This window comes from Flavobacterium rhamnosi, from assembly GCF_048286515.1.
Taxonomy (GTDB): Bacteria; Bacteroidota; Bacteroidia; order Flavobacteriales; family Flavobacteriaceae; genus Flavobacterium.
The window spans coordinates 1-115,343 of the sequence record NZ_JBLVPS010000010.1; the positions used below are offsets into that span (position 1 = coordinate 1).

Here is a 115,343-nt window from a genome sequence, read left to right on the forward strand (position 1 = left end):
TAAACGCCGCAAATAATATTTTGGAGAAAGGGCAATTTCTCATGGAAGCTAAAGTAGCCTGTTGAGGCAAGCTTTTTCCAAGAATCCTCAACGCTTAAGCTGGAGGAGTTGTCAAATGCTTTATCACTGAAAAAAAATAGAGTAAGCCTCTTTTCAAACGTTCTTTTATTTGGTTTTAATAAAGTACTGGTTCGCATACCAAGCTTTTTTAAACAAATAATTCGTACGAAATAAAAAAAATGGCAACTAAATAATTAAAAAAATATTTGTTTTAGTTGTCTCATTCAAAGGACTATAAATCGTTGAATAATCGTTAAAGCATTTTTTAACAGAATGCAAAAAGCAACCTTTCATTCCCTTTGACATCCTTAGAGTAACAAATAAATTTAATAATTATGAAAAATTTCAGATTACAAGCAGCAGTCCTTGTACTATTAGTTACAACAGCTTTCACATCATGCAGCGATGATGACAACGCTCCTAATGCAGTTACCAAAAATTCGTTGGTAACAAAAGTTGAAGGCGCCGTAACGGGAGACATAAATGTTGAAGTTCCTTTAACCGTAACTTTTTCAGTTGACAACAATTGTGGCTCTTATAACAAGTTTATTGAAACTGTTACTGCAAACACAAAAACAATTGAAGTTGAATCTAAGTATCTAGGTACAGATTGTGGAACAATTCCAGCAAGTAAAACTGTTGTTTACAAGTTTAAATCTGCAGCTGTGGGAACTTACAATTTAAAATTCAAAAAAACAGCTACTGAGTTTGTAACACATACTGTAGTTATTGATTAGTACTTTTTAGGTTTGGTTAAATTAATTATAGAAAACACCGGTGCATAGCTGGTGTTTTTTTTTGAAATCCGTAGAAAATACAATACTTATACTATAACGATTTTAAAAATCCACTACACCACCAATTTTTTTTTGGTATGTAACATTTGTCACTATCTTCCGCAAATTCATGCTATATCTTTGTACTATAATTTAACAAGGAAAAATTTTAAGAATATGAAAATAGAACAAATATATACTGGATGTTTAGCACAAGGGGCTTATTATATTACCTCAAATGGTGAAGCTGCGATTATTGATCCACTACGTGAAACAGAACCTTATATGAAGAGGTTGGAAAAAGAGGACGTAAAATTGAAATACATTTTCGAAACCCATTTCCATGCTGATTTTGTTTCTGGACATTTGGATTTAAGTAAAAAAACGGGTGCAGCAATTGTCTATGGACCAAATGCTAAACCAGAATTTGAATTCATTTCAGCCAAAGACAATCAAGAATTTACTATTGGCAACATCAAAATAAAAGTATTGCACACGCCTGGTCACACGATGGAAAGTACCACGTACTTACTAATAGATGAGAACGGAAAAGACCACGCCATTTTCTCTGGTGATACCTTATTTATTGGAGATGTTGGTCGCCCGGATTTGGCTCAAAAAGCCGCTCATATGACACAAGATGAATTGGCTGCTATATTATTCCATTCGTTAAGAGACAAAATAATGCCATTGGCCGATGACGTGATCGTATATCCGGCTCACGGCGCGGGCTCTGCTTGCGGAAAAAATATGAGTAAAGAAACTGTTTCAACTATTGGCGAACAAAAAGCCACGAATTATGCTTTGCGTGCCAATATGACTGAAGCCGAATTTGTACAGGAAGTTACAGAAGGCTTATTGCCGCCCCCTGCCTATTTTGGTATGAATGTAGCGATGAACAAAAAAGGAATTGAAAGCTTTGAAAATGTTTTCAATAACGGAATGACGGCTATTAATGCTCCAGAATTTGAAATGGTTGCGGAAGAAAACGGAGCTTTAATTTTAGATACCAGAGACAATGCTGATTTTGCCAAAGGATATGTGCCACAATCTATAAATATTGGTATCAATGGTGATTTCGCTCCTTGGGTGGGCGCCTTGATTGCTGATGTAAAACAGCCAATTATTCTGGTTACTGAACCAGGATTTGAAGAAGAAACCGTAACGCGTTTGACACGAGTTGGATTTGATAATTTGATAGGCCATTTAGAAGGTGGATTTGAATCTTGGAAAAAACACGGTTTTGAAGTCGATACTGTAAATCGCATCACTGCGGAGCAATTTGCAAAAGAAGTAAAAATTGGTGAAAGCACAATAATCGATGTTCGCAAAGAAAGTGAATATGAAGCGGAACATGTTGATGAAGCCTACAGCCGACCATTAGCCTACATAAATGACTGGGTAAAAGATCTCAATCCACAGGAACATTTTTACTTACATTGTGCCGGAGGATACCGTAGTATGATGGCTGCATCTATTATGCAAGCACGAGGATACCGAAACTTTACAGAAATTGAAGGTGGTTTTGGAGCGATTGCAAAAACGACTATTCCTAAAACTGATTTCGTTTGTCAAAGCAAAGTATTAAAATAACATTGCAAAAGCAATACTAACACTATAAATCATGTTCGGGATTTTTAAAAATATGTTTTCAAAAAAAGATACAACACAAATGGAAAAATTAATAAAAGAAGGTGCGTTCCTCGTAGATGTTCGTACACCAGCAGAATTTGCTGAAGGTCACGTAGAAGGATCAACAAACATTCCTTTAGACCAAGTGGCTGGTCAATTGACAAAATTTAAAGGAAAAGAGCAAATTATTGTTTTTTGCCGAAGCGGGAATCGCAGCGGTCAAGCCAAATTGATTTTGGAACAAAATGGTTTTAAAAATATCACTAACGGTGGTACTTGGCAAGATATAAATGAAGCGATAAATAAATTTTAGGTTGAAGTAAAGTACAGTTTAAAACAAAAAAATAATTGTTTTAAACTGTACAATTATTTGATTGGAAATTGAAATTTGATAAACAATAGTAGATATGATTTTTAATCTGTTTACAGGACGTCCTAAAAACATTTTATTTTTCAGATTGATTTAAATAAAGATGTAAATTTGATAGTCTTTTAAGAGATCCGAATGAATTTATTGTTGAGTTTAACAAAGACAAATGAACTACCTTTTAAGATTAATTCGAAAAAATAAAATGACATGGAAACGAAAAAAGCAATGAACAAAGACTTAATTTTAAGAGAAAAATTAGCACTACAAAGAACTATACTCGCTAATCAATCTACCTTTCTTGCCTTTTTACGAACGTCTATGTATTTTTTGATTGCGGGTTTGAGTTTGCGAAATCTATTAAAAGTCGAAAATAGTTTTCTCATTGAAATCGCACTTTTTTTCACTTCGCTTGTGATTTTTGTTCTCGGAACACTCAACTATTTTAAACACAAAAAATCCATTTCCGAAAACAAAAAACACATTGGTGACTACCAATTAGAATATTACGAGTTATAACAACCTAACTCTTTTTTTTGCCTTCCCTCCTTTTCTAAACTAGCGGTTTAAAAAACACCAAGCTGTTTCCTGAACATAAACACACACTGCAATTGAAAACAAATACAACCCAACTTGGACTGAAAGAGAACTGGAAACAATTTACCATTTTGGTAATTGTCAATGCCTTTGTTGGCGGAATGATAGGAATGGAAAGAACCATTATTCCAAAGTTTGCTGAGATGGAATTTGGCATTGCTTCAAAAACGGCTATCTTATCTTTTATAATTGCTTTTGGAATTACAAAAGCAATAACCAACTATTTCACGGGTAAATTAGCGAATCGTTTCGGCAGAAAAAATTTACTTTTATTTGGATGGATTCTGGCCATCCCTATTCCCTTTATTTTGATACATGCAGCTTCTTGGAACTGGGTAATTTTTGCTAATATCATTTTGGGCGTTAGCCAAGGACTTACCTGGAGCAGTACAGTGGTGATGAAAATTGATTTAGTTGGAGAAAAAGATCGTGGATTGGCTATGGGACTCAACGAATTTGCTGGTTATTTTGCCGTTGGATTGGTTGCTTTTCTGTCAGGATATATCGCCCAAAAATATGGAATTACACCCTACCCTTTTTATCTGGGAATCGGAATTTCCATAATTGGTTTTTTATTGACTTTATTTTTTGTGAAAGATACCAGAGTTTTTGTAACCAAAGAAAACACAACCAATCAAACCAAAAAATTAGAAAATATTTTTCTAGAAACCACTTTCAAGAACAAAACGTTAAGTGCCATTACACAAGCAGGGCTAGTTAATAATCTAAATGATGGAATGATTTGGGGGCTTTTACCTATTGTCTTACTGTCTTTGAACTACGATTCTGAAAACATTGGTATCATTACAGCCATCTACCCCACTGTTTGGGGTTTTGGACAGTTAATTACCGGAAAAATGTCTGATGTTTACTCCAAAAAAAAGATGCTGTTTTGGGGAATGCTACTACAAGGAATAGCGATACTTTTTATTCCTTTTGCTAAAGAATTCTATCTGTTATCCATTATTTCAGCACTTTTGGGATTTGGAACTGCCTTGGTCTATCCTACTTTTTTATCCGCTATCGCTCAGGCGACAAATCCGCATCAAAGAGCGGAAAGCATTGGTATATTTAGACTTTGGAGAGATTTAGGATATGCGATAGGCGCGATTATTTCAGGAATAACAGCTGATTTATTTGGAGTTAATTATGCCATTATACTGATAGGAATTATCACCATTATATCATCCCTAATTATTGAAATTCGAATACCAAAAGACGATTTATAAGAGACCAATAATTTACAAACAATAGAAAAAAAGATAACATGGTAAATGAATGTATTCAAATCGAAGAAGTAAAAAAAGAACTTCAGCAAAATAAAAAAATACAGATTATTGATGTCCGTACTGCAGAAGAATTTGAAAATTATCATATCCCAGAAGCTATAAATATTGCTTTGTCAGAAATTGAAAATCAAATAAATGAGATTAAAAAAGACCATCACGTCATTATTGCTTGTGGAAAAGGTGGCGGAAGGTCGATCAATGGAGCTAAAATTTTAAACCAAATGGGATACAATGCAAACTGGCTTTGTGGAGGGACAAATGAATGGTTAAATTTAAAGTAAATTAAAAAGAAACGGAGATCAGCAATTTAAAAATGAAAGTCAAGCAATGACTGCTAAAAAACAAAGACATGAACTGGAAAAAACCAACAAAATCAACACTTCAAAATTTTGCTTTTATTGTATTCTTAGCATTACTTTTATTCAGTCCTTTGGGTACTTTTTTAAAGGTGCAATTAAACCGTTTAATTACCTTTTCGCCCAAAACGATAGCACTAACAGAGCAAAAAATGCTGACCAGTTACCAATGGCAATTAGTCGACGTTACCGGAAAGAACATTTCCTTAAAGGATTATAAAGGAAAAATGATATTCATTAATTTTTGGGCTACATGGTGCCCGCCATGTATTGCTGAAATGCCAAGTATGCAGCAGTTATATGCTGGCTATCAAGACAAAATTGTCTTTTTATTTGTTACTACTGATTCCTTTGAAAGCGCTAATACATTTTTAATCAAAGAGAATTTAACCCTTCCTATCTATCAGTCTGTGTCAAATCCTCCGTTAGAAATGGAGTCGTCAACAATACCAGCCACTTATCTTATCGATAAGAAAGGCAATGTTGTTTTGGCAAAAATTGGCGCAGCTAATTGGAATAGTGATTCGTTCAGAGAAAAATTAGATGAGCTACTAAAAAAATAAATCCGTTAAACAAACACTCTTGAACTAACCCAAAAAATTCAAGTTGCAACAAAAAAAGAAATAATATACAGTTAAAAACAACTATAGCTAAACTTTAATTTTTAAGACAATTAATAAAAGTATTTGATAAATCCGACACTTTTTTTTTGGTAAAACTCCAAATTTAGCAATTTACATTAACCACTATGTTATTAGAAAACAACACATTACAACAACAATCAAAATAATTGTCTTTTTTGAAAATATTTTTAGTTGTGTGACAAAAGTAACATAACTACTCCTTTATAATTATAATCTTTGCATCAATAAATCAATAAATATGGAAATTTTAGAATTAATCAAACAACCTTGGCCTTGGTATATTGCAGGCCCACTAGTTGGACTTACAGTTCCGGCTTTATTAATTATTGGAAATAAATCATTTGGTATTAGTGCCTCCTTACGTCACACCTGTGCGATGTGTTTACCGGCAAATATTGCTTTTTTCAAATACGACTGGAAAAAAGAAATCTGGAATATGTTCTTCGTATTGGGTATTTTAATTGGAGGTGTTATCGCTTATAGTTTTTTATCAGATCCAGATCCAATTATTATTAACGCCAATCTAAAAACAGAATTAGCAACTTACGGTGTAACTAACATCCACGGAATGTTGCCAGAACAATTATTCTCATGGGAAAAATTATTTACGCTTAAAGGATTTTTTATGATGGTCATAGGTGGTTTCTTTATTGGTTTTGGTTCCCGTTATGCAGGAGGATGTACCAGTGGCCACGCTATTTCTGGTCTTTCAAATTTACAAATGCCTTCCCTTATTGCAACGTGTTGTTTCTTCTTAGGCGGATTAATTATGGCTAACGTCATTTTACCGTTTATTCTTTCACTATAAAATTATAAAATATGCAAATTAGAGATAAAAATACAGATTTCGAAACTCGTTCCTTAGATACGGTTTGTATCAACGAAAGTCAGTTAGAACACAAATGGTACCATAATTTAAAATATCTGGTCATCGGTTTATTGTTTGGAATTGTTTTCATCAAAGCTGAAATCATCAGTTGGTATCGCATTCAGGAAATGTTTAGATTTCAATCCTTTCACATGTATGGCGTTATAGGAAGTGCTGTTGTTGTTGGGATAATATCTGTTTTCCTGATAAAAAAATTCAATATTAAAACCATTTATGGGGAAAAAATTGAATTTCACGACAAAACGTTCAATAAAGGTCAAATTTATGGTGGAATAATCTTTGGATTAGGCTGGGCAATAACAGGAGCTTGCCCTGGTCCATTGTTTGCACAAATTGGAACCGGTGCTACAGTTATGATTGTTACTCTATTTTTTGCAATAGTAGGAACTTGGGTATATGGATATTTTAGAGATAAACTGCCTCATTAAAAAAGTATGAATCCAGAAAAACAAAATATAATCCAATTTAAGTCGCTGGTAAAAAGGCTGATTTATCTGTTTACAACTATGATTTTCTTAGTAATATCATTGTTTTTGGTTTTGTTTTTCAATTCATCAATCATCACTTGGTTTCAAAATAGTGATACGGATCTCGAATCCCTTTATATTGAAGCAGAAAAAAAGGTGCTTGTTCAAAATGAAATGGCAAAAGCCTGGAAGCCTGCTGATATTAGTTTGATTAAAGATCAGAACTTAAAGCAAGAAGTAGCATACGGAAAAGATTTAATTGCGCATACTGCCAAATATTTAGGTCCGAACGGTAGTGTAAAGCAAATTACTAATGGTATGAATTGCAACAATTGCCATTTAGATGCCGGTACAAAGGCTTGGGGAAATAATTATGGTTCCGTATATTCGATGTATCCAAAAATGAGAGCGAGGAGCGGGCAAGTGGAAAACCTTTATAAAAGGGTTAATGATTGCATGGAAAGAAGTTTGAATGGACAGCCACTACGAGGAGACGAGAAAGAAATGAAAGCCATGATTTCTTATATTGAATATATTGGCAGTACTATGCCTAAGGGCAAAGAAGCTAATGCCGCTGGAATTTATGAATTACACTATTTAGACAGAGCTGCAGATCCTATAAAAGGGAAAGCACTTTATGATTCCAAATGTGCCAGTTGTCACCAAGTGAATGGTCAGGGAATTTTGGCAGAAGATAAAAAAGAATATACTTATCCTCCAGTTTGGGGCGATAATTCGTATAATCAAGGTGCTGGATTGTATAGAATCAGCCGTTTTGCAGGCTATATAAAATACAATATGCCTCTTGGTACAACCTATGAAAATCCACAATTATCAGATGAAGAAGCTTGGGATATTGCAGCCTATGTGGAAAACCAACCAAGACCCTCCAAAGATTTAAGTCGAGACTGGCCAGATATTTCTAAAAAACCTGTCGATCATCCTTTTGGGCCATTTTCGGATAAATTTACGGAGTCGCAACATAAATTCGGACCATTCAAACCAATAACAGCCGAAAAAAAGAAAAACGAAAATAAACAATCTTAAAACTCAGTTATGAAAAACCTAACGCTCTCATTTGTTCTTCTGCTTAGCTTAATTTCTCTTGGCGCATTGGCACAAAAAAAAACGGATAAGCACAAGATAGTACTTCAGTTTACCAATGCTAATGATACTTTACAACAGAATGCGATTGCAAACCAGCTAAAAAACCTAACTACACATTGGCCTAATGCAAAATATGAAGTGGTGATTCATAGTATGGGTTTACCATTTGTAATGTCAGCAAAATCAAAGCAAGTAGAAGCCATAAAAGCACTTCATGCGAAAGGAGTTCGCTTTCTAGTTTGTGAAAATACTATGAAAAGTCAAAAAGTAACCAAAGACCAATTAATGCCGGAAGTAGAATATGTACTGGTCGGAATTGCAGAAATTGTTGAAAAACAAGAACAAGGATGGAGCTATATAAAAGGAGGCTTTTAGAGCAATCAAATAGTGCAAATCAAAAAATTCACACAATCCCACATCACTTAATTACGTTGTGGGTTTTCCCATTTAAACCTGCTAAAAAACAAACCTATTAAACTAATAACATGACTAATAACCGAAGAAACTTTCTTAAATCAGTAGGAACATTAGGTCTGGGTGCCGCGATTATTTCGCCGCTTTCCGCTATTGCAAATACAAATCATGCTGAGGAAACCAACCTGGATAAAGAGGTCGATGGTACTAAACCTCAAACTATTTCTATTCTTCAAACTACCGATGTGCATTGTCAGATCCATCCGCATGATGAGTTATTTTGGGAAAATGGAAAAGCTGTTTTTAGAAAAACAGGGGGGTATGCTTATATAGCAACCTTACTGAATCAAATCAAAAAGAAAAACCCAAATACCTATATTATTGATACTGGTGATATGTTTCAAGGCAGTGAATTAAGCGTGGAAACTACCGGTGAAGCTTTTGTTCCCATTTTAAACGCCATGAATTACGATTTATATCTTCCAGGAAATTGGGAAGTTATTTACGGAAAAATAAAAATGCAAACGCTTTTAGGTTCTCTTGATGCGCCAAAAATTTGTACCAACATGTACCATGATTTAGGACAAGGAAAACGAGGTGAACTTATTTTTCAACCCTATACCATTTGGCATGTTGCCGGAGCAAAAATTGGTTTTTTAGGATACACCGATCCTTTGGTTCCCTTGAGACAAAGTCCAAATTACAGCAAAGGAATTCTTTATACCAATCCCGAAGAAAATCTGGCCCATTATGTGGATGTCCTAAGAAATCAGGAACAATGCAGTTATGTAATTATAATTGCGCATTTGGGTTTATCTCAGCAAATAGCATTGGCAAACCGACCGGAATGTGAAGGTGTACATTATATTTTAGGAGGTGATACGCACGAAAGAGTCCGCAAACCTATTGTTTGTAAATATTCAAAAGTGGTTGAACCGGGAGCTTTTGGTTCGTTTATTGGCAAATTAGATTTGACCATTCAAAACGGCAAAGTCATTGCCGACAACTATGAATTAATCGAGGTCGAATCTCCAAAAATAACACCCGATGTTAAAATCGATAACCTATTGAAAGAGAAAGAATCAGTTTATCAAGAAAAAATCAATCAGGTCATTGGATATAGTACAATACCTTTATATCGCTATTTTGTAGTAGAGAATCCTATTGACACGATGATTTTAAATGCATTACACTGGAAATTTCCTGAAATAGACATTAATCTTTCTAATGGATTCCGTTTTTGTCCACCAAAAACTACTCCGGATAAAACTGGAAATATTCCAATTACAAATGGATTTATTTTTGACATGCTTCCTGTAGACAGCACCGTTAGAACAGCAAGAGTGACTGGGAAGCAATTGAAAAACTGGCTGGAAAAAGAATTGAACAATGTTTTTGCGCAAGATGCTTCAAAACGTTTTGGTGGCTGGGTCGTAAAATTCAAAGGAATGGAAGTACGATTCAATGCCTTTGCAGAAATAGACAAAAGAGTTCAAAGCATTACTGTCAAAAATACGCCTATAGATCCTGAAAAACTATATACAATAATGGCCTGTGAACGTGATGGAGATCCTGTGGATATGCTTTGCAGAATGAAAGGTGTTCTAGATGCTAAAAACACTAATTCAACCTTGCATACGGTAATGAGAGAATACTTAAACCAAAATTCTCCAGTTACGCCAACACCTGAAAAAAACGCCATAATTATGGATGCGCCAGAAACATTGCTATCTCAAGTCACTGGAGTAGATTATACTTTTAGATAATTATTCCGTCGTAAATTAAAAAGTCACAAAGTCGAATCTCAAAAATATTCGACTTTATTTTTTTAAGGCAACTGTGCTAAAAGTTACTTCCCATTTATAATGATCAGATTATTTTTGTACAAAATAAAATGTTCAAGAATGAAAAAATTTTTCGATCTAATTTATATACTTACTTCCTTATTTTTTGCTATAAATGCAATAGCGCAACATCAGGAAATATTTGAAAAACCAACGGTTTGGAAGGAAAAAAGCAATGAAGAAATTGATTCTACATCATTTTTAAATGCATTCAAGAATGGAAATTTCAGAGGACATATCCGCTATTTTTTCATGAGTACCAATAATGAAAGAGGTCTGACTGATTATTATGCGAATGCAGTTGGCGGAGGCACAAAATTTGAAACCGCTAAATTCCATAATTTTCAAATTGGTATAAGCGGCTACTACATTTTTAATATTAGTTCAATTGATTTCTCAAAAAAAGATCCTATTACCAATGCACCTAACCGATACGAAGTGGCTCTTTTTGATAGTCAAAATCCATCCAATATGGGGAATTTAAGCCGATTAGAAGAATTTTATTTGAAATACAACTTCAAAAATTCCACTGTAACCATTGGAAAACAACTACTGAATACTTCTTTCATAAACCTTCAGGACGGCAGAATGCGGCCAACAGAAGTGGACGGTATTTGGGTCGATTTTAATGAAATAAGAAAAACTACAATAAATGTGGGTTACCTATACGGAATTTCACCTCGAAGCACGATGAAATATTTTAGAGTTGGAGAATCCATAGGAATTTATCCAACTGGTGTGAATCCTGATGGAACAAAGTCTGGGTATAATGGGAATTTAGACAGCGATGGGATTTATATTGTTGGAATACAAAATGAATCCATCCCGAATTTAAAAACACTTTTGTGGAATCAGTACACTGCAAACATATTCAATTCTGCACTATTCCAAACGGACTATAAATATGATTTGAATACAAACTCACAATTGCTTTTTGGATTTCAGACGGTATACCAAAACGCACTGAATTCTGGTGGAAATGAGGACCCAAGCAAAACCTATTTTAAAAAAAAAGGGTACTCTAAAACTTTTGGAGGAAGATTAGGCTGGCAAAACAAAAAAATAGAAATTACTTTAAATTACAACAGAATAACTAGCAAAGGAAGGTATTTAATGCCACGAGAATGGGGACGAGACCCGTTCTATACCTTTATGCCTAGAGAACGAAATGAAGGCCTTGGCGATGTAAATGCGTTGATGACTAAAATACAATATACAAATCCTAAAAAAACATTCAGATCGCATCTGGCTGTGGGCTATTTTGATTTGCCGGATGTAAAAAACTTTCAATTAAATAAATATGGATTACCTTCTTATGTTCAAACCAATGTTGATGTTCGCCACCAATTTCAGGGAATTCTAAAAGGGTTTGATGCACAATTATTGTACGTATACAAATTCAATGTAGGAGCAACCTATGCTAACAAAAATTATATTTTCAATAAAACCAACATGAGCAATATCAATTTTATACTCAATTTCAATTTTTAAATTAATTGAAAAAACAGTTGACTTTTGCTTCGGTTTTAATAGTATAATACACTCCATTTGACAAGATCAAAAGATTCGGCGTGAAAAAAGGAATTGAAAATAATAGTTTATAAAAAGACGAAATTGACAACATCTTCTAATCCAAATGATAGAATTTCTTAATCAAATAATTCAGTATAAAAAAGAGTAAGGTAGCAATCAAGGCTAAGGAAAGAATAAAGCTAACCAGATTCACAACAATATTAGGAAGAAACTTCAATCTGGGATGCGTAAAATAGGGCTCCCGATGCAGTCTTTCGTGAATGTGTTCCTTTGCTATTTTTATTTTCTTTTTGATGACTCAGTACTTTTAAAGACAGCGCGCATGTATTGTTGGTGCTGCCCTACGGTTTCTTATTTTGACTACTCTAAATTACGCATTATTTTCAAGATAAACAGCTTTCCTATTTAAAAATGCCTTAATCTCGTGATGCTCTTTTAGTTTGTCTTTACTATTGCAAAAAAACAATGATTTTGGGTTAAATTTATTTTTAAGAATAGTGCTATGCACGCAACGGTATATTACATTCCTTTGATATTACCTTTGTTTTTTAGGAATATAACTTCTATAATTTTACTGGCCATCGCAGTATCTATCTTAAGTCGATTTGATAAAATTTCTATTAGATTTTTTTCTTCCTTCTCTAATGTGCCATCAGCAACTAGGACTTCCAGTGCAAGGGCAAATACCGTTTCTTTATCTTCTCTTTTGATCAGTTCAGAACAAGCCGAAATGTATTTTAACTGTCCCTGTTCCGTTCTTAAATTGAATGCTTTTGCATAAAGAGGTGCAATATCGGTTCCGACAAACTTCTCTTTAGAATGCAATAATCTTGATAGTGAGGCTGTTTCCGAATCTGTAATTAGATGGTCAGCAGAAATACAAGAGTATAAAATCCCAACCCAGGCTTCCAACTCTGAAGTTACAGGATTTTGTTGCGTATTATTTTCATTTTCAAATAAGCCCATATTTTATCTTTTTTTGTTAAAGTTACTGCTAACCTTCCAACACATTGGTCAATTTGGGAATAAATTATCATTTATCTTCCTGTTAAACCAGATCTAATAGCGTTCCTGCGACCTGACTCCTGTTATTTATGCAATGAAGGAGATATATACTCTTTCACAATTTTATATTGTGTATCAATAATAGATTGATTATGACCGTGTGCTGCTCCTGGTACTAAAAAGAATTCTTTTTTGGGTGCTTTTATTTTATCAAAATACACTTTAGTAATCTCATTTGGGGTTAAAATATCCTCTTGCCCTTGAATTAGGTACACTGGAATCTTGAAATCTGATCCATTTGCCAAGAAATTCACGCTGCTAATCATCCCTTTAATTCCTAGTTTTTTATGCCCGATATAGTTAATAAAGGAATAGTCATCACCTTCTTCCCGATATTTGCTATCTGTTTCATTATCGTATTGGGGCGCTAGTTTCCACCATGAATCTGGTGACGGAAGTGAATTTTTCTTTTCATATTTTTTAATAACCCGAAACAACTGACCTGCATTTTTAGCATTATCGTAAGGAGGTACGCCTATCAATTTCAGCTTGTCTATCGACTCCTGATCATTAGCATCCTGTGCTATTTTATATGTTTTTTGATAAGTGGCTACCAAATTTTCACTAGGATTAACGATCTGAGAGTGCCCCACGTAGGCATAGAAAAGAGACGGATTTTTTAAAGCCATTGTAGTTGCTATAACGGAACCCCAGGATGTTCCTACAATGATGATTTTTTGTTTTCCGAGGTGTTCAATGAGATATTTTGAAAGGGCGATACCATCCTCGGCCATTTGCTCTACTGTCAATGGGTTCTCAATCCAGTAGTCTTCATTTAATTCGGCAGGAGCATTTTTTCCAAAAGTTCTTCCGGCACCTCTTTGATCCCATTGTATCAGAATAAAATCCTTTTCCCAGGCCCCGTAGATTGTACTATCATACGGACTCATTACGCTACCTGGACCGCCATGAAGAAATAAAATAACAGGTTTTGAAATGTCCTGTCCGTTAATCGTTATCCATTGTTCAATACCGCCTATTTTGACAAACTTCTCTTCATGAATGGATTTTGTTTGGGCGCTTATTGCTATTGGAAGTGAAAAGTAAAGGATACAAATTAGGATACAATTTTTCATGAAAATTTAATTTTTAAAGTACGATCAAATGGAAGTCGTAACTGATAAGTAGACGCTTATTATTTAATTTGTTACAATGACACTGGTTTTTGATAAATTCTCCCAACGCAATTTGAAAATTATTAATTTATAATCAAAAATTAACCATTCTGATTAAAAAAAAACCTAACCTCAAGCTAAACTTAAAAAACCGTCAGCTTTGAACTGACGGTTTCTCTATATCTTTAAACCTACTGTATTAATCCGTTAACTTATAAAAGAACATTTCTGGAGTGCCTTCTACACCGGCATCCATCATCAGTTTTTTCTTTGCCTCGGAATTAATGTTTGTTTTTGCTTTTTTTATATCAGTAACGGCAAATACCAGAGTCACCATATTAGGGTCGTCTATACTTCGAGCCATTCCTCTGTCAATAAATCCTTCTTCCATTCTTTTGACGATCCCTTCAGCATCGTACACTTTGAGCCAGGCATCAAAATCTTTTACTCGATGGGTTACCATTAAGCGTTCTTTCTGAGTAATTTCGGTAGGGTCATTTCGTATTACATCATAATAGAAAAATTCAGGTTTACCTACTACCCCTCCTTTTTTCATGGCCTCTTTAAGATTAGGGAGTGCGCTGAACTCTTTTGCTTTCAGTACATCACTAAACTTATCTATTACGATAATCATATTCGCATCATCTACCCCTCTTCCAACCACAAAATGTGAAATACCATAAGCCATTCTTACAGAATCATGTGCATCATATTCCTTTCTCCATTTATCATAATCAGCCACCTTATGCTTAATTACAATTACTTTAAAAGGTTCAAATACAGCAACGGCGGAAGTAGTATCTGCAATTGCAGCTCCTTCTGGTTCTGTTTTCTCTTTTTTACTGTCTTTACAGGATAAAAACGCAGCGGTAAAAACCAATATCAAAACTGGTTTTAAAAAAATTTTAATGTGTCTCATACTATTATTTTTTTAAGTTATTTTACAATGTAAATATAACTATAAATACTGATAATGAGATAATTAGGGTTTATTTAAAAAATTAATCGCAATCAAAAAACACCATTTATTTGTTGCCTTCCTTTTGATTTCCTATACAATAGTACTTCTATTCCAAAAATAATCCCATAAAAAAAGCCCTCTCATATGAACGAGACGGCTTCAATTATAATTATTTAATCCTTACAAAATGTAATCTGTATTAATGAAGTTAGACTCTTTACTGTTTAATAACTCTTGCAAAATAGCATTGTTATAGTCATTGTCTTTAGAAGCAACAAATGTTCTGATAGAGAACGAACGCAATGCATCATGAATACTCAAAGTCCCCACAGCCGAATCTTTTCTTCCCGTAAAAGGGAAAACATCTGGTCCTCTTTGGCAAGAACTATTCAAGTTTACTCTACAAACTAAATTCACCAAAGTATCGATAAGCGGTGCGATTGTTTTGATATCTTTTCCAAACAAACTGACTTGTTGTCCGTAATTAGACTCAGCCATATCATTCAATGGTTCCTGAATATCTTTGAAAGAAATAATAGGCACAATCGGACCAAACTGCTCCTCGTGGTATACACGCATTTCCTTATTTATAGGAAATAAAACAGCTGGAAATATATAATTATTGGTTTGCTCTCCTCCTTTTGCATTAATTACTTTTGCTCCGTTACTTGTTGCATCATCAATTAATTCCTGAATATAGGCAGGTTTTTCTTTTTCTGGCAAAGGAGTAAGAAAAACTGATTTGTCCCAAGGATTTCCAAAAGTTAACGCATCAACTTTAGCAGCAAATCGCTTATTGAATTCGTCTGCTATGGATTCGTGTACGTATAAAATTTTCAAAGCTGTACAACGTTGTCCGTTAAAAGATAAAGATCCGGCAATACACTCCTGGATAGTCAAGTCTAAATCAGCATCCGGTAAAATTATCGCTGGATTTTTTGCCTCTAAACCTAATACCAAACGCAATCTGTTTTTGTTGGGATGCTGATCTTGCAAAGCAATCGCTGATTTACTATTCCCTATTAAAGCCAAAATATCAACTTTCCCAGACTTCATTATAGGAGATGCCACTTCACGTCCTCTACCATAAACAATATTAATAGCCCCTTTTGGGAAACTGCTTCTAAAAGCTTCTAACAAAGGGGAAATCAACAAAACTCCATGTTTAGCTGGTTTAAAAATTACAGGATTCCCCATAATTAGTGCCGGAATAAGCAATGAAAAAGTCTCGTTTAATGGATAGTTATAGGGTCCCAGACACAATACAACTCCAAGCGGTCCTCTACGAACCATGGCATTTATCCCTTGAACTTTAGAAAAATGAGCGCTTCGTGCATTTAATTCTTTGTAACTTTCAATAGTGTCATAGATGTATTCTACGGTTCTGTCAAATTCTTTTTCAGAATCGCCCAATGATTTTCCAATTTCCCACATCAAATACTTAACGACTTCTGTTCGCGTCGTTTTCATTTGACTCACAAAATTTTCCATGCACTTGATACGATCCACTACTTTCATTGTAGGCCACAAACCCTGTCCATTATTGTATGCCGCAGATGCAGCTTCAACAGCTTCTAAAGCCTCCGCTTCTCCCATAAATGGAATAGATCCCAGTATAGTAGGTTCGTATTTTTCGGTAGATGAAATAGTAGAAAAAACTGGAGTAGTTTGCCCTGTCCATTTCTTTAATTCACCATTAATTAAATAAGTATCTTGATTAAGTAATGTGCTAATTTTAAATTCTTCTGGTATTAAACTCATTATAAGTAGGTTATATTTTAATTAAAATTTGATAAAAAGACACAATTGTATCTTTATTTTTATGGAGCAACAACTTCACCTTCCCACTCGATAATTCCTCCGAGCAAGTTATAAGTGTTTTCAAAGCCAAGTTCGTTCATGATTTCACAAGCTTTTGCACTTCGCATTCCGGAACGGCAATACACATAATAATTTTTATTTTTGTCTAAAGCCTCTATTTCATCTATAAAACCCTGTCCCTTGTGAATATCAATAAGTATGGCATTAGCTATAATTCCATCATTAGTTTCGTCTTCGGTTCTCACGTCAAGTATTACTGCATTTTCATCAGCTTGAAATTGAGAAATCCAATCTTCTTGTGTTAAATTCATAATATTGTTTTTTGTAAAAATACAAAGATTTTACCAAACAATAAACGCCCTATTTGTTAATTAGATAATATTCTAAAGAAAACGTTTTCGCAAAACATTAACTATCAATAAACTATGAATTAGACATGTATTTTTGCGAAAAATAGCCTAGTAAATCCATCGGAAATGCATAAAGCGCAGTATTCGACAATTAACACAGTTGCCTTTTCTTTTAGCAAAAAAAGCACACTATTCCTTTGCGTTTTTTAGACTACTTTTACATAACAACAAACCCAAAAATTAAAAAACATTCAAAATGCTTGATCCAATAAAGAAAATATTTCCTTCATTTTCAAATGAATTAATCAACGATATTGAAGCCAATTCCTCTTTTCAATCATTCAAAAATGGTGATATTATAATAAGAACTGGGCAGTACATAAAAAATACCGTTTTGGTCATCAGTGGTAAAATTAAAATTTACCGCGAAGATGAAAATGGCGGTGAGTTTTTCATGTATTATTTGCAACCTGGTCAGGCTTGTGCTATTTCTATGATTTGTGCTACAAAAAACAAAAAAAGCCAAATTATGGCCAAAGCTGTTGAGGATGTGGAATTGCTAATGATTCCTTTACCGTTAATGGATAAATGGATGATGCAACACCGGAGTTGGTATGAATTTGTAATTGGTTCCTATCGAAGTCGATTCGAAGAGGTACTCGAAGTAATTGACAGCATCGCATTTAGAGCTATGGATGAGCGTTTGGAATTTTATCTAAAACGTCACGCAGCAGCTTGCCATTGCAAAGAATTAAAAATATCCCATCAGGAAATTGCATCCGAATTAAATACATCAAGAGAAGTTATTTCCCGTTTACTAAAAAAAATGGAGCAACGAGGATTGGTAAATTTACAGCGCAATAACATTGAACTTTTGAAATAAAACAGCACTGTGAAAAATTTTATTGCTTGTAAAAAATTCACGGCTAATCTTTGCATTAAAAATTTTTTAAATGGAATATTTAGGCTACTTAGCTTCAATCATCATAGGACTTTCATTGGGTTTAATAGGAGGTGGAGGATCTATTCTAACTATCCCAATTTTAGTTTACTTATTTAAAATAGAGCCAGAATTAGCTACAAGTTATTCTTTATTTATTGTAGGAATTACCTCTTTATTCGGCTGTATAAGCCATTATAAAATTGGAAATCTTAACATTAAATCAACGCTATACTTTGCCATCCCCTCCGTATTTTCTATTTTGATAATTCGGGAAGTTATTTTTCCGAAAATAGCAGCAACACTATTCTCCATTGCGTCCTATCAGGTATCTAAAAGCTTTCTTATTATGATTGTTTTTTCAGTACTCATGATTGCAGCCGCTATAGCTATGATACGCAAAACAAAAGTGATAACAAATTTCCCAAAAACAAACTATACCCAATTGGGAATAATTGGATTTATCGTTGGAATTGTAACTGGTTTTTTAGGTGCTGGAGGGGGATTTTTAATAATCCCCGCATTATTGTTTTTCGCTAATTTACCCATGAAACAAGCCGTTGGCACGTCCTTATTAATTATTTTTATAAACTCTTCTATTGGCTTTGCCGGTGATTTGTATATTGGCACACCTATAAATTATCCTTTTTTAATAAAGGTTTCAAGTATCGCTTTTATAGGAATGATTATCGGAACAAAACTTTCAAAAAAAATTGATGGTACTAAACTAAAACCAATCTTTGGCTGGTTTCTATTAGTCATGGGAATTTACATTATTACGAAAGAAATTTTATTTCATTAAAGCAAAAAGCACTCCGCACTGGAATGCTTTTCCATTTTATCATTCGAATAGCAGTCCCTAATGCTCGCCATACCCAATGTCATCCATTTTGCCACTAAAAACTTTGTATTGAATTATGAAATATGCAATAACTAATACCAGAGCAATAATAAACCAATACACCCCGACTGACAAGCCATATTCGCCCGCAGCGGTATTATAAATAGTTAAGGACGGATTTACTGTATTGGTAGAAGGCAGGACATTTGGAAAAATAGAAGCCGTGGTCGCCGCAAATCCGCCTACGAGAAACATACTTGAAAATAAGAAACCAAGTCCGTCTTTATGGAATGTTTTTACTTTAAACAATCCGAAAATCCCAATAAATGCAATCAATGGAAATATCCAAAGAAAAGGATTTTCAACAAAGTTGTGAAAGGGTTTTGGTTCGATTCTATGCCAAATCAATAATGAAATAATTACCAATCCCAGCAGTACAAAATTGAGTTTAAAAACCACCTCTTTTAATCTTGTATTCAAAGAAGAGTTCGTTTTATAAATAATCCAATTGGCACCATGAATTGTCAATGTAACCACACTGACAACTCCTAAAAATAAGGTAAACCAATCTATAATTCCCAGTTGATCTGCTTGTGGACTAAAAGTAGGGTTCCACAAAGGCAAGAAAAAATAATGGCCTTCCTGAGTTGAAACACCATTCTCCACCATTCCTAAATTTACACCACGAACAATATTCCCTAAAGCCACTCCAAAAAACAAGGCCAATAATAAACTTGCAATCCCGAAAGCTTTATCCCAAATTACTTCCCACATAGGATGATGAATCTGACCGCGTAATTCTAAACCAACTGCCCTAAAAATCAGCAACCATAAAATCATCATTAAAGGCAAATAAAACCCACTAAATGAAGATGCATACAAAGTTGGAAAGGCAAAAAACAGAACACCTCCTGCTGCAATCAGCCATACTTCATTGGCATCCCAAAAAGGACCAATTGCGCTCGTTATTGCTTTTTTATCTTTCTCTGTTTTGGCAAAAAATAAATGAATAATTCCTGCACCAAAATCATAGCCATCCAGTACAATGTAAACGGCCAAAATCCCCATTAAAACTACATACCAAAAGAATTCCATAATTTATATATTTTCTGTTTGAGGTCCTTTATTAATAATTTTTCCAATCAGGAGCAAAAATAACATCCCTAACAAGAGATACAAGCCTATAAATCCAAGCAAGGTAAATAAGGTATTCCCGGATGAAACTGTTGGAGAAGCACCTTCAGCAGTACGCAATAAATTATACACCAACCAAGGTTGCCTGCCTAATTCTGCAGTATACCATCCCGTTGTATTTGCTATGTATGGAAATGGAAGCATGAAAAGCAAAGACCACAAAATCCACTTGGTTTCAAATAATTTTCTCCTGATAAGCTGAAAAACAGCAAAAGCCATCAACCCGATAAAAACCGTTCCGAGCCCAACCATGATATGATAAGCGTAATATAATCCGGAAATATTGGTGGGATGATTTTCCTCTTTAAACTGATCTAAACCTTTAATTTCTTCATGCCAGTTTCCATAGGTCAAAAAACTCAAAATATTAGGCACAGCAATTTTATTGTCCAATTTTTTATCTTTAACATCTGGCTGACCAATTAAAACAATTTCAGAGCCCTTCTTTTCGGTATGAAAAATTCCTTCCATTGCAGCAAAAGTTACCGGCTGGTATTTCACCACATTTTTGGCTAACAAATCTCCTGTAGGAACGGCGACAATAAGACTTGAAACCAATCCGAAAATCACTCCTGTTTTTACAAATAATTTTCCAAAATCCACATTCTTTTTACTCAAAATATAAAAGGCTCCAATCCCTGCCACAACAAAAGAACTGGTTACTAAAGATGCCGCTTGATTGTGTAGATAAGACGGCCACAACCATGGATTAGTGAATAAGGCCGAAAAGTTATTCAATACAAATTTACCATTCGCCAAAATTTCATAACCCACTGGATATTGCATCCAGGAATGCGTTGCAATTATTAAAAATCCACTGGCCCAAGAGCCTATAAAAATAAGTAATCCCGTAACAAAATGCCATTTGTGTCCGATTAATTTTTCTCCAAATAGAAACAAACCTAAAAAGGAAGATTCCAAAAAGAAAGAAAACATGCCTTCCATAGCTAAAGTTTGTCCAATAATCCCTCCTGTCAATTCAGAAAATTTGGCCCAATTGGTTCCAAACTGAAACTCCATCGGAATTCCCGTTACCACGCCCATCGCAAAATTAAGTGCAAAAATTTTCATCCAAAACTTAGTAGCCAGATTGTACTGTTCGTTTTGAGAGCGCAAAAACTTCCATTTAAATAAATAATGATTAGGGAAAGTCCCATTGTCAATTGCGGAAACAAGTAGTGAAAGGTAATCGTAAATGCGAATTGCATTCTATCATAAAAAAGCATTTCTTCCATACAAATATAATTTTTTCAAAGGTTCGGCAAATTTACCCATTATAAGTAACATTCCCTTACAAAAAAAAAAATCTTGGTCGCTATTTGTTAGAATTAAAACAAACATGAAAAGAAATCTTTGTTAGAGGCTATTTTACGAAAAATTAAAAATCTTGTGTGATATTAATCACCATCTATTTTAAAAACAAAGATTATCTTTGTATTACAATTTTACTTAAAAAGACTGACTACCATGCACATAGAACAAATATATACTGGTTGTTTAGCACAAGGTGCTTATTACATTACTTCAAATGGTGAGGCAGCTATTATAGACCCGCTGCGTGAAATACAACCTTATTTAGACCGATTAGAACGTGATGATGTAAAACTGAAATATATTTTTGAAACCCATTTTCATGCTGATTTTGTTTCTGGACATGTCGATTTAAGCCGAGAAACAGGAGCTCCAATTGTATATGGTCCAAATGCGAAATGTGAATTCGAATGTATATCTGCCGCTGATGGTCAAGAATTTGCTATTGGAAACATCAAAATAAGAGTATTGCATACGCCTGGACATACTCTGGAAAGCAGCACTTTCTTATTGATAGACGAAAACGGTAAAGATTACGCTATCTTCTCTGGAGATACGCTGTTTATTGGTGACGTGGGAAGACCTGATTTGGCACAAAAAGCGGCACACATGACTCAGGAACAATTGGCGGCACTATTATACCACTCGTTACGAGATAAAGTGATGACTTTAACTGATACTGTTATTGTATATCCGGCTCATGGTGCAGGAAGTGCTTGCGGTAAAAATATGAGTAAAGAAACAGTTTCTACCATTGGCAACCAAAAAGCAACGAACTATGCTTTGAGAGCGAACATGACGGAAGCCGAATTTGTACAGGAAGTAACAGAAGGTTTACTGCCTCCACCAGCTTATTTTGGAATGAACGTGGCTATGAATAAAAAAGGTTATGAAAGTTTTGAAAATGTATTACACTTAGGAATGCGCACGTTATCGGTAACCGAATTTGAGGCAGTTGCCGAAGAATCAGGAGCTTTAATTTTGGACACCCGAAAAAATATTTATTTTGCCAAAGGCTTTATTCCACAATCTATAAATATTGGAATTGATGGCGATTTTGCTCCTTGGGTTGGTGCTCTGATTGCCGATGTGAAACAGCCGATCCTAATCGTTTGTGAAGTTGGACAAGAAGAAGAGACTGTTACGCGATTAAGCCGTGTGGGTTTTGATAATTTACTTGGTCATCTGGCAGGTGGATTTGATGCCTGGGCAAGATCAGGAAAAGAAATTGACACCGTAAATAGAATTACAGCCGAACAATTTGCTAAAGAAGTGAAAATTGGCGAAAACAAAGTAATCGATATCCGAAAAGAAAGTGAATATTGTGGGGAACATGTTGAAGAAGCCTTTAACATGCCATTAGCAGCAATCAATGATTGGATCAAAGATATTAATCCAAAAGAACATTTTTATTTGCATTGCGCCGGTGGTTATCGCAGTATGATTGCAGCTTCAATCTTAGAAGCGCGTGGTTTTAGAAATTTCACCGAAATAGAAGGCGGTTTTAATGCTATTGAAAAAACAAATTTACCTAGAACTGATTTTGTTTGCCAAAGTAAAATTTTGAAATAATTGATAACCAAATAAATTTATACGATGAAAAAAAATATGGGTTCAATAGACAAAATTATTCGTATCTCAATTGCGGTGATTATAGCTGTACTGTATTTTACCGATACAATTAGCGGCACTATTGCTCTGATTTTAGGAGCATTTGCAATTATTTTTATAGTTACCAGTTTTATTAGTTTTTGCCCAATGTATTTACCTTTTGGCATCTCTACTAAAAAAAATATAGAATGAAAGAGATACAATGTTGTGGTGTTTCTTGTGAAAAATCACTTGACGCAGCGTATTGGGAAGCGCAATATATAGCTAAAGCTACTGGTTGGGATTTAGGCAAAGTATCCCCTCCCATACAAACATATATAGATCTAATAAGTAAAAAAAACAGAAGTATTTTGATTCCTGGATGTGGAAACAGCTATGAAGCAGAATATCTTTTAGAACACGGTTTTACGAACATTACTGTTATTGACATTGCACCAACACCGGTCGCAATTTTAAAAGAAAAATTCAAAAACAATCCTAATATCCAAATAGTATTGGGCGATTTCTTTGAACATCAGGGAAAATATGATTTGATTATTGAACAGACTTTTTTCTGCGCTTTACCTCCTACCATGCGTCAAAAGTATGTTTGGAAAATGCATCAACTTTTAACTGATGAAGGAATATTGGCTGGATTATTATTTAATAGAATATTTGAAATAAGTCCTCCTTTTGGTGGAAGAAAAGAAGAATATGAGCTGCTTTTCACAGCAGCCTTTATTTTTTTTAAAATGGATCTGTGTCCAAATTCAATTGCACCAAGAGCCAATTCAGAATTGTTTTTTGAATTGAAAAAGGACAAGCAGGTCCAAGTTAATCTTTATGAATTTAAAGGTATCACTAGCAGTGATTGTGCGGACTCTGTAACAAAAAAAATTGCATCACTAGATGGAATATTGCATGTAAGCAGGAGCAATAATTTTGAAGAAGTACTTATTGTCAGTAAAAATGGAATGACAATCGAAGAACTTACAAATGCAATTTCTTATGATGAAAAGTATAAAATTAAAAAAATAAGTTAGTAACACGGGTTTGCTTCTTTCAAAAAATGAAAGAATTACTATTTACGTACTTTTAAATCCAGGTTTGTGGTTCAAATGGCTGCACTATTTCTAACAATAAATACAATAACGATGAGTAATTTCGATACTATTATCAATTCCGGCAAACCAGTTTTAATAGACTTTTTTGCGACATGGTGTGGTCCATGTAAAATGCTTAGCCCTATTTTGAGAGAAGTAAAAGACAGTTTGGGCGACCGTGTTTCTATCATCAAAATTGATGTAGACAAAAACCAACAAATTTCGAGTCAGTATCAGGTTCGTGGTGTTCCTACAATGATTTTGTTTCAAAACGGAAAGCAATTATGGAGACAATCCGGCGTATTGACTAAAGAAGAAATAATTAAAACTATTATAGAAAAAAGTAATGCATAACTAGAAAAGCGATCCTCATCACAGAATTTCAAAATCTTTAATACCACATTATAAGCAGCGTTTTAAATAGCTGTTTAGTATTTATTCTATTTGAAAATAATTATTTCGGTATTTTCCGGAGATAATCCGTTATGTCATTATTTTAAATGACGCAGCGGTTTGGAGTTAGAAAAAAGTTAATTAACTTTATATCTATTATGAAAAACCCTCCTCAATACAGACTTTCAAAATCCGAATCTTTATTTGTGCGGGGACCATTATCAAGATACAGAAACTTAGTTTTCTTATTTAAAGTTATCTATAATTTTATTAATGCATTCCGCAAAATGCGCGTTATTGGTACTTGTGTCACTATTTTTGGTTCTGCACGATTTGGTCCAGAAACAAAGCACTATCAAGATGCTGTACAAATTGGAGCAACGTTAGCTAAATTAGGGTTTACAGTAATGACTGGCGGGGGACCAGGGATAATGGAAGCAGCTAATAAAGGAGCATATGAAGCCGGAGGTTATTCCGTAGGTTGCAACATTGTCCTTCCCATTGAACAAAAACCCAATCCTTATTTACACAAATGGATTCATATCCCTTATTTTTTTGTTCGAAAAGTCATTCTAATAAAATATTCATATGCCTTTGTTGTTATGCCAGGAGGAATAGGCACTTTGGACGAATTATTTGAAGCGTTAACGTTAATTCAAAATAAAATAATAAATAATTTCCCAATCGTTATTTTTGATAAAAAATATCACAAAGAGCTAATCCACCATATCCAAATGATGTCAAAAAATGAAAGTATAAGTCCAGAAGACATGAAACTTCTATTTATCACTGATTCTGTCGAAGAATTAATAGAACACATAGAAAAACATGCTATCAAAAAATTTGGCTTAAAAAGGCAAAAATACGACGCCAAATCGTGGTTTGGAGAACGAGAAACAAAACAGTAATCGAAATTTTAGTTTACATCCGTTTTTCATTTTGGTACTAAATAAAAATTATTTATCCAACCACTTGTGCATAATCAGTTCTAAATTGGATTTGATAATTGGCTTAGAAATGTAATCATCCATCCCTGCTTCTAAACATTTATCTTTTTCTCCTAACATTATTCCTGCTGTTAAGGCAATGATGGGCGTTTTTTCAGCTTTTTTTAATTTTCTGATTTCTGCAGTTGTTTCATATCCATTTTTAACTGGCATTTGTATATCCATGAATATAAGGTCAAATTGTTCTTTCTTACACAGTTTTATTGCATCAGTTCCTTGTGAAGATTCTACTACAATACAATTAGGAACTATTGTGTTAAGAAGTGTTTTTATCAAAAGCATATTAATTTTATTGTCCTCAACAACTAATATCCGAATAGGGCTTAAAATTTCAGAAGAAACAATTTTATTTTTTTCATTTAAATTGCTCTCTTCTGAATCTTGCTCATGATTTGATTTTTTAAGTTCAATAGTAAAGAAAAAATCACTTCCATGTCCATAATTACTTACCAGCTCTAATTTACTGTTCATCAAACTTAAAAGTTGATTTGAAATTGCCAATCCTAAACCAGTCCCTCCAAATTGGCGCGTTATGGAATTATCCTCTTGTACAAAAGAATGGAATATTTTTTCCTGATTTTGTTCTTTAATCCCAATTCCTGTATCTTTTACTGAGAAAATTATGGCAGCTGTATTTTCCGAAAAACTAGATTTATTATAAATATCCAATAAAATCTTACCCGCTTTTGTAAATTTTAATGCATTTCCAATTAAATTCACTAGTATCTGTTTCAATCGTACCGAATCCGTAAAAACATAACGAGGCACGTTTTTATCTATATTCAAAAGTAAATCTATATTTTTTAAAGAGGCCTGATGCTTGAAAAGATCAATAACTTGATGCGTTAGCTCGAAAAGATCCAATTCTTCAATATTTAATTCTAATTTTCCTGATTCTATTTTTGAAAAATCTAAAACATTATTTACAAGATCCGCTAATATTATTGCCGATTCATTTATGGTATTCATATATTCCAACTGATTTTTGTCAAGATTTGATTTCATTAACAAATCAGTAAAACCAATTATCCCATTTAATGGCGTTCTAATTTCGTGGCTCATATTCATTAGAAAACTTGACTTCGCTTTATTGGCAGCTTCCGCCTGTTCTTTTGCATTTGTCAATTCTATTTCCAACATCTTTAGCTCTGTAATTTCGATAAAACTCGTTACCACCTCCGTTATTTCGCTATTATAATCAAAAACGGGAAATCCATTTAATAAAAGCCATATCGTTCTCGTATTATCAGGTCTTTTAATTCCCATGATAAAATTTTTGATTGGCTTTCTCTCACTTATAATTTTGTTTATAGGATAATTTTCAAACGGTAATGGTTTATAATTTTCATTTATAAATTTCCATACCGGATTGATTGCTATTTTTCCTTTCATTTGATCAGTACTCAGCCCAATCAATTCCGATGCTTTAGGATTAGACAAAATAATAGAAGTGTCCGGAGCATATACAATAACACCAACATCAAGATTATTTAATAATCCACGATACCGTTCCTCACTTTCCCTCAGCGCTTTTTCAGTCAATTTGAGTTGTGTAATATCAACAACTGAAATAAGCGCCTCTTCTCTATCTTCAGTTGCTATACCAGTAAGGTAAACGTTCGTTATACTATTGCTGTCCAATAATAACTTAACTTCACAGCATTCTTTAATACTGCTTTTAAATACATTTTCTAAAAAAAAATTAAATATTGGTTTTGTATCATTGGTAACAAAAAATCCGAACTGGCTGTCGATCAATCGTGATCTCTCTTTACCTAACATCTGGGATCCCGTCAAGTTAAGGGCTGTAACTTTTCCTGTTTTTGTAAGTGTAAAATAGCCGGATGGGGCAAAATCGTATAAATCCGCATACTTTTCGGTAGCAACCTCAGCCTGCTCTTTTGCAACAATAAGTTCTTCATTCTGCATTTCAAGTTCTATTTGATGCACTTCAAATTCATGAATGAGTTTCAACGTATCAGCTTCAGAAAGTAAAGAATCGCGCTTCGATTCTTTAGTTTTTTTCAACTCCTCAGCATTTTCACGAAGAATTTTCATGACTTCTGATTTATTTTCTGTTTTTTTCATAATTTCCACCTGTGTTAAATAGTACACTTTTTCCGTGATGAATTGGGGAACTATATCTGTTTTTTTTTAATTTATTTTTTTAGCTTGTTAATTGGAATTTCATGGATAAAACATTGAATCACCTTGTGAGTGTCTATAAAATACATCGTACTAATAAACTCAACATTCATCTTTTTTGCATCGGCAGTTTCAATTTCAATACCCTGATACTGAAAAAACTCCTTCTCATTTAATTCTTTGAATTTTTCTATATTTGGAACAATTTTTTTAAAACAAGCGATCTTCCAAATTTCTTTTCCAATAAAATTCTCTTTGGTCAGCCCCAATAAGTCAATCAAAAATGGATTTAAAGCAGTGATTATTCCTGTATTAGGATCAAGGAATAAAATTCCATCCTTAACCGATTTGAAAAGATGATTATACCGTGTTTCTGAGAAAACCAACGCCTCCTGAGCCTCCACCCGATCCGAAATATCACGAATAATACATTGCACCACTTTTTTATCATTAACTAAATATACGTTACTCACAAATTCAACATTTATTTTTCTTCCATTTGCTGTTTCAAGTGGTAAATTTTCATACCGGACAAATTCCTTTTTTTGTAGTTCTAAAAATTTATCTTTATTGGCAACTATATCTTTTAAAGAACCAATTTCCCAAATAGATTTTTCGATAAATTGATCATGCGAATACCCTAACATTTCGACCAAATAAGGATTGACATCCATTATCATCCCTGTTTCTGAATTTAGAATTAATATCCCATCTTTTGCTGATTCAAAGAGACGGAGGTATCGATTTTCCATTTTGAGAGACTCTTCGGCCTGTTTTGCAGCTGTAATGTCAGTAAAAGTAATCACAATCCCATCAATACGATCGTCTAGAGTACGATATGGCATTATTCTAACATAGTAATATCTATTATCATTTGTCTCAACTTCCTTTTGAATTGGACTGAGTGTTTTGATAACTTGAAGCGCATTACTTTCCATTTCCGGATACTTCAAATCACAAACTAAATCTGTAAAAGGCCTTCCTGTATCTGCTGCTCTTAATTTAAATATTTTTGTTACCGGATCTGTAAACCTGCGAATGTTTAATTCCTTATCCAGAAAAAGAGTAGCAATTTCAGTACTATTGAGCAGGTTTTTCATGTCGTTATTTGCCTGTTCAAAATCAACTAATTTACTTTGAAGCTCCGTATTAACGGTTTGTAATTCTTCATTTAGGCTTTGCAACTCTTCTTTTGAAGTGGTGAGTTCTTCGTTAGTTGACTGCAGTTCCTCATTAGTCGACTGTAGCTCTTCATTGGTTGATTTCAGTTCCTCCTGTGAGGTTTGCATTTCTTCACGAGTGCTGTTCAAATCCTCATTACAACGAATCAGTTCTGCTTCCAGTTCCTTTTGTTTTCTCGAAACACTTTGTCTTTTCTGTTTTAATGCATTTTCATCCGATTCTAAATTCTCCGGTACATCACTGAATACCAACACAATCATCCCTTTTAACGCATCGGGGCTTTCGATTTGTTGAAGAGTTAAATTTACAAAATATTTACTCCCGTCTTCAACTATTTTTACATTTTCAATTTTTACAGGGTCAAAGCCTTGTAATGCTTTACGAAAAGCAACAGGTAATTCATTTCTCAAACCTTCGCGAGCCATGGCATGTATATTCCAGTTTGCTTTACCGGCTACTGGCTCCAGATACTTCCCCGTTCTGCCGGTAATATAAATGATGTCCCCTTTACTATTCACAAATATGCTGGCTGGTGAAAAACGTTGAAGTAAAATTTGATCTGCAAGGATTTGTATGTTTTCAACAACCTTAGTTTCTTTCATGGTATCGCTGGTTAATCTTTTAATTTGGGAAAAAGAGCTTGGAAAATTCGTAATCTCAGGACTTACTGATCTTGACGTACGTTTGAAAAATTTCAATTTTGAATCTATCACATCAAATCCTTTAATGCTGCTGCCTATTGTTTCTGCAGTACCGAGCACCATTATCCCGCCTGGATTAAGACTATAATTAAACAATCTTATTAATTTATTTTGCAATTGTGGCTCCATGTATATCAACATGTTCCGGCACGTCAGCAGGTCTAGTTTAGTAAAGGGGGGGTCCTTTATGACATCATGGGGAGCAAATACTATCATTTCCCGAATGGATGCAGTCACACGGTAACCTGTTTTTTCAGTTATAAAAAATCGATTAATTCGCTCGGGCGATACATCTTTTATAATATTAAATAAAAAAATACCTTTTCTGGCTTTCTCTATTGCGACAAGATCTAAATCAGTAGCGAAAATCTGTAATTTAATCTTTTTCTTTTTTCCTATTCTTTCCATTGCTTCATCAAAAACCATAGCCAAAGAATAAGCCTCTTCTCCCGTTGAACAGGCTGGAACCCATGCTCTGAGAGTATAACCATCAGGCACTGTATGTAAAAGAGTAGGAACAATATCTTCTTTGAGTTTTTCCCAAACAGCAGTGTCTCTAAAAAAACTGGTTACACCAATCAATAACTCTTTAAATAGTAATTCAATCTCTTTGGGGTTTTCCTGTAAAAAACGGACATATGTATGGATTTTGTCTATTTGATGTATTGCTTTTCTCCTTTCAATGCGGCGCATTAAAGTACTTTTTTTATACATCGAAAAATCATGTCCGGATTGCTCACGCAATAAGATTATGATTTTATCCAGGCTACTTTCACTTTTGACGGGTATTTCAGAATCCATGTTTACCTCCGGAAAATACTTGAGTAAACCAATCAATTTAGCGGGTAATTCTTCTGCGGGAGCTACAATATCAGCCATCACAGACTCTATAGCATTACGTGGCATACTGTCAAATTTTGCAGAAGTAGGATCTTGAACCAGTACAATTCCATTTTTTTCTTTAATCGCTTTTAATCCCAAGCTACCATCAGATCCCATACCGGAAAGAATGATTCCAATACTTTTTTCCATACGGTCCAATGCCAAAGATCTAAAAAAAAGATCAACTGGTAGTCTCATACCACGCGATTCAACGGGCTGAAACAAATGCAATTTCCCATTTAGTATTGACAGGCTTTTGTTGGGAGGAATTACATATACATGGTTTGGTTTTACTTTTAGCGCATCGCTAGCTTGTAAAACCATCATTTGTGTCATTCTTTGTAATAACTCAGGCATTATTCCAACATGTGTAGGATCCAGATGTTGAACAACTACAAATGCCATACCGCTGTTATTAGGCATGTTTTTAAAAAATAATTCTAATGCCTCCAGACCTCCGGCTGAAGCTCCAATACCAATAACAGGAAAATCACTATTATCGGCTCCAGGCAAGATTGAATCAGATTTCAAATCTAAAACTTTGTCTTCCCCCAGACTGATTTGATTTTTTTTTACCATCACGAAATTAGAATTTTCTATATCTTTTTATTTTGTTGAGTCGGATTTTTTCATTCACGATTTCTTCTTTTATTTTAGCGATAATCGCATGGCTAAAGTGATATGTTATCATCAGTTTTATCACTTTTCACAAAAGTAAAAAACATCAAATATTCTTACTTTTTCGTAAAGAAATCAGTATTATTCAACAACTGATTAACTTCGGCAAAAAAATAGGCTTTAATTCAATGCCAATAAAAATAACGTATCTACATTAAATCCGATACTTAATCATTATCAATTAAACATTTACCTGAATTCACGGGTAATAAATATTAAATTTAGTGAAAATAAATTTTTATTACAAATAAATCAAACATAACATCTTAAACCTCCACCTACAAAAATCAAAAAATATTGTTTCCTGAAAGTTTATAAAATTACAGTCACAAAAAAAGTGTTTACTACAAACACTTTTAAACTATTGAAAAATAAAATCAATCTTTATGTAGCCACTTGAGCAACATGTTTTCTAAATCATTTTGGATAAGTGGCTTTGGCAGATAATCATTCATTCCTGCTTCCAGGCATTTCTCTTTGTCACCAATCATTATTCCGGCAGTTATGGCAATTATCGGAATCATTGCGGAATCTTTAAATTTCCTGATTTCGCCAGTTGCTTCGTATCCGTTTTTATTTGGCATTTGAATGTCCATTAAAATAACATCCGGTTGTTGTTTTTTATATTGTTCTACAGCTTCATTTCCATCCTTACCTTCAAAAATAGTACAATTGGACATTATTCTTTTAACCAGTGTTTTTGCTAAAAGCATATTGATTTTATTGTCCTCAACTATTAATACCTTTTTATTGCTTAGCGTCTCTTTTGGAATAATGTTATCCTTTGCAATCCCATCAGTAAGTACTGAAGTTATACCTTTTATATGATTTGATTTTTTAAATTTAATGACAAAGAAAAAATCACTTCCATCTCCATATTTACTGATTAACTCCAATTTGCTATCCATTAGCGCTAAAAGCTGATTTGAAATAGCTAAACCTAATCCAGTACCACCAAATTTTCGATTGGTAGAATTATCCTCCTGTACAAAAGAATTAAATATTTTTTCATTGTTCCCCTTTTTTATTCCTACCCCACTATCTTTTACAGAAAATTTAATAGTTGTCCACTTTTTATTTGCTGGCGCTATTTCATTGATATCCAGCCGTATTTCTCCAAAACTTGTAAACTTAACGGCATTACTCAACAGATTTACCAGTATTTGCTTTAATCTTACAGAATCAGCAAGAATATATTGCGGAACGTTTTTATCTATTTGCAGTGTTAACTCTATATTCTTTTGCTTGGCTTGATATTTAAACAAATCAATGACCTGATTTGTTAATCTAAATAGATTTATTTCCTCTATATCGAGCTCTAATTTTCCAGATTCTATCTTAGAAAAATCCAATACATCATTGACAATTTCCATTAATGACGTTGCTGATTCATTAACTGTAGTCATATATTCGGCCTGATTCTTTTTTAGATTTGACTTCATTAATAAATGAGTAAAACCAATAATACCATTTAATGGAGTTCTAATCTCATGGCTCATATTCGCAAGAAAATCAGTCTTCGCTTTATTTGCGGCTTCGGCTTGTTCTTTCGCTTTTATAAGTTCCATTTCCATCACCTTTTGTTCGGTAATATCAATGAAACTGATTACTATTTCAAATATTTCACCATTGGAATCAATTTCAGGAAAGCCATTAACTAAAAGCCACGCTATGTCATTTGTTTTCGGTCGATTAACTCCAACGACAACATTTTTTATCGGTTTCTTACTTGCTAATATTTGATTTACTGGATATTTTTCAACCGACATCGCAAAATTGTCTTCATTCAAAAATCTCCAGTCTGGACTAATGGCCGTTTTCCCTTTCATTTGATTATGACTCAACCCCAGTAATTCCGATGCTTTTAAATTATTTACAATAATTGAAGTGTCCGATGCATGAACAACTATACCTGTATCAAGATTCTGTAACAAAACGCGGTATCTTTCCTCACTTTTTAGCAATGCATAGTCCGCTTGTTTGGCGCTTGTGATATCACGGGAAAGACAAATAAAGTGAATATCATGATCTTCACTTTCCTGCATGGGTGCGATTGAGAGTTCAAACCAATGTATACCACTCTGCAACTGCAATGAATATTGTCGTCCGGTGGAGAACCCCTTTTCTGAAGCTTCCTGAATAGCGGACAGACACAAATCAGCAACATCGGGCGGTAATACTTCGGAAAATCTTTTACCTAAAAATACTTCTGAGGGCAGCGCTAACAAATCATCACGACGGGAATGGTAATTGTAAATTCTGCCGATCATATCAACTTCAAAAAGTAAATCCGGAATAGCTCCAAGTATAGCTTCCAGTTTTTTGTGCATTTTCTTGAAGTCATCCTCTGTTTTTTTACGTTTACTTACATCTCTTACTATTGCAACAATACGTCCATCTGCAATCATTTTGGCAGTAATTTCAACGGGAATCAGTGATCCGTCCTGATGCAGCATATTGCGTTCCATCAGCGTTTGATCTCCATTAAGCAATTCTTTCATCATGATGGGTCTGTTTTTCAGCTCATCAATTGTATATAAATCTAGTAGGTTTTTAGAACAAAGCTCTTCTTTGGTATACCCAAGCATGACGCAGGCACTTTCATTTGCTTCAAGTAAATCTCCTGAAATATCATTAATAAAAATAGCATCTGAAGCTTGCTCTACAAGGCTCCTGTATTTTTCTTCACTTTTAAAAAGCTGATCCTTTACATTCTTTAATTCGGTGATTTCAGTCATCGATCCATTTAAACGAATCGGTTTGCCAAATTCATCTCTGGTTAAAAAAGCTCTGCCGAAAAATATCCCATAATTCCCATCTGCTTTTTGAAAACGAAATTCATCCGACCAAGTACATGAAGTCCCCGAATAAGATGCTTCAAGATTATTTATCACCCGAACAAAATCATCTGCATGAAGTTTTTCTCTCCATATTGTAGAGCTTGGCTCTATTTTTTCAATAGTGGAGTCTAAATTAAAAAGTTTAAAAAAGGCTTCATTATGCCAATTTTCATCTGTCCTCAAGTTCAATTCAAAAACGGCATCGTTAGTTGCTCGGGAAATAATTTCAAATCGCTCGTTTGCTTTTCTAATTTTTTCTTCTGCTTTTTTTATTTCAGAAAGATCGATACCCATTCCGAGCAGACATCTTTTTCCTTCATATTCAACTGCTAATGAATTGATATAATAGGGAACTTTATTTTTTGTTTTGGTAAATAATTCGACTTCAATACCAGGTGATTTTTTATTAAATACTGTTGCTATTCTTTCTCTGATTCTATCTTTTTGTGTCTCATGATAAAAATCAACAGGACTCATTTGATTTATTTCATCGCTATTATACTCAGAAACATCTTCAAAATTTTTATTCCATTTTAAAAACTTTCCGGAACTATCATAGAGATAAAAAATACCCGGTAGATTATTAATTACCGTTTCTGAAAGTTGTTTTTCCTTTAAAATTAAATCTTCAGCAATTTTACGTTCTGTAATATCAGTAATTGTACCTATATATCCAATGATCTCGTTTTCAGAATTTCTCTCTGGTATAGCCTGTCCGATTACCCAAGCGATTGTACCGTCAGGACGAACAAAACGATATTCTGACAGCGAAATTTCTTGACTATAAATTGCACTCTCCCATCCACTAAATAGTGAATTTTTATCATCATTATGAACTGCTTTGAGCCAACCATTACCTAAAGCTTCCGCAGAAGATAATCCTGAAATTTGACACCAACGCGGATTTACATAGGTCGTATTTCCGGCTGCATCTGTTTGAAAAATCCCTACTGGAGAAACTTCAGTCAACAAATGATACCTTTGTTCACTTTCAATAACGGACTGCTCTGCTTTTTTCCTTAAATTCTCTTTTTCTAAAATTTCTAAAGCAAAAATTACATCGCTGGTTGCCTCCTGTAATAATGAAATTTCCTCAGCATCAAAAAAGTTTTTTTCATTAGCATAAAAGGAAAAAACACCAACTACCTTTCCGAATTTTTTTATTGGCACTGCCATTGAAGAAAAATATCCACGCTCTAAAGCTTCATTTTTCCATGGCTTCATCATGCGATCGTTTTCAATATCATTACAAACAACATATCTACCTTCTCGAACCGCAATTCCTGCAGGACCATTACCTACTGGTATATCTTCAGTTGAAATCATTTTTATTGTAGAAAGATATCCCCTGTCTTCGCCGGCAATCATTGCCGGAATTAATTTTTTAGTCTCTTCATCTACTAATCCAATCCAGGCCATTCTAAACTTCCCTAATTCAACAGCTATTGTACAAGCTTCTTTAAAAAGTGTTTGTTCATCAGTAGTCCGAACAATCATTTGATTTATCTGGCTAATAAATGAATGAAGCCGATTGGCCTTTATGAGTTTTTGCTCGGCTCCTATACTTTCGGTGATATCAGTTATAATTCCATGGCAAATTACAGTTCCTTCTGGTTCAACCACTGGCAAAGAGTTCATTTCATGCCATACTAATCCTTTTTTTGGATGAAAGTAACGGTATTTGCCTTTGAGAGGAATTAACTTTGTTTTAGTAGCTACAATGCTTTTCATAACGGCATCCAAATCTTCCGGATGAATTAAATCAAAAATTTTATTGCTATCAGTCTTAATAGCTTCATACGCAAAACCATAAATCTCGTCGATAGCACTACTAGCATAAGAATAGCCTATAGAACCATCTTTATTTTGACGCATCGAATAAATTAAACCCGGAGAAGTAGCCGCAATTTTAGCAAACTTATCTCTTTCTTCTCTTAATGTTTCCGTTATTATTTTACTCTCAGTACTATCTTTAACGAAACCCAGAAAACGATTTTCCGAAAGTTGTACAGCCTCAACAGACCACCATTTAACATCGCCGTTTTTATGAATCGCTTTAAGTTCTTTTTTTGCTATTCCATTATCTAAAAGTTTCCGAAATTCTTTGAAATAATCTTCTAGAGATTCCAGAGCTGACAAATCACCAAACTTCATGGTTAGTAGTTCCTCTTTGGAGTAACCCGTCAATACTGTCGCGGCATGGTTAACATCTAAGTAATTTCCTTGCTCATCCAACACAAAAACTCCATCTGGTGCATTTTCTATGTAATTTTTAAACTTAGCATTGCTTTCTTCTTCAATTACTTTTAGTTTATAATCCAGTTCTGCTTTTTCTTTTGCTTTGACCGCATCCTCGATTTGCTTTTTTAAACTAACGTCCTGAGTGTTAACTCTGATTGCAAATACACTCCCATTTTCATCCAATACTGGGAATACTGTTTCATTCACCCACTTTGTTTTGTTAAGAAAAATAGCGTTTTTTTCAACTTCAAAAGGCTTTTTATCAATAATTAATTCCTCGATTCGATTTTGAAAAAACACTGCCTCTTCTTGAGAAAAATGACTTAAATATTCTTGGAATAAATCTACATTGTCTTTTTTTTCAACTTCAAAAATAGCATACAATTCTTCAGACCAAATTATTTTTTTTGTTTTTAAATTGAATTCCCATGTACCGATTTTTGCTATTTTTTGGGCATGGTTTAGTAAGTTTTCACTCCTAATTAATTTTTCCTGGGTGCTCCTTATCGCTGTGACATCTCTTCCGATTGCGTAAATATTTTCCGCAGAAATACTGTTTGCTGTCCATTGAATAGTAACAAATTCACCATTTTTTTTTAGAAATCTATTTTCAAAATTCATTGCGGGGTTTCCTACAGCAAGGCTTTCAATCTCTTTTAACGATCTTTCAAGATCATCGGGATGTAAAAGATGGATAAAAGAATTATTAAATAATTCTTCTTTTGAATAACCAAGAATTTCAAAAAAAGCGGGATTAATCTCTTTAAAAAAAGCATCAGTTCCAACAACACATACAAGATCATTAGACTCTTCAACAAAAAACTTGAAACTAGCTAATGCTTCTTCTTTTTTTAGTAATCGATTTATTTCTAATTCTTGGGATTTTGTTTTATTGAGTAAATCGCTATAGGAGGGGTCGGCTATCTTCATACTCTTAGGTTCAAATAAACATTAAATATAACAAATTATTAACTTCAAATTAAACAGCTCCAAATATAAAAAACATCCATACAAGATTCCATTATAACAGGAGCTACTGACATGGAATATACTTAATTTTATTTTTATAGTCCTATTTATGTAAAAAATATTTAAAAATAATGTCAATATTCAAATTTCAGTTAAAACACAATGTTTACGTACTGAAAATCTAGCCCAATTTTTCCCTACTGCATTTTTAAAATCGTTACATTTTTGACTACAGAAACAGTTGTGGTACGCATTTTGAGTATACTGTGCGATTGAAACACTATAGCTCCAAAACTATTAAGGCTGAATAATAAAATTTATGCAACGCAAAAAACAACATGCAAAATAAACGAGCAAACTAATGATTTATAACATATTAACAAACAACAAGCTTTCTAAAAACAAATTATTTACCTTGGCTTAAAATAATTTTAACAAAAAAATAACTTACATTTGTATATACAAATGTAAAATGTGTTACATTTGTACCAACAAATTACATATTCAAATATGAAAATTGAAGAAATTTTAAAATCAACTGTACCGATGGATAATTCAAAAAAAATTATGCTGAATATTTTGTATACACAAAATGTGATTACAGATAATTTTAATGAAATATTAAAACCTTATGAAATATCTGGGGAGCAATATAATGTTCTGCGCATATTAAGAGGTCAAAAGGGAAATCCGGCAAACATGTGCATGATACAGGAGCGCATGCTGGCCAAAACAAGTAATACAACAAGACTTGTGGATAAATTATTACTAAAAGAATTAGTGACTCGAAAAGTTTGCCCAGAAAACAGACGAAAAATTGAAGTCCTGATTACTCAAAAAGGACTAAATTTTTTGAAAGAACTAGATCCAAAAGTAATCGCACACGACCAGTTTTTTTCAAAAAATTTAAATAGCGAGGAAATAAATCAATTAAATCTATTATTAGAAAAATACAGAAATCAATAAATACCAACACTAATATGAATACTTTCTTAGACCATCAAAATTGGCGATACGCAACAAAAAAGTTTGATACAACAAAAAAAATAACAGCAGAAGATTTAACCATATTAAAAGAAGCAATTCGTTTGAGTTCCTCTTCCTATGGTTTACAACCTTACAAAATAATTATTGTAGAGAATCCTGAATTACGAGCAAAATTGCAACCTTCGGCTTGGGGACAATCTCAAATAGTGGAAGCTTCTCACTTAATCATCTTTGCAAATGAAACGAACATTGGGGATAATGCTATTGATAGTTTTTTGCAAAACATAAGCGAAACAAGAAGTACACCTATTGAAGCCTTATCTGGTTATGGTGACTTTATGAAATCTAAAATTTCAACATTAACTTCGGAAGCAAAAGATATTTGGACAGCAAAACAAACTTACTTAGCTTTGGGTAATCTTTTAAATGCAGCTGCTGAACTTAAAATCGACGCAACTCCTATGGAAGGTTTTGTGCCTGCTCAGGTAAATGAAATACTAGGTTTGGACCAATTAGGACTAAATGCGACCTTAATTGCAACACTTGGTTACAGACACGAAGAGGATGTAACACAACATTACAAAAAAGTTAGAAAATCAAACGAAGACTTATTTATAACACTTTAATCACTAATTCAAATTAAATATTAATCTAAATCAAATTTAAACACATGAAAAATTTAAAATCAATTGCATTGGCATTAGTAGTAGTTTTATCTACTTTATCTGTAACAGCACAAACTAAAAAAGTTGATGCTTCAAAAAGTACTGTTAACTGGGTTGGAAAAAAAGTTACTGGAAAACATGAAGGAACTGTAAACTTAAAAGATGGTAAATTAATCTTTAAAGGAAAAAAATTAGCTGGTGGTACTTTTAATGTTGATATGACATCACTAACAGCGACTGACCTTTCTGGAGAATACCAAGGAAAATTAAACGGTCACTTGAAATCAGAAGATTTCTTTGGAACTGAAAAATTCCCAACAGCAACATTGGTTTTCAAAAAAGTAGTTAAAAAAACAGCTAATCTTTACACAGTAACTGGAGATTTAACCATTAAAGGAAAAACAAACCCAATCACATTTGATCTTGCAACTACACCAAATACTGCTGCAACTTCATTAAAAATTGACAGAACAAAATACGATATTAAATATGGTTCTGGAAGTTTCTTTGACAATCTAGGAGACAAAGCTATTTCGGATGACTTTGACTTAGCAGTTGCTTTGAAATTCTAATATTTTTTTTCAAAATATCAGCAAACCCCAACAGTCTAAAATTGGACTGTTGGGGTTTCTTTTTGGACACCAAACAAAGTATTCCTTAATCCTTCATTACAATTAGTTATAGAATTGGCTTTAATATTGAATTGTGTGAAATCATTTATTAATACTTTTTAGTTTTTGAAATTAGCATTAAATTTAACTAAGATATAGTGTTTCAGCATCTTAAAGTTGAGATTGATTTTCGTAACTTTGATAGTGAATAATCAAATTCCATTTTTATTTTTTATTCACCATTGACTTTTAACTTAAAAATATCATTATGAAAAATTTAAAAAAAATTAGTCTCGTCCTACTAGTCATTTTTACATTTATTACTGCTGAAGGACAAACCAATAAAATTGATGTCTCTAAAAGTAAAATCAATTGGGTAGGAAAAAAAGTAACCGGTCAACATGAAGGAACAATAAAACTAAAAGACGGCTATATCATCTTTAAAAATGCGAAAGTGGCGGGAGGAAATTTTACTGCAGACATGAAATCATTGTCAAATACGGATCAGACTGGAAAATCGAAAATAAAATTAGAAGGCCATTTGAAATCGGACGAATTTTTCGGTGTAGAGGATTATAACACGTCCAACCTAGTTTTCAAAAGCGTTGGCGATAAAGGCAATAATGTTTACAGCGTCACTGCAGATTTAACAATAAAGGGAGTTACCAACCCCGTAAAATTTGATTTCATAGTAAAAGGTAATACTGCAACAGCTGCTCTAAAAATAGACCGGACAAAATATGCCATACGCTATGGTTCTGGCAGTTATTTTGATGATTTGGGAGATAAAACGATTTATGACGAATTTGAATTAAATGTTGATTTAGTATTTTAACCGAAATTTATTTAACAAAAAAGCATGAAATTTAATATTTTTTTTGGTTTTTTATTTTTGAATAATCAAAATTCATTTATATATTTGTCACAGCAAAAAAAATAATGAAAACAACTATAAACAATACTTGGTGGTGGAATAATTTACGTCAGTGGTCGTGAACAAAGCTCCTATAGTATTATAAACTATAAATATAAAAGGCTTGTCATTCACGACAAGCCTTTTTTTTGTGCTCTATTTCTTTACTATTACACAACACTAAAAAATTTATACAATTGAAACCTTTTATCCTAAATACAAAATACAAGCAAATTCTTGCAGATACGATAACTCCCGTGAGTGTCTATTTCAAAATTCGTGATAAATTTCCTAATAGCTTATTACTGGAAAGCAGCGACTACCATGGCAATGACAACAGTTTTTCTTATATCTGCTGTAACCCTATTGCTTCAATAAAAATTGAAAATGAGACCATCTACAAGACCTTTCCTGATGGCAGTTTTGAGACTATTTCTATTGAAGCTAATACTAATATTCCACAGGTAATACAAGAATTTTCAGGTCAATTCAAATCCGAAAAAAATGACTTTAAATTCATAAATAATGGATTGTTTGGTTACATTTCATATGATGCTGTTCGATATTTCGAAAAAGTAACGATTGCAAAAAAAGACAACAGTATTTCTATTCCTGATGTTTATTATGCAGTATACCAAAACATAATAGCTATCAATCATTTTAAAAATGAGGCCTATATTTTCTGCCACAGTTTAGATGGAAAGAATAATATCTCGGAAATTGAGCAACTGCTGCAATCCCGAAATATTGCTTCTTATAAATTTTCGAAAGAAGGGGAAGGATTTTCGAATTTGACTGACGAAGAATTCAAACATAATGTAGCTTTGGCCAAAAAGCATTGTTTTAGAGGTGACGTATTCCAATTGGTTCTATCCAGACGATTTACACAAGGTTTCAAAGGTGATGAGTTCAATGTATACAGAGCATTGCGAAGCATCAACCCTTCTCCGTACTTGTTCTTTTTTGATTATGGTGATTTCAAAATATTTGGTTCTTCTCCGGAAGCCCAAATTATTGTCAAAAACCGTAAGGCTGAAATTCATCCGATAGCAGGAACTTTCAAAAGAACAGGTGATGATGAGAAAGATGCTATTCTTGCCAAACAATTATCAGAAGACAAAAAAGAAAATAGTGAACATGTTATGTTGGTAGATTTAGCCAGAAATGATTTAAGCAGAAATGGTCATAATGTCAATGTAGAAAAATATCGTGAAGTGCAATTTTTTTCTCATGTGATTCACCTGGTTTCTAAAGTCACCGGACATTTACACCCGAGTGCCACAACTATGCAGGTTGTAGCTGATACTTTTCCGGCGGGAACTTTGAGTGGTGCACCAAAACACCGCGCTATGCAACTGATTGAAGAGTATGAAAAAACCAATCGGAATTTTTATGGTGGTGCTATCGGTTTTATGGATTTCGAAGGAAACTTTAATCACGCCATTATGATACGCACTTTCCTTAGTAAAAATCATCAATTGCATTCACAAGCCGGAGCAGGAATTGTAGCGAGTTCTGATGAAGAAAGCGAAATGCAAGAAGTATACAACAAATTGAGAGCGCTAAATGTCGCTTTGGATTTAGCGGAAACTATTTAGAAAAAGAAGAAATAGACAAGACCCAAGATAAAAAAAATGAAAAAAATACTAGTCATAGACAATTACGATAGTTTCACTTATAATTTGGTGCATTATCTGGAAGATTTAGATTGCGAAGTAACCGTATACAGAAACGATGAATTCGATATTGATGAGATTGCAGTCTTCGATAAAATTCTTCTTTCTCCTGGACCAGGAATTCCAGATGAAGCTGGATTATTGAAAGAAGTCATTAAAAAATACGGACCTACCAAAAGTATTTTTGGAGTGTGTTTGGGACAACAAGCGATAGGCGAAGTATATGGGGGAACACTTTCTAACTTAGATAAAGTATATCACGGAGTTGCTACTAATGTAAAAACAGTAGTGGATGATGAACTACTATTTGAAGGATTAGGAAATGAATTTGAAGTAGGTCGTTATCATTCATGGGTAGTGGATACCAATTTACCTGATGTCCTGGAAGCCACTTCATTTGACGAAAATGGCCAGGTAATGTCATTGCGTCATAAAACATACGATGTTCGTGGTGTACAATTTCATCCGGAAAGTGTCTTGACCCCTAATGGGAAAAAGATATTGGAGAATTGGGTAAAGAGTTAGTAATCTGTTTTTAGTTTTCACTAACATAATTAACAATATAAATGACAATTATAATTTCCGAAACAAGAGATTTAAACAGTAAAGATATAATAGACCTCTATAGCGCAAACCAATGGAGCTCGGCAGATAAACCGAAAGAATTGTTTAATGGTCTTTTGAATTCGGATACTTTAATTACTGCTTGGGAAAATAAAAAATTAGTTGGACTGGGGAATGCTATTTCTGATGGATATTTAGTAGTTTATTATCCTCACTTACTGGTTCATCCTGACTATCAAGGGAAAGGTATTGGAAAAATGATTTTTGATAAAATGCAAGAGAAATACAGTAGCTTTCATATGCAAATGCTGACCGCAGATGGAAAAGCAATAGATTTCTATAAAAAAAACGGTTTTGAACGCGCGGGACAAACGGAGCCGATGTGGATTTACAAAGGAAAAGAACATTAGTCTCCCGGCTTCCACATCAGCTATCAGAAAATAAAATCGTAGTATTTGCGGCCTATATGGCAAAAATAAAATAAAAATGAAAAATATATTAAACAGACTTATCAATCACGAAATACTTTCGCAAGAAGAAGCAAAAAATGTATTGGTAAATATCTCCAACGGGAGTTATAACACTAGTCAGATTGCGTCTTTCCTAACCGTTTATATGATGCGAAGTATTAGTATTGAAGAGCTTTCCGGTTTCCGTGAAGCGCTATTGGAATTGTGCATCCGTGTGGATTTATCAGCCTACAATACGATTGATCTATGTGGTACCGGTGGAGATGGCAAAGACACCTTCAATATTTCTACCTTGGCTTCGTTTGTAGCGGCAGGGGCTGGAATAAAAGTAGCGAAACATGGAAATTACGGCGTTTCTTCCATTTCAGGTTCCAGTAATGTAATGGAAAAATTAGGTATTAAGTTCAGCAACGACACTAGTTTTCTGGAAAGAAGTATCGATAAGGCTGGTATTTGTGTTTTACATGCGCCACTATTTCATCCCGCTATGAAAAATGTAGGACCCATCCGAAAAGAATTAGCAGTAAAAACTTTCTTCAATATGTTGGGGCCAATGGTTAATCCGTCGTTTCCTAAAAATCAATTGGTAGGGGTTTTCAATTTAGAATTAGCAAGGATGTATGCTTATTTATATCAAAATACTGATGTGAATTTTACAATCTTGCATTCCCTTGACGGTTATGACGAGGTTTCACTGACAGGACCAACAAAAACGATTACCCGTTCAATGGAAGGCATGTTAAAACCAGCAGATTTTGGTGTTCGCGTTTTGATGCAAAGCGAAATAGAAGGTGGAACAACAATCGAAGAATCAGCTCAAATGTTTACCAATATCATTTCTGGAAAAGGCACTGAAGCCCAGAACAATGTGGTTTGTGCCAATGCCGCAATGGCAATTGCAACGGTTACAGAATGTTCTCCATTAGAAGGTTTTGAGTTAGCAAAAGAAAGTCTATTCTCCTCAAAAGCATTAAAAGCGTTGCAGACCTTACAGGAATTGAGTAAATAAAAACACTTTAAAGTTAAACAGACAAGATGAATATTTTAGATAAAATTATAGTTGACAAAAAAAGAGAAGTCATTCTTAAGAAATCAATCATTCCTGTTTTGCAATTGGAAGCTTCGGTTTTCTTTGGAAAAAAGACTATTTCTTTGAGCGATAATTTAAGAAATAGTACTTCGGGAATCATTGCAGAACACAAACGTCGTTCGCCTTCAAAAGCTGAAATAAATTATAGTTTTACAGTTGAAGAAGTAACAAAAGGTTACGAAACGGCCGGTGCTTGTGGAATTTCAGTTTTGACCGATGGAAAATATTTTGGCGGTTCATTGGATGATTTACTGTTGGCAAGAGCCTCCGTTACTATCCCATTATTGAGAAAAGAATTTATTGTTGATGAGTACCAAATCTTGGAGGCCAAAGCACATGGAGCAGATTTAATTTTGCTTATCGCGGCGGTTCTAACCAGAGATGAGATTAAATCACTATCTGAATTTGCTAAAAGTTTGGACTTAGAGGTTTTACTGGAAGTACACAATGAGCAGGAATTAGAAAAATCAATAATGCCTACTTTAGATATGATTGGCGTGAATAACCGAAACCTAAAGACTTTTGAAGTAAGTTTGGATTTCAGTAAGCAACTGGCATCAAAAATTCCGGATGAATTTGTAAAAGTTTCCGAAAGTGGAATTTCATCAGTTGAAGCGATTAACGAATTAAAACCATACGGGTACAAAGGATTCTTAATTGGAGAAAACTTTATGAAAACCGATAATGCAGGTAAAGCGGCTACGGAATTTATTAGCCAATTATAAAATAAGCCCAATGCTTTCAGGGTTTAAAAGCCTGATAGCACCTTTTAAAAAATAAAAAAATGAAAGTCAAAATCTGCGGTATGAAATATCCCGATAATATAATCGAAGTAGGTTCGCTCCTACCGGCATATATGGGATTTATATTCTGGGAAAAATCAGCTCGGTATTTTGATGGTATCATTCCAAATTTACCGAAATCCATTAAGAAAACGGGCGTTTTTGTAAATGAAAATATTTCGGCTATTTTAGAAAAATCGACAAAATATGATTTACAGGCTGTTCAATTACACGGACAGGAATCGGTTGAATTTTGTTCAGATTTAAAAAATAAAATCGACAAATCAATCGAGATCATAAAAGTATTCTCAGTTGATGCTACATTTAATTTTGAGGTACTAAAACCTTTTGAATCGGTTTGTGATTATTTCCTTTTTGATACCAAAGGAAAATTGCCTGGTGGTAACGGAACCACTTTCGACTGGAAAGTACTAGCAAATTACCCCTCAACCAAACCATTTTTCCTGAGTGGAGGAATCGCGTTAGAAGAAATGGATGCGGTAAATGAGATTTTGAAAACTAGTTTACCTATCTACGCCATTGATGTGAACAGTAAATTTGAAATAGAACCAGGATTAAAAAACATACAATTATGTAAAGATGTATTGCAATGCGTCGCTACAGATAACAAAACAAAAAAATAAAATTATGTCATACAACGTCAACGAAAAAGGCTATTACGGAGAATTTGGAGGCGCTTTCATTCCTGAAATGTTATATCCAAATGTGGAAGAATTACGTCAAAATTATTTAAAAATAACAGTCGAACCAGAATTTCAGGCTGAATTTGATGCATTGTTGAAAGATTATGTAGGACGTCCTACACCTCTTTATTTTGCTAAACGTTTATCCGAACAATACAACACCAAAATCTACCTAAAAAGAGAAGATTTATGCCACACTGGTGCACACAAAGTAAACAATACGATTGGACAAATTTTATTAGCCAAACGTTTGGGTAAAAAACGAATCATTGCAGAAACTGGTGCAGGTCAACACGGTGTTGCAACAGCAACTGTTTGCGCGTTAATGGGACTGGAATGCATCGTGTATATGGGTGAAATCGACATCAAACGTCAAGCGCCAAATGTGGCTCGTATGAAAATGTTGGGTGCCGAAGTCCGTCCGGCACTTTCAGGCTCAAGAACTTTAAAAGATGCCACTAACGAGGCCATTCGCGATTGGATCAATAATCCTGTTGATACGTATTACATCATTGGATCTGTCGTGGGGCCGCATCCTTATCCGGATATGGTGGCACGTTTCCAAAGCGTAATTTCTAAGGAAATCAAAGAGCAATTATTAGAAAAAGAAGGTCGTGAAAACCCAGATTACGTTATCGCTTGTGTAGGTGGTGGTAGCAATGCCGCCGGTGCATATTATCATTTTCTTGATAACGAAGAGGTAAATATAATTGCAGTAGAAGCCGCAGGTTTAGGAGTAGATTCAGGGGAAAGTGCCGCAACTTCTGCATTAGGAAAAGTAGGTGTTATTCACGGAAGTAAAACTTTATTGATGCAAACTCCCGATGGTCAAATCACCGAGCCGTATTCTATTTCTGCCGGATTAGATTATCCAGGTGTAGGTCCTATGCATGCTAATCTGTTCGCAACAGGAAGAGCAAAATTTATCTCGATTACTGACGATCAGGCAATGCAATGGGGATTAAAACTATCCCAAATGGAAGGACTTATTCCTGCTATTGAAAGTGCGCATGCCTTTGCTGTATTAGACGAAATGAAATTCAAACCAGAGGATATCGTGGTAATCAACCTTTCCGGTCGAGGTGATAAAGATTTAAATACATATATTGATTATTTTAAATTATAGTTGGGCGCAACCACCTGCAAAAGCTCGGGAACAAAAAAACGGGATAGATGTTGCTTCCAGACCTAGCGCGATAACAAACAAGAACATCGAATTTTAAACTAAATTTTTCAAAACAGAAAACATGGAACAATTATTTGCCTACGGTACCTTAAAAGATAAAGACATTCAAGAAACTATTTTTGGCCGAATATTAAAAGGAACTCCCGAAACATTAGTTGGATATCTAATCTGCGAAATCAATATTGAAGAAGAATTTGGACTTACACAGTATCCAATTATTACACCAACTGAAAATCAGCAGGACATCATTGATGGGATTCTATATGAATTAACGGAGGAACAGCTGCAACTGGCAGACATATACGAAGGCATGCATTACAAACGAATCCAAGTGCAATTGCAGTCCAATCAAACGGCGTGGGTTTATAGCGCTACAACATAAATTTAGTTAAAAACTACTAGGTCAAAAAACAGATTCTAAATCTGATAAAAATACACAACAATGAACAGAATAAATCAAAAATTACAAGAAACTAAAAAGATACTTTCCATCTATTTTTCGGCAGGATATCCAAACCTAAATGATACTGTACAAATCATTCAGGATTTAGAAAAAAACGGTGTTGATATGATTGAAATTGGATTGCCGTTTAGTGATCCGTTGGCAGATGGACCTACAATTCAGGCAAGTTCAACGCAAGCCCTTCACAATGGAATGACAACTCAAGTTTTGTTTGACCAGCTAAAGGATATTCGAAAATCAGTTTCTATCCCTTTAGTGATTATGGGCTATTTCAATCCAATGCTACAATACGGTGTGGAGAATTTCTGCAAAAAATGCGCTGAAATTGGTATTGACGGATTAATCATTCCTGATCTTCCGGTTGATGTTTATGCAGATGAATACAAAGCTATTTTTGAAAAATACGGATTAATCAATGTGTTTTTGATTACGCCGCAAACTTCTGAAGAGCGAATCGGTTTTATTGACAGCGTTTCTGATGGATTTATCTATATGGTAAGTTCTGCAAGTGTTACCGGTTCACAATCTGGTTTTGGAAACATCCAGAAAGATTATTTCAAACGCATTGCAGGAATGAATTTAAAAAATCCTCAGGTAATTGGCTTTGGAATCAACAATGCTGAAACGTTCAACCAAGCGACTGAATTTGCTAAAGGAGCTATTATTGGAAGTGCTTTTATTCAGCATTTAACAGAAAATGGAACTGGAAAAATAGAGGAATTTGTAAAAGCAATTCGATAAAATCATTTCCTATAGAAAATGAAACGGTATTTAAGTTTTTAAATATCGTTTTTTTTATGCTTATCGTAGAATGACGAAGCCCTCCTAATGAACGCGGCACGTGCCCCACAAACCAAAAAAGGATGCCCTTGCATCCTCTTTTCTACCTTTACCATTGCGATACTTAGTATTACTCTTTATGGTTAAACATTTACATCCTCAAGAACGGTTACAAATTCCATGGGATCCAATGCTTCGGCTACATCATTTATCTCAAGTTTAGAAGCCTTAAGAGTATTAAACTTTTCTAGTTGTTCCACTTCTCCTTCTTCACCACTAAAATAAGGAAAAACATCCATAATCGGAGATTCTGAAATAGCAGGTATGGTATAGTCCCCCATGGTGCCTTTCATTACACTAGTTGTGTTATCAAAAGCTTCTTTTACGTCGTTGCCTTGCACCAATAAATACATATTAGACTTTCTTTCTTTGCCGCTTTCTTCATCATAAGCCAATAAAGAAACTTTTGATTTAAACCAACGGTCAGCATTTTCGAAGGGATGTATCTCTGCATAGTTTGCCACTTTTATATTCGTGATTTTAAATTCTTCACTGATATAGGCAGACATCTCTTGATTTATTCTGCTTTCTGCTTCCGTATAGGATAAAGCATCTACCAAATAAGGTTCTGTTGTAATCTTTTGCAATCCAGTATCATCGGTTTTTCTGTATTTTACTTTGCATTCGTACCAAATTGTGCTCATAATATTTTTTTTTAAAGGATGTCAAAGATAGATTTTAATGGAAAATAAATTCACAATTCATAAAATAGATATTCACAATTTCGAATGAATCTTAGCATTGATTTTTTCTACGCTTTTGAATCAGTACTTAAAGCGGATTTGCAATCCTTCTTCGTTCGTTTTTTAAACATTCGTTTTGTTGTAAAACTTATTTTAAACTATTAGAAGCAAAATAGATAAAAAATGCGGCATTCCAGAAACAGAAATTTGGATTTCTATACCAATTTAATAGTTGAAATTAAAAACTCAGACCTAAAATAACTTTTGGTCATTTCAAATGTTTAATGTTAAAACAATGTTAAAACAAAATTAAACAACTGTTTAAGTTAAACACTTGTTTAATTTTGTTTTTTCATAAAATAGATGGTATTGAAAACTGATTTTAACGACAAACAAATTCAAATTCTTAAAGTTGCAGAGACATTATTTGCTGAAAAAGGATTTGATGGAACGTCTATTCGGAATATTTCGAAAGTAGCAAAAATAAATATTGCTATGGTTTCCTATTACTTTGGATCCAAAGAGCGTTTACTGGAATCTCTTATTGTTTACAGAACATCCGATCTTAAATATCAATTAGACAATTTATTGCAAGAAGATCTCTAACCTATCGAAAAAATCAATAAGCTAATTGAACTTTACATTAATAGAATCAATAGCAACAGAGGAATTTACAGAATTTTACACTTCGAATTCACATCCAAAAAAAGAGAGCAAAATCTTCAGGCTTTTTCTGAATTAAAAAAAGGAAACCTCAAATCCCTTGAATCTATTATTGAAGAAGGTCAAAAAAAGGGTGTTTTCAGAAAAGACGTTATTATTCCTCTTATTACTCCTACAATATTGGGTACCTTTTTTCATTTTCATATGAACAAACCTTTCTTTGAAAATTTATTGAATTTAAAAACCGAAGATTTATACAACAATTACATAAAAACTATTTTGACAAAGCACATCCAACAAACTATAAAAGCCCTTCTGATTTATGAAAGTTAGTCAATTAATGCTCTTTGGGATTTTCTTTATTGGGATTTCATCTTTAGAGGCACAGGAAAAAACAAGTTTTACCCTTGATGAAGCCATTCATTTAGCTTGGACAAAAAGCAATGAAGTCAGTTTAGCCAACTCCAAAGTGGCAACTAAACACTATGAATTGCGCTCGATAAAAAACAATCAATATCCTGATTTAAAAGTTTCAGGACAATATCAAAGATTGGCAAAAGCATCGGTCAATTTGAAAATTAATAAAAGTAATGATTCCGAGCCGCTTCCAATTGTAGACCAATTGATTCTTGGTCAAGTTAATGCCAGCGTTCCGGTTTTTTCAGGTTTCAAAATTCAAAACAGCATTAAGGTCTACGAAAATATGTACCAGGCTGAAACAGCAACTGCTTCTCAAACAAAGGAAGAAATCGCTATGAAAGTGATTAATAATTATGCAAATTTATACAAAGCACAAAAAACCATTGAACTGCTAAAAGAAAATCAAAAAAGTGCACAACAGCGTGCCATTGATTTTGGTGAAATGGAAAAAAACGGAATCATTCCTAGAAATGATTTACTGAAATCGCAGTTACAAGTTTCTAAAATTCAATTATCTATAGATGAAGCGGCCACTAATTTAAACATTGTAAATTTCTATTTAGTTACATTGTTGAAATTACCGGTTGAAACAAAATTAGAAGTCCGAGAAAGTGATTTCGCTAACTTTCAAATGGATAACATTCCTACTAATGATGAGCCAGCACTACAAAACCGTAAAGATTTAGAAGCAATTCGGTTTCAGGAAAAAGCAAGTCAAGCCAATATTAAAGTGGCAAAAAGTGCCTATTATCCGGCTATCGCACTTATTGGTGGCTATACTGCATTAGACTTAAAAAATGTAATTACGGTTCAAAATGCAATGAACATTGGAGTTGGTGTTTCTTATGATTTAAGTGCCATACTTAAGAACGGAACTATGGTTAAACTAGCCGAAAGTAAATCACTCGAAGTACAAAATTCTCAGGCAATACTTACCGACTACATTAAAATTCAAGTTCAAAAAGCGATTGAAGACTATGATTTGGCATTAAAGCAAAATACAGTTTACGGACAAGCGTTAGAGCAATCTACAGAAAACTATAGAATAATTAAAGACAAGTACGACAACGGACTTTCTGACACCAATGATTTACTGGAAGCCGATGTAGAGCAATTGGGCTCAAAAATCAATAAGGCATTAGCAAAAGCAAATATTATTCAGAAATACTACGAATTGCTTTCTGTTACAGGACAATTATCACAATCTTTCAATCTTTCAAAAATATAATCATCAATCACATGGAAAAGAAAAAAACAAATACAAAATTTATTATTATCCTAGTGGCTTTGGTTGTATTAGGCGGAACTTATGGTACTTATAAATACATACACTCCCTATCGCATGAAGAAACAGACGATGCCCAAATTGAGAAAAATATGAATCCAATTATCCCTAAAGTTTCCGGCTATGTGGATAAAGTATATATAAAAGATAATGATTTTGTAAAGAAAGGAGATACGTTATTTACAATCGACAAAAGAGATTATCAATTAAAAATTGATGAAGCAATGGCTTCACTAATGGCTGCAGAAGGTAATTTTGAAGTTTCAAAAGCAGATACCGGTACTGCCTTGGCTAATATTTCTGTTTCTGATGCCAATGTCCAATCAGCGGGCGGAAATATCGAAACGGCAAAAATTAGATTAGGCAGAATTACAAGTGACTATAATCGTTATGAAAATTTATTTAAAAATCATTCAATTACCAAGCAACAATACGAGCAGGCTTTAGCTGCAAAACAAGAAGCGGAAAGTCAAATTCGTATTTTACAACAACAGGAAAAAGCAACTTCTTATCAAAAATCAGCTATTGTAGCCAAGTCGAAAGTTTCAGACAAGCAAACAGAAGTGGCTGCTGCCAACATCAAAAAAGCGGAAACAATGCTTGAGGCTGCAAAATTAAATTTATCCTACACTGCAGTTACGGCAGCAATCGATGGTCAGGTTTCAAAAATTGATATCCAGCCAGGGCAATTGGTGCAACCCGGACAATCCCTATTTTACATCATCAATAATTCTAATGCTTGGATCATTGCTAATTTCAAAGAAACACAATTGAACAAAATGGTCGTTGGACAAAAAGTAACCATCAAAGTAGATGCTTATCCTGATTATGATTTTGAAGGTTCAATAACTTCATTTTCTCCTGCTACCGGTTCCCGTTTTTCAATCTTGCCTCCAGATAATGCTACTGGTAACTTTGTAAAAACCATTCAAAGATTACCTGTAAAAATAAGTCTGAACACATCTAATGATGTCGAAAAAATAAAATTATTACGACCAGGAATGAATGTTGATGTTGACGTACATTTAAAGTAAAATGACACAAGTAAAAGTAGAAGATGATTTAGTAGAATATGGCTATCGACGCGTTTTAATTACGATCACAGCGGTTCTATGTGCGCTGCTCGAAATCGTGGATACCACTATTGTCAATGTAGCATTAACAAATATGAGAGGAAGCCTGGGTGCTACTTTAAATGATGTCGCTTGGGTAATTACCGCTTATGCTATTGCAAATGTCATTGTAATCCCAATGACGAGTTGGCTTTCACAGCAATTTGGAAGACGAAATTATTTTGTGACTTCCATTATTATTTTTACGGTCGCTTCCTTTTTATGCGGCAATGCCAATAATATATGGGAACTAATCGCTTTTCGATTTATTCAAGGTCTGGGTGGTGGTGCTTTATTAGTTACGGCCCAAACGATCATTACGGAGAGTTATCCAGTTGCAAAACGAGGTATGGCTCAGGCAATTTATGGAATGGGTGTAATTGTGGGACCTACTTTGGGACCGCCATTAGGTGGTTATCTAGTTGATCATTTTTCTTGGCCTTATATTTTTTACATCAATATTCCTCTTGGTATCATAGCAACTATTTTGGCTTTGAGTTTTGTAAGAAGTCCTAAATATGGTGAAAAGCTGAAAGCCAAACAAGTCGATTGGTTGGGGATTTTTCTTTTAACAGTATTCATTGGTTCATTACAATATGTCTTAGAACACGGACAGCAAGACGATTGGTTCAATAACAACATAATTACAGTATTGACCGTCATATCTGTTTTTGGTTTGGTATTGTTTATCTGGAGAGAGTTGACTTATAAACATCCTATTGTCAATTTGAGTGTTTTAAAAGATGGAAATCTAAGAATTGGAACATTGATGTGTTTTATTTTAGGATTTGGACTTTATGGTTCCACGTTAATTATTCCAATCTATACACAATCGATTTTAGGATGGACTGCCACTGATGCAGGTTTATTGCTTATTCCGGGTTCAATCACTACAGCAATCATGATGCCCATTATCGGCAGATTAATTCAAAAAGGAGTTCCGCAAGGCTATATGGTAGGTCTTGGGTTTTTAATTTTCTTTTTCTTTGCTCTCATGATGCACAATAGCATGACACCCAATACGGGTGTTGAGCATCTCTATTGGGGATTAATTTTAAGAGGAATTGGGTTAGGACTGCTTTTTGTTCCTATAACAACACTTTCACTCTCCACTTTAAAAGGAAAAGATATTGGCGAAGGGGCAGCCTTTACAGGAATGATGCGTCAATTGGGAGGTTCTTTTGGTATTGCTATTATCACGACTTTTATCACACGATTTAGTCAAGAACACAGAGTTAATTTGGTTTCCCATTTAGACGCAAGCAGACTAGAAGTGCAACAACGTGTTTTGATGCTGCAAAAGGGTTTTATGTCAAAAGGATTTACCGCTAACGAGTCTTTGAAAAAAGCGTATCAGGTCATTGATTATTCTGTAATGAGACAAAGCACCGTTTTATCGTATATGGATATTTTTCTGTACCTTGGAATCATGTTTTTATTTTGTATTCCAATAATCTTTTTTATTAAAAAAGGAAAGAACAAAATCAATCCTGCAGATGCCATGCACTAATATTAAATAAAAAAAAAGCCGTTTTCTACTGTAGATAACGGCTTTTTTTTTTTAATAATACGAAGAGATTATCTCGTAAAAACCATATGATTACCTTTTGATAAATTAGCGTCAAACTGATAGCCTTCATAATTGAAACCTTTCAAATCATCAATTGTCTTTGCATCGGTATCAATAATATACCGAACCATCATTCCCCTGGCCTTCTTAGCAAAGAAACTGATTATTTTTAGCGTTCCATTTTTATAATCTTTGAATTCTGGCGTGATTACAGGAACTTTCAATGCTTTGACATCAATTGCTGAAAAATATTCTGTACTGGCTAAATTGATAAACAATTCGTCCTTTTTAAGTTCTTTATTTAAGGCTTTTGTAACCGTTGGTTTCCAAAATTCATATAAATTTTTACGCTCATCAACAGGCAGTTTTGTTCCCATTTCTAATCGGTACGCTTGTATCAAATCCAGCGGTTTTAATAATCCGTACAAACCAGATAATATTCTCAACCTATCTTGCAAGGTTTCTAATTTTTCTATTGGTATTGAATACGCATCTAAACCAGTATATACATCTCCATCAAAAGCAAAAACAGCTGGGCGGGCATTTTCAATAGTAAAAGGTGTTTTCCATTCCTGGTTGCGTTTCCAGTTCAAATCAGCGAGTTTATCAGAAATACTCATTAAACTAGATAACTCGGCAGGTTTTTTTTGTTTCAAAACTTTATGAACTTGTCGCGATTCTTTTAGGAACTGGGGTTCTGTGTGAAGTCTAGTTGGTAACTCTTTTTCAAAGTTTAAGGATTTGGCTGGCGATATAACAATTTTCATACACTATACTCTATCAAGTTCATTTATTAATTGCTTCAAAAGTACAAATTGAAAACAAGAAAGTAGGAAACTAAATATTGATTTGTTTAATAGTATTATAGATAATGAAAATTTGCCACCAAAATTATTTGTGTATTTTTGATATATAAAATAAAACAAACGCCCTTCCACTACTTATGAGTTCAATTAAAATTAGAAAAGCTACACTAGCCGACCTTGAAACGATACAAAATATAAGCACGCAAACGTTTATAGAAACTTTCGCAGTTGTAAATACACCTGAAAATATTGAAAATTATGTGAAGGAAAGTTTCAATTCAGAACAATTGACTTCAGAAATAAACAATATTGATTCTGCGTTCTATCTCGCAACTTCAGGCTCGGAAATCGTTGGGTATTTGAAAATAAATTTTGGCGATGCCCAAACCGAAACTATTAGTAAAAATGCTTTAGAGATCCATCGAATTTATGTTTTACAAGCTTTTCATGGAAAACAAGTGGGGCAACTATTAATTGATGAAGTAAAAAAAATCGCACAAGATACGGGTGTTGATTCCATTTGGCTTGGTGTCTGGGAAGAAAATCACAGAGCACTCCGATTCTACACCAAAAATAGTTTTGTTGAATTTGACAAACACGTATTTACATTAGGAGATGAAGAACAAACCGATTTATTGATGCAATATGTACTAAATAAAAAATAGATGAGCAGTACACAATCCCCTGACCTAAAAAAGCCAGTTCGAATTTTGAATGCTGCCGTAATTGTAGCTGCCTTGGGCTATTTTGTAGACATTTATGATTTATTGCTTTTTGGTATCGTTCGTACCGACAGCCTTAAAGATTTGGGAATTACAGGAGATGCGATTCGAGATCAGGGGGAATATTTGATTAGTATGCAAATGTTCGGGATGCTTTTTGGAGGCATTCTTTGGGGGATTTTAGGTGATAAAAAAGGACGAATTTCTGTTTTATTTGGTTCTATCTTAATTTATTCTGTAGCTAATATTGCCAATGGAATGGTGACCACTGTTGATGGATATGCCATCTGGAGATTAATCGCAGGAATTGGACTTGCCGGTGAATTGGGAGCTGGAATCACTCTGGTTACAGAATCGTTACCCAAAGAAAAGCGAGGCTACGGAACTATGATTGTAGCTTCTGTTGGTGTTTCTGGTGCCGTAGCAGCCTACTTGGTCTATCAGCTATTTCAGGATTGGCGTTTGTGTTATTACGCCGGCGGTGTTCTAGGAATTCTATTACTCTTTCTAAGAATAAGTATTTCAGAATCTGGAATGTTTAAAAAAGTACAACAAAGCGAAGAAAAGAAAGGGGATTTTTTATCTTTATTTCAGGATAAAAAGCGATTTTCAAAATACCTGCAATGTATTCTTATCGGGGTTCCTCTATGGTTTTTGGTTGGAGTACTGATCACTTTTTCTCCAGAATTTGCCAAAGCCTTGGGCGTTCAGGGATTCGAAACTATTGCCGCAGGAAAAGCTATCGCTTGGTGTTATGCCGGATTGGTATTTGGAGATATCACTACAGGATTATTAAGCCAGTGGCTGAAAAGCAGAAAAAAAATCATGTACTTATTTTTAGTTTTCAATCTGATTATGGTCTTTGTGTATCTCAACGCATTTGGAATTACAGCTTCAACATTCTATACCCTGTGCTTTATTATGGGATTTTCGGTAGGGTATTGGGTGTTGTTTGTAACCATTGCAGCAGAACAGTTCGGAACCAATATTCGGGCAACTGTAACAACGACAGTTCCTAATTTTGTTCGGGGTTCACTCCCAATAATCATCTTAATTTACGGCTTTTTCAGAGACAAATTTTTTGATGGAAATATTCTTAATGCTGGAATGATCGTGGGATTAATACTGTCTGCAATTTCTATTTTAGCACTTTGGAAACTGAAAGAAACCTTTCATACCGATTTGAATTATTCGGAACAGGAAACACAACCCTTTCTATAACTTCTTTTTAATATATACCAAAATGGAATATATAATCATTTGTCTGGCCGCATTGATAGGCTCTGGCTTAACATTGTTCTCCGGATTCGGATTAGGAACACTTCTTGTTCCTGTATTCGGACTCTTTTTCCCTATCGAAATGGCTATCGTACTTACAGCAATAGTCCATTTTTTGAACAACCTTTTCAAGTTGTTTTTATTGGGCAAAAGTGCCAATACCAGTGTTGTTTTACGCTTTGGAATTCCAGCAATAGTTTTTGCTTTTCTGGGTGCCTATATCCTTTCATTACTAACCGATATGCCTCCATTATCAGACTATCAAATAGGGAACCACACTTTTGAAATCATGCCCGTAAAGCTTATTATTGGGATTGTATTATTATTATTTTCTCTTTTTGAAGCTGTCCCCAACCTGGCCAATTTACAGTTTGAAAAGAGATACCTTCCTATTGGTGGAATTCTAAGTGGTTTTTTCGGCGGGCTTTCGGGGAATCAAGGTGCTTTGAGAGCCGCTTTTTTGATAAGAGCTAATTTATCAAAACAATCTTTTATTGCCACAGGAGTAGTTATCGCCTGCTTAGTGGATATTTCCCGACTGACTGTCTATTCGAAACAAATAATAAACCAACACAGTCAATTTGATTATACTTTGCTTACAATAGCAACTCTTTCGGCTTTTACAGGCGCTTATTTTGGCAACAAATTGCTAAAAAAAGTAACGATCAAAACCGTTCAAAATATAGTGACAGTAATGCTTATTCTTTTTGCTGTTCTGCTGATTATCGGTATCATTTAAAATGGAATATCAAGAATCCTAAAAAATGGCTTTTGCGTATTTATTTGGGGTCACATTCTTATTTAAAATTAATCAATAACCACTTGATAGGTTGGATCTTCGAGAATATTAACATCTATAATCCCATTCGCATTCTCCAACAATTGATGACAGTCTTCACTTAGATGACGCAAACGAACGGTTTTATTGAGTTTTGCATAACGCTCTGTAATTTTGTTTACCGCATCAATTGCACTCATATCTGTGATTTTACTTTCTCTAAAATCAATAATTACCTCGGTTGGATCATTCGTTACATCAAATTTATCCAAAAAAGCGGTTGTTGAAGCAAAAAACAAAGGACCATATATTTCATAGTGCTTCACCCCTTTCTCATCGATATATTTCTTGGCCCGTATTCTTTTAGCACTTTCCCAAGCAAAAACCAAAGCGGAAATAAGTACTCCAATCAAAACAGCTAAGGCCAAATTGTGCAACAAAATAGTAACTAAAGCCACAACAATACCCACAAAAATATCGTGCTTCGGCATTTTAGTGATGATCCGCAAACTGGCCCATTCAAACGTTCCAACGGCTACCATAATCATAACCCCCACTAAAGCTGCCATCGGTAATTGCTCAATTATTGGGGCACCAAATAAAATGATAAAAAGGATTGTCAGCGCTGCAATAATTCCAGATAAACGCGCTCTTGATCCTGCTGAAAGATTTATTAATGTTTGCGCAATCATAGGACAACCACCCATTCCAAAGAAAAATCCATTCAAGATATTTGCGCTCCCTTGCGCGATGCATTCCCTATTTCCATTTCCTTTGGTTTCCGTGATTTCATCGACTAAGCTTAAAGTCAATAAACCTTCGGTCAATCCGACCGATGCCATGATTAAAGCATACGGAAATATAATTTGCAACGTTTCTAAGTTTATAGGAATATTTGGAATATGAAAGGGCGGAAAACCACCACTCACTGAAGCAATATCATTCACTGTTTTGGTTTCGATACCCAAGAAAAAGACCAGCGCAAATACCACAACAATGGCTACTAATGAAGCCGGAACTACTTTAGTAACTTTAGGAAAAAACAATACAATTCCAATTGTCAATACGACTAAACCCAACATAATTAACATTGGATTACCGGAAAGCCAAACACTTTGACCAGCAACTATCGTTTTGAATTGTTCCAATTGCGACATAAAAATAATAACCGCTAATCCATTGACGAATCCATACATTACGGGTTGCGGTACCAGGCGTATAAATTTCCCCAGTCGCAAAACACCCACTAAAATTTGTAAAATACCCGCTAAGGCAATCGCTGCAAAAACGTATTCCAAACCGTTTGATCTCATTAAGGCAATTAAAACAATCACCGTTGCGCCGGCTCCTCCAGAAACCATTCCTGGCCTCCCTCCTATTATTGCGGTAACCAAACCCATAATAAAGGCGGCATACAAACCTGTTAAAGGTGGAAAGCCTGCAAGTATTGCAAAAGATAACGATTCAGGAATCATGGTCATCGCCACCGTTAAACCCGCTAAAATTTCAGTCTTATAATTTACCCCTTGCTTAAAATCAAAATAACTCTTCATGGTTTGCTTAATAGGTGTGCGAAATGTTAACGTCAGGATTCTTACTATAAAAACCCCAATAAAAGCCAATAAGTACAATACGAAACGTATAAAATAAATTGGTAAAAAGACTAAATCGAGAATCGAATTAGAAAACAGCAAATACTTTTTATCAGAATGGCAAAAGTAAAACTTTTTATTCGATGCTTAAAATAGAAAACGGAATTGCTTAAATTTGAAAAAAATAGCTCTGGTGTGGAAATGCTTAATATGCATAACTAGTTTGGAGCTAAATTCATTTCCCTAAATTCATTAAAATTTATTTTTGACGATTTACAGGTTGCAAAACAAACAATCACAATATGAAATTATTTTATTCTTTCCTCTTTTCCGTTCTCTTGAATATTGGTTATTCACAATCCACCAATGACTACTTTGAAAAGATTAGAGATAATGAGGCTGCCTTAACCGCTTTCTTTTCACACATGCCAAAAGGAGGCGATTTACACCATCACTATTCTGGTTCCATTTATGCTGAGCCACTACTGGAACGTGCTATAGCTGAAAATTTTTATCTCAATACCGAAACTATGAGCGTCTCAAAAGAAAAACCATCAACTGGCAACTGGGAGCAATTCTCAACTCTAAAAAGCAAGGGAACAGTAGACCTTTACAAGCAAAAAATAATGCAAAAATGGTCCGTAAAAGACTACAATAATGTTGACTACCCATCGGATAAGTTATTCTTCGAATCCTTTATGAAGTTTGAACCAGCTATCAAAGGTAACTTTGGACAAGGATTATTGGAACTAAAAAACAGAGCTATTTCAGAAAATGTAAGTTATATTGAAACACAATTAGCTACGATTCCATATGCAATGGATACTGATGATTTAACGAAATTCAATGGGCAATTGCGAAAATTGGCTTTGGTAAAAGATGAAAAAGCCATCCAAAAAACATTGGATTCCCTTTACAATTCATTACTAAAAAAAGAGGCTGTTAGTTTCGCCAAAGAGTATAACACTAATTTTGTAGCCAAGCTTCACAATGAACTTAAGATTGATGATTCACGTTTCACAATGCGCTATCAAAATTTCGTACTACGCTTCATGGAGCCCGTAGATTTATTTAAAAATCTGGTAATTGCATTTATTTCGGCAGACAGCAGTCCACTTATGGCGGGTGTAAACATTGTTTCTCCCGAAGATGGGGAAACAGCTATGAAAGATTATTGGTTGCACATGGTCATGTTCAAATATTGCCATTCCCGTTATCCAAATGTAAAATACACAATGCATGCCGGAGAGCTAACTCTTGGTTTAGTGCAGCCAGAAGAACTAACTTGGCATATTGGCGCTGCTGTCTATACCGCAGGAGCAAATCGTATTGGTCATGGAGTGGATATGGCATATGAACAGAACTCTTATGATTTACTGCGTTATATGGCAAAAAAAACAATTCCGATAGAAATAAACCTGGTCAGTAATGAATTCATTTTGAAAGTGAAAGAAAACCGCCATCCGTTGACGCTATACAAAGAATTTGACGTTCCTATTGTTATCAGCACCGATGATGCAGGAATTTTACGCACCAATATGACAGAGCAATATGTTTTGTTAGCAAAAAGATACAAAGACGTTTCTTATTCAGACATCAAGCAATTTGTTTACAACAGCATCAATTATAGTTTTATAAAAGATGCAGCTGTAAAAAGAAAACTGCTGAAAAATCTCGACTCCAGATTTAAAACTTTCGAATCTAATTTTCCCATGAAATAAATTGGAATCCAACACAAAAAAGTACTTCTCTTACAAACTAGTACTACGCTTTAAATTTATTTATGAGCAAAGTCCCTCTTGTGGTTTTTTATTTGCCGTTTAACGGTTATCCCAAAAAAATATTTTTTAAATAGTTAATTTTACTATATTTGATTTACCTACTTAACTACTATACCTTTACACTTACAAAAATCATTTAAAAGCAGTGTTTTTCTATTTTAATTGTCCTAACATGATTAATTATTAAACAATGAGTAGATCTTTAATCTGGTATTTAAGAAGGCATCCATTACTATACGAAGTGCGATTTAGATTACTCTCTAAAAATGCAACTACTAATCGTGTCGAAGATTTTTGTTACAACAACATAAATAAAACGATCGATATTCCAGAAATATTTTTTGAATTAAACCCTTTAATTTTCGAAAAAATTAAAACCGAATTAAGTGATCTTGACAAGGCAAAACAAATAGCTATTTGGCTAAGAAATAACATAAAAGGAGGACCCGGATTAGGCAAATCTTCAGAAATGGCTTTACGAAAAATGATGAATGGTGAAGGAGGCGTTTGCAGTGATTTTTCACAGGTTTTCAATAACTTTTGTGTGATTAATGATTTAAGAGTAAAAGAATGGGGACTCAAAGTAATCTCGAATGACCCCAGTCTCAGAGGCGGTCATGCCTTTAATGAAGTGTATTCAAAAGAATTGCAAAAATGGTTTATTATTGATGTTTCCAAGTCACTACTTTTCTATCCTGTAAATCCAGCAATTCCATTGTCTATTTCTGATTTGGTTACTCTAAAAAAAGAAAATGAAAAAGTAAGCTTTTCGTGTTTTAATGAAAATACCACCCTTGACAATAAAAGAATAACAGCTATTTATATAACTTCTAACTCTTCTCCTTTTTTAATCACAAATTATTCCAACAAAACTTACGACTTCTATTTAGACAAACTAAACTTTCTTCCTGAGCCTATTGTTCATGGATTATTATTTCTTCTTGGTAAGAGTTATGCTTTTGAGTTTCCAAAATATCAATAAATAGATTTCCAAATCATTAATTTTACTATATTTGGAAATACGAATTTATTTACAATCACCCATGGCACTTGCAAGACCAATTTTAAGATTGAAAAACAAAAGAGACAATACACCCATATATTTACAAAACTCACTTGAAGATTTTGACATTTAGTTAACAGAACATCCTGGCAATTGCAGTCCCGCAGCGCGAATGCAAGTAAGAACCTCAGAAATACACACCCTATAAAACTGCAAATTCACCATACCCCAGCTTAGACATAACTTCATGGAGTCCAAACGCGCTTTGCATGAAAACCATTGATCCGTTGCCAATAGATTGCCTTTTACAGAATAAATTTAAAACAGACAAAAATTAAAAAAATGATTCAAAATAGTTCACTTAAAACACCGCTCCTTTTATTGTTTGTATCATTGCTTTCATGGAATGGTTACTCCCAAAAGAACATTTCAAAAATTGCATTTGGATCATGTGCAAACCAGAGTAGTCCGTTACCAATTTTTGATATTGTAGTACAACACAAACCTGATTTATTTGTCTTTCTTGGTGACAACATTTACGGAGACACTGACAATATGAAGACACTGAAATCAAAATACGATCGACTGGCGGCTAAGTCCACTTTTCAAAATTTGAGAAACAATGTGCCTATCATCGGTACTTGGGATGATCACGACTATGGGCAAAATGATGCAGGCCGGCATTACCCTAAAAAAGAAGAGTCAAAGGAACTTTTTCTAACGTTTTTCAATGAACCTTCCGGTTCTGAAAGACGAAAACATGAAGGTGTTTACACATCCTATATGTATGAAAACAAAGGAAAAAAAGTACAGATTATCCTGTTAGACAATCGTACTTTTAGAGACAATTATAAGAAATACAATGGTGAAGTTGCTGATGATAAAAGGTATTTTTACAGTTTGGACTACACCCCACTAAAAGCGGCCGATTCCACGTATTTAGGAGCAGCGCAGTGGAGATGGTTAGAAGAAGAACTAAAAAAAACCGCTGATATTCGACTGATTGGTTCAGGCTCACAGTTTGGGATTGAATACAATGGTTACGAGGGCTGGGCCAATTTTCCGCTAGAGCAAAAAAAATTCTTAGATTTAATTAAAAAAACCAAAGCAAACGGCGTTTTATTTTTAACGGGAGATGTACATTATGCGGAAATCTCCAAACTTACCGAACCAGGTCTATATCCTATCTACGACTTTACATCTAGCGGACTTTCCTCAACCTGGCATTTTGCGACACCCAATAAAAACAGAATTGAAGGCCCAGTTATGGAAAACCATTTTGGCTTATTAACCATAGACTGGAAAAATAAAATCCCAAAAATAAAAATGGAAATCTGGGATATTAATGACAATCAACGTTTGGAGTATACAATAGGACTGGATGAAATTAGTTTTAAAAAATAGCGCTTTATCTATCTCGGAAGCAAACAGACAGCATAATAAAAGCCATAAGCTACCAAGTGATTACTTACTGCCTTATGACGAGCTAATTTAATATTTCTACATTATGCCTCTCATTCGAGGAAAGCTGAATCATTACATCCTAAATTTAAAAGACACGTATTGCTTTTACGAATCTACGAGTATACCCTGGTCGTTTTAGACTTGTAATAATCACTTTCATTTCACGACCTGAAGAGGCATGGATAAAATCACTTTCATTTCCTTTTGGATTTGTAACTATACCCAAATGGCCAATTACATTTCTGGTGGGACTCAAAAATAACAGAATATCCCCTTTTCTTACACTGTCGATCGGGATTTCTTTCCCAAAATTCTTAAATTCTGAAGAGCTTCGCGGAACCTGAATTTTAAAATGCTGAAAAACAAAGTAAACAAATCCGGAACAGTCAAACCCACTTTTACCAGAACCGGCTTGAACATATGGCGTTCCTAATAATCCCATTCCAAAGCTTACAATCCTGTCCCTTAGGGAAACATTAATTTCAATAGGATTTATCGGTACGTCCTTGACAATAGTTTCATTGCTTTGCGTAAAACCGCTAAGGCTTCTGGATGAACCATACGTAAAGTTAGACCAAAGAATTAGCGATAAACAAATGCCTAATGCAAATTTCAAGAAATTTTTATTTTTAGATGTCATCTTATATTTAAGTTTATAAAATTGAGTAAAGCTGTAGTAAACAACTAGCGATATGTTCTGCCCTTTAGCTTACACTATACAAATCTAGTTAAATTTAGATAACTTGAAGTGGAAGCAAGTACTAGGATATACAACCTGCAAAAAAGCCCCAAACTAGGGGCTTTAAATATTTTTATTCTTTTTCTTCTTCTTCTGTACTATGGGACTTCGAATATCCTCTCCATTTTTCGATACAATCTTGTAAATCCTGTGGGAGTTCTGTATCAAAACGCATCATCTCTCCGGTTGTAGGATGTACAAAGCCAAGTGTTTTGGCATGTAAAGCCTGTCTTGGTAATGCTTTGAAACAGTTTTCTATAAATTGCTTGTATTTTGTAAACGTAGTCCCTTTCAAAATCAGATGACCGCCATAACGCTCATCGTTAAATAAAGGATGCCCTATATGTTTTAAATGTGCTCTAATCTGGTGCGTTCTTCCTGTTTCCAATTGGCATGAGATCAAAGTCACGTAACCAAACCGCTCCAAAACTTGATAATGTGTCACGGCAGGTTTTCCAATTTCCGGATCAGCAAAAACAGCCATTTGCATGCGATCTTTAAGGTGACGAGCCAGATTTCCTTCAATCGTTCCTTTTTCCTCAACAACATTCCCCCAAACCAAAGCAATATACTCTCTTTCGGAAGTTTTTGCTTCGAATTGCTTGGCAAGATGCGTCATTGCGGCTTCCGTTTTGGCAATCACCAATAAACCAGAAGTATCTTTATCAATTCGATGCACTAGTCCTGGACGTTCGCTGCTGTTCATCGGCAAATTATCAAAATGATACGCCAAAGCATGAACCAAAGTTCCTGTATAATTCCCATGACCTGGATGAACAACCATTCCTGGCAATTTGTTTATCAATAACAACGCCTCATCTTCATAAACAATATCAAGCGGAATATTCTCCGGTATAATATGATTTTCATACGGAGGATGGGTAAGCATCACACGAACAACATCATTCGCTTTCACTTTGTAATTCGACTTTACAGTAGCGTCATTTACAAAAATATTCCCTTCGGTGGCTGCGGTTTGTATTTTATTCCGAGTCGCATTTTGGATCAGACCCATCAGATATTTATCAATTCTCAGCGGTGCTTGCCCTTTGGGAACTTCAAATCTGAAATGTTCAAATAACTCCTCTTCTAAATCTATTGTATCAATATTATTGTTCATCAACTGGTATTTCTTCTTCTATTGGTGCTGCCAGACTATCTGCTGCACTTTCCTCTTCTTCATAACTCATTTTTCCGTCTCCTAAAACCAAATCAATTTTGGATGATTTCAATACCCTGTCCCCTACTTTCAGGTTTCTTCCTTTGAAACGCATTTCCAGTACCATGTCTTTTCCGAGATTTGGAACATACGTAACAGTTCCTTCTTCAAGTCCTAAAGCTTTCAATGTAGGCACCGCTTCACGATATGTTTTTTCAATCAAATCAGGAATTCGCACAGACGAAAATCCTGAAGCATTAATTTTTATATATACTTTTCTCCCCACTTTAACCTTTGTTCCTGGTGATGGATCCTGCTCTACTACACTAAATTGAGGAAAATCACTTCTAAAATCCACACTATCCAAAAGCACATAATCTAAATCCAACTCATCCAGCTTTTCTTCTACTTGTTCTTCTGTCAGCTTACGCAAATCTGGCACTGCAATTTCATGACCATGATCCGTTGTAAAAGTCAACCAATGCATAAACAAATAACCCAAAGCGGCAATAATGGCAAGTGCAATTAATATTTGTACTAAAAAGACACGGCTAGTAAGATACTTACGTAAACTCATAAATTTATTTTTATATGCGGCAAAGATAAAGCTATTTCGTTTCAAAAAAAATGATAATTTTGTTTAATAGTTTTTAGGGACTATTTCCCACTATTCGCCTGTATCTTTCCTTTTTAAGGAAAAAAAAATAAAGGGGCTATAGGGGCTAGAAACAAATCGTTTTCAAAATAATGTAATTTTTTCAAAAACCTAAGAACCAAAACACAATACTTAAAACCCAACACTTAAAACCCTAAAAATGAAAAACATTGCCATTATTATGGGCGGATATTCCAGCGAATACAAGATCTCTCTTATCAGCGGAAACGTCGTATATCAATTTCTTGACAAAACTAAATACAATGGATTCCGAATCCATATTTTCAAAGAAAAATGGGTTTATGTTGATGCTAATGAGGCCGAATTCCCAATCGATAAAAATGATTTTTCTGTAACTGTTGCTGGTAAAAAAATTCATTTCGATTGTATTTTCAATGCTATTCACGGAACTCCGGGTGAAGATGGTTTGATGCAGGCCTATTTTGAATTACTGAACATTTCACAGACTTCCTGCGATTATTACCAAGCAGCATTAACATTCAACAAACGTGATTTACTATCGGTATTAAAACCATACGGAATAAAAACCGCTACTTCTTATTACCTAAACAAAGGCGATAGTATCAATACGGATGAGATTGTAGCCAAAGTAGGTTTGCCTTGTTTTGTTAAACCCAACAAAGCAGGTTCAAGCTTTGGAATTTCTAAAGTAAAAACGGTAGCCGAATTACCTGTCGCTATAGAAGTCGCTTATAAAGAAGACAACGAAATCATCATAGAAAGTTTCCTTGACGGTACCGAAGTTTCTGTAGGAGTGATCAATTACAAAGGAACGATAACCGTTTTACCGATAACAGAAATCGTATCTGACAATGATTTTTTCGATTATGAAGCCAAATATTTGGGTAAATCACAAGAAATCACTCCCGCCAGAATCTCAGATGAAATGACTCAAAAAGTAAGCGAAATAGCCAAACGTGCATACGAGGTCCTTAAAATGAAAGGGTTCTCCAGAAGCGAATTTATCTTGGTAAATGGAGAACCTCATATGTTGGAAATGAATACTATTCCGGGGCTGACCACTGAAAGTTTAATTCCGCAACAAGCCAAAGCAGCTGGAATTTCATTGGAGGATTTGTTTACCAATTCGATAGAATTGGCTTTAAATAACTAATTTCCCCTTATGAAAGAAATCTTTGAGTGGAACCGATTATTATACAATGATTTACCAGAATCCTTTCTATTAGAAGTCATTTTCCGTTCAACAGTAATGTTCACGGTTTTACTATTGACATTAAAAGTGGCAGGAAAACGTGGTGTTAAGCAATTATCTGTTTTTGAAACAGTGATCATTATTGCTTTAGGATCGGCGGCCGGCGACCCTATGTTTTATGAAGAAGTTGGGATAGTCCCACCCATAACTGTATTTCTTGTCATTATACTTTTATACCGATTCGTAACTTGGCTCACCGGAAAAAGCAAAAGATTTGAAGAGTTTATAGAAGGAAAAACCGAGTGCATTATCAGCGAAGGAAAATTTTCAGTGGCTACTTTTAAAAAAGAAAGTCTGGCACAGGATGAATTTTTTTCGGAGCTCAGATTAAAATCGGTGGAACATTTAGGACAGGTAAAAAATGCATTTATGGAAACCAGTGGCGAAATCAGTGTTTTCTATTATGAAGACCATGAAGTGTTGCCAGGATTGCCAATTCTGCCTTTTTTATTTGATACGAAAAGCAAAGTCATAGCATCAGAAGGTCTTTTTTCCTGTACCTTTTGCGGAAATACTGAGAAACAAAAACCAGGAAATGCGGAGTGCAGAGTATGTCAAAAATCCGAATGGGTGGAAGCGATTAAGACACTTCGAAAAACCTAATTAAACCAGTTAAATCAAAAAGTCAGTTCGATTTAATTATATCTTACAAAATGAGAAAAGCTATATTCCCGGGTTCATTTGACCCTATCACATTAGGACACCAAGACATCATCAAAAGAAGCATTTCATTATTTGATGAAATCGTAATTGCCATAGGTGTCAATGCCGAAAAAAAATACATGTTTTCACTGGAAGAAAGAAAACAGTTTATCGAAGAAACATTCCGAAACGAACCTAAAATCTCCGTAATTACCTATGAAGGTCTGACAATTGATTTGTGCCATAAAATAAAAGCAGACTTCATTCTTCGCGGCTTACGTAACCCAGCCGATTTCGAATTCGAAAAAGCCATCGCACACACCAACAGACGCCTATCAAAAATTGAAACTGTATTTTTATTGACAGCAGCAAGAACTTCGTACATCAGCTCCAGTATAGTAAGAGATGTAATCCGCAATGGTGGACAATACGAAATGCTGGTTCCAGATGCAGTTCGGGTGAAATAATTCTGACGAGCGACCTAAAATATAAATTTGTGGAAAGCGCTATTTAGCTGTATTTTCGCCAAAAAATAAAAGCCATTAGACATGAGTATCGAAAGAGAATTAAATAAGCGCAGCGGATCTAAATGTGAACTTTGTGGTGCAACTGAAAACCTAAAAGTATATCAGGTGTTACCTACCAAAAAAGGTGGAATTGACGAAAGTATTTTAGCTTGTTCTACGTGTATCGATCAAATTGAAAATCCGGATAATGTAGATTTAAACCACTGGAGATGTTTAAATGACAGTATGTGGAGTGAACATATTCCAGTACAAGTAGTAGCATGGAGAATGTTGAGTCGTCTTCGTGGGGCAGGATGGCCTCAGGAATTATTGGATCAAATGTATTTAGACGAAGAAAACCTGGCGTGGGCCCAAGCTACAGGTGAAGGTGAAGAAGATGAAAACAAAGTGATTCACCGTGATAGTAATGGAGTAATTTTGCAACACGGAGATTCTGTAGTCTTAATCAAAGATTTGAAAGTAAAAGGTTCAAGTATGGTGGCCAAACAAGGAACCGCAGTTCGCAACATCAGACTAGATCATGAAAATGCTGAATATATTGAAGGAAAAGTTGATGGTCAGCAAATCGTAATTATCACCCAATACGTTAAAAAAATATAGTGCAGATTTCAGTATGCAAAAAAAAACGTCTTGAGAAATCGAGACGTTTTTACTTTATAATTTTAGAGCACTGTTTCCCTATTAATCTGAAACCTACTCCTCTTCTTTCTTAATCACTTTTCTGGCAACTTCAATTTTAAACTTCTTGCCTTTCATTTTTTCATCTTTTATAGCATGAAGTAAATCTTTGACTTTATTGAATTTCACAGCAGCAAAAGAGATAAAATCTTTTACTTCGATTAATCCCAAATCGCCTTTTTCCAATTTTCCCTTTTGAGAAAAGAAACCTACGATATCAATTTTATTCAGTTTATTTTTCTTTCCACCACTGATGTAAATGGTTTGAAATTCAGGAGGTTTTGGCAATGCAGTTGCGTTTTCAATCTTCAAAGCTTCCATCCCATAATCGATGTAATCCATCTTTTTCTCACTTTCATGAGCAATAATATAGGCTGTTCCCGAAGCTAGCATACGAGCCGTCCTACCGTTTCTATGCGTAAATTCATCTTCTTTGGATGGCAAATGATAATGAATCACATGATTCATTTCGGGAATATCCAGTCCACGAGCAGCTAAATCAGTGGTAATTAAATAGCTCACACTTCCATTTCTAAATTGAATTAGAGCACGTTCTCTTTCATCCTGATCCATTCCGCCATGATAATACGTGGCATAAATTCCTTTTTCGTTTAACGTGTCACTTATACGTTCAGCTGCATCACGGTGGTTACAAAAAACAATGGCTGACTGTGATTTTAACGAACAAATCAAATTAAACAAACTTCCAATTTTGTCCTTCTCTTTCGAAACCACCATTTTCATCGAAAGATTCGTTTCTTCTTCGTTTTCTGGAATAAAATCAAGAATCGTTGGATTTATTACACGTGTATATTTTGGAATCTCAATATCTGAGGTTGCCGAAACAAGAACACGTTTGTTCAGTTTTGTTAGCTTTCCAATGATAAAAGACATTTGCTCATGAAAACCTAATTGCAATGATTTATCAAATTCATCCAGAATCAACGTTTGGATTTTATCCACACGAAAACTTCCTCTATCAAGATGATCAGCAATTCGTCCCGGTGTTCCTATTAAAACGGCAGGTGGATTGCTTAAATTCTTAATTTCTGTATCAATGGAATGTCCACCGTAGCACACATTTACTTTATAATCAGTCCCCATTTTTTTCCAAACCTGCTCAATCTGCAATCCTAATTCACGGGATGGAACTAATATCAAACATTGAACCGACTGGATTTCTGGCTGTAACATTTCTAAAACAGGCAACAAAAAAGCCAGCGTTTTACCAGAACCTGTTGGAGAAAGCAATAAAACATTATTGTCATTCAGAATAGCGTCTTGCGCTACTTCCTGCATTTCGTTCAGGCTTTCGATGCCTAAATTCAAAAGTATATTGTTGGAATGGTGTTTCTTATTCATTTTGCAAAGGTAACTAAAATAATTAGCAGTTTTCAACGGTCAGAATTCAAGTTACAAATTACCGCAATCAGCTTGTACAAGAGCATTGAAAAGCAGCACTAACTGTACTTTCAAAATCTTATCAATTAGAGCGATAACTCTCATCCAAAGAATAACATTCTCTGGTGAAGATTAAAAGCCAAGCTCTAAATGGCATCATGCCAAAATCAATACTACTTTAGGAATGTAGATTATTTTCTTCTTCAAATAATAACTTTATGTTTTCATAGGAATTTTTTAAAGCTTCCTTGATTTGTTCCGGATTCATCCAAGCCACTTTTTCGATTCCTTCTTCTAATTGCCCTTGCGGAGTGCCTTCAAAATCAGTTTGCATTTCGAACCAATGTGTTATTTTAAGTTTGTACTTTCCATTACGTCTGAAAACATGATACGTTTTTTGAAGTTTATGAGATATTGTTAAGCCATTTACGCCAGTCTCCTCCTCAACTTCACGCATGGCCGTAGTTTCAATTTCTTCTCCTTTCTCGATTCCTCCCTTAGGCAAATCCCACTTTCCGTTTCTAAAAATGAACAAAACTTCTCCATTTTTATTGTAAACCAAGCCGCCCCCTGCTTTACAGACAGGAATTTTCGCTTTCAAAGTCTTCATAATCTCCTTTTCATCAGGGTGATATAAGTAGGCTTTTTGAATTTTATTTTGAAATATTTTTATTATAAGTTGCTCTATGTCAATACTTTCTAACAAAAACAATTGAAAATCAGTCTCCTTAGAGATATGATTTGTCAAAAAAAGTGGTTTGTCGTTAACAAAAACTTTATACATTTGTATTATGATTTTTAATAAAGAAACAGCCGAAAAAACAGCCGAATTGCTTTTGCAAATAAATGCAATTAAATTGAATCCAAGAAATCCTTTTACATGGGCTTCTGGATGGAAATCTCCTATTTACTGTGATAACCGATTAATACTCTCATTTCCAGCCATAAGAAATTATGTTCGGGATGAGTTTGCCAAAAACATTGAAAAACAATTTGGCAAACCAGATGTAATAGCCGGAGTTGCCACAGGAGCGATAGGAATTGGAATGTTAGTTGCCGAAAGTTTAGGTCTACCATTTGTGTATGTGCGCCCTGAAGCAAAAAAACATGGAAGACTAAACCAGGTAGAAGGTTTTTTACAAAAAGGACAAAATGTAGTAGTTGTAGAAGATTTGATCAGTACCGGGAACAGCAGTTTACTTGCCGTTGAAGCTTTACGTGCAGCTGGCGCCAATCTAAAAGGAATGGCAGCCATTTTTACCTATGGTTTTGATGTGGCCGACAAGAATTTTGCAGCCGCAAATATTGATTTATTTACACTTAGTAATTACCAAAATTTATTGAATTTGGCCGTTGCCAAAAAATACATTTCGGAAGAAGAAGAACAAACCTTGAGAGAATGGAACTTGAGTCCGTCAACCTGGAATATTGAAGTTTAAAAAATTTAAAAACACAATCCGCTAGAGTATGAACTTACAAAGTCCAAAAGTTACTGTTCCTAAATCAGCTCAAGAATTATTTGATTTACTGAGTGATGTCAAAAATTTTGAAAAATTAATGCCTGAAACTATTGCTAAATTTGAAGTTATTGGTGACGATGCATTCATTTTTGGATTGAAAGGGATGCCAGAAATAAAATTAAAAATGAAAGAAAAAGTAGCGCCAAACAAAATTGTTTTGGGTGCTGCAAGTGATAAACTTCCATTTACTTTAATCGCAAATATTAATACTATTTCTGATAATTCAAGTGATGTACAACTTGATTTTGAGGGAGAGTTTAATCCAATGATGGCGATGATGATAAAAGGTCCTATTGGAAAATTTATTGAAACATTAGCCGCTAATATGGTGAAATTGTAAAACATAAAAATACATAATCAAAAGATGTTTAGAGTTTGAATTTATTTCAACTTTAAATATCTTTATTTTTTAATACAACAGCTGAATTTCTTTAATATCGAATTCAGAAATACTATCATCTTCCAAAAGAACCTGAAGTTTTCCAACTGAAGAAACTCCCTGAATGATTCCCATGAAATTTATATTTTTATCCGAAAAAGGCATCGGAACTCCCTTTTTGAAAAGCTTATTGCTGTAATTGAACCATAAAAGATCGCAGTTTTGCTCCCATAATTTTACATTAGATTCTATTTTGTCCATTATTGAAAAAAGCAACTCCTCTTTGTCAAATTGTTTGTTACTAATAACAGCCAACGATGATGCTTTAGGCAAATCTTCAAAATTAGTTTGATTCACATTTAGACCTAAGCCTACAATAGAAATAATACTTCCGTCACTTTTGATGCTGTTTTCTATCAAAATGCCACCAATTTTTTTATTATATGACAATATGTCGTTTGGCCATTTTATGCTAAGATCAGGAATCTTATAAGCTTCCAAAACTTCAATTACGGCAAGCGACACTGCAATGTTCAGATTGTATATCTTACAAATATCCACTAAAAAATCCTTAACCAAAACACTCATTATTAAGTTTTTACCAGCCTCAGAAGCCCATACGGCTCCCATCTGTCCCTTACCTTTTGTTTGGCTTTCAGCAGTAACAACAGTAAAATTTTCCAGTTCCTGTTTGTTCGATAACCCTTTTAGGAATTCATTTGTTGAATCTATGGCATCGAGTTTGATAACTTTCATATACGTTTTTTTGTGAAACAGAATTTAATATTATGTTAAGGTTCAAAAATAATCACAAAAAATGGTAACTTTACAAACTTATATAAAATAATTCATGGCGAAAAAGACTATAAATAATGATGTCCTGTTGGCGAACATCATTAAAGGAATTGAAGAAGTAAAAGGAAATGACATCGATATTCTTGATTTAAGAGAAATAGACACCGCAGTTTGCGACTATTTTATAATCTGCAACGGAAATTCAAACACTCAGGTTAACGCTATTGTTAACTCCATACAAAAAACAGTTTCAAAGGAATTAAAAGACAAGCCTTGGCATGTTGAAGGAACGGATAATGCAGAATGGGTTCTTATGGATTATGTTAATATTGTGGTTCATGTTTTCCAAAAACACATACGCGAATATTACAATATTGAGAGTCTTTGGGGTGATGCAAAAATCACTACAATCGAAAACAAATACTAAAGAAACAAACTTCTAATGGCTAAAGATAATAATCCAAATTCGAATAAATTTAAAATAAGTCCTTGGTTAATTTATACAGCAATACTATTAATTTTCTTGTTTATAAGCTTTATAACCGGGGGGTCAAGTATTCAAGAGCCAGCACAATTAACATCTTCTAAATTCAATAATTTTTTAGAAAAAGGTCAAATTGAAAAGGTAATTGTTTACAACAAAACAGAAGCAGAAGTCTATTTAAATGCTGCGGCATTAAAAGACGCAAGCCACAAAAAAGTTGCTAAAGATATTTTCGACAGGCCTAATAAGGGTCCTCACTATTCTTTTGATATTGGTAATGATCAAATATTCCAGACCAAACTTGAAAAAGCTGTTACTGAGGGTAAATTAAAAGATTTCAACTTCTTACCAAAGAACAACTGGTCCGATATCCTAATAAGCCTATTGCCTATAATTATAATCATAGGGGTTTGGATTTTTATCATGAGAAAAATGTCAGGCGGCGGCGGTGGCGGTAGCGGACAGATTTTTAATATTGGAAAATCAAAAGCAAAGCTTTTTGATGAAAAAACGGATATTAAAACTACATTTAAGGATGTTGCTGGTCTTGAAGGAGCAAAAGAAGAAATACAAGAAATTGTAGAATTCCTTAAAAACCCTGAAAAATACACTAATTTAGGAGGTAAAATTCCAAAAGGAGCCTTACTTGTTGGACCTCCAGGAACAGGAAAAACTTTGTTGGCGAAAGCTGTAGCAGGAGAAGCTCAAGTACCATTTTTCTCTTTATCAGGTTCTGATTTTGTGGAAATGTTTGTAGGCGTTGGTGCTTCACGTGTTCGTGATTTATTCAAACAAGCTAAAGAAAAGTCTCCAGCAATTATTTTTATTGATGAGATTGATGCGGTCGGTAGAGCCAGAGGAAAAAGCAATATGTCTGGTGGAAATGACGAGCGTGAGAATACATTAAACCAATTACTGACAGAAATGGACGGTTTTGGAACTAATTCTAATGTAATTGTTTTAGCGGCGACAAACAGAGCAGATGTTCTTGACAAAGCCTTAATGCGTGCAGGTCGTTTTGACAGACAAATTTTTGTTGACTTACCAGATATTAGAGAGCGTGCTGAAATTTTCAAAGTGCACTTAGCGCCCTTGAAAAAAGTAGAAGGATTGGATACTGACTTTTTAGCCAAACAAACTCCAGGTTTTTCTGGTGCTGATATTGCCAACGTATGTAACGAAGCGGCTTTGATTGCTGCAAGACATAACAAAACAGCAGTTGACAAACAGGATTTCCTTGATGCAGTTGATAGAATTGTTGGTGGTCTTGAAAAGAAAAATAAAATTGTAACTCCAGAAGAGAAGAAAGCAATTGCTATTCACGAAGCGGGTCACGCAACGGTAAGTTGGATGCTAGAACATGCAGCTCCACTAATTAAAGTAACCATTGTCCCTAGAGGACAGAGTTTAGGTGCAGCATGGTATCTACCCGAAGAACGCTTAATTGTTCGTCCAGACCAAATGCTAGACGAAATGTGTGCTACTATGGGCGGAAGAGCAGCCGAAAAAGTAACATTTAACAGAATTTCCACTGGTGCACTAAGCGATTTAGAAAAAGTAACTAAACAAGCTCGTGCAATGGTCACCATTTATGGTTTGAATGAAAAAATAGGTAATGTTACCTATTATGACTCAACCGGACAAAGTGAATACAGTTTTTCAAAACCATATTCTGAAGAAACAGCTAAAATTATTGATGAAGAAATCTCATTACTTATTGAGAGCCAATACCAAAGAGCTATAGCTATATTAGAAGAGAACAAAGACAAACTAAATCAGCTGGCCAATATTTTAATCGAAAAAGAAGTTATTTTCAAAGACGATTTGGAGGCTATTTTTGGAAAAAGAACATTTGATAAAAATCTTGAGGAAGTAGTCTCTTAGAAAATACATATTTATTTAATTATTTTTAAAATCTTAATTCAAAAACCTCTTTTGAATTAAGATTTTTTTATCTTTGAACGTTTTCAAATAATAAATAAAAGTAGTTTAACAGAATATGAGTCTTTTTAGAAAAATTTTTGGTTCTAGCAATCCCGCTTCTGAGGAAGATAAAGAAAGTGAATTCAGCAAATCCTTTGCTGACAACACTACCTCTATAGATGAAAAATTTATCTATAACTTCAAAAAAAATGGCGGTAAATTTTTATACTGCGAAAATGCTGAAGAAGTAAAAGAACAATTTGAAAACATACTAGAAGAAAACGACTGGTTTGAAAGTGAAGTTTTATGCTATGATCCTAAACTTTTCAGTATGCTTGACGACAATAAACTTATCTATAACAAGCCTGCCAGTCCCAAGTTTCTTCTTGCAAGTTGTGAAAATTTAATTGCTGAAGAAGGTTCCATCTTATTCTCATCCAAGCAAATTAAACAACACAAACCAAACGAATTGCCTGCAAACATAATTGTTCTTGCAACAACCAGCCAAATTCTTGGAACGAAAAGTGATGGATTAAGTGCTATCAAGAAGAAATATGAAAGAGATTACCCTACCAATATTACTACTATAAAATATTTCGAGAAAGCCAAAGAAGAAGATTTCACACAATACGGAAGTTCAGCCAAAAACCTATATTTATTGCTTTTAGAAGATCTTTAAAAATGAATGAAACTCTAAAACGAGGTATATCAGGAGCCATTTATATCATATTATTACTCGCTTCTATTTTATATTCAACGGAAAGCTTTTTTATTCTCTTTGGAATCTTTCTTATAATTGCAGTTTATGAATTTTGCAATTTAATTCAAATACATAAAGTATTTCCAATTGTTTTCGGAACAGTTTTATACACCACAGTAACGCTACTAAGCCACTACAATAAAAGTACTACAGCTACTATCAATCAGGTATTCAATACTGATTTAGAAATTGCAATAAACACACAACAATTAGATGTCGTTTTATTGGTCATAGCATTAGTGGTATCGATAAAATGCATCCTTTTTTTGTTTTACGACAATATTCAAAAAATAAGTACGTCCTCTAAATACTTATATTTATTAGGGTATATTATACTCCCATTTGTATTTATCACTAAAATTTCATTTGGAATAAACGACTACAATCCTAAAATTATAATTGGATTATTCATTTTGATCTGGACTAATGACACTTTTGCTTATATTGTTGGAAAATCTATAGGCAGAATCAAATTATTCGAAAAAATCTCTCCAAAAAAAACAATAGAAGGATTCCTGGGAGGAATCGTATTTGCGGTTTTAGCGGGTTATCTAATATCAAAATACTACATAAGGGCAAATCCTGAATTTAGTGACAGATCCATCCTGATTTGGACAACAATTGCAGTCATTGTTGGTATTGTAGGTACTATAGGAGATTTAATTGAATCCAAATTCAAGCGTATCGCTGGTGTAAAAGATAGTGGAAGTATAATGCCAGGCCATGGAGGCATACTAGATCGATTAGATAGTGTTATATTTGTAGCACCAATTATTTTTTTATTTTATCAAATTTTAAACTATGTTTCATAAAGAAGGAACCCAATCTATTTTATTAGCAACAATTTTCACAGCTGTTGTCCTTTTGTTGTCTGACTATTTCATTGACATCAACTGGATCAAAATGGCAATACAAATAGCTGCTCTACTGCTTTTAATAATCATCTTGCAATTTTTCAGAAATCCGAAAAGGACTGCCATCTTAAATGAGAATCACATCCTCGCTCCTGTTGATGGAAAAGTAGTCGTTATTGAAGAAGTATATGAGGGTGAATATTTTAAAGATAAACGCATACAGGTCTCCATTTTCATGTCACCAATCAATGTTCATGTGACACGTTATGGTCTAAGTGGAATTGTAAAATTCAGTAAATACCATCCTGGAAAATTCTTAGTAGCCTGGCATCCAAAAGCGAGCGAAGAAAACGAAAGAACTACGGTAGTAATTGAAAATAAGACATTCGGTGAGATTCTATACAGACAAATCGCAGGAGCTTTAGCCAGAAGAATTGTAAATTATGCGCAGGAAGGAACACAGGTCATTCAGGGAACTGATGCTGGATTTATAAAATTTGGCTCAAGAGTAGATGTATTTTTACCTTTAGGCACTCCAATTAATGTAGTCCTTAATCAAAAAGCCATAGGCGGAAAAACAATTATTGCCACAAAAGAATAATGATTGAAAAAGATTTAGATACCCGATTTGAAGAGGCGGTTAAAAAAGCTTCTGAAATGACCCAGGCATCTTTACCACAGGATGTCCAGCTGAGACTTTATGCTTTTTACAAACAGGCTACCTTGGGAACTTTAGATCTAAAACAATCCTCAAACCACCATCTAAGAGATGCTTTCAAAATAAATGCCTGGATGCAAATTAGCCATCTTACTGCAGATGAAGCTAAAGAACAGTATATCGAAATCATCAATTCTATTTTGAAAAAATAATGTTAGTCATGAAAAAAAATAATTTCATAATCTTAAACGTTCTGTTAGCTAGCGTTGTTATTTCGTGCAACAACAAAAAACTCATAGAAGTTGTCGAAGTTCCACTGCCAACAGCTCAGGAAAAGACATCCTTGGGAATCCCAGATGATGTTAAGGCAAATGAAGGTGCTTTTCAATTGGAAAAACTACCTTATCCTTATGATGCACTTGCACCACATATTTCGGCCACTACTATGGAAATGCATTATTCAAAACACTATCTGACATACACTAATAATTTGAATAGTGCCCTAGCTGGAACACTATTAGAAAACTTAACCATTGAAGAAGTATTGTCAAAATTAGATCTAAATGATGCTAGCATTAGAAACAATGCAGGCGGTTATTACAATCACACTTTATATTGGCAATGTATGGCTCCTAAAGGCGGTGGTCTGCCTCAAGATATTTTAGCCGAAACTATTACAACAGATTTTGGCTCATTTGAAAACTTTGCAACAGTATTCAAAAATGAAGCTACAAAACAATTTGGCTCTGGGTGGGTATGGCTTGTGGTCGATAAAACTGGAAAACTCCAAGTAACCAGTACCCCGAATCAAGATAATCCTTTAATGCAAAGTGCACTTATTCCCGGAACTCCAATATTAGCTTTAGACGTTTGGGAACACGCTTATTATTTAGATTACCAATACCGAAGAAAAAATTATATAGATGCCTTTTTTAACGTAATCAATTGGAAGAAAGTAGCTGAAAATTATGATGCAGCAATAAGAAAATAATTTTCCAGCTTTATATCCAAAAAACAAAAAAACTGTCCAAAAAAAATATTTTTTTGGACAGTTTTTTTTATAAAGATTAGGTAGCCTTTTCAGGCCGGATCATTAGCAAGACCGTTTCCTACAAGAGGCAACTTCATTTTTATAATTGATAGATAAATGATTCCGAAGGTGCAATAGTGATCTGGGCTTTTCCTTCCCCATTCAGAACCTTTAATTGAACGGTTTTCTTATTATACAACTGATCGTTCATACTATAATTACCGTCTTTCAAATTCCATTTTTTGATAATGTCCGAAGGAATTTTCAACTCAAAACTACTGGTTGTAAGCCAAGAAAAATTAGTAACTATTACTAATTTTTGAGTATCGGACCAACGGGTGAAAGCATAAATTCCTGAATCATATTTCTCAGTTTCCAAACGATTTAGCGTTTGAATTTCCTGGAATTTCCCCATTAAAGCAGAACTATTAAGAGAGAAATTTAATAATCGCTTATAAAAATCACGCAACTCTTTTTCGCTTTGAGTCAGTTGACCACCATCAAATTTCCCCCCATTCATCCATCGCTGATGGTTTGGAACTCCAATGTAATCGAAGATTGAAGTTCTGGAATGCCTACCAAATCCTGCATTTTCATTCCCAGCCTCTCCTACCTCCTGACCAAAATAAATCATGGTAGGAGAAGAACTTATAGTTGCGGATACTACCATTAATGGTTTCCCTTTTTGAGGATTTCCGGCAAATTCCGGACTTGCCAAACGTTGTTCATCATGGTTATCCAAAAAATGCAGCATATGATGCTCAATATCTCTCATTCCGTTTTGAATATCCGATAGTGCATCCGGAAATGCTTTACCTTGAATAATATCTTTCAGTTTATCATATGTTTCTACCTTATCATATAAATAATCCATTTTCCCCAAACGAATGTAATTTCTATATTCTTTTGGATTATATACTTCGGCTAATAAAAAAGCATCTGGGTTATTTACTTTAATTGTTGAATTCATATAGCTCCAAAATTCATACGGTACCATTTCGGCCATATCAAATCTAAAACCATCAACCCCTTTGGCAGTCCAATAGATGGCGATATCTTTAAATTTTTTCCAAGAATCCGGTACTACTTTTCCTTTCCAAAAATCATAATGCTCTCGATATGATTTGGTATCAAATCCCACAGGAAGTTCTGGAAAATCTTTCGATCCATCAGGGCGGATTCCGTAATTTACTTTTACGGTTTCATACCAGTCGTTACGATCTGGTTTTGCCATACGAGAGCCGTTACCGGTCCATTTAGCAGGTTTTTCATCAAATTTTCCGTCAACTAATGGACTTTCTTCTCCATTCAATGGCTTTTCACCGTTAGGCACTTCAAAATGGGTATTTGGGATATAATAGAAATTATTATCCCTTTTATATTCGACAGTTACATCATCATTAGCACCAAAATCTTTAACTCCAACCGGATTACTTTTACCTTCGTACTTACGTGCAATATGATTGGGAACAATATCAATAATGACCTTTAATCCCGCTTTATGCGTTCGAGAAATTAAAGCTTCAAATTCTTGTAATCGATTCACCGGATTTACGGCTAAATCTGGATTTACATTGTAATAATCCTTTACGGCATAAGGTGAGCCTGCTCTTCCTTTTACCACTTCGGGATCATCATTAGAAATTCCAATTGCGGTATAATCCCGTATTAAAGCATGATGCGGAACTCCTGTATACCAGATATAAGTAACTCCCAAATCCTTTATTTCATGCAATGCCTTATCCGTAAAATCATTAAACTTCCCTACTCCATTTTCCTCAATAGTCCCCCAAGGTTTATTATTAGTATTTTTATTTCCGAACAATCGGGTAAAAACCTGGTACACAACTTCTTTTTTATTTGAGACTGACTCTTTCTGTTCATTCATTTTTAAATCTTTCGTTTTACAAGCCGTAGCCAAGAGCGCTAGGCTAATTCCGGCAACAATAATTATGTTCTTTGTCATATAAAATTATTTTGCTGATCTTATTATTATTTATGATATTCTAAATCAATTTTTAAATTTAATATATTTTTGACTAGGGACGCGACTATCGTTTGAAATTAATAAAGATACAGTTTTGAAAAAGCATACTACAACGAAAGAGTCCCATTATTTGTTGATAACTTTAAAAAATAATAGTATAGGAATTTTACGCCATTTCATGGAACTATAAATAAATCCTAATATAGATTATGGTTGTTTCCTTTTTCATAAATTTGACAAAAATTAAATCCATTGAAGAAATCTCAATTTTTCATTCGTTATTGTTTACTATTGCTTTGTACTAATTTGGCTTTGGCACAAGCACCCAAAAAAATTGTTGTCGAACAATCTGATTTCGCAGATGTAAATCAAGCGGAAATGCCTGATGCGTTATTACTCACCGGAAATGTTCGTGTCAACCATGATGGAGTAGTTTTAACGTGTAACAAAGCTTACTATTTTCAAAAAGAAAATTACATTAAGGCATTTGGAAACGTACAATTAGTTCAGGGAGATACTTTATTTTTAAACAGTAAATATGCGGAATACAATGGAAATGTAAAAAAAGCATTTGCCACAGGAAACGCAGTTATGAGTTCACCAGATGCCACTTTGGCTACCGACACTATCAATTTTGACAGAAACAGCCAGGAGGTATTTTACAATTCACCGGGAACAATCGTAAATAAAGACAATACTTTAAAGAGTAAGTCGGGAAAATACTATGTGGCACAAAAAAAATTCCAGTTTCTGACGGCGGTTACCATCACAAATCCAACCTATACAATAAAAACAAATCATTTGGATTACTTCAGTAATTCAGGACACTCCTATCTTTTTGGACCTTCTACAATCACCAGTAAAGCCAATTATATTTATACTGAAAAAGGATTTTATGATACCAAAAAAAATCTAGCCCATTTCCTCAATAAATCGTATATCAGATATGATGATCGGGTTATAAAAGGTGACAGTTTGTATTATGACCGAAACAGAGAATTTGCATCGGCAACACGGAATGTCAAAATAACGGATTCCATCAATCGTGGAATTGTTAAAGGAAATTATGCTGAAATATACAAAAAGCAGGATTCTATGTTTGTAACCAAAAGAGCCGTTGCAGTAAACTTTGTCGAAAATGACTCGGTTTACATTCATGGCAAAAAATTAATGGTTACAGGTAAAGAAGGGGATCGTATTATTAGGGCGTTCAACAATGTACGATTTTACAAAACAGACATGAGTGGTAAATGCGATTCGATACATTCGAGTTCAAAAACAGCCCTAACAAAACTGATCAGAAATCCAATACTTTGGAATGGAGAAAATCAAATCACTGGCGACATTATGCATCTTATTGGAAATAACAACACTAAAGAGCTCGATTCGCTTAAAGTCCTCAACAATACGTTCCTGGTCTCAAAAGACACGCTGGGAACAGGCTACAATCAAGTTAAAGGGCAAAATCTCTATGGCAAGTTTATAGAAGGAAAATTGCACGAGGTTGATATTATAAAAAATGCGGAGGTCATTTATTACATGCGAAACGACGCCAAAGAACTCATTGGAATTAACAAAAATGTCAGCAGCAAGATCAATATCATTTTTGATAAAAATGCGATAGAAACTATCACCTTTTTCAAGCAAGTAGACGGCGATATTTATCCAGAAAAAGATTTACCTGAAAATGCGCGAAAACTCCGAGGATTACTTTGGCGTGGCGATGAAAGGATAAAATCCAAAGACGATATTTTTCCTCCGGAAGAAAATGAAGACAATGAAAAACTAGCCAAAGAAACCAAAGCTGAGGAGAATAAGAAAGATGTTCCAATGAAAATCCGAAAGGAGACATTGAACTACGACAAGAAGAAAGGGAAGAAATAGATTGAAAGTTTCAGCTAGTAGATTTCTTATAACAGATTAAACAAATTAACATTGAATAGCGATTTCTTAAAATACCAGGCACAAACTTCACCTTATCCATTAGGAATGGAAGTCTCGCATGCGATAGGCTCTTATATATACGATTCCAATAACAAAAAATATTTAGATTTCGTAGCCGGAGTTTCCGCCTGCGCACTGGGACATCAACACCCGAGAGTCAATCAGGCCATCAAAGATCAGTTAGACAAATATTCACACGTAATGGTGTATGGTGAATATTCACAAAGTCCGGCGGTTCAATATTGCAAGCTTTTAGCTTCACTCCTGCCCGCACCTCTAGATAAGACCTATTTGGTCAATTCAGGAACAGAAGCTATTGAAGGCGCCTTAAAACTGGCCCGAAGAACCACCGGAAGAAGCCAATTGATATCGTGTCACAATGCCTATCATGGCAATACTATGGGCTCAATGAGTGTGATGGGTTTTGAAGAACGCAAACAAATTTTTCGTCCCTTGATTCCTGATGTTGATTTTATCACGTTTAATAACGAAGAAGATCTACAAAAAATAACGACTAAAACTGCAGGAATCATTCTGGAAACCATTCAGGGAGGTGCAGGATTTATACAACCTCATAACGATTTTCTCAAAAAAGTACGGCAACGCTGCACTGAAGTGGGAGCGATTATGATTCTAGATGAAATACAGCCTGGATTTGGAAGAACCGGAAAACTTTTTGGTTTCCAAAATTACGATGTCATCCCTGACATTGTGGTTATGGGAAAAGGAATGGGTGGCGGAATGCCGGTTGGTGCTTTTACTGCTTCATCGGCAATGATGGATTTATTGAGTCATGATCCAAAACTGGGACACATTACTACTTTTGGAGGCCACCCTGTCATTGCGTCAGCCTGTTTGGCAACTTTGCAGGAAATTACTGAGACCAATCTCATGGCTGAGGCGATGGAAAAAGAAAAACTATTCAGATCACTTTTGGTACATCCTTTGATAGTAGAAATACGAGGAAAAGGATTAATGCTGGCAGCAATGACCAAAAGTGCCGATATAACAAACGAAGTGATTCTCAAATGTCAAGACAAAGGACTCATTTTATTCTGGCTACTGTTTGAAGGTTGCGCAATTAGAATTACACCTCCACTAACCATTTCCAATGCGGAAATACGTGAAGGCTGTTCAATAATACTTGAAGTAATGAATGAAATTTTGAAAAAGAATATTTAAATAACGCAGTTGAGAGCTATTTCCTGCTTTCGTTGCGCTCTTTCCTGACCTGAACGAGCTTCAGAACCTGAAAACAAATTCAGGCCAGCAAAAGAATTTACACTACTATCAGAGCTATGGCACCAGTATTAACCAAAGCTATTTTTTGTTAATTAAATTGTTCACAACAATTCTAGCTTTCCCTCACATTACAAGTACGATTACCTAAATTTATTTAGGCCAAATTAAAAACACACAGTATGCAATTAAGCAACGAAGAAGAAGACTATAACTTATCCTTGTCTAAATTTGAGTCCATGTTGAAAACCAACAAAGTGCTCTTTTTTGACTCCGAAGAATTTGAAGAAATTATTCTTCATTATCTCGATATGGGTAAGGCCGCTTTGGCAAAGAAAGCACTCAAACTGGCATTGGAACAACATCCAAAATCTACCGGACTAAAATTGGTCCAGGTGGAAATGCTAGTCTATGATGACAAACTCGAATTAGCCGAAAAGCTATTGAATGAGTTGTATGCCATCGAACCTACTAATGAAGAAATTTACATTCAAAAAGCCAATATTTGTTCCAAAAGAGATCAACATGAAAAGGCAGTTGAATTATTAAAAATAGCTTTAAAATATACCGATGATTACGCTGACGTCTATAATTTAATAGGAATGGAATATCTTTTTATGGACAATCTTGAAATGGCAAAAGATAGCTTTATCAAGTGTTTAGAAGAGGACCTGGAAGACCAGTCAGCCCTGTATAACGTTGTGTATTGTTTTGAGTTTTTGGATCAAAACCAAGAAGCAATTACCTATTTGAATAAATACATTGACAAAAACCCATATAGTGAAATTGCCTGGCATCAACTAGGACGTTTGCATTATGGTGTAAAAGAGTATGAAAATGCAATTCGTGCCTTTGATTATGCTACTTTAATCGATGATGAATTCCTTGGAGCTTTTATGGAAAAAGCCAAAGCGTACGAACGATTAAAAAAATACGCGGAAGCCATAGAAAGCTATAGTAGAACCATAGAACTGGACGATGCGACTTCGTATGCTTTACTTCGAATGGGAAAATGCTACGAAAGACTTGGAAACAAAGTCTTAGCCTTAAAATATTTCAATAAAACCGTGCATGAAGATCCACTTTTAGACAAGGGATGGATTGCCATTACTGACTTTTACGTACGTCAAAAAAACTACCAAAAAGCATTGTTCTATGTCAACAAAGCACTAGCTATTGACAATCAAAATCGTCTGTACTGGAAGCGATATGCGACGATTAATAAACAAATGAACTTCTTTGAAGAAGCTGAATTTGGATATCGAAAAGCTGTAGAATTTGGTGATTACCAATTAGATACTTGGTTGTTCTGGGTAGACATTCTTCAATTTTTAGGAGAATTCGAAAGCGGCATTCAGACTTTATTGCAAGCGTCTGAATATTTTCCGGAAGAAAACGAAGTCGAGTACCGTTTGGCTGGATTGTATTTTATGATTTCACAAAATACGAAAGCAAAATTCCATTTGAGTAATGCCATGCGACTGAATTTTGACAATTATATCCTTATTGAAGATTTATTTCCAGTGGTTTGGGCAAAAAAAATGGTACAGAATTATATTGCAAAACATAAAAAATTATAATGGTTGACATAGTTAGAAAACGCTTTGGTTTATTAGGACGCAACATCAATTATTCTTTTTCGAAAGGATATTTTACCGATAAATTTAACAATGAAAACTTTACAGGTTGTACGTACGAAAATTTTGATATTCCCGAAATAGCAGCTTTTCCAGAGATTATAGGAAACACTTCGGATTTAACAGGATTAAATGTTACTATCCCTTACAAGGAAACCGTAATTCCATTTCTCGATAAATTATCTAAAAAAGCGGCACAAATTGGTGCCGTGAATACTATTAAAATAACGAAAAAAGGAAAACTGAAAGGCTACAATACGGACTATTATGGTTTCAAGAAATCATTAGAACCGCTGCTACAGCCCTATCATAAAAAAGCCTTGATTTTAGGCACAGGAGGCGCTTCTAAGGGAGTTGCTTTTGCTTTAGATGAATTGAATATTCCCTATACTTTTGTTTCCAGGGAAGCCAAAGAAAATGCTATTGATTACGACCGTGTCAACGCAACAACATTTGATAACTATCAAATCATAATAAACTCCACTCCAGTAGGAACAAGCCCTAATGTGGATGCGTTCCCATTGATTCCTTATGAGTTTTTCACGGACAAACATATTGCCTATGACTTGATTTATAATCCGGCTGAAACGCAATTCCTTAAAAAGGCAGCGGCTCAAGGGGCGCAAATCAAAAACGGATTGGATATGCTTATTTTTCAAGCAGAGAAAGCCTGGAAAATTTGGAATAAATAGAAAGATATTTCCTGAAAATAAATAATCGTCTTGTTTTGAAACAAGCTATACCAAATTAGTATAAAGCAGTTTTCCAACAAGACGATTTTCTTTTTAAAAAAAGTGACAACATTAGTAATACCCTGCAAGTGTTTTTCACTTTACTTAGTACAGCAACACTCAGTTCTATGAGAAAAGTAAGATCCCCCTTATGCTCCGGTCCAAAGTTTAAATACCAAAGAATAGCAATTAATGGAGTCGATAATAATAATAATTTTATTATTATTCATATTTTTAACTTCCCGAACATTTAATATAAGAAAAATCGTCTTACTAAAGGATTTTAATCTTCTTATCACAAAATATCAATACGACATTGTAAACATCCGACAAGTAGCACTAACAAATCAAAAATGTTTTGGATATACCCCTTTTTCAAACAGAGAAAGCACCGAAAACCGGAAATAAACAGTATCGAAACTTAATTTTCGTACAGCTATTCATGTAAGTAAAAAACGCATTGACAATCAACTATTTATAGATAAAAATATACCCTAAATGAAGTAAAAAAAATCATATTTAAAACCTCAAAATCCTAGTCAAGCTAACAATCTCATTCTTTTTCGCCCGTTTTTTACAGCTAACAAAGACAAAGCAAACAGCAGGAAATTGCTTCAAAAAAAACAATATTTTAACATAAAATGACTATAAATAAAGGAATTATTTTGTAATTTCATGCTCCTTTAGTACCTTTCGTGTTCGATAAAAAAACAAAACCCTTATACATTGAAAAAATGTTAGAAGAAAAAAATGACAACCTGCTTGAAGCAGATGGAAATTTAGAAAACAATTCAGTTGAATTAAGTCAATTCGACACTGAAGTTTTGGAAAAAACAGTATTGTCTGCACCGATTGATATGCCTGCAGAAGATAATGTTATTATCCCTTCTAATGAAGAATTGCCAGAAACTGCACCTGTTGCAGAGACTGCACCTGTAGCAGATACTGAAAATCAAACTGCAGTTGATGCAATTGCTGAAACAAATGCAGAAGAGAGCGAAGACGAAACGCTAAAAGAGCGTCACGACATTCCGATGCAAGATTATGATACATTGTCTCTTGAATCCTTGGTAGAAGAACTAAAAAGTTTAGTTTCCAGTGAAAAAGTGATGTCTGTAAAAGAACATATTGAAGAAATTAAGAAAGCGTTCTTAGCAAAATACAATCATCTTCTTGAAGAGAAAAAAGAGGAATTTCTTGCAGAAAACCAAGATTCTAATGAAGATTTTCAATACCACTCTCCGCTAAAAACACAATTTGACAAATATTACTCTCTTTTTAGAGATACTAAAAATACACATTTCAAAAGCTTACAAACGAATCTAAAAACCAATTTAGAAAATCGATTAGCTATTGTTGAGGAATTAAAAGAGTTAATCAATCCGCAGGAAAACATCAAGGACACGTTAAAACATTTTAATGATTTAAGAGAGCGTTGGAAAACTGCAGGACCAATTCCTAAAGATAAGTACAATCACGTTTGGAATAACTTCCATTTTCACGTTGAAAATTTCTATGACTATCTGCACCTTGACAGAGAAGCAAGGGACTTGGATTTCAAACATAATTTAGAGCAAAAACAAAAAATTGTCGCACGCGTTGAAGAATTGATAAAAGAAGCCGATATCAATAAAGCATTTAGAGAATTACAAGATTTACATCGAATTTGGAAGGAAGATATAGGGCCTGTTTCTAGAGAACATCGTGATGAGATTTGGAACAAGTTTAGTGATCTGACCAAACAAATGCATGATAAACGAGAAGTTTTGTTCGAAAATCAAAGAGGAACAGAACTTGAAAATTTAGCCAACAAAAAAGAAATTATCTCTAAAATCGAAGTTTTAGCTACTGAGAAAGTGAATGCCCATTCGCAATGGCTTACTCAAATAGAAAAAGTAGAAGCGTTGCGTACTGCTTTCTTCTCAGCCGGAAAAGTACCATCGGATGTAAATGAGGAAACTTGGGCAGGTTTTAAAACTGCTGTTAGAAATTTTAATTCTTTCAAAAATTCGTTTTACAAAGACATTAAAAAAGATCAAAACGATAATTTAAGCAAAAAAACGGCTCTTGTTGCTAAAGCGAAAGAATTACAAGAAAGTACTGATTTTGCTGTGACTACTCCAATCATGAAACAAATTCAGGATGAGTGGAAGCAAATAGGGCATGTACCTAGAAAATACTCCGATAAAATCTGGAAAGAGTTTAAAGATGCCTGTAATCATTATTTTGACAAATTAAAAGAGCAAAAAAATGAAGAAAACGGTGAAGAAGTAGAAGCTTTTGACAAGAAAAAAGCCTACTTAGAAACCTTGAGAGATTATCAATTGACCGGTGACCATAAAACCGATTTAGATGCTATAAAATTGCATATCGAAACGTGGAAAAACTTTGGAAAAGTTCCTTTCCCGAGAAGACATATTGAAGGAAAATTCAATAAAATCCTAGATGCTCTTTTCGAAAAATTGAGTTTGAGTAAAAAAGACACTGACATGATCCGTTTTGCTAACAGAATGGACAATTTATCAGAAAGCAATGATACTCGTAAACTGGACAATGAAAAAATATTCCTGATGCGTAAAATTGAAGAAGTTCAGAATGAAATTTTCCAATTGGAGAATAACATTCAGTTTTTCACAAACACAAGAAATGCTAAAAAAGAAAATTCCATTGTATTAGAAGTTCGTAAAAACATTGCTATTCATAAAGAAAGCCTTGATGTTTGGAAAGAAAAATTAAAACAATTGAGAAATTTGAAAATAGAATAATTTTCAACAATAGTTAAAAAAGCAAGCCTCGTTCTTAAATAGTTCGAGGTTTTTTTGTATAAAAGAGTATCAGGATTTAAAATTTTAACTTTCATTTATCAGAAAAAACTACTTAAAGTTAATCTCAAATTTTAAATTTGCACAATGAATTGGATTCAGAAATCTGCTATTTTTATTGGGCTTTCGTTGGTTCTTTTATTTGCTTTTAATGCAAACGAATCAGTCATAGCGAAAATCCATGTAGAAAAACCAGATTCTTCCTTTTCGGCGGACTCCATCCATTCTTCCGTTTTTATTCAACCTCAACTAAGTAGTCCCTTTGTTTTACATCATAAAACGATAGACTATACAATTGCGAAGTATTTTGAAAATTTTCTCATTGTAATTCCGGATCTTAAAGGTTGTACATTATTCACTCGTTTCGAGAAACAAGACATCAACCGATGTGAGATGGTTTCGCTCCTGCTCTTTCCTTTCCATTTTTTCTGGTGATTTAAAGCCTTGATTTTGCAGTAAAAGATAAAATTATCATTTGCTTCCCGAATTGATTCCATTTGGTTTTGGTTTCGACCCATCATGCTACATAAATAACTTAAAAAATAAAAAAATGGATACATCCGTAACTATAATAGGACTAATAATAACATTACTAATGGGAATTCCTCTTTTTTATGTCATTAGATCTAATTCGTTTAATAAAACAAAAATCAAAACAATAAAAACTAAATTCAGCCAGAACAATCACTTTAATTTTGAGTTAACAGAAACCCAAAACAAAAAAGTATTATCGTTGGACGAAAAAAATAAAGGATTCCTTTTAATGGATTTTAGTTCTAAAGAAGAGCTTGTTTCGTTTGTAAACTTAAATAATGTTCAATCTTCCAAATTGGTTCTTACAACTGAGAACACTACCGATACTATTCTAAAAATTGAATTTGAATTTCAATTCAAAGAGGGTAAAAAAACAGAATCCATCCTATTTTACAAAATCGAGAATGATCAAATTGGTCAAGTCTGTTTGTATGAGGACCATCAATTAGCAAAAAAATGGATTGAAATAATTGAAAATTGCATTTCCAGTTAACTACTAATTATTATTCGCTAAGAGGCTGTTCACTGACAGTCTCTTTTTTTTGAAATGCTTTTTTTAATATGATAAATATCATTTTAAATCTTTAGCCTTAATGTTACTTTTGAATACCGTTAAAAGACTTTACCATGAAAAATTCCTTAATTCAAAAGTACAATGTTCCTGGACCTAGATACACCAGTTATCCAACAGTTCCGTACTGGGATGAAACTGATTTTTCGGATAATATTTGGACCGAAACCCTGAAAAAAGCATTTACAAAAAGTAATACTTCACAGGGAATCAGTCTCTATATTCATTTGCCTTTTTGCGAAAGCTTATGTACTTTTTGTGGCTGTAACAAGCGTATCACAAAAAATCATGCCGTTGAAAATCGGTATATTGGTGCCGTTTTAAAAGAATGGGCTATCTATTGTAAAATCCTTGGAAAAAAACCAACTATCAAAGAAATTCATTTAGGCGGAGGGACTCCAACATTTTTCTCCCCTAAAAATTTAGAGGATTTAATAAACGGTATTTTGGGTCGCGCCAAGAAAGCAAAAAATTATGAATTTAGTTTTGAAGGTCATCCTAACAATACCTCTTATGAACACTTAAAGAAGCTCTACGATTTAGGTTTTAGGAGAGTTAGTTTTGGCGTTCAGGATTATTCAGAAAAAGTTCAAAAGGCAATTCATAGAGAACAGCCTTTTCACAATGTGGCAAAAGTTACTTTTTGGGCAAGAGAAATTGGTTATACATCAATTGGTCATGACATTATATTTGGATTACCATTTCAGGAAATTGAAGATATTATTGATACCATTGAGAAAACAAAATCATTACAGCCTGATAGATTGGCATTTTACAGCTATGCTCACGTTCCTTGGATTAAAGGAAATGGACAGCGCGGTTTTAAAGATGAGGATATTCCAAAAGATGACAAAAAACGATTGCTGTATGAAACAGGTAAAAAATTATTGTTTGAAAATGGCTATCAAGAAATAGGAATGGATCATTTTGCATTAAAAACCGATACTTTGTACGAAGCTTTTCAAAATGGCAAACTGCATCGCAATTTTATGGGGTATAGTTCCTCAAAAACACAACTAATGATCGGTTTAGGTGTTTCTTCCATCAGTGACAGTTGGTATAGTTTTGCTCAAAATGTAAAAGTATTGGAAGATTATTATCAAATATTAGAATGGAACAAACTACCCGTTTTTAGAGGGCATTTGTTAACGGATGAGGATCTTATCATTAGAAAACACATTCTGAATTTAATGTGCCAATTCGAAACTTCCTGGAAAAACGAAGAAGGCTATTTTACTGAAATTCCCGACGTTTTAATACAACTGAAAGAAATGGAAAATGATGGATTAATTAGCATTGAAGACAACAGTATTCAGGTGACAGAAAAGGGTAAACCTTATGTACGCAATATTTGCATGGCGTTTGATTTACGTTTAAAAAGAAAAGCCCCGGAAACCGAATTATTCTCAATGACAATCTAATCAAACGAATTTCTAAAAAAGCATGCTTTGCATAAAAACTAATGACAATTCGGATCCGCCTGAACAAACAAACTTATATTGGATGGGGAAATGTAAGGAATCCCTAATCCCAATCCTCTTAAAATAAACAGCACCCCAATAATAACAGCAACGTAAGGAATTGCTTTTTGGACTCTGTTTCGAATAGGCAACGTCAAAAATGAATTGATATAAACAACACTGCTCATCATAGGAACAGTTCCTAAACCGAATACTATCATATATAGCCCACCCATACTTTCACTCTGCATGGCAATCGCCCCAAACAAGGCAACATAAACCATTCCACAAGGTAAAAAGCCATTGAGTAAACCAATAGTGAATAGTGATTTATAACTCTTATTTCTAAACTGACTTCCTAATGCTGTTTTTATTCTGGAGATTAATCTAAAAACTGGTTTTGAAAAATTATACTTGGTAAAAATTTTCTCTGGAGTTAAAACTACTATAATCATGGAAATACCAATAAATATCGATAAGTTTTGTTGTACACCAGCCATAGAAAAGCCCTTTCCAAGTAGTCCAAAAACAAAACCGATTGTGGCGTAAGCTGCCAATCTTCCTAAATGATAAGTACAAATTTGAGCGACTTTCTTAGCCTTATTGTTTCTATCAACTGGCAACATCATAGCAATAGGACCACACATACCAATGCAGTGAAAACTACTTATTAAACCGAAAACAAAGGCAGTATAAAGCATTTTTTTTTAGATAACAGACCGATAGACAACAGACGAAAAATAGTTTTACCGATAGACAATTTAGTTACCTAAATAAATAGTGTCTAACTTCTTTTCGTCTATTATCCATTATCTTTTAATTTATATATATAGTTTCTTTAGACAAGTACGATTTTCCCTCATACTGCCATTCCATATTAATGTCCCAACGACCGCCTGCCAAACTTTTTTTAGGTATGAGTAAAGTAAGATTAGATAGCGAAATTGGAACTTCAAAATCTAATTTTTTATTAGACGGTCTGTAAAGGGACACTTTTCCTTTAATACTTTTGGGAATAAATTCATCCGGAAATACAATTATAATTCCGTCTGAAGTATTCTTTATTCTTGGCTTTTGAACCAAATTTTGTACGTTTTGAATTCGTTCCATTTCATCTCCAAAATGAGCATCATGCTTATAATATTCCTCTACAACCAGCTCATTGTCATATTTTGAATCCGATTGTACCGTAAAAACAAAATATAGAATGAAGGTTATAAACAAACCAAAAGCAATGACGATTCCCGTTCCCCAGTTAATTTTCATGATATTCTATTTATAAATTCTAAAGCTGTAGCAATGCTAATCAAAACTTCGTGGACTCAAAAAACTTGTTGTGCTGGTTTGAATTTTTTCATCGCCATTATACACGTCAATTTTCAATTTTGTTTTATCACTATCCAATAAATTTTTATTGATTTCAACAAACAATGTTCCTCCATTCATCCCTTGTTTTGGCACTTGTAAAGCTTGTTTTCCAACTACTTTTAAAGTTCCTTTTATACCTACTAATTTGAAATGAATTGCATTAAAATCATTATTGGTTTTATTAATAATTTTAAAAGTATAAACATTACTGATATTATCCCCTTTGTGTTGGAACAATTGCCCTGGCAATCTCAAAATACTAGCTTCAACATCCGAACGTAAAAACAACAATCCAATTAAAATTCCCGTCAAAATGGCCAATATTGCGGTATATCCTTTCATTCTTGGGGTGAACTCGAACTTTAGTTTTTTCTCGATTTCATCTTCTGAAGCATAACGAATAAGTCCTCGCGGCAATCCGACATTGTCCATAATAGTATCACATTCATCAATACAGGCGGTACAATTAATGCATTCCATTTGGGTCCCGTTACGAATATCAATTCCAGTTGGACAAACGTTTACACATTGTTTACAATCAATACAATCTCCTTTTCCTGTTATGGTTCTATCCTCTTGCTTGAATTTAGCCCTGCCAAGTTCTTTTTCTCCTCTAACAAAATCATAGGCAACATTTATCGATTTATCATCTAACAAAACGCCTTGTAATCTCCCGTAAGGACAGGCAATAATACAAACCTGTTCTCTAAACCAGGCAAAAATAAAATAAAAAACTCCGGTAAAAATAAACAATGAGACTAAAGTACTTACATGGTTTTCCGGTCCTTCTTCAATCATTAAAAACAACTTATCGCTACTGATAAGATAGGCAAGAAAGACATTGGCAATAAAAAAAGAAATGATTAGAAATATTGACCACTTGAAACCTTTTTTTCTAATTTTTTCTGCATTCCATTCTTGTTTTTCCAATCGAATCTGAGCACCACGGTCGCCTTCAATCCAATATTCAATTCTTCTGAAAACCATTTCTAAAAAGATGGTCTGCGGGCAAATCCATCCGCAAAAGATACGTCCAAAAATTACCGTAAAAAGGATGACGAAAACCACGCCAATAATCATAAAAAGAACGAAAAGATAAATATCTTGGGGCCAAAATGGAAATCCAAAAATATTGAACCTCCTTTCCAGTATATTGAACATCATAAACTGATTCCCATTAATCTTTATAAAGGGATTGGCAACAAGAACAATCAGTAAAAAATAACTGACCCATTTTCTATAATCGTAAAACTTTCCTGAAGGTTTTTTGGGGAAGATAAATTTTCTATTTCCTTCTTCATCAATCGTTCCGATAGTATCTCTAAAAGCTTCATCTGGTAATTTTGACATTTTTTTTTATTTTAAACACAAATTCCATTCGTTTACAAAAAAGCTAAATAAAATTTGAGTTTTACTTTTTATTTAACTGCAACAGGCACATTTTCATCCACCCAAATTTCACCTTCGGGTGCTTTCGGATCTACGGGATTACTTCCTTTCAATGATATTATATAACTGGCCACTTTTTGCATTTCTTTTGGTTTTAGGGTCCCTTTCCAAGATATCATTCCCTTTCCATCTCTTCCTCCATTCACCAAAGTATGGAATATATTTTTTATTCCACCACCCAAAATCCATTCATCATCCGTTAAGTTTGGCCCAATTTGTCCTCCTCCATCTGCCCTGTGACAGGCAGCACAATTCGTTGTGAAAATTTCTTTCCCTTCAGCTAGATCTGCAGGTTCTGTTGACAAGGTAACTGTCTTTTCATCCATTAAATCGGGAGCCGTTTTCATATATTCAGCAATATCAATTTTGGCTTGAGCAACTTCTTTTTTAAGCTCAACTTCCTGATTATCGGCACCTAAAACATCGTATCGTACGACATAAACAACACCAAAAAGGATACAAGCATAGAATAAATACACCCACCATGTAGGCAAATTGTTATCTAACTCTTTGATGCCGTCGTAATCATGCTCCAATAACAATTGATCTTCATTCTCTAATGAATCTGATCTGCGCAACCATTTCATTAGATTTTTGTACCATTCGCTATCTTTGAAGCCTAACACCTTTGCGGAATCTATCTTTAATTTCTGTTCTTCTGTCAATAAACTATAGGAAATAGTGTCGACTGCAGCCAATGTGATTTCTATCGCTATCAGCAAAAAAAGAAATACGAATAAGAAGATAGAAACCATCGGAAATTTTATAAAAGCAGGTCTATCTCCTGAGTCAATAAAATATTCCATTGCCATCAATACAGTAAAGAAAATAACAGGTACTCTAACGTATACTGGAATTAATTTTTTCATTTTCTAAATTTTAAAAAATTATACTATTTAATTATCTTTTAATGGAATTTGACTCAATTCATTAATCGTTTCTTTCTTATAGGAAAACACCCAGAGGCCGAGACCTACAAAAAAGATAAAGAAAATTAATAATGATAAGATGGGATATATCGCCACACCTTCAATAGTTTCCATATTGTGTTTTATTTGTTCGAACATGACTTTTATTTTTTAGCGGTATCTTTTACTTTAATATCGGTTCCAAGTCTTTGCATATAGGCAATCATCGCTACAATTTCTCTTTCGTTCATCGGAACAAATTTTTCTCCTCTTGCCGCTGCTTTTTTCTTGCTTTCATCATAGCTTTTCACAAAGTCAGGATCATTTTTCAAGCTTTCTTCAATTGCAATAGCTTGTTTTCTTAAATCATCCAAACCACTTGCAACTTGAGCATCAGTATACGGTACACCAAGAGTAACCATAGCCTGCATTTTCTTTTGTGTTAAAGAAATATCCATTGGTTTATTGGCAAACAACCATTTGTAACCTGGCATAATTGAACCTGCCGATATACTTTGTGGATTCCAAAAATGGTTAAAATGCCAGTTGTCATTGTATTTTGCTCCAACTCTTAGTAAATCTGGTCCCGTACGTTTTGAACCCCAAAGAAATGGATGATCATATACGAATTCACCGGCTTTAGATTGTGGTCCATAGCGTTCTACTTCACTACGGAAAGGACGAACAGACTGAGAGTGACAACCAACGCAGCCTTCACGAATGTATAAATCACGACCTTCTAATTCTAGTGGAGAGTAAGGTTTTACACTTGCAATTGTTGGAATATTTGATTTAACCATAATCGTTGGTACAATTTGAATTACACCTCCAATTAAAATTGCAACAGTTGCCAAAATAGTTAACTGAATAGGTTTTCTTTCTAACCAAGGGTGAAATTTCTCTCCTTTTACCCTTCCCGCGCTAATTTTCAATAATTCAGGAGCCTCTGCTAATTCGTCTTCAATTTTAGAACCAAATCTTACTGTTTGAATAATGTTATAAACTAAAGTAAACATTCCAATTAAATAAAGGGTTCCTCCAATAGCTCTCATCCAATACATTGGCATAATCTGAGTTACTGTTTCAAGAAAGTTACCGTAGGTTAAAGTTCCGTCTGGGTTAAACTGTTTCCACATAGATGCTTGTAAAAAACCGGCAACATACATCGGAATCGTATATAATATAATACCTAAAGTTCCTATCCAAAAGTGAAAATTAGCTAATTTAAGAGAATACAAACTGCTTTTGGTCATTCTGGGAACCAACCAATATATCATACCAAAAGCCATAAATCCATTCCAAGCCAATGCACCAACGTGAACGTGGGCAATAATCCAGTCCGTGTAATGCGCTATAGCATTTACATTTTTTAAAGACAACATCGGTCCTTCAAAAGTTGCCATTCCGTAACCGGTAATTGCTACTACAAAGAATTTCAAAACCGGATCTACACGTACTTTATCCCAAACTCCTCTTAACGTTAATAGCCCGTTTATCATACCACCCCAAGATGGAGCAATCAACATAATAGAAAAAGCAACTCCTAGATTTTGCGCCCAGTTAGGCAAGGCAGAATACAATAAATGGTGTGGTCCTGCCCAGATATAGATAAAAATCAACGACCAAAAGTGAACAATTGATAATCGATAAGAATATACCGGACGATTCGCCGCCTTTGGAATAAAGTAATACATCAATCCCAAAAAAGGTGTTGTTAAGAAAAACGCAACTGCATTATGACCATACCACCATTGCACTAAAGCGTCTTGTACTCCTGCATAAACAGAATAACTTTTCATCCCGGAAACTGGTAATGATAAACTATTGAAAATATGCAAAACTGCTACTGTAACGAAGGTGGCCAGATAAAACCAAATCGCAACATATAAATGACGCTCCCTGCGTTTTAAAATGGTTCCAATCATATTAACACCAAAAACAACCCAAATTAATGCTATTGCAATATCTATTGGCCATTCTAATTCGGCATACTCTTTTGAGGAACTGTACCCCAATGGTAAGGATATTGCTGCTGCAACAATAATTAATTGCCAGCCCCAAAAATTAAGATTACTCAAAAAGTCACTGAACATTCTGGCTTTCAACAACCGCTGCAAAGAGTAATAAATCCCGGCAAACATTGCATTTCCAACGAAAGCAAAAATAACTGCATTCGTGTGCAAAGGTCTTAATCTGCCATAACTCAACCACGAAATACCATCAGTTATATTTGGAAAAAGAAACATAATGGCTAGTGTGAGCCCCACTAGCATTCCTACTACTCCGAAGACTATTGTCGCGTAAATGAATTTTTTTACAATTTTGTTGTCATAATAAAACTGCTGCATTTCCATAATTAAATTTGTTTTTAATTTTAAATTTTATAGGCCCTAATTTAGATTCCAAGTATCCAATTAGTTTTTATCTTGTTTTTTAACGCTTCCTTCTTTTTTTGTTGATTTCAAAAGCTCATCGTCAAAAAGCATTCTGACAGATGGTGTATAATCGTCGTCATACTGACCCGTTTTCACTGCTCTTATAAAAGCAATAAAAAAACCAATGGCAACCAATATGCTTATGGAAATTAATAAATAAATAACACTCATACTTTTTGATTTATGTTAACAAAATTACCTTGATGCACTGTAGAAAAATATGACAATTATCATACTTCCAACATTTGTTGAATGTATTTGAAAAAAACACAAAAAACTTATATATTATTATTTCTTATTTGCATAATAACTACTTACCGTAGTAACAAAACTTACGATAGTAATCGTACTCAGAGGCATTATAATAGCTGCAACCAGAGGCAATAAATTCCCTGTAATAGCAAATGATAGTCCTACTACGTTGTATAATAAAGACAAAACAAAACTCATTTTGATTGTCGTAATAGAATTCTTGGACAATTTCAAGAAATAGTTCAATTTTCGAAATTCATTGGCATCCAAAATAGCATCACATGCTGGTGAAAAAACATTCACATTCTCGGAAATTGAAATACCAACATTACTTTGTGCCAAGGCACCCGCATCATTCAGTCCATCCCCCACCATCATCACGTTTTTACCTTTTTCCTGCAGTTTTTTAATAAATTCTAATTTTTCCTCCGGTTTCTGATTGAAAAGGAGTTCGGTTCCCTTAGGTAATAATTTTTCCAAAGTTGACCTTTCCCCTTCATTATCCCCAGACAGAACCTTAATTTGGTACGTACTGCTTAAATCCTTAAAAAGCACTTCTAAACCTTCTCTATATTGATTATTAAAAATAAATTTTCCGTAATAAACGCTATTTATCTTTATATGAACAGCAGTTTGTTTACTATCATTTTCTTCTGTTTTTTCTACAAATGCAGCGGAACCAATTTGAATTTGATATCCAAAAATCTGAGCCTGAATTCCCTTTCCAGTAATTTCCTCAAAAGTATCAACTTTTAACTTTTTGGTTTCCTTTGCAGCTCTATCTTGCAAAATGGGTACTGGTAAATAATCGTACAACATTCTACTCAGCGGATGATTCGAAGCCCGAAGCACATTTTTAATTAGCAACATATTTTCATCTGAAAGCACATCACCTTGATACGATATATTCGATTTTTTATTGGTGGTAATAGTACCCGTTTTATCAAAAACAATGGTGTCAACTTTAGCCAATTGCTCAATAACTAAAGCATTTTTGAGATAGAATTTCTGTCTACCTAAAATTCGCAATACGTTCCCAAAAGTGAATGGTGCCGTTAATGCCAAAGCACATGGACATGCAACAATAAGTACTGCTGTAAATACATTGAATGCTGTATTGGCATCAATAAAAATCCAGTATCCAAATCCTGCAAAAGCAATCAGTAATAAAATAGGAGTAAAATAACGACTAATGCTATCGGTTATGGTTTTGTGCTTTTGCTCCACATTTTTTTGGAAAACATCATTACTCCACAATTGCGTCAAATAGCTTTGTGAAACCGAATGTAAAACCTCCATTTCAATTACTTTACCGATTTGTTTCCCACCTGCAAATACTTTATCTCCGGATTGTTTCGTAATGGGAACCGCTTCACCTGTTACAAAACTATAGTCTATGGCTGCTTTATCGGAAATTAAAATCCCATCAACAGGAATAAGTTCTTGATTTCTAATAAGTAATCGATCCCCTTTTTCCACTTCATAGATAGCAATACTTTCCTCTGAAGCATCCGTATTAATTTTAGTAATTGCTATTGGAAAATACGATTTAAAATCCCTTTCAAAACTCAAAAAACTATACGTTTTGATTTGGAACATTTTACCTAAAAGCATAAAGAAAATCAATCCTGTTAAACTATCGAAGAAACCAGATCCGTAATCCATGATGATATCAAATGTACTTCGTACAAACATCACAACAATTCCCAGAGCAATAGGAATATCGATATTCAACATTCTAGTTTTGATGCTTTTATAGGCTGAGATATAGTAACCACTGGCCGAGTAAAAGAAACTTGGTAGCGCTAAAGCAAAAATTAATCCTCTAAAAAAGCCACGATATTGATCCAGCCAATATTCTTTTACTTCGAAATATTCAGGAAAAGAAAGTAACATGATATTTCCAAAACAAAAGAAAGCAACACCTAATTTATACGTTAAACTTCTATCAACATCGTTACTGCCCGTTTCGTAGTTTTCTAAACTGATGTAGGGTTCGTACCCAATAGAACTCAACAAATAAACAATCGATTTAATAGAAACCTCTTCCGGATTGAATGTTATTCGGACTCTCTTTTCAGGAAAATTAACCTGAGAAGTACTTATTCCTTTTTGAAGACGTTGTAAATTTTCCAAAATCCAAATACACGAACTACAATGAATATGTGGAATATTAAGTGAAATAATAGCGGTTGAATTTTCTTGAAATTCCAAAAGTTTAGAAACAATACTTTCATTATCTAAAAAATCATATTTACCATTAATATCTTGCGGGGTTGCTCCAGGGGATTTTTCAAAATCATAATAGCAGGTCAAATCATTGAGACTAAAAATTTCGTACACGGTTTTACAACCATTGCAACAAAAATTTCTGGCGTCAAAAATAATTTCATCTTCTTTTACAATATCTAAACCACAATGGAAACAGTTTTGTGTGTCCATAACTTTACTCATTTTACCTGAGACAAAGTTGCAAATAGATTAAGTTAATAAATATGACAATTGTCATAAAAATGTCTAATTTTGTTGAGTTATAAATATCTTTCCTATTATGAGTAAATGTGAACATTGTATTGTTAGGGAATTCAGCTCTTTGAAAGCACTTACTAAAACTGAACTACTGCATCTTTCTGAGTGTAAAACATCTCGTATTATAAAAAAGGGAGAAGTTATTTTCGAGGAAGGTGAAAATGTAAATGGCATTTTTTGCATTAAAGACGGTGTATGCAAGCTAAGTAAATTGAGCCCAAACGGTAAAGACCATATTGTAAAACTAGTTACAAAAGGAGAATTATTAGGGCAACGTTCCATGATTAGTGAAGAACCCGTGAATTTAACTGCCGTTGCACTGGAAGACATGGAGGTTTGTTTTATTCCAAAAACTGAAGTAATGAGTTTCTTTGACAAGAACAATCAGTTTTCAATGAATGTGATGAAAACCATTTGCGGTGATCTAAAAGAATCCGATATTCACATGGTCAATCTAGCCCAAAAAACGGTCAAAGAAAGATTAGCAGAAACGCTTCTTTATCTACACAATACTTTCGGTAAAAATGAAGATGATTCTTTAAAAATCCAACTTTCAAGGGATGAATTAGCTAGTATGATTGGCACAGCTACTGAAAGCTGCATTCGTTTACTATCCGAATTTAACAAACTCGGATTAATTGAATTATCGGGAAAAAAGATAGTTTTAAAAGAAATCAATAAACTGAAAAAAATAGCAGAATAGTATTCCTATTAATTTAGGAAGACCCTTCGCCTGTTCCCAAAAATTAAGTTATTTGAAAATCATAGGTTTCCAATTCCTATTTATTAGGAAGACGCTTCGCCTCTTCCCAAAAATTAAGTTATTTGAAAATCATAGGTTTCCAATTCCTATTTATTAGGAAGACGCTTCGCCTCTTCCCAAAAAACATCCATTTCTGCTAATGTCATATCCATCAATGGTTTTCCCAATTCTCCTGCCTTACTTTCTAGGTATTGAAAACGTTTAATGAATTTTTTATTGGTTCGTTCCAGAGCATCTTCTGGATTCACATTTAGAAATCTCGCATAATTTATCATCGAAAATAAAACATCCCCAAATTCTGCTTCAATTTTATCCTGATCCCCGGCTTTAACCTCAACTTGCAATTCTTCTAACTCTTCTTGAACTTTATCCCAAACCTGATGCGATTCTTCCCAATCAAACCCCACTCCCTTTACTTTATCCTGAATTCGACTGGCTTTTACCAATGCAGGCAAACTTCTGGGAACTCCTTCAAGAACTGAAATTTTACCTTCTTTAAGTTTCAATTTCTCCCAGTTTTGCTTCACTTCTTCTTCATCTTTTACAACTACATCACTATAAATATGCGGATGACGATGAATTAATTTTTCGCAAATTTCATTACATACATCGGCCATATCAAAAGCATTGGTCTCGCTTCCTATTTTCGCATAAAAAACAATATGCAATAACAAATCTCCCAATTCTTTTTTGACTTCATTTAAATCATTGTCTAAAATAGCATCCCCTAATTCGTAGGTTTCTTCGATAGTAAGATGACGTAAAGTTTGCATGGTTTGCTTTTTGTCCCAAGGACATTTATCTCGCAAATCATCCATAATATCTAATAATCTTTCGAATGCTTCTAGTTGGTTTGGTCTTGAACTCATTGGTAAAGGTTTTTGGTAAAAATAAAAAATCCTGTTCAGTAAAATAGCTGAACAGGATTAAATATTATTTTAAAATAGAAATTACTCTTTTTTAGCTTTTGCTTTTTTAGCAGGAGCTTTTACTTCCGCTAACGGAACTTCTTCTGCAACAGCGACAAGTTCTTCAGCTACTGGTGTTTCTTCAGCAGCAACAGGTGCTTCATCCTTAATTAAACCTTTAGCCTGAAGCATGTTATACCAGTTTAAAATTTTCTTGATATCTGATGGATACACTCTTTCTTCATCATAATCAGGCAAAATTTCTTTGAAATAAGCCGTTAGTTTAGCATTGTCTTCTTTATGAGAAATTGCTTGTCCTTTATTTTCTTTATCGGCAATTTTTTGCATGATTTCAGACAATGGTTTTTCGCCCTCATAGGTATAAATTGAAATCTCAGACAATAAACTCACATTGCTTTTTAAATTCACTGTGATTTTTTTTCCGTCTGATAATGATTCTGCAACAAAACCGGTACGCGTTTGTACTCTTAATACATATAAACCCGGTTTCCCGGAAATGGCTAATATTTTTTCTAAATTCATGTTTTTTTTGGAATTATTATTAAGAATTTGACTTATTTATTTTTTTATTTAGAACCAAAAATCATACCAAGATAAAGCTGCAAATGCGATTTCATCTTCCTTTTTTGGCAAAAAATTTCATTCGGTAATCTTGGAATGTTTTTCCTTCCAGAATGTTTTTAAGTTTCTTTTGAATCAAACGTTTTTTTAATGTTGAAATTTTATCTGTAAACAAAATCCCTTCAATATGATCGTATTCATGTTGAATAACTCTTGCAATCAATCCGTCGAACACTTCTGTTTTCATTACAAAATCCTCTTCGCAATATTCAATAGTTATGGTTGGATTTCGATATACATCTTCACGAACATCTGGAATACTCAAACATCCTTCGTTGAAACTCCACTCTGTTCCTTCTTCTTTTATCATTTTCGCATTAATAAAAGTTCTTTTGAATCCTTTCAATTCTTTTTGCTTAGCATCTTCTAAATCTTCATCTTCACTAAAAGGAGTAGTATCGATTACAAATAAGCGAAGCGCTAATCCTACTTGTGGTGCAGCAAGTCCCACACCATAAGCATTATACATCGTTTCATACATATTGGCAATTGTTTCTTTTAAGTTTAGATGTTCTGGTGACAGAACTTCTCCTACTTTTCTTAAAACAGGATCACCATATCCTATAATTGGTAAAATCATTATTGTTGTATTAAGTATTATCTACTGTAAATCTGACTGTAATCAAGTTAAATTCAGTCTGCAAAAATAGTAAAAAAATAGACAATGAATAAGCCTCCATTGATAATTAGCTAATATTTACAATTTAGGTTAAAAGACCTCGCTTTATCCTTTGAATAATTCGTACAATTCTTACCTTTGCGTGTAATCCAATTCTATGATTTACAAAATCCGAAAATTTACCGACAGCACTTATTTCACCAATGCCTTAAAGGTAACAATAGCAGGGGTTATCCCCGTCTTGCTTTTTTCATTTCTAGGTAATTTTGAAATGGGTTTTACTGTAGCTCTTGGAGCCTTTTTTACGTATCCAAGTGACATTCCTAGTAGTCTAAAACATAAAATTAATGGCGTTCTCGTTACCGCTTTACTAGTTGCGGGTGTCAATCTGTTAGTGAATATTGTCTACCCCTATTCTTGGATTTTCTATCCTTTTTTAGCTGTGTTAATTTTCCTTTTATCAATGATTTCTGTTTACGGACAACGAGCAACAATGGTTTCTTTCTCGGCTTTACTTGCTATATCATTGGCTTTTGCAGATATAAATACAGGTTGGGCAATGCTGCAGCATTCGGGCTTAATTCTAGCCGGAGGTTTATTCTATCTCATAATTTCACTTACCTTTCATTATATCAGACCCCACCGTTATGTCGAATTACAAATTGCAGAATGTATAAAACTTACGGCTAAATATTTAAAATTAAGAGGTGATTTATGGACCATTGACGCTGATAGAAAAGCGATAATTGAAAAGCAATTACACCTTCAGGTAGAACTGAATACCATTCGTCAAAACATAAGAGAAGTTCTTATTGGTAGCCATACTAATTCTGGCTCTTCCAACCAGAACCGAAAAATGCTTATTGTTTTTATCTCCTTGATGGAAATACTGGAACTTGCTTTATCAACAGCATTCGACCATGACAAATTACATCAAAAATTTGATGAGCATCCAAAAGTACTACTAACATATCAACGTTTAGCGTACAACCTTGCAGCGAGTTTAAAGCAGTTATCTAAAAGTGTAAAAAATCGAACTAAATATATTTCCAAACACACTTTACTTAGTGATTTAAATGCCTTACAACTTGCTATTACCGATTACGAAAACAACTTAGGAAAAGGTCCCGCTTCCGAAGGTGTTTTTATGCTAACCACCATGCTTCAGTATGCTGAAAAACAAATCGAAAAAATAAAAATTGTTGAACGTGCCTTTACCTTGGCTATCAATTCACTGGATTTCAAAGGAAAAGATAAAGATTTAGAAAAATTTCTGACCCCTCAATATTATCCTTTAAGTACTTTAATTCAAAATCTAAGTTTCTCCTCCACTATTTTCAGGCATTCGCTCCGACTGACCCTAACAATTCTAGTTGGTTTTATCGTTGGTCAAATTTTGCCGTTTCATAATGTATACTGGATTTTGCTAACTATTCTTGTAATCATGCGACCAGGATATGGCTTAACAAAACAACGTTCATTCCATCGAATTTTCGGTACTATTTTAGGAGGATTAATTGCCTTTGGAGTTCTTTCATTGGTACACAGTAACATCACAATCAGCATACTATCCATCCTTTGTATGCTTTTAGGATTTGCATTTAATCAAATTAACTATAAGGTAAGTGCAACATTTGTCACTATGTATATCGTTTTTATTTATGGAATACTGACTCCTAATATCGGTGATGTAATTCAATATAGAATTCTCGATACCATGGTCGGGGCGACTTTAGCATTTCTTGCCAATCACTTTCTATGGCCTTCATGGGAATTTTTAAATATTCCTATTCATTTGGAAAAATCGATTGAAGCAAATCAAAATTATTTAAAGGAAATCTCTATATTTTACAACAAAAAAGGTTCTGTTTCCACTTCCTACCGATTAGCCAGAAAGAATGCTTTTATCGAAATAGGAAACCTGATGGCTTCTTTTCAAAGAATGATTCAAGAGCCCAAATCAAAACAAAAACAATTACCACAAGTTTATAAACTAGCCATACTCAATCATTCACTACTCTCCGCTTCCGCTTCCTTAGGCACTTACATACAATCACACAAAACAACATCAGCTTCTGAGGCATTTAATGTTGTGGTCGACACCGTAATTAAAAATCTGGATAATGCCATTGCGCTTTTGAAAGAAAATGATTTAGACATAAATAAAAACATACCAAAGGAGGATTTAGCTATGCGATTTACGGAGTTAAAAAACATCCGAGAAAGAGAATTAAAACAAGGTATTCCTACTGACGAGGAAGCATTTCAATTGAAAATGCAGGAGGCGCAATTGGTAATAGAACAGCTAATATGGTTGACTAATTTATCCGAAAATATTGTAAAAACGACAAAAGAATTAATGGATTCGTAAAATCAAAAAGCCCTGTAATTAGACTAAACATCTAAATACAGGGCTTTTTTTAGTATTACAAAATTTCTAATTATTAAGTTTTAGAATTGCAGCAGTATCTTTTCTGATTTCTTCTAATAAATCTGGATTACTGTTCAAATTCTGTCCATATGAAGGAATCATCATTTTTAATTTATCCTGCCACTCCGGAGTTCCAATTTCCTCTTTAAAGCATCTTCCAATCAAATCAATCATAATAGAAACTGCAGTTGAGGCACCTGGAGAAGCACCAAGTAAAACAGACAGGGTCCCATCGGCAGTGGTAATAACTTCTGTACCAAATTCAAGTATCCCGCCTTCTTTCTCATCTTTTTTAATAACTTGCACCCGTTGCCCTGCACGCTCTAATTTCCAATCTTTAGATCTTGCACTTGGAACGTACTCTCTTAATGCATTAATTCTATCCTTTGGTGACTGACGCACTTGTTCAATCAAATATTTTGTAAGCGGTATATTCTTTATACCAGCAGCAATCATTGGAATGATATTATCTGTTTTGATTGATAAAGGCAAATCTGAATACGAACCATTTTTTAAAAATCGTGTTGAAAATCCAGCAAAAGGACCAAAAAGCAATGCTTTTTCGCCATCTATCATGCGGGAATCAATATGTGGAACTGACATTGGAGGCGCTCCTACGCTGGCTTTACCGTAAACTTTTGCCTGATGTTTTGCAATCACTTCAGGATTGGTACACTTTAGCCATTGCCCACTCACAGGAAAACCGCCATATCCTTTTCCTTCCGAAACATCTGCTTTTTCCAATAATGGTAAAGAACCACCACCGGCACCTATAAAAACAAAATTGGTATATGCTTTTCTCTTTTGGCCAGTAGCCAAATCCGTAATTTTTATTCTCCAAGATTTATCCTCACGCTGTCTCAATTTTTTAACTTCGTGATTAAAATGAATAGTAACCCCTTCTAGTTTTGTTAAGTAACCAAAAATATTTCTGGTTAATTCTCCAAAATTCACATCTGTTCCAATTGCCATTGCCGTAGCGGCCACTTTCTCAGACTCACTTCGACCTTCCATAACTAACGGCATCCATTCCTTTAACTGAGAAAAATCAGTACTAAAAACCATATCCTTAAAAAGAGGATTAGACTGTAAAGCCTCATATCTTTTCTTAAGATAATCCACATTTTTATCACCCCAAACAAAACTCATGTGAGGGATACTTTTTATGAAATTTTCAGGTGAGGAAACTTTTTGCTCCTGGACTAAATAAGCCCAAAATTGTCTGGATACTTCAAAAGATTCTGCTATACTAATTGCTTTTTTAGGATTAATACTACCATCAGCACTTTCAGGAGTATAGTTAAGTTCGCAAAAAGCAGAATGTCCCGTTCCGGCATTATTCCATGCATCAGAACTTTCAGCAGCAGCAATATCTAATCTTTCGTAAATTTCTATTTTTATATCGGGTTGTAATTCTTTTAGGATTAAGCCAAGAGTGGCGCTCATTATTCCGGCTCCTATAAGAACTACTTCACTTTGTGAACGAATGGTTGTGTCAGGCATAACAAAATTTTAAAGTGCAAAGATACTTTATAAAACCTCAAAAATTATAACAAATTATTGTTAAAAAGTAGGAAATCAACGAGCCAATTTAGCCTTTTTATGGCCTTCAAAAGAATGATTTTAAAATCTTTTTCGGGTCAGATAATCCTGAAGCATTATTGTTGCAGAAATCTCATCAATAAGATCTTTATTTTGACGCTTTTTTTTACTTAAACCGCTATCAATCATTGTTTGGAAAGCCATTTTTGAAGTAAAGCGCTCATCTACCCGAATTACTTTCATATCTGGAAAGTGATTGGTAAAATGCGTTACAAATCCTTTAATAATGGATGCACTTTCTGAAGGTTCGCCATTCATTTGTTTGGGATCACCAATAAGCACTGCTTCAACTTTTTCTTTGGCAAAATAAGCCGTTAAAAAAGCAATTGCAGTAGCAGATGGAATTGTTGTCAATCCAGAAGCAATGATTTGCATTTCATCAGTAACCGCTATTCCTGTTCTTTTTTGTCCGTAATCTATGGCGAGAATTCTTGGCATTTCTTAATTTTTTTCAAAGGTAACTATTTTAGTTTTCCGATTCTTAGCAACAATGGAAATGTCACTCTCTTATCATTTCTTTGCCAAGAAACTTTTAACTCATCATAAATCAAATCTAAAGGGTTTTGATTGTTTTTTGAAATATAATGCTGGGTCGCCGACCACGTTTCGAGATATCCGATGAGTTCTTCAAAAGTCCAGGTAAAATGATTTTCGAAAGATTCTGTACTAACTTCATCAAATGGAAATGGAATTGTTTTATAATTCTCATCCAAGTACTTTCGTTCTGCATCCCAATAAGGTCCGATTATTAATTTTGCACTATTTTATCCGACTCTGCATTGGTAGAAAATAGTCCGTAACCTAGAACAGCAAAGATACCTTCCGGTTTTAAAATTCTGTATACTTCTTTGTAAAACAGCTCAAAATCAAACCAATGAACCGCCTGTGCTACAGTAATTAAGTCAAATTCATGATTTTTAAAAAAAGTATTTTCAGCTGCTGCTACTTTATAAATTATATTTTCTGTTGGAATAGCATTGTTGAGTTGATTCTGGCTTATATCGACTCCATAGACAGTCTCAAAAAAGTGAGAAAGTTTATGCGCCACCTGTCCATTTCCAGTAGCGATGTCGAGTGCAATGGATTTATTTTTTACAAATGAAACCAAATAATTAATCACTTTATTTGGATATTGTGGTCGAAATTTCGAATATTCCGAAGCCTGTTTGGAGAAATTATCTTTCATAATCCCATGTTTTTCATTTCTTCTTCAAATTTACAACATTTAAAAAACATTAAATACAAAGCAAGTTAAATCTATAACATTTTCAAATCAATTTGCCTTTTTGCTTTTCGGTAAAAAACATATCTTTGTCAAAAATCTAATTAAAATGAATCCATTACAAACTATTATAGAAGAAGCTTGGGAAAACCGTGCTTTGTTACAGGAAACGACAACAACTGATGCCATCAGAGCAGTTATTGAATTGTTAGACACTGGAAAATTACGTGTCGCAGAGCCAGTTGGCGATGGATGGCAAGTAAACGAATGGGTTAAGAAAGCCGTAGTGATGTATTTCCCTATTCAAAAAATGGAAACATTAGAATCCGGAATTTTCGAATATCATGACAAAATGCTATTGAAAAGAGGTTATGCTGAAAAAGGAATTCGCGTAGTTCCTAATGCAGTAGCGCGTTATGGTGCTTATATTTCTAGCGGTGTTATATTGATGCCAAGCTACGTAAATATTGGTGCTTATGTTGACGAAGGAACCATGGTAGATACTTGGGCAACGGTAGGAAGTTGTGCTCAAATTGGTAAAAACGTACATTTAAGTGGTGGTGTAGGAATTGGTGGTGTTCTTGAACCTTTACAAGCAGCTCCGGTAATTATTGAAGACGGTGCTTTTGTTGGTTCTCGTTGTATCGTTGTTGAAGGTGTTCATGTTGGGAAGGAAGCAGTTCTTGGTGCCAATGTTTGTTTAACTGCCTCTACGAAAATCATTGATGTTACAGGAGACACTCCAGTTGAAATGAAAGGGTATGTTCCTGCTCGTTCGGTTGTAATTCCTGGAAGTTACACTAAAAAATTCGCAGCTGGTGAGTTCCAGGTGCCTTGTGCTTTAATCATTGGAACCCGTAAGCCTTCAACTGACTTAAAAACATCGTTGAACAATGCTTTGCGCGAATATGACGTTGCGGTATAATCTGTTTTCGTTTAAAATCTTATAAAAAGACCTATTGGATATTTCAATAATTATTGTCAATTATCGTGGCTGGAAGGCCTTGCAAGAATGTTTAGAATCTATTAATGCAATTATTTCAACAACATTCTCATTCGAAGTTATCATTATTGATAATTTTTCTAATGACGGACAATTCCCTATTTTTAAACAAAAATATTCCAAGTTTACATTTATAGAAAATTCTGGTAATAATGGTTTCTCAAATGGTTGCAACTTTGGTGCAGGCATTGCTACGGGAAACCATTTCCTTTTTTTAAATCCAGACACAAAACTCACTCATCAAGCATTAGAAACACTTTTACAAACGACTGTTTCACATCCTGAAATTGGAATTTTATCTTGTTTGCAAATAAATGAAAACAATGTTTTTTACAAACAGAAAAATTTATTTCCAGCTTTAGGACGATTTTTCGGCATCTCAAGATCTCTTTTTCGAAAGCTGAATAAAGCAAAACTGGAAAAACGCTTTAACAACGACAATGATTTGTTTTATCCTGATTGGGTTACAGGAGCTGTCATTTTCATTAGCAGGGAATGGTTCACTAAAATTAAAGGCTGGAACGAAGATTACTGGCTGTATTTTGAAGATGTTGATCTTTGTAAAAAAACATATGATGCTGGAGGAAAAGTTGCTGTCACCAGAAAAGCAACCATATTTCATCAGCATGGCGGGGCATCCCGATTAAATGTCATGACTAAAGCACGCACAAAAACGGAAGTAATTATTTCCAAGCACGTTTATATCAGCAATCAATTTTCAACAGGAATACAACTATATTTACATAGTTTATTAATTTTCGGAGTACTTGGTGAGAAAATAATTTTGTCGCTTTTAAGCCTCTTTTTGTTTTTTATTCCAAAATTAAAAGTGAATCGATTGATGCTTAAAAACCTATTTATATATTATTTTAATGCGATAGAAAAACAAACCTGGATAAGTCCTCGTGCAATGAATTACTTGAAAACAAAAGCATAATTTTTCAAATTACCTTCTAATGAAAATACTTGTAATTCAACAAAAAATGATTGGAGATGTTTTAGTAAGCTCCATATTGTGCGACAATTTACGTAAAGCCTATCCAAAAGCGCAAATTGATTACATGGTTTATGAAGCTACAATTGCTGTTTTACAAGGAAATAAGAGTTTTGACAATCTTATTCTTTTTAAAGACAAACATCAAAAAAGCAAATGGGAATATTTCAAATTATTGAAATCCATCCGAGCTGAGAAGTACGATCTTGTTATTGATGCGTATTCCAAATTAGAAAGCTGGCTCGTTGTATTATTTTCAGGTGCAAAACAAAAAATTTCGTATTGGAAAAAAGGAAGAGCCTTTCTTTATACGGATACTGTAAAAAGAAAAAAAACAACCACTTCTAATTTAGGTTTAATAATTGAACAACGATTAGCATTACTGAGTCCTTTGCATCTGGATATGGAATTAGAAACTTTTCCCAGAATTTATGTCACCGAAGAAGAGGATGACTTTGCGATTTCACTTTTTGAATCTCATGGAATAGACCAATCCAAAAAAACCATAATGGTTAGCATCATTGGAAGTAGTGCAAATAAAACCTATCCACTGGAATACATGTCGCAAGTAGTAGATTTCGTTGCAGATAAAGGGGATGTGAACATTCTTTTTAATTATTTTCCAAAGCAAATTGAAGAAGCAAAAACAATCTACGATAGATGTAAAGAAAGCACTAAACAGAAGATTTATTTCTCCGTTTTAGGAAAAAATATCCGAGAATTTATAGCCATAATGAATCACTGTACTATGATAATTGGTAACGATGGCGGTGCAATAAATATGGCCAAAGCTTTAAATAAACCTTCCTTTATTATTTTTTCTCCTTGGATTGATAAAAAAGGCTGGGCCACTTTTGAAGATGGAATTAATCATGTTTCACTTCACTTAAGAGAGTTTAAGCCCGATTTATTTGAAGGTAAAACAGCTAAAGCAATAAAAAAAGAAACCGTTTTATTCTATCAGGAATTTACTCCTGAGTTGATTTTCCCTCCATTAAATGCTTTTTTAGAAACACATTTTAAATAGCACTTAAAAAACAAAAAAAGAAGTTCATTACAATGCTCTATTTTTGCAAAACAGCTAAAATTAATGAAATACAATCACAACACTAAAATTTCGGTTTTAATAATCACATTAAACGAAGAAAAACAAATGAAAGCGCTTTTAGCTGATTTGGATTTTGCTGACGAAATTATTGTTGTAGATTCATTCAGTGCAGATAATACTGAAGCGATTTGTAAATCATTTAAAAATGTAAAATTCATTCAAAACAAGTTTGAAAATTATTCGTCTCAAAGAAACTTTGCTATAGCACAAGCAAAAAATGATTGGGTTTTATTTCTGGATGCAGATGAAAGATTAACTCCTGAATTAAAAAATGAAATTCTGGTTACTGTAAAAAATAACGAAACATACGCTGCTTTTCTATTCCCAAGAACTTTTATGTTTGAAAACAAAGTATTGCATTTCAGCGGAAATCAAAATGATAAAATATTTAGACTTTTCCATAAAAATCATGCTGAATATATCTCAGACAGGTTGATCCACGAAAAATTAAAAGTAGATGGAAAAATTGGCATCCTTAAAAACAAACTCATTCACTATTCGTATGCGAACTATGCTTCCTATAAATCAAAAATAATACGTTATGGTAAATTGAAAGCTCAGGAAAAGTTTATAAAGAAACAAAAATCATCTTATTTACTTCACCTTCTTCATCCGGTCTATAATTTTTTCTATAATTATATAATCCGTCTGGGTTTTCTTGACGGAAAAAAGGGAGTGCTTATTTGCTATCTAAACGCCTATTGCATTCACATTAGATACAATGAACTAAATCAGCTTTGGAACAAAAAACAACCCTTATCTCCAAAATAGCAGTTTCTTTTTTCGTGCTATTTTTCTATGAAATTTCAACTGAAAATCGTTTGTATAAAACCACATTTTAGCAAAAACCTCATCGTATTTCTTAGTATACAATTTCGCATACGCCTCACTCATTATAGCAATCATTTCGGTTTTGGGCGTAAGCCTGTGAAAATTTTTCATACGGGAATCAAAATCCATAGCATCATGAAAATTCATTCGGTTTAAATCCACCAAGTAAAATTCATACCGATTTTGAGCCCCTTTTTTAATCAAAGTATTTCCTGGCGAATGATCTAGAAATTCGATTCCTTTTTCATGTAAATCAAAAGTAAACTTTGTAAACTGTCTCAATATATTTTCATGATCCGGATAATCCGGATTTTGTACTAATTCTCTAAAAGTCAGTTCCGCCTGAAGATGTTCACTACAATAAAAACTTTTTTCTAATCCTAATAAAGTAAAATTTTCAGCGTAAGCAATCGGTTGCGGAGTTCCTATACCGTTTTCAAGCAATTTATTCGCATATTCAAAAGAGCGCCTGGCTTTCGATTTTCTAAAATATTTATAAGCAACCTGATTAATAACGTTAGGTATTTTAAACGATTTAATGTTAACGGTTTTACCCTCCAGATCAAACAGTTTAATCGTATTTCTTTGACCATCACCAAAAAGAACGCCACTTGAATCGAAATCTTCAATCATTATCAACAAATTCGACTTGCTTTTCAGGAAATTGGGGTGGATATTTATTTGCATCAATACATTATATGTGTAAACAAAAGTAGCTATTGCTTTTTATTTATCCAATTTAAGGTTACTATATCAACCAAATTTGAATATTTTGCTTTAAAAATAAGATTCTCTAAGGATAAATAGTTTTTTATAAACAAAGTAGGAGAAATTCTATTTCAAATACTTATCTATTCCGTTTAGAATTCGGACTGTACTGTTTGCTATGGTTTCCTTTTGCATTTTATCATTCGATTCGAAATGCTCTTTTGAATTGGTTGTGTGATAGATATGGTACACAATCCCTGCATAACGCAATCTTTTAGCTTTAATATGATTATTTCCAAGTCGAATTGCCAAATCAGAATCTTCTCTACCCCAGCCTTCAAAATCTTCATTATAACCGTTTACTGCTATAAAATCATCACGCCAAAACGAAACATTACAACCACGAAATTTTTTAGATATTCCTGCGTGAGTTTTATACAGCCGCGATAAAAAAGGAATATGTAAAGTTCTTGTTTTGTTTTTAATCTCGTTTGATAAAATATTGAAGTAAATTTTCTTCATTCCAAAAACTTTTTCAACCGCACTTGGTAGAATATTCACCCGAGAACCATAAAGATAAACTCCTTTTTCGGCTAAACTTAAGTGGTCTTCCACAAAATTTGGATGCATAATACAATCCCCGTCAACTTGAATAATATAATCTACAATGGAGCCTGCAACAGCTTTATTCAGAATTTTTGCTTTTCTGAAACCCTTATCTTCTTGAAAAAAATGAAGTATTGGAACAGTACTTTTTAACTGAAATTCCTTTATAAGTTGCTTCGTTTCTTCCTTAGAGCCATCGTCAGCTATAAGTATTTCGTCAGGCAAACGTGTTTGAGACAAAGCACTTTTTAGTACTAAATCAAGTGCTTCAGGCCAATTATAAGTAGCTATTAAAAGTGCAGTTTTCATTATTATTTTTTTTTTAAATAAATAAATTTAGGCTTTAACTAAAATTTTACCACATGAATAAATTGAGAAATATAAATTACTATCTAATTTCAAATTAAGCCCAAAATAACACTAATATCTTGAATTAAATAGCTTCTACTGTCGAATGTTATAAAAACTGCAAAAAACACTATACTGCTAACAGAGGAGCAAAAGCTAAACCTTGAAAAATATTTGGATTGCAAAGCGCAAATGAAGTATTTTTACACATTGGAAGCGATTTGAGTAAATGTGATAAATACGTACTAAGCCGACAAACATAAAAACATGGAAAATATATCAGAAGAAGTACACAAAGCTTACGAAATAATAAAAGAAGGCGGTATCATCCTCTATCCTACAGACACCGTTTGGGGAATAGGCTGTGATGCCACCAATCCTGAAGCTGTTGCAAAAATCTACAAACTCAAACAAAGAGCAGAAACTCAAAGCATGATCGTATTGATGAATGGCGAAAAGATGATGTATAATGTTTTTAAGGATATTCCTGAAGTAGCGTGGCAAATTATGGATCTATCCGAAAATCCAACAACTTTAGTCTTGGACAAGCCAAGAAATGTGGCTCCTAATTTAATTGCCCCGGATAACACTTTAGGAATCCGTATTGTGAAAGAACCTTTTTGCTTCAAATTAATGGAAAAGATGAAAAAACCATTGGTTTCAACATCGGCAAATATTTCCGGACAGCCAACACCAAAAAGTTTTAAAGAAATCAGCCCCGAAATTATAAAAGGCGTGGACTATGTTGTAAATTTGCAGCGCGAAAAAATTGCCGGAAAACCTTCAACAATTATAAAATTGACGAATGATTCCCAGGTAAAAGTGATTCGGAAATAGTTTTA

Annotated in this window: 109 protein-coding genes and 1 pseudogene; 72 read left to right on the forward strand and 38 right to left on the reverse strand. The window is 34.1% G+C overall.

Annotation, left to right across the window (positions count from 1 at the left end; translation table 11 throughout):
• Positions 1 to 197, reverse strand: a 197-nt coding sequence (locus tag ACNQGN_RS09680; RefSeq protein ID WP_417987626.1) for a hypothetical protein, incomplete at its 3' end; no start/stop codon positions are given.
• 198 nt (positions 198 to 395) lie between these two features.
• On the opposite strand from ACNQGN_RS09680, the gene ACNQGN_RS09685 reads away from it, so the two are divergent.
• The 13 genes from ACNQGN_RS09685 to ACNQGN_RS09745 all read left to right on the forward strand — a co-directional run bounded on the left by ACNQGN_RS09685 (position 396) and on the right by ACNQGN_RS09745 (position 11,933).
• The gene (locus tag ACNQGN_RS09685; protein WP_417987627.1) at positions 396 to 797 is read left to right on the forward strand and encodes a hypothetical protein; all 402 of its coding nucleotides are present in this window, start codon (positions 396 to 398) and stop codon (positions 795 to 797) included.
• A gap of 216 nt (positions 798 to 1,013) precedes the next feature.
• Positions 1,014 to 2,429: an MBL fold metallo-hydrolase gene (locus tag ACNQGN_RS09690; protein ID WP_417987628.1), complete on the forward strand. Its 1,416-nt coding sequence runs from the start codon at positions 1,014 to 1,016 to the stop codon at positions 2,427 to 2,429.
• A 79-nt stretch (positions 2,430 to 2,508) separates the two neighbouring features.
• Positions 2,509 to 2,781 carry a rhodanese-like domain-containing protein gene (locus tag ACNQGN_RS09695; protein WP_417987629.1) on the forward strand — a complete coding sequence of 91 codons (273 nt, stop codon included), beginning with the start codon at positions 2,509 to 2,511 and terminating at the stop codon, positions 2,779 to 2,781.
• 264 nt (positions 2,782 to 3,045) lie between these two features.
• Positions 3,046 to 3,354 carry a DUF202 domain-containing protein gene (locus ACNQGN_RS09700; protein WP_417987630.1) on the forward strand — a complete coding sequence of 103 codons (309 nt, stop codon included), beginning with the start codon at positions 3,046 to 3,048 and terminating at the stop codon, positions 3,352 to 3,354.
• 92 nt (positions 3,355 to 3,446) lie between these two features.
• Positions 3,447 to 4,661 (forward strand): MFS transporter, encoded by a 1,215-nt coding sequence (locus ACNQGN_RS09705; protein WP_417987631.1) that lies wholly within the window; start codon positions 3,447 to 3,449, stop codon positions 4,659 to 4,661.
• Between the two features lie 38 nt (positions 4,662 to 4,699).
• On the forward strand, positions 4,700 to 5,002 hold the full coding sequence (locus ACNQGN_RS09710) for a rhodanese-like domain-containing protein (RefSeq protein ID WP_417987632.1): 303 nt from the start codon (positions 4,700 to 4,702) through the stop codon (positions 5,000 to 5,002).
• A 68-nt stretch (positions 5,003 to 5,070) separates the two neighbouring features.
• Complete coding sequence (locus ACNQGN_RS09715) at positions 5,071 to 5,640, forward strand: TlpA family protein disulfide reductase (protein WP_417987633.1); 570 nt, start codon at positions 5,071 to 5,073, stop codon at positions 5,638 to 5,640.
• Between the two features lie 325 nt (positions 5,641 to 5,965).
• Positions 5,966 to 6,529, forward strand: coding sequence for a YeeE/YedE family protein (locus tag ACNQGN_RS09720; RefSeq protein WP_417987760.1), 564 nt, complete (start codon positions 5,966 to 5,968; stop codon positions 6,527 to 6,529).
• An 11-nt stretch (positions 6,530 to 6,540) separates the two neighbouring features.
• Positions 6,541 to 7,038, forward strand: a complete 498-nt coding sequence (locus tag ACNQGN_RS09725; protein WP_417987634.1) for a DUF6691 family protein — start codon at positions 6,541 to 6,543, stop codon at positions 7,036 to 7,038.
• 6 nt (positions 7,039 to 7,044) lie between these two features.
• Entirely contained in the window at positions 7,045 to 8,124 is a 1,080-nt protein-coding gene (locus ACNQGN_RS09730) for a c-type cytochrome (RefSeq protein WP_417987635.1), read from the forward strand.
• 9 nt (positions 8,125 to 8,133) lie between these two features.
• Positions 8,134 to 8,559: a DsrE family protein gene (locus ACNQGN_RS09735; RefSeq protein ID WP_417987636.1), complete on the forward strand. Its 426-nt coding sequence runs from the start codon at positions 8,134 to 8,136 to the stop codon at positions 8,557 to 8,559.
• A gap of 110 nt (positions 8,560 to 8,669) precedes the next feature.
• Entirely contained in the window at positions 8,670 to 10,364 is a 1,695-nt protein-coding gene (locus tag ACNQGN_RS09740; RefSeq protein ID WP_417987637.1) for a bifunctional metallophosphatase/5'-nucleotidase, read from the forward strand.
• Positions 10,365 to 10,502: 138 nt separating this feature from the next.
• Entirely contained in the window at positions 10,503 to 11,933 is a 1,431-nt protein-coding gene (locus tag ACNQGN_RS09745) for an OprD family outer membrane porin (protein ID WP_417987638.1), read from the forward strand.
• 561 nt (positions 11,934 to 12,494) lie between these two features.
• Here ACNQGN_RS09745 and ACNQGN_RS09750 read toward each other — a convergent pair.
• From ACNQGN_RS09750 to ACNQGN_RS09770, 5 genes are all read right to left on the reverse strand, one after another.
• On the reverse strand, positions 12,495 to 12,941 hold the full coding sequence (locus tag ACNQGN_RS09750) for a tellurite resistance TerB family protein (protein ID WP_417987639.1): 447 nt from the start codon (positions 12,939 to 12,941) through the stop codon (positions 12,495 to 12,497).
• A 122-nt stretch (positions 12,942 to 13,063) separates the two neighbouring features.
• Positions 13,064 to 14,116, reverse strand: coding sequence for an alpha/beta hydrolase (locus ACNQGN_RS09755; RefSeq protein WP_417987640.1), 1,053 nt, complete (start codon positions 14,114 to 14,116; stop codon positions 13,064 to 13,066).
• Between the two features lie 238 nt (positions 14,117 to 14,354).
• Complete coding sequence (locus ACNQGN_RS09760) at positions 14,355 to 15,074, reverse strand: hypothetical protein (protein ID WP_417987641.1); 720 nt, start codon at positions 15,072 to 15,074, stop codon at positions 14,355 to 14,357.
• A 222-nt stretch (positions 15,075 to 15,296) separates the two neighbouring features.
• Positions 15,297 to 16,877: an NADP-dependent glyceraldehyde-3-phosphate dehydrogenase gene (locus ACNQGN_RS09765; protein ID WP_417987642.1), complete on the reverse strand. Its 1,581-nt coding sequence runs from the start codon at positions 16,875 to 16,877 to the stop codon at positions 15,297 to 15,299.
• A 59-nt stretch (positions 16,878 to 16,936) separates the two neighbouring features.
• The gene (locus ACNQGN_RS09770; protein ID WP_417987643.1) at positions 16,937 to 17,248 is read right to left on the reverse strand and encodes a rhodanese-like domain-containing protein; all 312 of its coding nucleotides are present in this window, start codon (positions 17,246 to 17,248) and stop codon (positions 16,937 to 16,939) included.
• Positions 17,249 to 17,543: 295 nt separating this feature from the next.
• On the opposite strand from ACNQGN_RS09770, the gene ACNQGN_RS09775 reads away from it, so the two are divergent.
• Both ACNQGN_RS09775 and ACNQGN_RS09780 read left to right on the forward strand, forming a co-directional pair.
• Entirely contained in the window at positions 17,544 to 18,170 is a 627-nt protein-coding gene (locus ACNQGN_RS09775; RefSeq protein WP_417987644.1) for a Crp/Fnr family transcriptional regulator, read from the forward strand.
• A 70-nt stretch (positions 18,171 to 18,240) separates the two neighbouring features.
• Positions 18,241 to 19,029 carry a sulfite exporter TauE/SafE family protein gene (locus tag ACNQGN_RS09780; RefSeq protein ID WP_417987645.1) on the forward strand — a complete coding sequence of 263 codons (789 nt, stop codon included), beginning with the start codon at positions 18,241 to 18,243 and terminating at the stop codon, positions 19,027 to 19,029.
• A gap of 57 nt (positions 19,030 to 19,086) precedes the next feature.
• Here ACNQGN_RS09780 and cydB read toward each other — a convergent pair whose 3' ends face one another.
• The gene (gene cydB, locus ACNQGN_RS09785; RefSeq protein WP_417987646.1) at positions 19,087 to 20,163 is read right to left on the reverse strand and encodes a cytochrome d ubiquinol oxidase subunit II; all 1,077 of its coding nucleotides are present in this window, start codon (positions 20,161 to 20,163) and stop codon (positions 19,087 to 19,089) included.
• A 3-nt stretch (positions 20,164 to 20,166) separates the two neighbouring features.
• A pseudogene (locus ACNQGN_RS09790) lies at positions 20,167 to 21,497 on the reverse strand (cytochrome ubiquinol oxidase subunit I).
• A 232-nt stretch (positions 21,498 to 21,729) separates the two neighbouring features.
• On the opposite strand from ACNQGN_RS09790, the gene ACNQGN_RS09795 reads away from it, so the two are divergent.
• The 5 genes from ACNQGN_RS09795 to ACNQGN_RS09815 all read left to right on the forward strand — a co-directional run bounded on the left by ACNQGN_RS09795 (position 21,730) and on the right by ACNQGN_RS09815 (position 25,567).
• Positions 21,730 to 23,145: an MBL fold metallo-hydrolase gene (locus tag ACNQGN_RS09795; protein ID WP_417987647.1), complete on the forward strand. Its 1,416-nt coding sequence runs from the start codon at positions 21,730 to 21,732 to the stop codon at positions 23,143 to 23,145.
• Positions 23,146 to 23,169: 24 nt separating this feature from the next.
• The gene (locus ACNQGN_RS09800; protein ID WP_417987648.1) at positions 23,170 to 23,376 is read left to right on the forward strand and encodes a YgaP family membrane protein; all 207 of its coding nucleotides are present in this window, start codon (positions 23,170 to 23,172) and stop codon (positions 23,374 to 23,376) included.
• A complete protein-coding gene (locus ACNQGN_RS09805; RefSeq protein WP_417987649.1) occupies positions 23,373 to 24,206 on the forward strand; it encodes a methyltransferase domain-containing protein in 834 nt (277 codons plus the stop codon). Before ACNQGN_RS09800 ends, ACNQGN_RS09805 begins: the two co-directional genes overlap by 4 nt.
• Before the next feature lie 75 nt (positions 24,207 to 24,281).
• On the forward strand, positions 24,282 to 24,620 hold the full coding sequence (trxA, locus tag ACNQGN_RS09810; protein ID WP_470303637.1) for a thioredoxin: 339 nt from the start codon (positions 24,282 to 24,284) through the stop codon (positions 24,618 to 24,620).
• 197 nt (positions 24,621 to 24,817) lie between these two features.
• The gene (locus ACNQGN_RS09815) at positions 24,818 to 25,567 is read left to right on the forward strand and encodes an LOG family protein (RefSeq protein ID WP_417987651.1); all 750 of its coding nucleotides are present in this window, start codon (positions 24,818 to 24,820) and stop codon (positions 25,565 to 25,567) included.
• Positions 25,568 to 25,615: 48 nt separating this feature from the next.
• Here ACNQGN_RS09815 and ACNQGN_RS09820 read toward each other — a convergent pair whose 3' ends face one another.
• The 3 genes from ACNQGN_RS09820 to ACNQGN_RS09830 form a co-directional block, all read right to left on the reverse strand.
• A complete protein-coding gene (locus tag ACNQGN_RS09820; RefSeq protein WP_417987652.1) occupies positions 25,616 to 27,754 on the reverse strand; it encodes a PAS domain-containing hybrid sensor histidine kinase/response regulator in 2,139 nt (712 codons plus the stop codon).
• A gap of 71 nt (positions 27,755 to 27,825) precedes the next feature.
• Positions 27,826 to 31,155 carry a chemotaxis protein CheB gene (locus ACNQGN_RS09825; RefSeq protein ID WP_417987761.1) on the reverse strand — a complete coding sequence of 1,110 codons (3,330 nt, stop codon included), beginning with the start codon at positions 31,153 to 31,155 and terminating at the stop codon, positions 27,826 to 27,828.
• 476 nt (positions 31,156 to 31,631) lie between these two features.
• A complete protein-coding gene (locus tag ACNQGN_RS09830; protein ID WP_417987653.1) occupies positions 31,632 to 37,265 on the reverse strand; it encodes a PAS domain S-box protein in 5,634 nt (1,877 codons plus the stop codon).
• 549 nt (positions 37,266 to 37,814) lie between these two features.
• On the opposite strand from ACNQGN_RS09830, the gene ACNQGN_RS09835 reads away from it, so the two are divergent.
• The 13 genes from ACNQGN_RS09835 to trpA all read left to right on the forward strand — a co-directional run bounded on the left by ACNQGN_RS09835 (position 37,815) and on the right by trpA (position 48,156).
• Positions 37,815 to 38,270, forward strand: coding sequence for a MarR family winged helix-turn-helix transcriptional regulator (locus ACNQGN_RS09835; protein WP_417987654.1), 456 nt, complete (start codon positions 37,815 to 37,817; stop codon positions 38,268 to 38,270).
• Positions 38,271 to 38,284: 14 nt separating this feature from the next.
• Positions 38,285 to 38,917: an NAD(P)H-dependent oxidoreductase gene (locus ACNQGN_RS09840; RefSeq protein WP_417987655.1), complete on the forward strand. Its 633-nt coding sequence runs from the start codon at positions 38,285 to 38,287 to the stop codon at positions 38,915 to 38,917.
• Between the two features lie 44 nt (positions 38,918 to 38,961).
• Positions 38,962 to 39,528 (forward strand): YceI family protein, encoded by a 567-nt coding sequence (locus ACNQGN_RS09845; RefSeq protein ID WP_417987656.1) that lies wholly within the window; start codon positions 38,962 to 38,964, stop codon positions 39,526 to 39,528.
• Positions 39,529 to 39,835: 307 nt separating this feature from the next.
• On the forward strand, positions 39,836 to 40,402 hold the full coding sequence (locus ACNQGN_RS09850) for a YceI family protein (RefSeq protein WP_417987657.1): 567 nt from the start codon (positions 39,836 to 39,838) through the stop codon (positions 40,400 to 40,402).
• Between the two features lie 275 nt (positions 40,403 to 40,677).
• Positions 40,678 to 42,078 carry an anthranilate synthase component I family protein gene (locus ACNQGN_RS09855; protein WP_417987658.1) on the forward strand — a complete coding sequence of 467 codons (1,401 nt, stop codon included), beginning with the start codon at positions 40,678 to 40,680 and terminating at the stop codon, positions 42,076 to 42,078.
• Positions 42,079 to 42,114: 36 nt separating this feature from the next.
• Entirely contained in the window at positions 42,115 to 42,681 is a 567-nt protein-coding gene (locus tag ACNQGN_RS09860; protein WP_417957630.1) for an anthranilate synthase component II, read from the forward strand.
• Positions 42,682 to 42,722: 41 nt separating this feature from the next.
• Positions 42,723 to 43,130 (forward strand): GNAT family N-acetyltransferase, encoded by a 408-nt coding sequence (locus ACNQGN_RS09865; RefSeq protein ID WP_417987659.1) that lies wholly within the window; start codon positions 42,723 to 42,725, stop codon positions 43,128 to 43,130.
• A gap of 76 nt (positions 43,131 to 43,206) precedes the next feature.
• Positions 43,207 to 44,199: an anthranilate phosphoribosyltransferase gene (gene trpD / locus ACNQGN_RS09870; RefSeq protein ID WP_417987660.1), complete on the forward strand. Its 993-nt coding sequence runs from the start codon at positions 43,207 to 43,209 to the stop codon at positions 44,197 to 44,199.
• 26 nt (positions 44,200 to 44,225) lie between these two features.
• Positions 44,226 to 45,005 (forward strand): indole-3-glycerol phosphate synthase TrpC, encoded by a 780-nt coding sequence (trpC, locus tag ACNQGN_RS09875; protein ID WP_417987661.1) that lies wholly within the window; start codon positions 44,226 to 44,228, stop codon positions 45,003 to 45,005.
• A gap of 59 nt (positions 45,006 to 45,064) precedes the next feature.
• The gene (locus tag ACNQGN_RS09880; protein WP_417987662.1) at positions 45,065 to 45,706 is read left to right on the forward strand and encodes a phosphoribosylanthranilate isomerase; all 642 of its coding nucleotides are present in this window, start codon (positions 45,065 to 45,067) and stop codon (positions 45,704 to 45,706) included.
• Positions 45,707 to 45,710: 4 nt separating this feature from the next.
• On the forward strand, positions 45,711 to 46,892 hold the full coding sequence (gene trpB, locus ACNQGN_RS09885; RefSeq protein ID WP_417987663.1) for a tryptophan synthase subunit beta: 1,182 nt from the start codon (positions 45,711 to 45,713) through the stop codon (positions 46,890 to 46,892).
• Between the two features lie 121 nt (positions 46,893 to 47,013).
• Positions 47,014 to 47,334, forward strand: coding sequence for a gamma-glutamylcyclotransferase family protein (locus ACNQGN_RS09890; protein WP_417987664.1), 321 nt, complete (start codon positions 47,014 to 47,016; stop codon positions 47,332 to 47,334).
• 60 nt (positions 47,335 to 47,394) lie between these two features.
• Positions 47,395 to 48,156, forward strand: a complete 762-nt coding sequence (gene trpA / locus ACNQGN_RS09895) for a tryptophan synthase subunit alpha (RefSeq protein WP_417987665.1) — start codon at positions 47,395 to 47,397, stop codon at positions 48,154 to 48,156.
• Between the two features lie 182 nt (positions 48,157 to 48,338).
• Here trpA and ACNQGN_RS09900 read toward each other — a convergent pair whose 3' ends face one another.
• Positions 48,339 to 48,899 (reverse strand): DUF4494 domain-containing protein, encoded by a 561-nt coding sequence (locus ACNQGN_RS09900; RefSeq protein ID WP_417987666.1) that lies wholly within the window; start codon positions 48,897 to 48,899, stop codon positions 48,339 to 48,341.
• A gap of 408 nt (positions 48,900 to 49,307) precedes the next feature.
• Between ACNQGN_RS09900 and ACNQGN_RS09905 the strand changes: the two genes are divergently transcribed.
• The 5 genes from ACNQGN_RS09905 to ACNQGN_RS09925 are packed head-to-tail and all read left to right on the forward strand — an operon-like array spanning position 49,308 to position 53,928.
• The gene (locus ACNQGN_RS09905; protein ID WP_417987667.1) at positions 49,308 to 49,544 is read left to right on the forward strand and encodes a TetR family transcriptional regulator; all 237 of its coding nucleotides are present in this window, start codon (positions 49,308 to 49,310) and stop codon (positions 49,542 to 49,544) included.
• A 12-nt stretch (positions 49,545 to 49,556) separates the two neighbouring features.
• Positions 49,557 to 49,934 carry a TetR/AcrR family transcriptional regulator C-terminal domain-containing protein gene (locus tag ACNQGN_RS09910; RefSeq protein ID WP_417987762.1) on the forward strand — a complete coding sequence of 126 codons (378 nt, stop codon included), beginning with the start codon at positions 49,557 to 49,559 and terminating at the stop codon, positions 49,932 to 49,934.
• Positions 49,924 to 51,249, forward strand: coding sequence for a TolC family protein (locus ACNQGN_RS09915; RefSeq protein WP_417987668.1), 1,326 nt, complete (start codon positions 49,924 to 49,926; stop codon positions 51,247 to 51,249). The genes ACNQGN_RS09910 and ACNQGN_RS09915 overlap by 11 nt, the downstream gene beginning before the upstream one ends.
• Before the next feature lie 11 nt (positions 51,250 to 51,260).
• Positions 51,261 to 52,340, forward strand: coding sequence for an HlyD family secretion protein (locus ACNQGN_RS09920; protein ID WP_417987669.1), 1,080 nt, complete (start codon positions 51,261 to 51,263; stop codon positions 52,338 to 52,340).
• Between the two features lies 1 nt (position 52,341).
• Positions 52,342 to 53,928 carry an MDR family MFS transporter gene (locus tag ACNQGN_RS09925; protein WP_417987670.1) on the forward strand — a complete coding sequence of 529 codons (1,587 nt, stop codon included), beginning with the start codon at positions 52,342 to 52,344 and terminating at the stop codon, positions 53,926 to 53,928.
• 68 nt (positions 53,929 to 53,996) lie between these two features.
• Here the strand turns inward: ACNQGN_RS09925 and yaaA are convergent, their stop codons facing one another.
• Positions 53,997 to 54,755 (reverse strand): peroxide stress protein YaaA, encoded by a 759-nt coding sequence (gene yaaA, locus ACNQGN_RS09930; RefSeq protein ID WP_417987671.1) that lies wholly within the window; start codon positions 54,753 to 54,755, stop codon positions 53,997 to 53,999.
• Between the two features lie 176 nt (positions 54,756 to 54,931).
• Here yaaA and ACNQGN_RS09935 point away from each other — a divergent pair, with 176 nt between their 5' ends.
• From ACNQGN_RS09935 to ACNQGN_RS09945, 3 genes are read left to right on the forward strand one after another with little or no spacing between them, the layout of a single operon-like run.
• Positions 54,932 to 55,459 carry a GNAT family N-acetyltransferase gene (locus ACNQGN_RS09935; protein ID WP_417987672.1) on the forward strand — a complete coding sequence of 176 codons (528 nt, stop codon included), beginning with the start codon at positions 54,932 to 54,934 and terminating at the stop codon, positions 55,457 to 55,459.
• Entirely contained in the window at positions 55,460 to 56,737 is a 1,278-nt protein-coding gene (locus ACNQGN_RS09940) for an MFS transporter (protein WP_417987673.1), read from the forward strand. It abuts the gene before it with no gap.
• A 22-nt stretch (positions 56,738 to 56,759) separates the two neighbouring features.
• Positions 56,760 to 57,533: a sulfite exporter TauE/SafE family protein gene (locus ACNQGN_RS09945; protein WP_417987674.1), complete on the forward strand. Its 774-nt coding sequence runs from the start codon at positions 56,760 to 56,762 to the stop codon at positions 57,531 to 57,533.
• A 68-nt stretch (positions 57,534 to 57,601) separates the two neighbouring features.
• On the opposite strand, the gene ACNQGN_RS09950 is transcribed toward ACNQGN_RS09945, so the two are convergent.
• Positions 57,602 to 59,125 (reverse strand): SulP family inorganic anion transporter, encoded by a 1,524-nt coding sequence (locus tag ACNQGN_RS09950; protein WP_417987675.1) that lies wholly within the window; start codon positions 59,123 to 59,125, stop codon positions 57,602 to 57,604.
• Positions 59,126 to 59,466: 341 nt separating this feature from the next.
• Here ACNQGN_RS09950 and ACNQGN_RS09955 point away from each other — a divergent pair, with 341 nt between their 5' ends.
• From ACNQGN_RS09955 to ACNQGN_RS09965, 3 genes are all read left to right on the forward strand, one after another.
• Positions 59,467 to 60,885, forward strand: coding sequence for an adenosine deaminase (locus ACNQGN_RS09955; RefSeq protein ID WP_417987676.1), 1,419 nt, complete (start codon positions 59,467 to 59,469; stop codon positions 60,883 to 60,885).
• Positions 60,886 to 61,135: 250 nt separating this feature from the next.
• On the forward strand, positions 61,136 to 61,927 hold the full coding sequence (locus tag ACNQGN_RS09960) for a transglutaminase domain-containing protein (protein WP_417987677.1): 792 nt from the start codon (positions 61,136 to 61,138) through the stop codon (positions 61,925 to 61,927).
• Between the two features lie 363 nt (positions 61,928 to 62,290).
• A complete protein-coding gene (locus ACNQGN_RS09965) occupies positions 62,291 to 63,352 on the forward strand; it encodes an alkaline phosphatase D family protein (protein ID WP_417987678.1) in 1,062 nt (353 codons plus the stop codon).
• Between the two features lie 145 nt (positions 63,353 to 63,497).
• Here ACNQGN_RS09965 and ACNQGN_RS09970 read toward each other — a convergent pair whose 3' ends face one another.
• The 3 genes from ACNQGN_RS09970 to ACNQGN_RS09980 form a co-directional block, all read right to left on the reverse strand.
• The gene (locus ACNQGN_RS09970; RefSeq protein ID WP_417987679.1) at positions 63,498 to 64,052 is read right to left on the reverse strand and encodes a C40 family peptidase; all 555 of its coding nucleotides are present in this window, start codon (positions 64,050 to 64,052) and stop codon (positions 63,498 to 63,500) included.
• Between the two features lie 172 nt (positions 64,053 to 64,224).
• Entirely contained in the window at positions 64,225 to 65,271 is a 1,047-nt protein-coding gene (locus ACNQGN_RS09975) for an RluA family pseudouridine synthase (protein ID WP_417987680.1), read from the reverse strand.
• Positions 65,261 to 65,887, reverse strand: coding sequence for a PASTA domain-containing protein (locus tag ACNQGN_RS09980; RefSeq protein WP_417987681.1), 627 nt, complete (start codon positions 65,885 to 65,887; stop codon positions 65,261 to 65,263). The genes ACNQGN_RS09975 and ACNQGN_RS09980 overlap by 11 nt, the downstream gene beginning before the upstream one ends.
• Before the next feature lie 238 nt (positions 65,888 to 66,125).
• Between ACNQGN_RS09980 and ACNQGN_RS09985 the strand changes: the two genes are divergently transcribed.
• The 4 genes from ACNQGN_RS09985 (at position 66,126) to ACNQGN_RS10000 (ending at position 68,968) form a co-directional block, all read left to right on the forward strand.
• Positions 66,126 to 67,100: a D-alanine--D-alanine ligase gene (locus ACNQGN_RS09985; RefSeq protein ID WP_417987682.1), complete on the forward strand. Its 975-nt coding sequence runs from the start codon at positions 66,126 to 66,128 to the stop codon at positions 67,098 to 67,100.
• Between the two features lie 9 nt (positions 67,101 to 67,109).
• Positions 67,110 to 67,802, forward strand: a complete 693-nt coding sequence (locus ACNQGN_RS09990) for a DUF421 domain-containing protein (protein ID WP_417987683.1) — start codon at positions 67,110 to 67,112, stop codon at positions 67,800 to 67,802.
• Positions 67,803 to 67,852: 50 nt separating this feature from the next.
• Entirely contained in the window at positions 67,853 to 68,308 is a 456-nt protein-coding gene (coaD, locus tag ACNQGN_RS09995; RefSeq protein WP_417987684.1) for a pantetheine-phosphate adenylyltransferase, read from the forward strand.
• A gap of 81 nt (positions 68,309 to 68,389) precedes the next feature.
• Positions 68,390 to 68,968 carry a PhnA domain-containing protein gene (locus ACNQGN_RS10000; RefSeq protein ID WP_417987685.1) on the forward strand — a complete coding sequence of 193 codons (579 nt, stop codon included), beginning with the start codon at positions 68,390 to 68,392 and terminating at the stop codon, positions 68,966 to 68,968.
• Between the two features lie 93 nt (positions 68,969 to 69,061).
• Here the strand turns inward: ACNQGN_RS10000 and ACNQGN_RS10005 are convergent, their stop codons facing one another.
• Together ACNQGN_RS10005 and ACNQGN_RS10010 are read right to left on the reverse strand one after the other, a co-directional pair.
• The gene (locus ACNQGN_RS10005; RefSeq protein ID WP_417987686.1) at positions 69,062 to 70,408 is read right to left on the reverse strand and encodes a DEAD/DEAH box helicase; all 1,347 of its coding nucleotides are present in this window, start codon (positions 70,406 to 70,408) and stop codon (positions 69,062 to 69,064) included.
• A gap of 217 nt (positions 70,409 to 70,625) precedes the next feature.
• Entirely contained in the window at positions 70,626 to 71,231 is a 606-nt protein-coding gene (locus ACNQGN_RS10010) for an NUDIX hydrolase (RefSeq protein ID WP_417987687.1), read from the reverse strand.
• A gap of 7 nt (positions 71,232 to 71,238) precedes the next feature.
• Between ACNQGN_RS10010 and pyrE the strand changes: the two genes are divergently transcribed.
• A complete protein-coding gene (gene pyrE / locus ACNQGN_RS10015) occupies positions 71,239 to 71,886 on the forward strand; it encodes an orotate phosphoribosyltransferase (protein ID WP_417987688.1) in 648 nt (215 codons plus the stop codon).
• Between the two features lie 28 nt (positions 71,887 to 71,914).
• The gene (locus ACNQGN_RS10020; RefSeq protein ID WP_417987689.1) at positions 71,915 to 72,307 is read left to right on the forward strand and encodes an SRPBCC family protein; all 393 of its coding nucleotides are present in this window, start codon (positions 71,915 to 71,917) and stop codon (positions 72,305 to 72,307) included.
• A gap of 69 nt (positions 72,308 to 72,376) precedes the next feature.
• Here ACNQGN_RS10020 and ACNQGN_RS10025 read toward each other — a convergent pair whose 3' ends face one another.
• On the reverse strand, positions 72,377 to 73,102 hold the full coding sequence (locus tag ACNQGN_RS10025) for a biotin--[acetyl-CoA-carboxylase] ligase (RefSeq protein WP_417987690.1): 726 nt from the start codon (positions 73,100 to 73,102) through the stop codon (positions 72,377 to 72,379).
• A 94-nt stretch (positions 73,103 to 73,196) separates the two neighbouring features.
• On the opposite strand from ACNQGN_RS10025, the gene rsfS reads away from it, so the two are divergent.
• The 7 genes from rsfS to ACNQGN_RS10060 all read left to right on the forward strand — a co-directional run bounded on the left by rsfS (position 73,197) and on the right by ACNQGN_RS10060 (position 78,811).
• A complete protein-coding gene (rsfS, locus tag ACNQGN_RS10030; protein WP_039109645.1) occupies positions 73,197 to 73,568 on the forward strand; it encodes a ribosome silencing factor in 372 nt (123 codons plus the stop codon).
• Positions 73,569 to 73,583: 15 nt separating this feature from the next.
• A complete protein-coding gene (gene ftsH / locus ACNQGN_RS10035) occupies positions 73,584 to 75,509 on the forward strand; it encodes an ATP-dependent zinc metalloprotease FtsH (protein ID WP_417987691.1) in 1,926 nt (641 codons plus the stop codon).
• A gap of 115 nt (positions 75,510 to 75,624) precedes the next feature.
• On the forward strand, positions 75,625 to 76,227 hold the full coding sequence (locus tag ACNQGN_RS10040; protein WP_417987692.1) for an LUD domain-containing protein: 603 nt from the start codon (positions 75,625 to 75,627) through the stop codon (positions 76,225 to 76,227).
• 2 nt (positions 76,228 to 76,229) lie between these two features.
• Positions 76,230 to 77,120, forward strand: coding sequence for a phosphatidate cytidylyltransferase (locus ACNQGN_RS10045; protein WP_417987693.1), 891 nt, complete (start codon positions 76,230 to 76,232; stop codon positions 77,118 to 77,120).
• Complete coding sequence (locus tag ACNQGN_RS10050; protein WP_417987694.1) at positions 77,110 to 77,763, forward strand: phosphatidylserine decarboxylase family protein; 654 nt, start codon at positions 77,110 to 77,112, stop codon at positions 77,761 to 77,763. The genes ACNQGN_RS10045 and ACNQGN_RS10050 overlap by 11 nt, the downstream gene beginning before the upstream one ends.
• The gene (locus ACNQGN_RS10055; protein WP_417987695.1) at positions 77,763 to 78,032 is read left to right on the forward strand and encodes an acyl-CoA-binding protein; all 270 of its coding nucleotides are present in this window, start codon (positions 77,763 to 77,765) and stop codon (positions 78,030 to 78,032) included. Before ACNQGN_RS10050 ends, ACNQGN_RS10055 begins: the two co-directional genes overlap by 1 nt.
• 8 nt (positions 78,033 to 78,040) lie before the next feature.
• Complete coding sequence (locus tag ACNQGN_RS10060) at positions 78,041 to 78,811, forward strand: superoxide dismutase (RefSeq protein ID WP_417987696.1); 771 nt, start codon at positions 78,041 to 78,043, stop codon at positions 78,809 to 78,811.
• Between the two features lie 139 nt (positions 78,812 to 78,950).
• On the opposite strand, the gene ACNQGN_RS10065 is transcribed toward ACNQGN_RS10060, so the two are convergent.
• Positions 78,951 to 80,816 carry an alpha-amylase family protein gene (locus ACNQGN_RS10065; protein WP_417987697.1) on the reverse strand — a complete coding sequence of 622 codons (1,866 nt, stop codon included), beginning with the start codon at positions 80,814 to 80,816 and terminating at the stop codon, positions 78,951 to 78,953.
• 273 nt (positions 80,817 to 81,089) lie between these two features.
• Between ACNQGN_RS10065 and ACNQGN_RS10070 the strand changes: the two genes are divergently transcribed.
• The 8 genes from ACNQGN_RS10070 (at position 81,090) to hemN (ending at position 91,736) form a co-directional block, all read left to right on the forward strand.
• Positions 81,090 to 82,721, forward strand: a complete 1,632-nt coding sequence (locus ACNQGN_RS10070) for an OstA-like protein (RefSeq protein ID WP_417987698.1) — start codon at positions 81,090 to 81,092, stop codon at positions 82,719 to 82,721.
• Between the two features lie 51 nt (positions 82,722 to 82,772).
• Entirely contained in the window at positions 82,773 to 83,963 is a 1,191-nt protein-coding gene (locus tag ACNQGN_RS10075; protein WP_417987699.1) for an aspartate aminotransferase family protein, read from the forward strand.
• 239 nt (positions 83,964 to 84,202) lie between these two features.
• On the forward strand, positions 84,203 to 85,600 hold the full coding sequence (locus tag ACNQGN_RS10080) for a tetratricopeptide repeat protein (RefSeq protein ID WP_417987700.1): 1,398 nt from the start codon (positions 84,203 to 84,205) through the stop codon (positions 85,598 to 85,600).
• Entirely contained in the window at positions 85,600 to 86,349 is a 750-nt protein-coding gene (locus ACNQGN_RS10085) for a shikimate dehydrogenase family protein (RefSeq protein WP_417987701.1), read from the forward strand. Before ACNQGN_RS10080 ends, ACNQGN_RS10085 begins: the two co-directional genes overlap by 1 nt.
• Positions 86,350 to 87,122: 773 nt before the next feature.
• Positions 87,123 to 89,153, forward strand: a complete 2,031-nt coding sequence (locus ACNQGN_RS10090; RefSeq protein WP_417987702.1) for a DUF349 domain-containing protein — start codon at positions 87,123 to 87,125, stop codon at positions 89,151 to 89,153.
• Between the two features lie 144 nt (positions 89,154 to 89,297).
• The gene (locus ACNQGN_RS10095; RefSeq protein WP_417987703.1) at positions 89,298 to 89,645 is read left to right on the forward strand and encodes a hypothetical protein; all 348 of its coding nucleotides are present in this window, start codon (positions 89,298 to 89,300) and stop codon (positions 89,643 to 89,645) included.
• Between the two features lie 115 nt (positions 89,646 to 89,760).
• On the forward strand, positions 89,761 to 90,237 hold the full coding sequence (locus ACNQGN_RS10100; RefSeq protein WP_417987704.1) for a hypothetical protein: 477 nt from the start codon (positions 89,761 to 89,763) through the stop codon (positions 90,235 to 90,237).
• A 134-nt stretch (positions 90,238 to 90,371) separates the two neighbouring features.
• On the forward strand, positions 90,372 to 91,736 hold the full coding sequence (hemN, locus tag ACNQGN_RS10105) for an oxygen-independent coproporphyrinogen III oxidase (RefSeq protein ID WP_417987705.1): 1,365 nt from the start codon (positions 90,372 to 90,374) through the stop codon (positions 91,734 to 91,736).
• 38 nt (positions 91,737 to 91,774) lie between these two features.
• On the opposite strand, the gene ACNQGN_RS10110 is transcribed toward hemN, so the two are convergent.
• The 8 genes from ACNQGN_RS10110 to ACNQGN_RS10145 all read right to left on the reverse strand — a co-directional run bounded on the left by ACNQGN_RS10110 (position 91,775) and on the right by ACNQGN_RS10145 (position 100,629).
• Positions 91,775 to 92,476, reverse strand: a complete 702-nt coding sequence (locus tag ACNQGN_RS10110) for a sulfite exporter TauE/SafE family protein (protein WP_417987706.1) — start codon at positions 92,474 to 92,476, stop codon at positions 91,775 to 91,777.
• Between the two features lie 115 nt (positions 92,477 to 92,591).
• Positions 92,592 to 93,041, reverse strand: coding sequence for a FixH family protein (locus ACNQGN_RS10115; protein WP_417987707.1), 450 nt, complete (start codon positions 93,039 to 93,041; stop codon positions 92,592 to 92,594).
• A 36-nt stretch (positions 93,042 to 93,077) separates the two neighbouring features.
• Positions 93,078 to 94,493 carry a cytochrome c oxidase accessory protein CcoG gene (ccoG, locus tag ACNQGN_RS10120; RefSeq protein WP_417987708.1) on the reverse strand — a complete coding sequence of 472 codons (1,416 nt, stop codon included), beginning with the start codon at positions 94,491 to 94,493 and terminating at the stop codon, positions 93,078 to 93,080.
• A gap of 68 nt (positions 94,494 to 94,561) precedes the next feature.
• Positions 94,562 to 95,461: a cbb3-type cytochrome c oxidase N-terminal domain-containing protein gene (locus tag ACNQGN_RS10125; RefSeq protein ID WP_417987709.1), complete on the reverse strand. Its 900-nt coding sequence runs from the start codon at positions 95,459 to 95,461 to the stop codon at positions 94,562 to 94,564.
• Positions 95,462 to 95,488: 27 nt separating this feature from the next.
• Entirely contained in the window at positions 95,489 to 95,659 is a 171-nt protein-coding gene (locus ACNQGN_RS10130) for a CcoQ/FixQ family Cbb3-type cytochrome c oxidase assembly chaperone (RefSeq protein WP_417987710.1), read from the reverse strand.
• Positions 95,660 to 95,664: 5 nt separating this feature from the next.
• Entirely contained in the window at positions 95,665 to 97,854 is a 2,190-nt protein-coding gene (gene ccoN / locus ACNQGN_RS10135; RefSeq protein ID WP_417987711.1) for a cytochrome-c oxidase, cbb3-type subunit I, read from the reverse strand.
• Positions 97,855 to 97,914: 60 nt separating this feature from the next.
• Entirely contained in the window at positions 97,915 to 98,106 is a 192-nt protein-coding gene (gene ccoS / locus ACNQGN_RS10140; RefSeq protein WP_417987712.1) for a cbb3-type cytochrome oxidase assembly protein CcoS, read from the reverse strand.
• 117 nt (positions 98,107 to 98,223) lie between these two features.
• Entirely contained in the window at positions 98,224 to 100,629 is a 2,406-nt protein-coding gene (locus ACNQGN_RS10145; RefSeq protein ID WP_417987713.1) for a heavy metal translocating P-type ATPase, read from the reverse strand.
• Positions 100,630 to 100,738: 109 nt separating this feature from the next.
• On the opposite strand from ACNQGN_RS10145, the gene ACNQGN_RS10150 reads away from it, so the two are divergent.
• Positions 100,739 to 101,419, forward strand: coding sequence for a Crp/Fnr family transcriptional regulator (locus ACNQGN_RS10150; protein WP_417987714.1), 681 nt, complete (start codon positions 100,739 to 100,741; stop codon positions 101,417 to 101,419).
• Between the two features lie 146 nt (positions 101,420 to 101,565).
• Here the strand turns inward: ACNQGN_RS10150 and mazG are convergent, their stop codons facing one another.
• The 3 genes from mazG to def form a co-directional block, all read right to left on the reverse strand.
• Entirely contained in the window at positions 101,566 to 102,348 is a 783-nt protein-coding gene (gene mazG / locus ACNQGN_RS10155; protein ID WP_417987715.1) for a nucleoside triphosphate pyrophosphohydrolase, read from the reverse strand.
• Positions 102,349 to 102,429: 81 nt separating this feature from the next.
• Entirely contained in the window at positions 102,430 to 102,930 is a 501-nt protein-coding gene (locus ACNQGN_RS10160; RefSeq protein WP_417987716.1) for a DUF5606 family protein, read from the reverse strand.
• 91 nt (positions 102,931 to 103,021) lie between these two features.
• A complete protein-coding gene (gene def / locus ACNQGN_RS10165; protein WP_417987717.1) occupies positions 103,022 to 103,609 on the reverse strand; it encodes a peptide deformylase in 588 nt (195 codons plus the stop codon).
• Between the two features lie 196 nt (positions 103,610 to 103,805).
• On the opposite strand from def, the gene ACNQGN_RS10170 reads away from it, so the two are divergent.
• Entirely contained in the window at positions 103,806 to 106,019 is a 2,214-nt protein-coding gene (locus ACNQGN_RS10170; protein ID WP_417987718.1) for an FUSC family protein, read from the forward strand.
• Between the two features lie 66 nt (positions 106,020 to 106,085).
• Here ACNQGN_RS10170 and ACNQGN_RS10175 read toward each other — a convergent pair whose 3' ends face one another.
• The 4 genes from ACNQGN_RS10175 to ACNQGN_RS10190 all read right to left on the reverse strand — a co-directional run bounded on the left by ACNQGN_RS10175 (position 106,086) and on the right by ACNQGN_RS10190 (position 108,867).
• Positions 106,086 to 107,582 carry a malate:quinone oxidoreductase gene (locus ACNQGN_RS10175; protein ID WP_417987719.1) on the reverse strand — a complete coding sequence of 499 codons (1,497 nt, stop codon included), beginning with the start codon at positions 107,580 to 107,582 and terminating at the stop codon, positions 106,086 to 106,088.
• A gap of 120 nt (positions 107,583 to 107,702) precedes the next feature.
• Positions 107,703 to 108,119, reverse strand: a complete 417-nt coding sequence (gene ruvX / locus ACNQGN_RS10180; protein ID WP_417987720.1) for a Holliday junction resolvase RuvX — start codon at positions 108,117 to 108,119, stop codon at positions 107,703 to 107,705.
• A 23-nt stretch (positions 108,120 to 108,142) separates the two neighbouring features.
• Positions 108,143 to 108,394, reverse strand: coding sequence for a hypothetical protein (locus tag ACNQGN_RS10185; protein WP_417987721.1), 252 nt, complete (start codon positions 108,392 to 108,394; stop codon positions 108,143 to 108,145).
• Positions 108,395 to 108,429: 35 nt separating this feature from the next.
• A complete protein-coding gene (locus tag ACNQGN_RS10190; RefSeq protein WP_417987722.1) occupies positions 108,430 to 108,867 on the reverse strand; it encodes a class I SAM-dependent methyltransferase in 438 nt (145 codons plus the stop codon).
• 145 nt (positions 108,868 to 109,012) lie between these two features.
• Here ACNQGN_RS10190 and ACNQGN_RS10195 point away from each other — a divergent pair, with 145 nt between their 5' ends.
• The 4 genes from ACNQGN_RS10195 to ACNQGN_RS10210 all read left to right on the forward strand — a co-directional run bounded on the left by ACNQGN_RS10195 (position 109,013) and on the right by ACNQGN_RS10210 (position 112,779).
• The gene (locus tag ACNQGN_RS10195; RefSeq protein ID WP_417987723.1) at positions 109,013 to 109,828 is read left to right on the forward strand and encodes a 2,3,4,5-tetrahydropyridine-2,6-dicarboxylate N-succinyltransferase; all 816 of its coding nucleotides are present in this window, start codon (positions 109,013 to 109,015) and stop codon (positions 109,826 to 109,828) included.
• A gap of 34 nt (positions 109,829 to 109,862) precedes the next feature.
• Positions 109,863 to 110,843 (forward strand): glycosyltransferase family 2 protein, encoded by a 981-nt coding sequence (locus ACNQGN_RS10200; RefSeq protein WP_417987724.1) that lies wholly within the window; start codon positions 109,863 to 109,865, stop codon positions 110,841 to 110,843.
• 19 nt (positions 110,844 to 110,862) lie between these two features.
• The gene (locus tag ACNQGN_RS10205; protein WP_417987725.1) at positions 110,863 to 111,927 is read left to right on the forward strand and encodes a glycosyltransferase family 9 protein; all 1,065 of its coding nucleotides are present in this window, start codon (positions 110,863 to 110,865) and stop codon (positions 111,925 to 111,927) included.
• 63 nt (positions 111,928 to 111,990) lie between these two features.
• Positions 111,991 to 112,779, forward strand: a complete 789-nt coding sequence (locus ACNQGN_RS10210) for a glycosyltransferase family 2 protein (protein ID WP_417987726.1) — start codon at positions 111,991 to 111,993, stop codon at positions 112,777 to 112,779.
• Here the strand turns inward: ACNQGN_RS10210 and ACNQGN_RS10215 are convergent.
• Both ACNQGN_RS10215 and ACNQGN_RS10220 read right to left on the reverse strand, forming a co-directional pair.
• Positions 112,765 to 113,472, reverse strand: a complete 708-nt coding sequence (locus ACNQGN_RS10215) for a lipopolysaccharide kinase InaA family protein (protein WP_417987727.1) — start codon at positions 113,470 to 113,472, stop codon at positions 112,765 to 112,767. The two genes, ACNQGN_RS10210 and ACNQGN_RS10215, sit on opposite strands and share 15 nt — an antisense overlap.
• Before the next feature lie 201 nt (positions 113,473 to 113,673).
• Complete coding sequence (locus ACNQGN_RS10220) at positions 113,674 to 114,462, reverse strand: glycosyltransferase family 2 protein (RefSeq protein WP_417987728.1); 789 nt, start codon at positions 114,460 to 114,462, stop codon at positions 113,674 to 113,676.
• A gap of 306 nt (positions 114,463 to 114,768) precedes the next feature.
• Between ACNQGN_RS10220 and ACNQGN_RS10225 the strand changes: the two genes are divergently transcribed.
• The gene (locus tag ACNQGN_RS10225) at positions 114,769 to 115,338 is read left to right on the forward strand and encodes an L-threonylcarbamoyladenylate synthase (protein WP_417987729.1); all 570 of its coding nucleotides are present in this window, start codon (positions 114,769 to 114,771) and stop codon (positions 115,336 to 115,338) included.
• The last annotated feature ends 5 nt before the right edge of the window (positions 115,339 to 115,343 follow it).

Excerpts from the sequence above, each read along its gene's own strand:
- ACNQGN_RS09955 (WP_417987676.1), top strand. The coding sequence starts at position 59,467 with ATGAAATTATTTTATTCTTTCCTCTTTTCCGTTCTCTTGAATATTGGT.
- ACNQGN_RS09795 (WP_417987647.1), top strand. The coding sequence starts at position 21,730 with ATGCACATAGAACAAATATATACTGGTTGTTTAGCACAAGGTGCTTAT.
- ACNQGN_RS09845 (WP_417987656.1), top strand. The coding sequence starts at position 38,962 with ATGAAAAATTTAAAATCAATTGCATTGGCATTAGTAGTAGTTTTATCT.
- ACNQGN_RS10220 (WP_417987728.1), bottom strand. The coding sequence starts at position 114,462 with ATGAAAACTGCACTTTTAATAGCTACTTATAATTGGCCTGAAGCACTT.
- ACNQGN_RS10085 (WP_417987701.1), top strand. The coding sequence starts at position 85,600 with ATGGTTGACATAGTTAGAAAACGCTTTGGTTTATTAGGACGCAACATC.
- ACNQGN_RS09965 (WP_417987678.1), top strand. The coding sequence starts at position 62,291 with ATGATTCAAAATAGTTCACTTAAAACACCGCTCCTTTTATTGTTTGTA.
- ACNQGN_RS09710 (WP_417987632.1), top strand. The coding sequence starts at position 4,700 with ATGGTAAATGAATGTATTCAAATCGAAGAAGTAAAAAAAGAACTTCAG.
- ACNQGN_RS09935 (WP_417987672.1), top strand. The coding sequence starts at position 54,932 with ATGAGTTCAATTAAAATTAGAAAAGCTACACTAGCCGACCTTGAAACG.
- ACNQGN_RS10125 (WP_417987709.1), bottom strand. The coding sequence starts at position 95,461 with ATGAAAAAATTAATTCCAGTATACGTTAGAGTACCTGTTATTTTCTTT.
- ACNQGN_RS10195 (WP_417987723.1), top strand. The coding sequence starts at position 109,013 with ATGAATCCATTACAAACTATTATAGAAGAAGCTTGGGAAAACCGTGCT.
- ACNQGN_RS09750 (WP_417987639.1), bottom strand. The coding sequence starts at position 12,941 with ATGGGCTTATTTGAAAATGAAAATAATACGCAACAAAATCCTGTAACT.
- ACNQGN_RS09985 (WP_417987682.1), top strand. The coding sequence starts at position 66,126 with ATGAAAAACATTGCCATTATTATGGGCGGATATTCCAGCGAATACAAG.
- hemN (WP_417987705.1), top strand. The coding sequence starts at position 90,372 with ATGAAAAATTCCTTAATTCAAAAGTACAATGTTCCTGGACCTAGATAC.
- ACNQGN_RS09825 (WP_417987761.1), bottom strand. The coding sequence starts at position 31,155 with ATGGTAAAAAAAAATCAAATCAGTCTGGGGGAAGACAAAGTTTTAGAT.
- def (WP_417987717.1), bottom strand. The coding sequence starts at position 103,609 with ATGATTTTACCAATTATAGGATATGGTGATCCTGTTTTAAGAAAAGTA.
- ACNQGN_RS09980 (WP_417987681.1), bottom strand. The coding sequence starts at position 65,887 with ATGAGTTTACGTAAGTATCTTACTAGCCGTGTCTTTTTAGTACAAATA.
- ACNQGN_RS10225 (WP_417987729.1), top strand. The coding sequence starts at position 114,769 with ATGGAAAATATATCAGAAGAAGTACACAAAGCTTACGAAATAATAAAA.
- ACNQGN_RS09850 (WP_417987657.1), top strand. The coding sequence starts at position 39,836 with ATGAAAAATTTAAAAAAAATTAGTCTCGTCCTACTAGTCATTTTTACA.
- ACNQGN_RS09975 (WP_417987680.1), bottom strand. The coding sequence starts at position 65,271 with ATGAACAATAATATTGATACAATAGATTTAGAAGAGGAGTTATTTGAA.
- ACNQGN_RS10050 (WP_417987694.1), top strand. The coding sequence starts at position 77,110 with ATGTTTCATAAAGAAGGAACCCAATCTATTTTATTAGCAACAATTTTC.
- trxA (WP_470303637.1), top strand. The coding sequence starts at position 24,282 with ATGGCTGCACTATTTCTAACAATAAATACAATAACGATGAGTAATTTC.
- ccoS (WP_417987712.1), bottom strand. The coding sequence starts at position 98,106 with ATGAGTGTTATTTATTTATTAATTTCCATAAGCATATTGGTTGCCATT.
- yaaA (WP_417987671.1), bottom strand. The coding sequence starts at position 54,755 with ATGAAAATTGTTATATCGCCAGCCAAATCCTTAAACTTTGAAAAAGAG.
- ACNQGN_RS10080 (WP_417987700.1), top strand. The coding sequence starts at position 84,203 with ATGCAATTAAGCAACGAAGAAGAAGACTATAACTTATCCTTGTCTAAA.
- ACNQGN_RS10205 (WP_417987725.1), top strand. The coding sequence starts at position 110,863 with ATGAAAATACTTGTAATTCAACAAAAAATGATTGGAGATGTTTTAGTA.
- ACNQGN_RS09765 (WP_417987642.1), bottom strand. The coding sequence starts at position 16,877 with ATGAGTTTAATACCAGAAGAATTTAAAATTAGCACATTACTTAATCAA.
- trpA (WP_417987665.1), top strand. The coding sequence starts at position 47,395 with ATGAACAGAATAAATCAAAAATTACAAGAAACTAAAAAGATACTTTCC.
- ACNQGN_RS10090 (WP_417987702.1), top strand. The coding sequence starts at position 87,123 with ATGTTAGAAGAAAAAAATGACAACCTGCTTGAAGCAGATGGAAATTTA.
- ACNQGN_RS10095 (WP_417987703.1), top strand. The coding sequence starts at position 89,298 with ATGAATTGGATTCAGAAATCTGCTATTTTTATTGGGCTTTCGTTGGTT.
- ACNQGN_RS10100 (WP_417987704.1), top strand. The coding sequence starts at position 89,761 with ATGGATACATCCGTAACTATAATAGGACTAATAATAACATTACTAATG.
- ACNQGN_RS09815 (WP_417987651.1), top strand. The coding sequence starts at position 24,818 with ATGAAAAACCCTCCTCAATACAGACTTTCAAAATCCGAATCTTTATTT.
- pyrE (WP_417987688.1), top strand. The coding sequence starts at position 71,239 with ATGATTTTTAATAAAGAAACAGCCGAAAAAACAGCCGAATTGCTTTTG.
- ACNQGN_RS10000 (WP_417987685.1), top strand. The coding sequence starts at position 68,390 with ATGAGTATCGAAAGAGAATTAAATAAGCGCAGCGGATCTAAATGTGAA.
- ftsH (WP_417987691.1), top strand. The coding sequence starts at position 73,584 with ATGGCTAAAGATAATAATCCAAATTCGAATAAATTTAAAATAAGTCCT.
- ACNQGN_RS10025 (WP_417987690.1), bottom strand. The coding sequence starts at position 73,102 with ATGAAAGTTATCAAACTCGATGCCATAGATTCAACAAATGAATTCCTA.
- ACNQGN_RS09690 (WP_417987628.1), top strand. The coding sequence starts at position 1,014 with ATGAAAATAGAACAAATATATACTGGATGTTTAGCACAAGGGGCTTAT.
- ACNQGN_RS10065 (WP_417987697.1), bottom strand. The coding sequence starts at position 80,816 with ATGACAAAGAACATAATTATTGTTGCCGGAATTAGCCTAGCGCTCTTG.
- ACNQGN_RS10175 (WP_417987719.1), bottom strand. The coding sequence starts at position 107,582 with ATGCCTGACACAACCATTCGTTCACAAAGTGAAGTAGTTCTTATAGGA.
- ACNQGN_RS10010 (WP_417987687.1), bottom strand. The coding sequence starts at position 71,231 with ATGTATAAAGTTTTTGTTAACGACAAACCACTTTTTTTGACAAATCAT.
- ACNQGN_RS10055 (WP_417987695.1), top strand. The coding sequence starts at position 77,763 with ATGATTGAAAAAGATTTAGATACCCGATTTGAAGAGGCGGTTAAAAAA.
- ACNQGN_RS09950 (WP_417987675.1), bottom strand. The coding sequence starts at position 59,125 with ATGAAGAGTTATTTTGATTTTAAGCAAGGGGTAAATTATAAGACTGAA.
- ACNQGN_RS09900 (WP_417987666.1), bottom strand. The coding sequence starts at position 48,899 with ATGAGCACAATTTGGTACGAATGCAAAGTAAAATACAGAAAAACCGAT.
- ACNQGN_RS09960 (WP_417987677.1), top strand. The coding sequence starts at position 61,136 with ATGAGTAGATCTTTAATCTGGTATTTAAGAAGGCATCCATTACTATAC.
- ccoG (WP_417987708.1), bottom strand. The coding sequence starts at position 94,493 with ATGTCAAAATTACCAGATGAAGCTTTTAGAGATACTATCGGAACGATT.
- ACNQGN_RS10130 (WP_417987710.1), bottom strand. The coding sequence starts at position 95,659 with ATGTTCGAACAAATAAAACACAATATGGAAACTATTGAAGGTGTGGCG.
- ACNQGN_RS09940 (WP_417987673.1), top strand. The coding sequence starts at position 55,460 with ATGAGCAGTACACAATCCCCTGACCTAAAAAAGCCAGTTCGAATTTTG.
- ACNQGN_RS09990 (WP_417987683.1), top strand. The coding sequence starts at position 67,110 with ATGAAAGAAATCTTTGAGTGGAACCGATTATTATACAATGATTTACCA.
- ACNQGN_RS09755 (WP_417987640.1), bottom strand. The coding sequence starts at position 14,116 with ATGAAAAATTGTATCCTAATTTGTATCCTTTACTTTTCACTTCCAATA.
- ACNQGN_RS09735 (WP_417987636.1), top strand. The coding sequence starts at position 8,134 with ATGAAAAACCTAACGCTCTCATTTGTTCTTCTGCTTAGCTTAATTTCT.
- ACNQGN_RS09700 (WP_417987630.1), top strand. The coding sequence starts at position 3,046 with ATGGAAACGAAAAAAGCAATGAACAAAGACTTAATTTTAAGAGAAAAA.
- ACNQGN_RS09820 (WP_417987652.1), bottom strand. The coding sequence starts at position 27,754 with ATGAAAAAAACAGAAAATAAATCAGAAGTCATGAAAATTCTTCGTGAA.
- mazG (WP_417987715.1), bottom strand. The coding sequence starts at position 102,348 with ATGAGTTCAAGACCAAACCAACTAGAAGCATTCGAAAGATTATTAGAT.
- rsfS (WP_039109645.1), top strand. The coding sequence starts at position 73,197 with ATGGCGAAAAAGACTATAAATAATGATGTCCTGTTGGCGAACATCATT.
- ACNQGN_RS09740 (WP_417987637.1), top strand. The coding sequence starts at position 8,670 with ATGACTAATAACCGAAGAAACTTTCTTAAATCAGTAGGAACATTAGGT.
- trpB (WP_417987663.1), top strand. The coding sequence starts at position 45,711 with ATGTCATACAACGTCAACGAAAAAGGCTATTACGGAGAATTTGGAGGC.
- ACNQGN_RS10060 (WP_417987696.1), top strand. The coding sequence starts at position 78,041 with ATGAAAAAAAATAATTTCATAATCTTAAACGTTCTGTTAGCTAGCGTT.
- ACNQGN_RS09865 (WP_417987659.1), top strand. The coding sequence starts at position 42,723 with ATGACAATTATAATTTCCGAAACAAGAGATTTAAACAGTAAAGATATA.
- ACNQGN_RS10040 (WP_417987692.1), top strand. The coding sequence starts at position 75,625 with ATGAGTCTTTTTAGAAAAATTTTTGGTTCTAGCAATCCCGCTTCTGAG.
- ACNQGN_RS09835 (WP_417987654.1), top strand. The coding sequence starts at position 37,815 with ATGAAAATTGAAGAAATTTTAAAATCAACTGTACCGATGGATAATTCA.
- ACNQGN_RS09715 (WP_417987633.1), top strand. The coding sequence starts at position 5,071 with ATGAACTGGAAAAAACCAACAAAATCAACACTTCAAAATTTTGCTTTT.
- ACNQGN_RS10170 (WP_417987718.1), top strand. The coding sequence starts at position 103,806 with ATGATTTACAAAATCCGAAAATTTACCGACAGCACTTATTTCACCAAT.
- ACNQGN_RS09695 (WP_417987629.1), top strand. The coding sequence starts at position 2,509 with ATGGAAAAATTAATAAAAGAAGGTGCGTTCCTCGTAGATGTTCGTACA.
- ACNQGN_RS09805 (WP_417987649.1), top strand. The coding sequence starts at position 23,373 with ATGAAAGAGATACAATGTTGTGGTGTTTCTTGTGAAAAATCACTTGAC.
- ACNQGN_RS09860 (WP_417957630.1), top strand. The coding sequence starts at position 42,115 with ATGAAAAAAATACTAGTCATAGACAATTACGATAGTTTCACTTATAAT.
- ACNQGN_RS09725 (WP_417987634.1), top strand. The coding sequence starts at position 6,541 with ATGCAAATTAGAGATAAAAATACAGATTTCGAAACTCGTTCCTTAGAT.
- ACNQGN_RS09800 (WP_417987648.1), top strand. The coding sequence starts at position 23,170 with ATGAAAAAAAATATGGGTTCAATAGACAAAATTATTCGTATCTCAATT.
- ACNQGN_RS09775 (WP_417987644.1), top strand. The coding sequence starts at position 17,544 with ATGCTTGATCCAATAAAGAAAATATTTCCTTCATTTTCAAATGAATTA.
- ACNQGN_RS10110 (WP_417987706.1), bottom strand. The coding sequence starts at position 92,476 with ATGCTTTATACTGCCTTTGTTTTCGGTTTAATAAGTAGTTTTCACTGC.
- ACNQGN_RS09840 (WP_417987655.1), top strand. The coding sequence starts at position 38,285 with ATGAATACTTTCTTAGACCATCAAAATTGGCGATACGCAACAAAAAAG.
- ACNQGN_RS10115 (WP_417987707.1), bottom strand. The coding sequence starts at position 93,041 with ATGAAAATTAACTGGGGAACGGGAATCGTCATTGCTTTTGGTTTGTTT.
- ACNQGN_RS09920 (WP_417987669.1), top strand. The coding sequence starts at position 51,261 with ATGGAAAAGAAAAAAACAAATACAAAATTTATTATTATCCTAGTGGCT.
- ACNQGN_RS09915 (WP_417987668.1), top strand. The coding sequence starts at position 49,924 with ATGAAAGTTAGTCAATTAATGCTCTTTGGGATTTTCTTTATTGGGATT.
- ACNQGN_RS09760 (WP_417987641.1), bottom strand. The coding sequence starts at position 15,074 with ATGAGACACATTAAAATTTTTTTAAAACCAGTTTTGATATTGGTTTTT.
- ACNQGN_RS09685 (WP_417987627.1), top strand. The coding sequence starts at position 396 with ATGAAAAATTTCAGATTACAAGCAGCAGTCCTTGTACTATTAGTTACA.
- ACNQGN_RS10150 (WP_417987714.1), top strand. The coding sequence starts at position 100,739 with ATGAGTAAATGTGAACATTGTATTGTTAGGGAATTCAGCTCTTTGAAA.
- ruvX (WP_417987720.1), bottom strand. The coding sequence starts at position 108,119 with ATGCCAAGAATTCTCGCCATAGATTACGGACAAAAAAGAACAGGAATA.
- ACNQGN_RS10045 (WP_417987693.1), top strand. The coding sequence starts at position 76,230 with ATGAATGAAACTCTAAAACGAGGTATATCAGGAGCCATTTATATCATA.
- cydB (WP_417987646.1), bottom strand. The coding sequence starts at position 20,163 with ATGGAATTCTTTTGGTATGTAGTTTTAATGGGGATTTTGGCCGTTTAC.
- ACNQGN_RS09730 (WP_417987635.1), top strand. The coding sequence starts at position 7,045 with ATGAATCCAGAAAAACAAAATATAATCCAATTTAAGTCGCTGGTAAAA.
- ACNQGN_RS09890 (WP_417987664.1), top strand. The coding sequence starts at position 47,014 with ATGGAACAATTATTTGCCTACGGTACCTTAAAAGATAAAGACATTCAA.
- ACNQGN_RS10005 (WP_417987686.1), bottom strand. The coding sequence starts at position 70,408 with ATGAATAAGAAACACCATTCCAACAATATACTTTTGAATTTAGGCATC.
- ACNQGN_RS10210 (WP_417987726.1), top strand. The coding sequence starts at position 111,991 with ATGAAATACAATCACAACACTAAAATTTCGGTTTTAATAATCACATTA.
- ACNQGN_RS10215 (WP_417987727.1), bottom strand. The coding sequence starts at position 113,472 with ATGATTGAAGATTTCGATTCAAGTGGCGTTCTTTTTGGTGATGGTCAA.
- ACNQGN_RS09970 (WP_417987679.1), bottom strand. The coding sequence starts at position 64,052 with ATGACATCTAAAAATAAAAATTTCTTGAAATTTGCATTAGGCATTTGT.
- ACNQGN_RS10190 (WP_417987722.1), bottom strand. The coding sequence starts at position 108,867 with ATGAAAGATAATTTCTCCAAACAGGCTTCGGAATATTCGAAATTTCGA.
- ACNQGN_RS09945 (WP_417987674.1), top strand. The coding sequence starts at position 56,760 with ATGGAATATATAATCATTTGTCTGGCCGCATTGATAGGCTCTGGCTTA.
- ACNQGN_RS09770 (WP_417987643.1), bottom strand. The coding sequence starts at position 17,248 with ATGAATTTAACACAAGAAGATTGGATTTCTCAATTTCAAGCTGATGAA.
- trpD (WP_417987660.1), top strand. The coding sequence starts at position 43,207 with ATGAAAAATATATTAAACAGACTTATCAATCACGAAATACTTTCGCAA.
- coaD (WP_417987684.1), top strand. The coding sequence starts at position 67,853 with ATGAGAAAAGCTATATTCCCGGGTTCATTTGACCCTATCACATTAGGA.
- ACNQGN_RS09745 (WP_417987638.1), top strand. The coding sequence starts at position 10,503 with ATGAAAAAATTTTTCGATCTAATTTATATACTTACTTCCTTATTTTTT.
- ACNQGN_RS09880 (WP_417987662.1), top strand. The coding sequence starts at position 45,065 with ATGAAAGTCAAAATCTGCGGTATGAAATATCCCGATAATATAATCGAA.
- trpC (WP_417987661.1), top strand. The coding sequence starts at position 44,226 with ATGAATATTTTAGATAAAATTATAGTTGACAAAAAAAGAGAAGTCATT.
- ACNQGN_RS09780 (WP_417987645.1), top strand. The coding sequence starts at position 18,241 with ATGGAATATTTAGGCTACTTAGCTTCAATCATCATAGGACTTTCATTG.
- ccoN (WP_417987711.1), bottom strand. The coding sequence starts at position 97,854 with ATGGAAATGCAGCAGTTTTATTATGACAACAAAATTGTAAAAAAATTC.
- ACNQGN_RS10145 (WP_417987713.1), bottom strand. The coding sequence starts at position 100,629 with ATGGACACACAAAACTGTTTCCATTGTGGTTTAGATATTGTAAAAGAA.
- ACNQGN_RS10020 (WP_417987689.1), top strand. The coding sequence starts at position 71,915 with ATGAACTTACAAAGTCCAAAAGTTACTGTTCCTAAATCAGCTCAAGAA.
- ACNQGN_RS10160 (WP_417987716.1), bottom strand. The coding sequence starts at position 102,930 with ATGAATTTAGAAAAAATATTAGCCATTTCCGGGAAACCGGGTTTATAT.
- ACNQGN_RS09830 (WP_417987653.1), bottom strand. The coding sequence starts at position 37,265 with ATGAAGATAGCCGACCCCTCCTATAGCGATTTACTCAATAAAACAAAA.
- ACNQGN_RS09925 (WP_417987670.1), top strand. The coding sequence starts at position 52,342 with ATGACACAAGTAAAAGTAGAAGATGATTTAGTAGAATATGGCTATCGA.